Origin of the sequence: Cellulosimicrobium sp. JZ28 (assembly GCF_015327065.1) — a bacterium.
GTDB classification, from domain to species: Bacteria; Actinomycetota; Actinomycetes; order Actinomycetales; family Cellulomonadaceae; genus Cellulosimicrobium; species Cellulosimicrobium funkei.
On sequence record NZ_CP017660.1, the window covers coordinates 3,479,330 to 3,594,672 of the forward strand.

General features: G+C 74.9%; 95 protein-coding genes and 1 pseudogene (2 of these 96 running past the window's edge). 33 read left to right on the forward strand and 63 right to left on the reverse strand.

All coding sequences use genetic code 11. The features are described 5' to 3' along the window. The 5 genes from otnK to BJP59_RS15635 all read right to left on the reverse strand — a co-directional run. Positions 1-106, reverse strand: partial view of a 3-oxo-tetronate kinase gene (otnK, locus tag BJP59_RS15615; RefSeq protein WP_194521373.1) — the 5' portion only. The gene continues 1,145 nt to the left of window position 1, outside the view; the window shows 106 of its 1,251 coding nt (coding positions 1-106); the start codon lies at positions 104-106; its stop codon lies beyond the left edge, outside the window. 95 nt (positions 107-201) lie between these two features. Further along, a complete protein-coding gene (locus BJP59_RS15620) occupies positions 202-1,209 on the reverse strand; it encodes a TRAP transporter substrate-binding protein (RefSeq protein WP_194521374.1) in 1,008 nt (335 codons plus the stop codon). A gap of 95 nt (positions 1,210-1,304) precedes the next feature. After that, positions 1,305-2,561 carry a TRAP transporter large permease gene (locus tag BJP59_RS15625; RefSeq protein WP_021482371.1) on the reverse strand — a complete coding sequence of 419 codons (1,257 nt, stop codon included), beginning with the start codon at positions 2,559-2,561 and terminating at the stop codon, positions 1,305-1,307. Positions 2,562-2,564: 3 nt separating this feature from the next. After that, a complete protein-coding gene (locus tag BJP59_RS15630) occupies positions 2,565-3,149 on the reverse strand; it encodes a TRAP transporter small permease (protein WP_074803496.1) in 585 nt (194 codons plus the stop codon). Next, positions 3,146-4,144 (reverse strand): zinc-dependent alcohol dehydrogenase, encoded by a 999-nt coding sequence (locus BJP59_RS15635; protein WP_081896026.1) that lies wholly within the window; start codon positions 4,142-4,144, stop codon positions 3,146-3,148. Before BJP59_RS15635 ends, BJP59_RS15630 begins: the two co-directional genes overlap by 4 nt. A 235-nt stretch (positions 4,145-4,379) precedes the next feature. On the opposite strand from BJP59_RS15635, the gene BJP59_RS15640 reads away from it, so the two are divergent. Next, positions 4,380-5,117 carry a FadR/GntR family transcriptional regulator gene (locus BJP59_RS15640; RefSeq protein ID WP_194521375.1) on the forward strand — a complete coding sequence of 246 codons (738 nt, stop codon included), beginning with the start codon at positions 4,380-4,382 and terminating at the stop codon, positions 5,115-5,117. Between the two features lie 105 nt (positions 5,118-5,222). Here BJP59_RS15640 and BJP59_RS15645 read toward each other — a convergent pair whose 3' ends face one another. The 4 genes from BJP59_RS15645 to BJP59_RS15660 form a co-directional block, all read right to left on the reverse strand. Next, entirely contained in the window at positions 5,223-6,176 is a 954-nt protein-coding gene (locus BJP59_RS15645) for an HNH endonuclease (protein WP_021481975.1), read from the reverse strand. Positions 6,177-6,285: 109 nt separating this feature from the next. After that, entirely contained in the window at positions 6,286-7,515 is a 1,230-nt protein-coding gene (locus tag BJP59_RS15650; protein WP_194521376.1) for a type II toxin-antitoxin system HipA family toxin, read from the reverse strand. Continuing rightward, positions 7,508-7,789, reverse strand: a complete 282-nt coding sequence (locus BJP59_RS15655) for a helix-turn-helix domain-containing protein (protein ID WP_021481977.1) — start codon at positions 7,787-7,789, stop codon at positions 7,508-7,510. Before BJP59_RS15655 ends, BJP59_RS15650 begins: the two co-directional genes overlap by 8 nt. A 197-nt stretch (positions 7,790-7,986) precedes the next feature. After that, positions 7,987-8,151 carry a hypothetical protein gene (locus tag BJP59_RS15660; RefSeq protein ID WP_194217027.1) on the reverse strand — a complete coding sequence of 55 codons (165 nt, stop codon included), beginning with the start codon at positions 8,149-8,151 and terminating at the stop codon, positions 7,987-7,989. A 126-nt stretch (positions 8,152-8,277) separates the two neighbouring features. Here BJP59_RS15660 and BJP59_RS15665 point away from each other — a divergent pair, with 126 nt between their 5' ends. The 3 genes from BJP59_RS15665 to BJP59_RS15675 all read left to right on the forward strand — a co-directional run bounded on the left by BJP59_RS15665 (position 8,278) and on the right by BJP59_RS15675 (position 11,341). Next, positions 8,278-9,510, forward strand: a complete 1,233-nt coding sequence (locus BJP59_RS15665) for a saccharopine dehydrogenase family protein (RefSeq protein WP_194521377.1) — start codon at positions 8,278-8,280, stop codon at positions 9,508-9,510. Positions 9,511-9,659: 149 nt separating this feature from the next. After that, positions 9,660-10,604: a hypothetical protein gene (locus BJP59_RS15670; RefSeq protein WP_194521378.1), complete on the forward strand. Its 945-nt coding sequence runs from the start codon at positions 9,660-9,662 to the stop codon at positions 10,602-10,604. A gap of 101 nt (positions 10,605-10,705) precedes the next feature. Beyond that, the gene (locus tag BJP59_RS15675; RefSeq protein WP_194521379.1) at positions 10,706-11,341 is read left to right on the forward strand and encodes a glycosyltransferase; all 636 of its coding nucleotides are present in this window, start codon (positions 10,706-10,708) and stop codon (positions 11,339-11,341) included. A gap of 289 nt (positions 11,342-11,630) precedes the next feature. Here the strand turns inward: BJP59_RS15675 and BJP59_RS15680 are convergent, their stop codons facing one another. The 3 genes from BJP59_RS15680 to BJP59_RS15690 form a co-directional block, all read right to left on the reverse strand. Beyond that, complete coding sequence (locus tag BJP59_RS15680) at positions 11,631-14,108, reverse strand: OmpL47-type beta-barrel domain-containing protein (protein WP_194521380.1); 2,478 nt, start codon at positions 14,106-14,108, stop codon at positions 11,631-11,633. A 113-nt stretch (positions 14,109-14,221) separates the two neighbouring features. Continuing rightward, positions 14,222-18,223, reverse strand: a complete 4,002-nt coding sequence (locus tag BJP59_RS15685; protein ID WP_228485108.1) for a ThuA domain-containing protein — start codon at positions 18,221-18,223, stop codon at positions 14,222-14,224. After that, positions 18,157-19,476 carry a multicopper oxidase domain-containing protein gene (locus BJP59_RS15690; protein ID WP_194521381.1) on the reverse strand — a complete coding sequence of 440 codons (1,320 nt, stop codon included), beginning with the start codon at positions 19,474-19,476 and terminating at the stop codon, positions 18,157-18,159. The genes BJP59_RS15685 and BJP59_RS15690 overlap by 67 nt, the downstream gene beginning before the upstream one ends. A gap of 535 nt (positions 19,477-20,011) precedes the next feature. On the opposite strand from BJP59_RS15690, the gene BJP59_RS15695 reads away from it, so the two are divergent. Continuing rightward, positions 20,012-22,333, forward strand: a complete 2,322-nt coding sequence (locus tag BJP59_RS15695) for a glycoside hydrolase family 65 protein (RefSeq protein WP_194521382.1) — start codon at positions 20,012-20,014, stop codon at positions 22,331-22,333. 48 nt (positions 22,334-22,381) lie between these two features. Here BJP59_RS15695 and BJP59_RS15700 read toward each other — a convergent pair whose 3' ends face one another. Continuing rightward, positions 22,382-23,260, reverse strand: a complete 879-nt coding sequence (locus BJP59_RS15700; RefSeq protein ID WP_194521383.1) for an alpha/beta fold hydrolase — start codon at positions 23,258-23,260, stop codon at positions 22,382-22,384. A gap of 117 nt (positions 23,261-23,377) precedes the next feature. On the opposite strand from BJP59_RS15700, the gene BJP59_RS15705 reads away from it, so the two are divergent. Continuing rightward, entirely contained in the window at positions 23,378-24,610 is a 1,233-nt protein-coding gene (locus BJP59_RS15705) for a hypothetical protein (protein WP_194521384.1), read from the forward strand. 121 nt (positions 24,611-24,731) lie between these two features. Continuing rightward, complete coding sequence (locus BJP59_RS15710) at positions 24,732-25,412, forward strand: histidine phosphatase family protein (protein WP_086149909.1); 681 nt, start codon at positions 24,732-24,734, stop codon at positions 25,410-25,412. Between the two features lie 141 nt (positions 25,413-25,553). Here the strand turns inward: BJP59_RS15710 and BJP59_RS15715 are convergent, their stop codons facing one another. Further along, positions 25,554-26,012 carry a DUF6194 family protein gene (locus BJP59_RS15715; protein ID WP_222128408.1) on the reverse strand — a complete coding sequence of 153 codons (459 nt, stop codon included), beginning with the start codon at positions 26,010-26,012 and terminating at the stop codon, positions 25,554-25,556. A gap of 43 nt (positions 26,013-26,055) precedes the next feature. On the opposite strand from BJP59_RS15715, the gene BJP59_RS15720 reads away from it, so the two are divergent. Further along, positions 26,056-26,880 (forward strand): MerR family transcriptional regulator, encoded by an 825-nt coding sequence (locus BJP59_RS15720; protein WP_228485109.1) that lies wholly within the window; start codon positions 26,056-26,058, stop codon positions 26,878-26,880. 135 nt (positions 26,881-27,015) lie between these two features. Continuing rightward, positions 27,016-28,905 (forward strand): glycerophosphodiester phosphodiesterase family protein, encoded by a 1,890-nt coding sequence (locus BJP59_RS15725; protein WP_194521385.1) that lies wholly within the window; start codon positions 27,016-27,018, stop codon positions 28,903-28,905. A gap of 99 nt (positions 28,906-29,004) precedes the next feature. Here BJP59_RS15725 and BJP59_RS15730 read toward each other — a convergent pair whose 3' ends face one another. After that, positions 29,005-30,372: a hypothetical protein gene (locus tag BJP59_RS15730; RefSeq protein ID WP_194521386.1), complete on the reverse strand. Its 1,368-nt coding sequence runs from the start codon at positions 30,370-30,372 to the stop codon at positions 29,005-29,007. 46 nt (positions 30,373-30,418) lie between these two features. Further along, positions 30,419-31,252, reverse strand: a complete 834-nt coding sequence (locus BJP59_RS15735; protein WP_194521387.1) for a VOC family protein — start codon at positions 31,250-31,252, stop codon at positions 30,419-30,421. A gap of 157 nt (positions 31,253-31,409) precedes the next feature. Between BJP59_RS15735 and BJP59_RS15740 the strand changes: the two genes are divergently transcribed. Both BJP59_RS15740 and BJP59_RS15745 read left to right on the forward strand, forming a co-directional pair. Then, on the forward strand, positions 31,410-32,693 hold the full coding sequence (locus BJP59_RS15740) for an endonuclease/exonuclease/phosphatase family protein (RefSeq protein WP_228485110.1): 1,284 nt from the start codon (positions 31,410-31,412) through the stop codon (positions 32,691-32,693). Positions 32,694-32,967: 274 nt separating this feature from the next. Then, complete coding sequence (locus BJP59_RS15745) at positions 32,968-34,113, forward strand: ScyD/ScyE family protein (RefSeq protein WP_194521389.1); 1,146 nt, start codon at positions 32,968-32,970, stop codon at positions 34,111-34,113. A gap of 45 nt (positions 34,114-34,158) precedes the next feature. On the opposite strand, the gene BJP59_RS15750 is transcribed toward BJP59_RS15745, so the two are convergent. Further along, positions 34,159-35,640, reverse strand: coding sequence for a pyridoxal phosphate-dependent decarboxylase family protein (locus BJP59_RS15750; protein ID WP_194521390.1), 1,482 nt, complete (start codon positions 35,638-35,640; stop codon positions 34,159-34,161). A gap of 185 nt (positions 35,641-35,825) precedes the next feature. Between BJP59_RS15750 and BJP59_RS15755 the strand changes: the two genes are divergently transcribed. Next, on the forward strand, positions 35,826-37,445 hold the full coding sequence (locus tag BJP59_RS15755; protein WP_228485111.1) for an asparaginase: 1,620 nt from the start codon (positions 35,826-35,828) through the stop codon (positions 37,443-37,445). Between the two features lie 216 nt (positions 37,446-37,661). Then, positions 37,662-38,318 carry a chitinase gene (locus tag BJP59_RS15760; RefSeq protein ID WP_228485112.1) on the forward strand — a complete coding sequence of 219 codons (657 nt, stop codon included), beginning with the start codon at positions 37,662-37,664 and terminating at the stop codon, positions 38,316-38,318. Between the two features lie 113 nt (positions 38,319-38,431). Here BJP59_RS15760 and BJP59_RS15765 read toward each other — a convergent pair whose 3' ends face one another. From BJP59_RS15765 to BJP59_RS15815, 12 genes and pseudogenes are all read right to left on the reverse strand, one after another. Further along, entirely contained in the window at positions 38,432-40,924 is a 2,493-nt protein-coding gene (locus tag BJP59_RS15765) for an alpha/beta hydrolase-fold protein (protein ID WP_194521392.1), read from the reverse strand. Between the two features lie 120 nt (positions 40,925-41,044). Then, a complete protein-coding gene (locus tag BJP59_RS15770; protein ID WP_194521393.1) occupies positions 41,045-41,908 on the reverse strand; it encodes an HpcH/HpaI aldolase/citrate lyase family protein in 864 nt (287 codons plus the stop codon). Continuing rightward, positions 41,905-43,125: a CaiB/BaiF CoA transferase family protein gene (locus BJP59_RS15775; RefSeq protein ID WP_228485113.1), complete on the reverse strand. Its 1,221-nt coding sequence runs from the start codon at positions 43,123-43,125 to the stop codon at positions 41,905-41,907. The genes BJP59_RS15770 and BJP59_RS15775 overlap by 4 nt, the downstream gene beginning before the upstream one ends. Then, on the reverse strand, positions 43,122-45,176 hold the full coding sequence (locus BJP59_RS15780) for an SUMF1/EgtB/PvdO family nonheme iron enzyme (protein ID WP_194521394.1): 2,055 nt from the start codon (positions 45,174-45,176) through the stop codon (positions 43,122-43,124). Before BJP59_RS15780 ends, BJP59_RS15775 begins: the two co-directional genes overlap by 4 nt. Before the next feature lie 53 nt (positions 45,177-45,229). After that, entirely contained in the window at positions 45,230-46,210 is a 981-nt protein-coding gene (locus BJP59_RS15785; protein WP_194521395.1) for a ribokinase, read from the reverse strand. After that, on the reverse strand, positions 46,207-47,706 hold the full coding sequence (locus tag BJP59_RS15790) for an ADP-ribosylglycohydrolase family protein (RefSeq protein ID WP_194521396.1): 1,500 nt from the start codon (positions 47,704-47,706) through the stop codon (positions 46,207-46,209). Before BJP59_RS15790 ends, BJP59_RS15785 begins: the two co-directional genes overlap by 4 nt. Then, positions 47,703-48,908 (reverse strand): ADP-ribosylglycohydrolase family protein, encoded by a 1,206-nt coding sequence (locus BJP59_RS15795; protein WP_085387131.1) that lies wholly within the window; start codon positions 48,906-48,908, stop codon positions 47,703-47,705. The genes BJP59_RS15790 and BJP59_RS15795 overlap by 4 nt, the downstream gene beginning before the upstream one ends. A 158-nt stretch (positions 48,909-49,066) precedes the next feature. Further along, positions 49,067-49,408, reverse strand: coding sequence for a hypothetical protein (locus BJP59_RS19915; protein ID WP_228485114.1), 342 nt, complete (start codon positions 49,406-49,408; stop codon positions 49,067-49,069). Continuing rightward, on the reverse strand, positions 49,405-50,355 hold the full coding sequence (locus tag BJP59_RS15800) for an ABC transporter substrate-binding protein (protein WP_228485115.1): 951 nt from the start codon (positions 50,353-50,355) through the stop codon (positions 49,405-49,407). The genes BJP59_RS19915 and BJP59_RS15800 overlap by 4 nt, the downstream gene beginning before the upstream one ends. Positions 50,356-50,426: 71 nt before the next feature. Further along, positions 50,427-51,254, reverse strand: coding sequence for a carbohydrate ABC transporter permease (locus BJP59_RS15805; RefSeq protein WP_021481799.1), 828 nt, complete (start codon positions 51,252-51,254; stop codon positions 50,427-50,429). A gap of 3 nt (positions 51,255-51,257) precedes the next feature. Next, a complete protein-coding gene (locus BJP59_RS15810) occupies positions 51,258-52,217 on the reverse strand; it encodes a carbohydrate ABC transporter permease (RefSeq protein WP_206158315.1) in 960 nt (319 codons plus the stop codon). Next, positions 52,214-53,340: pseudogene (locus tag BJP59_RS15815) on the reverse strand (LacI family DNA-binding transcriptional regulator). The gene BJP59_RS15810 and the pseudogene BJP59_RS15815 overlap by 4 nt, the downstream one beginning before the upstream one ends. 260 nt (positions 53,341-53,600) lie before the next feature. On the opposite strand from BJP59_RS15815, the gene BJP59_RS15820 reads away from it, so the two are divergent. Further along, the gene (locus BJP59_RS15820; protein ID WP_194521397.1) at positions 53,601-54,581 is read left to right on the forward strand and encodes a glycoside hydrolase family 19 protein; all 981 of its coding nucleotides are present in this window, start codon (positions 53,601-53,603) and stop codon (positions 54,579-54,581) included. Between the two features lie 84 nt (positions 54,582-54,665). Here BJP59_RS15820 and BJP59_RS15825 read toward each other — a convergent pair whose 3' ends face one another. Further along, positions 54,666-55,463, reverse strand: a complete 798-nt coding sequence (locus BJP59_RS15825) for a DUF305 domain-containing protein (RefSeq protein WP_194521398.1) — start codon at positions 55,461-55,463, stop codon at positions 54,666-54,668. A 48-nt stretch (positions 55,464-55,511) separates the two neighbouring features. Between BJP59_RS15825 and BJP59_RS15830 the strand changes: the two genes are divergently transcribed. The 3 genes from BJP59_RS15830 (at position 55,512) to BJP59_RS15840 (ending at position 58,378) form a co-directional block, all read left to right on the forward strand. Then, positions 55,512-57,320: a carbohydrate-binding protein gene (locus BJP59_RS15830; RefSeq protein WP_228485116.1), complete on the forward strand. Its 1,809-nt coding sequence runs from the start codon at positions 55,512-55,514 to the stop codon at positions 57,318-57,320. Positions 57,321-57,456: 136 nt separating this feature from the next. After that, entirely contained in the window at positions 57,457-57,900 is a 444-nt protein-coding gene (locus tag BJP59_RS15835; protein ID WP_194521399.1) for a YchJ family protein, read from the forward strand. A gap of 25 nt (positions 57,901-57,925) precedes the next feature. Then, positions 57,926-58,378: a hypothetical protein gene (locus BJP59_RS15840; RefSeq protein WP_194521400.1), complete on the forward strand. Its 453-nt coding sequence runs from the start codon at positions 57,926-57,928 to the stop codon at positions 58,376-58,378. Positions 58,379-58,420: 42 nt separating this feature from the next. Here BJP59_RS15840 and BJP59_RS15845 read toward each other — a convergent pair. The 6 genes from BJP59_RS15845 to BJP59_RS15870 all read right to left on the reverse strand — a co-directional run bounded on the left by BJP59_RS15845 (position 58,421) and on the right by BJP59_RS15870 (position 64,601). Further along, positions 58,421-59,324, reverse strand: a protein-coding gene (locus BJP59_RS15845) for an IS5 family transposase (protein WP_228485117.1) whose coding sequence is annotated in 2 segments (ribosomal slippage) — positions 58,421-58,957 and positions 58,959-59,324 — 903 coding nt in all. Because the reading frame shifts where the segments join, the coding sequence is not laid out codon by codon here. 101 nt (positions 59,325-59,425) lie between these two features. Next, positions 59,426-60,202 carry a fumarylacetoacetate hydrolase family protein gene (locus BJP59_RS15850; protein WP_163184938.1) on the reverse strand — a complete coding sequence of 259 codons (777 nt, stop codon included), beginning with the start codon at positions 60,200-60,202 and terminating at the stop codon, positions 59,426-59,428. Next, entirely contained in the window at positions 60,199-61,335 is a 1,137-nt protein-coding gene (locus BJP59_RS15855) for a sialidase family protein (protein WP_228485118.1), read from the reverse strand. Before BJP59_RS15855 ends, BJP59_RS15850 begins: the two co-directional genes overlap by 4 nt. Then, the gene (locus BJP59_RS15860; protein ID WP_194521401.1) at positions 61,332-62,771 is read right to left on the reverse strand and encodes an MFS transporter; all 1,440 of its coding nucleotides are present in this window, start codon (positions 62,769-62,771) and stop codon (positions 61,332-61,334) included. Before BJP59_RS15860 ends, BJP59_RS15855 begins: the two co-directional genes overlap by 4 nt. Positions 62,772-62,898: 127 nt before the next feature. After that, on the reverse strand, positions 62,899-63,774 hold the full coding sequence (locus tag BJP59_RS15865; RefSeq protein WP_163184947.1) for a dihydrodipicolinate synthase family protein: 876 nt from the start codon (positions 63,772-63,774) through the stop codon (positions 62,899-62,901). Positions 63,775-63,938: 164 nt separating this feature from the next. Continuing rightward, complete coding sequence (locus BJP59_RS15870; RefSeq protein WP_021483304.1) at positions 63,939-64,601, reverse strand: GntR family transcriptional regulator; 663 nt, start codon at positions 64,599-64,601, stop codon at positions 63,939-63,941. A 110-nt stretch (positions 64,602-64,711) separates the two neighbouring features. On the opposite strand from BJP59_RS15870, the gene BJP59_RS15875 reads away from it, so the two are divergent. Continuing rightward, a complete protein-coding gene (locus BJP59_RS15875) occupies positions 64,712-65,719 on the forward strand; it encodes a LacI family DNA-binding transcriptional regulator (protein WP_194521402.1) in 1,008 nt (335 codons plus the stop codon). A 7-nt stretch (positions 65,720-65,726) separates the two neighbouring features. Here the strand turns inward: BJP59_RS15875 and BJP59_RS15880 are convergent, their stop codons facing one another. Next, positions 65,727-66,719: a ketose-bisphosphate aldolase gene (locus BJP59_RS15880; RefSeq protein ID WP_168945881.1), complete on the reverse strand. Its 993-nt coding sequence runs from the start codon at positions 66,717-66,719 to the stop codon at positions 65,727-65,729. An 83-nt stretch (positions 66,720-66,802) separates the two neighbouring features. On the opposite strand from BJP59_RS15880, the gene BJP59_RS15885 reads away from it, so the two are divergent. Then, a complete protein-coding gene (locus BJP59_RS15885) occupies positions 66,803-67,861 on the forward strand; it encodes a LacI family DNA-binding transcriptional regulator (protein WP_076404334.1) in 1,059 nt (352 codons plus the stop codon). Between the two features lie 56 nt (positions 67,862-67,917). Here BJP59_RS15885 and BJP59_RS15890 read toward each other — a convergent pair whose 3' ends face one another. The 5 genes from BJP59_RS15890 to BJP59_RS15910 are packed head-to-tail and all read right to left on the reverse strand — an operon-like array spanning position 67,918 to position 73,286. Then, positions 67,918-68,562: a class II aldolase/adducin family protein gene (locus BJP59_RS15890; RefSeq protein WP_021483183.1), complete on the reverse strand. Its 645-nt coding sequence runs from the start codon at positions 68,560-68,562 to the stop codon at positions 67,918-67,920. Beyond that, on the reverse strand, positions 68,559-70,058 hold the full coding sequence (locus BJP59_RS15895; protein WP_194521403.1) for an FGGY-family carbohydrate kinase: 1,500 nt from the start codon (positions 70,056-70,058) through the stop codon (positions 68,559-68,561). Before BJP59_RS15895 ends, BJP59_RS15890 begins: the two co-directional genes overlap by 4 nt. Further along, positions 70,055-70,981 (reverse strand): carbohydrate ABC transporter permease, encoded by a 927-nt coding sequence (locus BJP59_RS15900; protein ID WP_194521404.1) that lies wholly within the window; start codon positions 70,979-70,981, stop codon positions 70,055-70,057. The genes BJP59_RS15895 and BJP59_RS15900 overlap by 4 nt, the downstream gene beginning before the upstream one ends. Beyond that, entirely contained in the window at positions 70,978-71,946 is a 969-nt protein-coding gene (locus BJP59_RS15905) for a carbohydrate ABC transporter permease (protein ID WP_083711552.1), read from the reverse strand. Before BJP59_RS15905 ends, BJP59_RS15900 begins: the two co-directional genes overlap by 4 nt. A gap of 2 nt (positions 71,947-71,948) precedes the next feature. After that, positions 71,949-73,286, reverse strand: a complete 1,338-nt coding sequence (locus BJP59_RS15910; RefSeq protein WP_031316944.1) for an ABC transporter substrate-binding protein — start codon at positions 73,284-73,286, stop codon at positions 71,949-71,951. 459 nt (positions 73,287-73,745) lie between these two features. Here BJP59_RS15910 and BJP59_RS15915 point away from each other — a divergent pair, with 459 nt between their 5' ends. Further along, positions 73,746-75,308: an FGGY-family carbohydrate kinase gene (locus tag BJP59_RS15915; protein ID WP_194521405.1), complete on the forward strand. Its 1,563-nt coding sequence runs from the start codon at positions 73,746-73,748 to the stop codon at positions 75,306-75,308. Then, complete coding sequence (locus tag BJP59_RS15920) at positions 75,305-76,954, forward strand: fucose isomerase (protein ID WP_194521406.1); 1,650 nt, start codon at positions 75,305-75,307, stop codon at positions 76,952-76,954. The genes BJP59_RS15915 and BJP59_RS15920 overlap by 4 nt, the downstream gene beginning before the upstream one ends. A 132-nt stretch (positions 76,955-77,086) precedes the next feature. On the opposite strand, the gene BJP59_RS15925 is transcribed toward BJP59_RS15920, so the two are convergent. Further along, positions 77,087-77,554: a VanZ family protein gene (locus BJP59_RS15925; RefSeq protein ID WP_194521407.1), complete on the reverse strand. Its 468-nt coding sequence runs from the start codon at positions 77,552-77,554 to the stop codon at positions 77,087-77,089. 119 nt (positions 77,555-77,673) lie between these two features. On the opposite strand from BJP59_RS15925, the gene BJP59_RS15930 reads away from it, so the two are divergent. Together BJP59_RS15930 and BJP59_RS15935 are read left to right on the forward strand one after the other, a co-directional pair. Then, positions 77,674-78,666 (forward strand): TIGR03885 family FMN-dependent LLM class oxidoreductase, encoded by a 993-nt coding sequence (locus BJP59_RS15930; RefSeq protein ID WP_194521408.1) that lies wholly within the window; start codon positions 77,674-77,676, stop codon positions 78,664-78,666. Further along, positions 78,663-80,366 carry an alpha-amylase family protein gene (locus BJP59_RS15935; RefSeq protein ID WP_194521409.1) on the forward strand — a complete coding sequence of 568 codons (1,704 nt, stop codon included), beginning with the start codon at positions 78,663-78,665 and terminating at the stop codon, positions 80,364-80,366. The genes BJP59_RS15930 and BJP59_RS15935 overlap by 4 nt, the downstream gene beginning before the upstream one ends. 91 nt (positions 80,367-80,457) lie before the next feature. Here BJP59_RS15935 and BJP59_RS15940 read toward each other — a convergent pair whose 3' ends face one another. After that, entirely contained in the window at positions 80,458-80,685 is a 228-nt protein-coding gene (locus tag BJP59_RS15940; protein WP_051028580.1) for a hypothetical protein, read from the reverse strand. Between the two features lie 128 nt (positions 80,686-80,813). On the opposite strand from BJP59_RS15940, the gene BJP59_RS15945 reads away from it, so the two are divergent. Together BJP59_RS15945 and BJP59_RS15950 are read left to right on the forward strand one after the other, a co-directional pair. After that, positions 80,814-81,950, forward strand: coding sequence for a threonine aldolase family protein (locus BJP59_RS15945; RefSeq protein WP_194521410.1), 1,137 nt, complete (start codon positions 80,814-80,816; stop codon positions 81,948-81,950). Positions 81,951-81,968: 18 nt separating this feature from the next. Beyond that, the gene (locus tag BJP59_RS15950; protein WP_086149938.1) at positions 81,969-82,469 is read left to right on the forward strand and encodes a nucleoside deaminase; all 501 of its coding nucleotides are present in this window, start codon (positions 81,969-81,971) and stop codon (positions 82,467-82,469) included. 62 nt (positions 82,470-82,531) lie between these two features. On the opposite strand, the gene BJP59_RS15955 is transcribed toward BJP59_RS15950, so the two are convergent. Then, a complete protein-coding gene (locus tag BJP59_RS15955) occupies positions 82,532-83,482 on the reverse strand; it encodes a hypothetical protein (RefSeq protein WP_194521411.1) in 951 nt (316 codons plus the stop codon). Between the two features lie 83 nt (positions 83,483-83,565). Here BJP59_RS15955 and BJP59_RS15960 point away from each other — a divergent pair, with 83 nt between their 5' ends. Further along, positions 83,566-83,994: an SRPBCC family protein gene (locus BJP59_RS15960; RefSeq protein ID WP_228485119.1), complete on the forward strand. Its 429-nt coding sequence runs from the start codon at positions 83,566-83,568 to the stop codon at positions 83,992-83,994. Positions 83,995-84,089: 95 nt separating this feature from the next. Here BJP59_RS15960 and BJP59_RS15965 read toward each other — a convergent pair whose 3' ends face one another. Further along, the gene (locus tag BJP59_RS15965; RefSeq protein ID WP_194521412.1) at positions 84,090-87,692 is read right to left on the reverse strand and encodes a DUF5979 domain-containing protein; all 3,603 of its coding nucleotides are present in this window, start codon (positions 87,690-87,692) and stop codon (positions 84,090-84,092) included. 199 nt (positions 87,693-87,891) lie between these two features. Here BJP59_RS15965 and BJP59_RS15970 point away from each other — a divergent pair, with 199 nt between their 5' ends. After that, the gene (locus BJP59_RS15970) at positions 87,892-89,106 is read left to right on the forward strand and encodes a glycoside hydrolase family 3 N-terminal domain-containing protein (protein WP_336244579.1); all 1,215 of its coding nucleotides are present in this window, start codon (positions 87,892-87,894) and stop codon (positions 89,104-89,106) included. Between the two features lie 29 nt (positions 89,107-89,135). Further along, a complete protein-coding gene (locus BJP59_RS15975; RefSeq protein ID WP_114553285.1) occupies positions 89,136-90,188 on the forward strand; it encodes a LacI family DNA-binding transcriptional regulator in 1,053 nt (350 codons plus the stop codon). An 88-nt stretch (positions 90,189-90,276) separates the two neighbouring features. On the opposite strand, the gene BJP59_RS15980 is transcribed toward BJP59_RS15975, so the two are convergent. The 4 genes from BJP59_RS15980 to BJP59_RS15995 form a co-directional block, all read right to left on the reverse strand. After that, a complete protein-coding gene (locus BJP59_RS15980; RefSeq protein WP_034654462.1) occupies positions 90,277-90,555 on the reverse strand; it encodes a hypothetical protein in 279 nt (92 codons plus the stop codon). 23 nt (positions 90,556-90,578) lie between these two features. Then, positions 90,579-91,856, reverse strand: coding sequence for an inorganic phosphate transporter (locus BJP59_RS15985; RefSeq protein ID WP_086149942.1), 1,278 nt, complete (start codon positions 91,854-91,856; stop codon positions 90,579-90,581). A 199-nt stretch (positions 91,857-92,055) separates the two neighbouring features. Then, a complete protein-coding gene (locus tag BJP59_RS15990; RefSeq protein ID WP_194521414.1) occupies positions 92,056-93,750 on the reverse strand; it encodes a hypothetical protein in 1,695 nt (564 codons plus the stop codon). Between the two features lie 99 nt (positions 93,751-93,849). Beyond that, a complete protein-coding gene (locus BJP59_RS15995; RefSeq protein ID WP_194521415.1) occupies positions 93,850-94,698 on the reverse strand; it encodes an NUDIX hydrolase in 849 nt (282 codons plus the stop codon). 97 nt (positions 94,699-94,795) lie between these two features. Here BJP59_RS15995 and BJP59_RS16000 point away from each other — a divergent pair, with 97 nt between their 5' ends. From BJP59_RS16000 to BJP59_RS16010, 4 genes are all read left to right on the forward strand, one after another. Beyond that, positions 94,796-95,839, forward strand: a complete 1,044-nt coding sequence (locus BJP59_RS16000; RefSeq protein ID WP_043658139.1) for an SPFH domain-containing protein — start codon at positions 94,796-94,798, stop codon at positions 95,837-95,839. Between the two features lie 2 nt (positions 95,840-95,841). Further along, the gene (locus BJP59_RS19925; protein ID WP_228485121.1) at positions 95,842-96,105 is read left to right on the forward strand and encodes a hypothetical protein; all 264 of its coding nucleotides are present in this window, start codon (positions 95,842-95,844) and stop codon (positions 96,103-96,105) included. Next, a complete protein-coding gene (locus BJP59_RS16005; RefSeq protein WP_228485122.1) occupies positions 96,096-96,764 on the forward strand; it encodes a hypothetical protein in 669 nt (222 codons plus the stop codon). The genes BJP59_RS19925 and BJP59_RS16005 overlap by 10 nt, the downstream gene beginning before the upstream one ends. 172 nt (positions 96,765-96,936) lie before the next feature. Then, entirely contained in the window at positions 96,937-97,581 is a 645-nt protein-coding gene (locus BJP59_RS16010) for a zinc ribbon domain-containing protein (protein WP_216608014.1), read from the forward strand. Between the two features lie 81 nt (positions 97,582-97,662). Here the strand turns inward: BJP59_RS16010 and BJP59_RS16015 are convergent, their stop codons facing one another. The 11 genes from BJP59_RS16015 to BJP59_RS16065 all read right to left on the reverse strand — a co-directional run bounded on the left by BJP59_RS16015 (position 97,663) and on the right by BJP59_RS16065 (position 111,959). Continuing rightward, a complete protein-coding gene (locus BJP59_RS16015; protein ID WP_194521416.1) occupies positions 97,663-98,625 on the reverse strand; it encodes a hypothetical protein in 963 nt (320 codons plus the stop codon). A gap of 39 nt (positions 98,626-98,664) precedes the next feature. After that, positions 98,665-101,043, reverse strand: coding sequence for a S9 family peptidase (locus BJP59_RS16020; RefSeq protein ID WP_194521417.1), 2,379 nt, complete (start codon positions 101,041-101,043; stop codon positions 98,665-98,667). Between the two features lie 29 nt (positions 101,044-101,072). Further along, positions 101,073-102,509, reverse strand: a complete 1,437-nt coding sequence (locus tag BJP59_RS16025; RefSeq protein WP_194521418.1) for a DUF1254 domain-containing protein — start codon at positions 102,507-102,509, stop codon at positions 101,073-101,075. Positions 102,510-102,623: 114 nt separating this feature from the next. Beyond that, positions 102,624-104,342 carry an outer membrane protein assembly factor BamB family protein gene (locus BJP59_RS16030; protein ID WP_194521419.1) on the reverse strand — a complete coding sequence of 573 codons (1,719 nt, stop codon included), beginning with the start codon at positions 104,340-104,342 and terminating at the stop codon, positions 102,624-102,626. 21 nt (positions 104,343-104,363) lie between these two features. Then, positions 104,364-104,990, reverse strand: coding sequence for an outer membrane protein assembly factor BamB family protein (locus BJP59_RS16035; protein WP_194521420.1), 627 nt, complete (start codon positions 104,988-104,990; stop codon positions 104,364-104,366). A 101-nt stretch (positions 104,991-105,091) separates the two neighbouring features. Beyond that, positions 105,092-106,222 carry a hypothetical protein gene (locus BJP59_RS16040; protein ID WP_194521421.1) on the reverse strand — a complete coding sequence of 377 codons (1,131 nt, stop codon included), beginning with the start codon at positions 106,220-106,222 and terminating at the stop codon, positions 105,092-105,094. A 148-nt stretch (positions 106,223-106,370) separates the two neighbouring features. Next, on the reverse strand, positions 106,371-107,090 hold the full coding sequence (locus tag BJP59_RS16045) for an ABC transporter ATP-binding protein (protein ID WP_021483127.1): 720 nt from the start codon (positions 107,088-107,090) through the stop codon (positions 106,371-106,373). Next, positions 107,077-108,141 carry an ABC transporter ATP-binding protein gene (locus tag BJP59_RS16050; protein WP_083711550.1) on the reverse strand — a complete coding sequence of 355 codons (1,065 nt, stop codon included), beginning with the start codon at positions 108,139-108,141 and terminating at the stop codon, positions 107,077-107,079. The genes BJP59_RS16045 and BJP59_RS16050 overlap by 14 nt, the downstream gene beginning before the upstream one ends. Next, positions 108,138-109,532, reverse strand: coding sequence for a branched-chain amino acid ABC transporter permease (locus BJP59_RS16055; protein WP_228485123.1), 1,395 nt, complete (start codon positions 109,530-109,532; stop codon positions 108,138-108,140). The genes BJP59_RS16050 and BJP59_RS16055 overlap by 4 nt, the downstream gene beginning before the upstream one ends. Further along, positions 109,529-110,587: a branched-chain amino acid ABC transporter permease gene (locus tag BJP59_RS16060; protein ID WP_043657230.1), complete on the reverse strand. Its 1,059-nt coding sequence runs from the start codon at positions 110,585-110,587 to the stop codon at positions 109,529-109,531. Before BJP59_RS16060 ends, BJP59_RS16055 begins: the two co-directional genes overlap by 4 nt. A 115-nt stretch (positions 110,588-110,702) precedes the next feature. Continuing rightward, the gene (locus BJP59_RS16065; RefSeq protein WP_194521422.1) at positions 110,703-111,959 is read right to left on the reverse strand and encodes a branched-chain amino acid ABC transporter substrate-binding protein; all 1,257 of its coding nucleotides are present in this window, start codon (positions 111,957-111,959) and stop codon (positions 110,703-110,705) included. A 652-nt stretch (positions 111,960-112,611) separates the two neighbouring features. Between BJP59_RS16065 and cspE the strand changes: the two genes are divergently transcribed. Then, a complete protein-coding gene (gene cspE, locus BJP59_RS16070; RefSeq protein WP_009861351.1) occupies positions 112,612-112,815 on the forward strand; it encodes a transcription antiterminator/RNA stability regulator CspE in 204 nt (67 codons plus the stop codon). A gap of 108 nt (positions 112,816-112,923) precedes the next feature. Here cspE and BJP59_RS16075 read toward each other — a convergent pair whose 3' ends face one another. Together BJP59_RS16075 and BJP59_RS16080 are read right to left on the reverse strand one after the other, a co-directional pair. Next, the gene (locus tag BJP59_RS16075; RefSeq protein ID WP_194521423.1) at positions 112,924-113,688 is read right to left on the reverse strand and encodes a hypothetical protein; all 765 of its coding nucleotides are present in this window, start codon (positions 113,686-113,688) and stop codon (positions 112,924-112,926) included. Between the two features lie 172 nt (positions 113,689-113,860). Then, positions 113,861-115,343: the end of a TM0106 family RecB-like putative nuclease gene (locus tag BJP59_RS16080; protein WP_228485124.1), read on the reverse strand. The gene runs 2,327 nt beyond the window's last position; only the last 1,483 of its 3,810 coding nucleotides appear in the window; its start codon lies off the right edge, out of view; the stop codon is at positions 113,861-113,863.

The following is a 115,343-nucleotide window of genomic DNA, read 5'->3' on the forward strand; positions in this document are numbered from 1 at the left end:
CCGGGCACGGGACGCCCAGCACGACGGCGGTCCGCAGACCTCGCGCCCTCCAGTTGCCGGCGAGGTCGGTGGCCCCGGTGAAGTCGTCGGCGATCGCGCCGCGCATCGGTGTCTCCTCTGGTCGGTCGGGTCGTCGGTCGTTGCGGGCGTCGCGGGCGGCGCGGTCGACGCGCCGCCGCGGCTCGGGGCCGCGGTACGGCGTCACGCGTCGCCCGAGCGGATGCGCTCGGCCCACTCCACGACCTGGGGGTCGACGTGGTCGAGCACCTCGGACGAGGCCTCCGCCCACTCGGCGCGGTCGATCTCGTGCAGCTCGACGCCGCGCTCGACCAGGAAGTCGACGTTCTCCTGCCGCTCGGCGATCGACGTCTCGCGGTACCAGGAGGAGACGTCGTCGATCTCGGCGTCGACGATCGCGCGGAGGTCGTCGGGCCAGCCCTCGTAGGCGTCGGCCCAGACCTGGAAGTGGAAGTTGCCGAACACGTGCTCGGTGAGCGTGACGTGCGGCGCGACCTCGTAGAACGAGTTGAACCGCACGACGTCGATCGGGTTCTCCTGGCCCTCGACCGCGCCCTGCTCGATCGCGGGGAAGACCTCGCTGAGCGCGAGCGGCATGGGGCTCGCGCCGAGCGCGTGCCACGTGTCGAGGTAGGTCTGCTGGGTCGGGACGCGCAGCTTGAGGCCGCGCGCGTCGGCGAGCTCGGTGACGGGACGCTGCGTGTTGAGCACGCGCCCGCCGCGGTACATCTGGCCGAGCAGCAGGAACCCGGAGTCCTCCCGGATGGCGTCGATGATCTCGTCGCCGAGCGGGCCGTCCCAGACCTCGAGGAACTGGTCCTCGTCCTCGTAGAGGAACGGCACGCCCTCGATCGCGGCGAGGTCGGTGTAGCGCTCGAGCGAGCCGACGGACTCGACGACGATGTCCACGGCCCCGAACTCCAGGCCCTCCTGCATGTCCTCCCAGCTCCCGAGCTGGGAGGCGGGGTAGACCTCGATCGTCACGCGGCCGTCGGAGGCGTCGGCGACCTGCTCGGACAGCCGGTTCGCGGCGCGGTCCTGCAGGCTCCCGGCGCCGTACGAGTGGCCGAGGCGGAGCAGCAGGTCGGGCTCGGGGTCCGTCGTCGTGGCCGCGCAGCCGCCGAGGGCGAGCGCGCTCGCGACGACCAGGGCGGCGACGCGACGGTGCGGCGCGGTGGTTCTCTTCCCCACGGGAAGCTCCTTCGTGTGCGGGGCGGGCGAGGGCGCGGGACGCCCTCGCCCGCCGGGGTGCTGGTGCCGGTGGCGGGTCTCGACCGTCGCGCCGGCTAGTACATGCCGGTGAGGACGGGGACGTACGTGACGAGGAACAGCAGGGCGACCGAGACGCCGAGCCACGGGAGCATGTCGCGCAGCGCCCGTTCGGCCGAGATCCCGGCGATCCGGCTCGTGATGAGCAGGTTGATCCCGACGGGCGGCGTGATGAGCCCGATCGCGAGGTTGATGACGACGATCAGCCCGAAGTGGACCGGGTCGACGCCCGCGGCCGTGACGATCGGCAGGAGGATCGGCGTGAAGATGATGATCGCCGCGTTGCCCTCGACGACCGTGCCGATGAGCAGCAGGATCACGTTCGCGACGAAGAGGATGAGCAGCACGTTGTCCGTGAGCCCGAGCACGGCGTCGGCGACGATCTGCGGCGTGCCGCCGGTCACGAGCGCCCACGAGTAGGCCTGCGCCATGGCGATGATGAGCATGATCGCGGCGACGAGCATCGTCGTCTCGCGCATCGCCTTGACGACCCGCTGCCAGGACAGCTCGCGGTAGACGACGACCCCGAGGATCACGGCGATGAGGACCGCGACCGCGCCGCCCTCCGTCGCGGTGAAGACGCCGAGCCGGATGCCGCCCAGCACGACGACCGGGATGAGCAGGGCCGGGAGCGCCTTGGCGGCGGTGCGCACGAGCTCGCGCGCGCCCACGCCGCGCTCGGCCGGGTAGCCCTTCTTGCGGGCGACGAGCCAGCCCGTGACCAGGTAGACGAGGCCGAACCCGAGGCCGATGTAGAGGCCGTGGAAGAACAGCGCGCTGATCGAGACCTCGGCGGCGACGCCGTAGATGATCATCGTGATGCTCGGCGGGAGCACGAGCGCGACGATCGACGCCGTCGCGGTGACCGACGCCGCGTCGCCGGGCGCGTAGCCGCGGCGCAGCATCTGCGGGATGAGGAGGCGGCCGACCGACGACGCGTCCGCGACCGCCGAGCCGGACATGCCGCCGAACGTGATGTTGGTCAGGACGTTGACGGCCGAGAGCCCGCCGCGGATGCGGCCGACGATCGCGTAGGCGAAGTCGATGAGGCGCTGGGTCACGCCGCCCGCGTTCATGAGCGAGCCGGCGAGCACGAAGAGCGGGATCGCGAGGAGCGGGAAGGAGCGCATCCCGGCGACGAACCGCTGGGCGCCGACCTCGGGCGGCACGCCCTCGGCGGCGAGGCTCGCGAACGAGGCGAGGCCGACGGCGACGCCCACCGGGGCGCCGATGACGAGGATGAGGAGGAGGAGCCCTCCGAGGATGAGGGGCATGGGTCAGACGTCCTTGTCCTGGGAGGTGGGCGCGACGAGCTGCTCCGCCTCGGCGATGTTCGCCTCCACGGCGTCGTCGGGGGTGTCGAAGTCGCCGCGCAGCGCCTCGACGAGCTTCTCGACCGCGTAGACGCAGGAGAAGCCCATGCCGATCGGCACGACGACGTACATGGCGAGCAGCGTGATGTCCGTGCCCGTCGCGATGGTCAGGCCGGTCATGAGCTGGCGCGCGCCCGTCGGGAGCATCATCGCGGCGTAGACGGCGACGAGGCCGAACAGGCCCGCGGAGAGCGCGTAGCCGAGCGCGACGAACGCGCGGCGCACCTTCCCGCGCAGGCGGTCGAGGAGCAGCGTCACGGCGATGTGCTCGCTGCGGCGCACCGCGACGGGGATCGCCGTCATGACGCACCAGACGAACGCGAGCGTCGCGAACTCCTCGGACCACACGGTCGGGCTGTTGAGCACGTACCGCATGAAGACCTGGAGCACGAGGACGGCGCTCACGAGCGTGATCGCGACGCCCGAGACCACGAACAGCGCGCGCTCGGCGCCGGACAGGACGCCGCGGACGGCGCGGGCCGCGCTCACGGGACCATCACCAGCTTGACGATGTCCCCCGGCCCCTCGGCGGCCATGGTCGTCGTGATGGCGGCGCCCTCCTCGAGGGAGGTCGTGCGGGACACGAGCACGTCGGCGAGCCCGGGGTGGCGCGCGAGGACGTCGAGCGCGGTGCGGAAGTCGTCCTTCGTGTACATGGCCGTGCCGAGCAGGGCGATCTCGCGCACCTGGAGCTGCCCCACCGGGACCGGCACGGGCTGGTTGAACACCGCGACCTGGACGATCGCGCCGCCGGGCGCGACGGCCTCGAACGCGCGCTCGACGAGCGCGGGCACGCCCGCGGCGACGAAGACGGCGTCGTACGAGCCGGGCTCGAGCGCGGCGTCGGGCCGGTGGACGCCCGTCGCGCCGACCGCGCGCAGCACCTCGTGGACGTGCTCGCGCGGCTCGACGACGTCGACCACGGTGCTGCCGCCGTCGGCGAGGACGCGCGCGACGAGCGCGCCGATCGTGCCGCCGCCGAGCACGAGCGCGCGCTCGCGGCGCCGCTCCCCCAGCTGCGCGACGGCGTGGGCCGCGACCGCGACCGGCTCGGCGAGCGCGAGGTGCTCGTCCGCGACGCCGTCGGGCGCCGGGACCAGCGTGTACGCGGGCACGACGACGTGCTCGGCGAACGAGCCGTCCCACTCGGCGACGCCGAGCATCTGCTTGCTCGCGCACAGGTGGTAGCCGCCCGTCGTGCACAGGTCGCACGTGCCGCACGGGCGCTGCGGGTCGACGACGACGCGGTCGCCGACGGCCACGTCGGCGACGTCCGGGCCGACCTCGGCGACGCGGCCACCGGCCTCGTGGCCGGAGATCAGCGGCGGGACGCGGAACGGGTGGGTGCCGCGGAGGGCGGCCAGGTCGGAGCCGCACACCCCCGTGGAGGTGACGGCGAGGAGGACCTCGCCGGGGCCGGGGACCGGGCGCGGGATGTCGACCACGTGGGCGGTCCCGGACGTCTCGAATCTGATGGCGCGCATCGTGGAACAGCTCTTTCCCCGCGACTGGGAAGCCGCGTTGCTCTGCGTGCGGGTGAGGGGAGACCTGTCGGCACGGGTGCCCGACGTCGGACGCTCGGCTCAGCAGGTTGAGTGACTGTATCCTGTCATACCAGTTGAGCCAACCCCGTCTCACGACCGTGAGCACGGACCGCGTCCGGGCAGGTCGCGGCCCCCGTGAGGCAGAATGGCGCGGTCGTCACCCCGAGGAGGAACGGTGCCCGAGCCCGATGCGACGCTGCCGACGAGCGGCATCGTGCGACAGCGCCGGCTGTCCGACCAGGTCGCCGACGCGATCCGCGACGACATCCTCGCGCGCGAGCTCCAGCCCGGCGACAGGCTGCCCTCCGAGCGCGAGCTCTGCGAGTCCTACGGCGTCTCCCGCACCGTCGTGCGCGAGGCCGTCCGCGCGCTCACCGCCAAGGGCATCGTCACCGCCACGCCCGGCTCCGGCCTGAGCGTCGGGCGCACCAGCATCGACGACGTCGGCCAGATGCTCCAGATGTTCCTCCACCACGGCCCCAACGTGCCCTACCTCCAGCTCCACGAGGTCCGCGCGACGCTCGAGGTCGCCGTCGCCGGCATCGCCGCAGAACGCATCAACGACGCCGCGCTCACCGGCCTCGCCGACCTCGTCGACCAGCTCCCCGGGCACGCCGACGACATCGTCGCCGCGTCCAAGAACGACTACGCCTTCCACCGCGGGCTCGCCGTCGCGACCGGCAACGACTTCTTCGTCATGCTCTACGACGTGCTCGGCGAAGGCCTCATGGAGACGCGCGTCGCCACGTTCTCCTACGACCCGCGCCGCATCGACGTCGTCACGCGCGCGCACCGCGCGATCGTCGACAGCCTCAACGCGCACCGCGCCGACGGCGCCCGCGCCGCGATGCTCGACCACCTCACCGAGGTCCGCGAGACATGGGTGCGCCACCAGGACGGCGCGCCGGCCTGAGGGCTCGGGTCACCGCAGCTCCCGGTGGTGGCGGACGCGGACGGCCTCAAAGGCGCCCTGAACCTGCCCCCGGTTGGCGTCACCGAGCACGAGACCCGGACCCGATCACGATCCCCGGCGGTCCTTCCATGCGCGAGTCGCGAGCTCGAAGTGACCGTCGACCAGATCAGTCCGGGGCCGCTTCGCCTCGTCGAGCACCAGCTCTCGATCGGCCAGCTCGCGCAAGAGCGTGAAGCGCTCGGACAGCGCGGGGTCGACACGCGCGCGCCAGGTCTTCGGGTCGATCGTCAGCACGAGCCGGTCGAAGAGTCGATGGACGTCCGCGCGAAGAAGGAGTCCGCCGTGCGGGTCGTGACGAGGTGCCTTGGCGTACGAGTACAAGTGCGCGGCGTCCAAGACCTGCTCGGGCTGCGGACCTGTGACCGCGCACACCGCGCCGAACCGGTCGATCAGGCCTTGTCGAAACTGCGCCTGCCCTCGACGCGCCTTGGCGACCGACTCGATAAAACCCCCGAGCGGCCCAACCGCGCGCGAGATCTGCACGAAGAACTGCCCGTCGACGCCCGCGAGCTGCCCGATCAGGCGTTCCGCGGCAGCTGCGTCGAGCCGACGGATCGCGTTCTGCTGGTCTCGCTGAGCGTAGACGCCAAGGAGCTGGCGCACCGGAGCCGGCGAGGGTAGCGGGAACCACCACGGTGCATAGTGCGCGACGAACTTCGTCACGACGAGCGGCTCGACGAGGGGTTCGTCAAACTCTGCCTTGCACTTGGCACAGCGATACTCCGGCATCACCGACTTGCGCCGAGAAAACCCGGTACGGCGGCACAGAGGACAACGCTGCATCAACTTCTGTCCCTCGGCAGCGTCGATCCGCTCGACGACTCCGAAGCCGAAGATGAGTTGCGCGTCTCGGATCAGGAGGATGTCGCCCTCCCGGATCCGGGAGCTGTTCACGACGTTCGAGTCGTACTCATATCGCTCTCCGTAGCGGTCCCCGTACAACGCGTCCTCGCTGACGGCAAACACATGGGAGTAACAGCTCCAGACGGATCGCTCCACACGCCTCGCCTCCTCGGGTGCGTCCAGAGCTTAGTCGCCCGGATCACGGAAGGAGGAGCTGGTGCGACTCGTCGATGTCGCGCGCGGCCCTCGCCAGCCCGGTTCGCCACTACCCCGCCGGGCGTCCTGCCAGGAGATTCCGCGTGAAGCCGAGGATCTCGTCGCGCAAGCCTGGCTGCGCCCGCGAGTCCGGCGTCTCGCTCGCGACGACCGAGGCGACGTCGTCGAGCGTCGAGCGGACGACGTCGCTCGCCGCTCTCGATCCCCACGCCTCGCCCTCGCTGACGAGGTCTCCGGCCGTGACGGCGCTGTGGACGTAGACGCCGTTCACCGCAAGAGCCAGCAGACCGTCGGTCGGCTGGTGCCGCAGCGGCACGACGTCGTACATCGGCGCCACCCGCGCCGAGCCGTCCGGGAGGTGGAGCATCGAGACGTTCTTCGCGTGCATGTCGAGGTTGCCCACCGCGACGGTCAGGGTGATGTACCGCAGGAGCTGGTCGACCGCCGTCGGACCTGCGGCTCGCCGTAGGACCTGCGCGATCCGGACAAGGCTCACCTTTCCGCCGATCTCCTGGTACTTCTCGTCGCCGCGTGCTCCGAGCGCCTGGTTCATGTCCTCCTGGTGGAGGCGTCCGCGCGGGGCGTCGGGAGACCGGTCGAAGCGCTCGATGACGAGCGCCGTCCGGCCGTCGAACTCGTGCAACCGGGGTGTCCCGTGCGTGAGGCCCAGGCGTGCGGCGATCCGTGTCGCGTACTCCTCGTCGTAGATGATCGTCGGGTTCGCCGTGGAGTGAGGCTTGAGGATGTGGGTCGAGGGGTACCCGTCGTGCACCTGGTGCCACACGTCGTCGACGAGGGCGAGCACGATCTTGTCCTGCACCCCGGCCAGGGAGGACTTCCCGGAGTACGGGGAGTTGCCGAGCGGCATGCCACGGGTGTCACGGAGGAGCGCGCCGACCTGCTCGTCGGTGAGCGGTGTCGCGCGCGGCGTCCGTGGCTCGCCCGGCGCGTCCGGGTCGTAGAGCTCGACGGCGCCCGCGACGTCGCGCCCGTAGCGCGCCAGCAGTCCGACGACGTCGGTCTCGCTGAGCCGCGCCCGCGCGGCGAGGTCGCTCAGGACGCGGCCTTCCGGGAGGAGCTCGGCGAAGTAGTTGCGTCGCCGAGCCGCGCGGGCGCGGTTCTCCACGAGACTCAGCGGTACCGACTCCGACAGCACGGTGCTGCCCGGTGCCCAGTGCTCGAGCACGGATCGGTCCGTCCTGAAGTCGAACGTGCGCGAGCTCGTCCCCACCAGATGACCGACGAGCCGGCCGTACAGCTCGACGCGGAGGTCAGCCATCGAGCTTCTCCACGTCGTCCCCGCCTGCCCCGGAGAGGTCGTCGCCGACCGGTTCGTCGATCTCCGCCCACAGCCGGACGCCCGTCGCGTCGAGCATGGCGAAGAGGCGCTCCATGAGAAGACCTGGCTTGCCGTTCTCCATCTCCCAGACCCACTTCTGCCCGATGCCGAGCTGGTCGGCCAGCTGCCGCTGGCTCGTCCCGCGCAGCAGCCGGCCCTGCTGCAAGGCGAAGCCGAGCAGCTCGGGACTCGTGATCTCGATGCGGACCGCCATACCGCCTCCGACGACGTCGATAGTGAAGTCATCCTAGACGACGTCAGTATCGAAGTCATGGAGGGTGACGTCGATATCGACGTCGGCGGAGTGGGGCGCTGCTGGCCTCCGGGCGCGAGCCGCCCCGAGCCGCCGTCCACCCAGCACGCGGCAAGCCCCACCGAGCGCACGCCGTGAGGGGATGCGGGCCGGTACGGTCAGCGACCGTCGAGCAGTCCCATCGCGACGCCGACCACCAGCACCGCCACGATGACGACGACGCACCACAGCACGCCGACGAGCCCGGGCCGGGGCCCATCAGGCCGTCCGCCGTCGTCGGGCGACCCGTCCTCGCGCCGCGGGTCGTCAGGCTGTCGGTCCATACCGCCAGGACACCACGCGGGCCGCGGGCGAGCGCGGGCAGAGAGCGGCCGGACCCCGCCGACGCGCGAGCCCCGGCACCGCTCCGTAGTCTCGCGGGATCCCTGGTTCCGGCGAAAGGCGACCCCATGACCGATGCCCCGACCCCTCCCCCGGCGACGGGCCGCATCGTGCTCCTCGGCGCGACGGGCTACACGGGCACGCTCGTCGCGCACGAGCTCGTGGCGCGCGGCGCGCGGCCCGTGCTCGCGGGTCGGTCCCAGGACCGGTTGGAGGCGCTCGCCGCCGACCTCGCCACAGAGACACCAGCCGCGACGGCACCGTCCGCGGCCCGCCACCGCGCCGAGCCCGCGGGCTCGCCCGAGGGCGGGGGCCCGCCGTCGGACACCGCTGCGCGCACGCCGCTCGAGACCACGGTCGCGGACGTCGACGACGCGCGGACCGTGCGTGCTCTGGTCGGACCGGGCGACGTGCTGGTCTCGACGGTCGGGCCGTTCGGGCGGCACGGTGGTCCGGCGGTCGAGGCCGCGATCGACGCGGGCGCGGTGTACCTCGACTCGACGGGTGAGCCGGCGTTCATCCGGCGCGTGTTCGACGAGCTCGGGCCGCGCGCCCGGCGCACGGGTGCGGCGCTGCTCACGGCGTTCGGCCACGACTGGGTGCCCGGCAACCTCGCGGGGACGCTCGCGCTCCAGGACGAGGGCGCCGAGGCGGCGCGTCCGGAGATCGGCTACTTCCCCACCGGCGGCGGCGTGAGCGGCGGCACGCGCGTGAGCGCGCTGGAGACGGCGCTCGAGCCGTCGTACGCGTGGCGCGACGGCGGTCTCCGGACCGAGCGTGTCGCGGCGCGCGTCGTCACGTTCGACGTCGGCCCCGGCCGGCGCGTGCGGGGCGTCACCGCGGGCGGCACCGAGCCGTTCACGCTCCCCGGGCTCGCGCGGGGGCTGCGCGACGTCGAGGTGGCGCTGGGCGTGTCCGGTCCCGCGGTGCGGCTCGCGCCGGTGGCGACGGCGGTCGCGACGGCCGCGCTGCGCGTCCCCGGGCTCGGCGACGGCCTGCGGCGGCTCGCCCGCTCGCGCAGCGGGTCGAGCGGCGGGCCGGACGAGGCAGCCCGCGCGGCGTCGCGCACGCACGTGCTCGCGGTCGCACGCGATGCCGAGGGCAAGGTGCTGCGCCGGGCCCGACTCGACGGTCCCGACGCGTACGACCTCACGGCCCACTACCTCGCGTGGGGCGCGGCGCGAGCAGCGGCCGGCGAGACGAACGGGACGGGAGCGCTAGGCCCGGTCCAGGCGTTCGGCCTCCACTCGCTGCTGGCCGCGACCCGCGCCGCCGGCACGACGGTGACCACCAACTGCTGACGACCACGCCCTCACCGCCCGTCGACCACGGGGTTGCCGACCAGAAACAGCCGCAAGAGGTCGCCATCCCCGTGTTCGCCTGGAGAGGGGTGGGCAGGGCGGGGCGGCAGGTGGGCCCGGCGGGGCAAGGCGATCGTAGGATCGGGGTGATGTCTGACCACACGACGGGGGCGCCGTCCGCCCCTCATGACGAATCGCCCCTGCCTCCGTCCGCCGCGCTCGCGCGCAAGACCGCGGACCCGAAGGCCATCCTGCGGCTGGTGGGCAACGACGAGTCCGTCGACGACCTGCCCCGCACGCCCGAGGGGCTCATGGAGCCGCCGTCGGGCGTCGGGACGAAGATCCGCAACGGGGTGCTGCTCGCGCTGCTGTCGGGCGGGTTCGTCTGGCTCGTGACGGTCAACGCGTGGGACCACGACGGCTTCTTCCCGTGGTTCTGGAACGTCGTGTGGACGATCTTCCCGTGGGTCTTCCTCGGCCCGATGTGGGCGGGCTACGCGCGGTCGCTGCGCCGGTCGCGCGACGACGCCCCGCTCTACGCGCAGTACCACCGCGACCGCCTGGCGGCGACGCGCGAGGCCGGGGTCGTGACGGCGTCGGTCACGGACCGGACGGAGTCGGGCGGCGTCGCGCACTGCGCCGTGCGCGTGCGGCACGGGGCGCTGACGACGACGGTCACGCGCCTCGCCCCGGTCACGAACCTGCTCCCGTCGGAGGTCCCGCAGCCCGGCGACCCCGTGGTCGTCTGGCGCCTGCCCGGGGAGCGGGTCGTGGTGCAGGCCCGCCGCGACCGCACGCGCGCGCTGCACGACGCCGCCCGGGCCGCGAGCGCGACCGTCGCCGACGCACCGGTCGCCGACGACCCGACGACCGACGCGGACGCCCCCGCGTGGGGCTCGCCCACGCGCTCGTCGTCCTCGACGACCACCACGTACACGACGACCCGGATGACCCGCGGCGCGGGCACCCCCGAGGTGACCGTGCAGCACGGCGTCGCCGCGGCGCTCGCCGAGCTCGCGAGCCTGCACGCCGCCGGCTCCCTCACCGACGACGAGTTCACCGCCGCCAAGCGGATGCTCCTCGGCGGCTCCTGAACCGACGAGCCCTCGAGCCCTCGAGCACGAGGTTGCTGGCGGTATCGCCGCGAGAACGACAGCGACGTCATGCTCGGCGCCGACCCGGCAGACTGTCCTCCGTGAGCAGCAGCCGCCGACCCCGGCAGCCGTACCGGCCGACGATGGTGTGGACCGCGGTGCGCGGCGGGGTGCTCGGTCGCGAGCGCCTGACGCCCGTCGTCGACTACCTCGCGGTGCTGCTGATCCTGCTCGCGCTGTGCGGCGGTGCGGCGGCGTTCGCGATCTGGCTCCTGCGGAACGACGAGGGGTTCGCGGCCGCCCTGATCGGCATCGTCGCCCTCGCCTTCGGCGGCGGGCTGCTGGCGTACGTGCGCGGGCCGTCGAAGCACGCGGTCGTGCTGCGGCCGCACGAGGTCGAGCTGCCGGTGGGTCGCGCTGAGGTGGCCCGGGTCGTCGTGCGGTGGGACGACGTCGCGCGCGTCCACGTCGTCCGGGGCGAGGGGCACCCGTCGCTCCGGGTCGAGCTGCACGACGGCGCGCGGGCACGCCACGCGGAGGGCGAGGACCTGCTCCAGGGCCGGCCCGCGCACGGACCGGACCCCGACCCCGTCGTCGTGACCGACCCCGAGGCGGTCGCGCGCATCCTGCGGCACCTGCTCGACCACCCGGAGGACCGCACGCGCCTCGCCCAGCGCGGCGGGCTCGGGATCGTCCTGGCCTTCGTCCGCCCGGTGTACGGCGAGCCGCCCGCCTGACCGGTCCGCGCGGCGTCGGGCAGCGTAGTCGCCCTACCTCCTGCCCGACGGCGCGGCGCGCCCCTCCCGTGCTCCCCCTCCCCGCGGGGCAGGCCGAGCACGACCCTGCGCGCGGTCGAGAACGACGTTGCCATCGAGATCCCGCCCATGGCGACAGCAACGTCGCGCTCGGCGCACCGGGGGTGTCTCTCGGACCCAGGGGGCCGGGGACGACGACGGCCCGGGCCCGCTCCTGGAGGGAGCGGGTCCGGGCCTTCGCCGGTCGGACGTGCTGGTGGGACGGGTGCTGTCAGCGGCGACCGATGTCGGACAGCTGGGCCGCCGTGATGACGAGGTCCCGCTCGGCGTCGTCGAGGACGCCGTCGAGGACGAGGTCCTCGGTCACGAGGCTCACGTGGTCGACGAACTCACGGTGCGTCGCGTACTCGTCGTTCTCGGCGACGTGGTCGTTGACCGTGCAGCCGGTGCCGTCGTCGTAGTTCTGCACCGTGCTGTCGTGGCCGTCGATGATCACGGTCGGGCGGATGTCCGAGCCGACGCAGCGGTCGCGCACGAGCTTGAGGACCGTGAAGGTCACCTCGCCGCTCGTGACGTTCCCGACGCCGTCGACCGCGCGGTACCGGACCACGTGCTGGCCGTCGGCCGCGAACGCGACCGGGGCCGCGTAGCGCTGCCACGCGCCGTCGTTGGCCTGGAACTCGATGCGGTCCACGCCGGACTCCTCGTCGACCGCCGTGAGGGTGACGCGCGCGCTCGCGACGAAGTCGCCGTCGCGCGTGCGGCTGCCGCTGACGCCCGCCGTGACGACGGGGCCGTCGGTGTCGCCGCCGGGCTCCTCGCCGCCCGCGATGACGAACGTGACCGTCTTCGGGGCGGACACGTTGCCCGCGACGTCCGTCGCGCGGTAGGTCACCGTGTGCGACCCGGGGGTCCGCACGGAGATCTGCTTGGCGTACGGGGTCCACTCACCGCCGTCGAGCTGGTACTCGACCGACGCGACGCCGGAGTCGGCGTCCTTCGCGAGGAGGCGCACGAACACGTTGTCGAGGTACTCGCCGGCCTCGTTCTTGTCGCCCCCCATGACGCGGTGGTCGACGGTCGGGGCGACGGTGTCGCCGCCCTGGCCCGCGACGACGTCGAACGTGACGGTCGCCGGCTCGCTGACGTTCCCCGCGACGTCGGTCGCGCGGTAGGCGAGCGTGTGGCGGCCGGGCTCGTCGACGACGACGGCCCCGGTGTACTCGGTCCAGCCCGCACCGTCGAGGTCGTACTCGACGGTCGCGACGCCCGAGCCGTCGTCCGTGGCGGTGAGCAGCACGGACGCGGAGCCGACGTAGGCGCCGTCCTCGTCCTGCTGGCCGCTGAGCTCGGTCGCCACGACGGGGGCCGTGGTGTCCTCCTCGGCCTCCGCGACGACGACGAACTCGGTGACGGTCTCCTCGGAGACGTTGCCCGCGACGTCGGTGGCCCGGTAGACGAGCGTGTGCTCGCCGGGCTCGTCGACGACGACCGGCTCGGTGTACGGCTGCCAGCCGGCGCCGTCGAGGTCGTACTCGACGCTCTCCACGCCGGACGCGTCGTCCGTCGCGGTGAGCGTCGCCGTGGCGGACCCGACGAACGCGCCGTTGCCGTCCTGCGTGCCGGTGACCTCGGCGGTGACGGTCGGCGCGGTCGTGTCGTCCTCGCCGCCGCCGGCGACGACGGTGAACGTCACGGAGCCGACCTCGGACACGTTGCCCGCGACGTCGGTCGCCCGGAAGGACACGTTGTGCTCGCCGACCTCGGTGAACGGCACCGTGGTCGTGTACGGGAGCCACGCGCCGCCGTCGACCTGGTACTCGACGGACGCGACGCCCGAGCCCTCGTCCGTGGCGTGGAGCATGAACGCGGCCGTGCCGACGTAGGCGCCGTCCTCGTCCTGCTGCCCCATGACCATGGGCTCGACGACCGGGGCGGTCGTGTCCTCCTCGACGTCGCCCTCGACGACGGTGAAGGTCGCGGACTGCGCCTCGGACGTGTTGCCCGCGGCGTCGGTCGCGCGGAACTGGAGCGTGTGCGTGCCGACGGCGTCGACGACGAACGGCTCCGTGTAGGCCTGCCAGCCCGCGCCGTCGAGGTCGTACTCGACCCCGGCCACGCCGGAGTCGTCGTCGGTCGCGTCGAGCGTCACGGTCGCGCCGCCCACGTAGGCGCCGTCGCCGTCCTGCTCGCCGGTGACGAGCGCGGTCACGGACGGGGCCGTGGTGTCCTCGCCGCCGGTGCCGCCGTCGGTGACGACGAGCTCGCCCCACATCTCGCCGTGCCCGGGGATGGCGCAGAAGTAGCGGTACTTGCCCGGGGTGAAGGTGACCTGCGCCTCGTGCCGCCCGCCGTTCGCGTCGAACGGGCTCGCGAGGATGTTGAGGTTCACGTCGTGGTTGTAGCCGGGCGACGACGTGTCGAACGTGAGCGTGTGGCTCATACCGAACGTGCTGCCGGTCGCCATGCTGTTCTCGAACACGATCGTGGCGGGGCCCGCCTCGGCCGTGGCGGGGAAGGCCTTGTAGTCGGTCACGCTGTTGTCCGCGGTCCACGTGAGGACCTGCTCGGCCGCGACGGTGGCGTCGGCGACGGAGAAGACGGACGACGGCGCTGCCGTCCCTGCGGGGGACGCGGACGCCGGCGCGACGGTGAGGACCGTCGTCGCGGTGAGCCCGGCGACCGTGGCGGCGAGGAACCGCCGCGCGCCGCGGCGGCGGACGCCGCCGGGACTGGTACGTCGTTCCATGAGGGTGCACTCCTCGGGGGGTGTCTCGGGGAAGGTTCTGGGAGTTCTGGGGTTCTGTCGGACTGCGGGGTACGGGCGGGGACGGCCTGCCAGGCCGCCCCCGCCCGGCGGTGCTACAGGTCCGCGACCCGGATGTCGCGGAACTCGATGAGGTCCGCGTTCCCGTGGTTCTGGAGCCCGATGAACCCGCTGTCGAACTGGCGCAGGTCGGTCGGCGGGTCACCGGCACGGGACGACTGCTGTCCCGGGGTGTTCTCCCACTCGTTGATGACGACGCCGTTGCGGATGATCGTGTACTGCTGGCCGACCACCCGGATCTCGTACTCGTTCCACTCGCCCTTCGGCTTCTCGCCGCCGGTGTTCAGGCCGAGCGGGTCGAAGTTGTAGACCGAGCCGGTCTTCTGCGGCTCGCCCGTCGGACCGTCGTAGATCTGGATCTCGTGACCGCACGAGATCGCGACCCACGCGGGCGACTGGTTGGCCGCGCACGGCACGTCGCCCGGGTCGTTCGGGTTCGGGAACCGGGTGAACACGCCCGTGTTGGCGTAGTGGTCGCCCTCGGAGACGTCGCGGTACAGGAGCTTCACGGAGAAGTCCCCGAGCTCCTCGCCCGCGTACCAGAGCATCCCGAGGCCGCCGCTCGACTTCAGCGAACCGCCCGGCTCGAGCGTGAACTTGCCGCTCGGTGCCTGGAACCAGTCGTACAGCGACTCCTGCGTGCCGTCGAAGATCGTGCGGTACCCGCCCGGGTCCACGCCGATCTGGGACCGCGCCGCGGCGTCGACGAGGCGAGCACGCTCGCGCTCGTCGATCCGGCTGTCGTCGTACAGGCTCTTCGCGACCGACTCGACGTGCGCCAGGAACCGGGCGTGGGTGCGCCACTCCTTCTCGTCCTGGAACAGGTCGTTCATCGTGCAGGCGCCGAGGTCGAGGTTCTCGACCGTGGAGTCGACGTCGCCGAAGAACACGGTCTCGCGCTCGTCGGGCAGGGTGCACGACGGCGAGCCGTCGGTCGTGACGGTGGCCGTCGAGCCGTCCGCGTACGTGACGGTGAGCTTGGCCTCGTAGGTCCCGATGCGGGGGTACTTGTGCTTCGGGTTGGCCTGGCGCGAGGTCTTGCCGTCGCCGAACTCCCACAGGTAGGAGACGCCGCCGGACCGCGCACCCGTGAACTGCACCGTGAGCGGGTCGCCCTGGATGCTCGTCGCGGACGCGGCCGGGGCCGGGGTCGGGGCCCCGCCCTGGTACGTGATCCGCATGAGCTTCTGGTTCGGGTCGAGGCTGAAGAAGCCGCCCGCGTAGTCGACCAGGTACAGCGCGCCGTCCGGACCGAACTTCGCGTCCATCCAGCTCTGGAGCAGCCCGTCACCGCGGCCGCCCGGGATGATCTGGCGGAGGTCCTCCATGAACACGGGGGCGTCCAGGTCCTCCGGGTCGACCGTCACCGCGACGCGGTTGTTCGAGTTCGACTGGTCGCCGATGAACCACTTGCCCTCCCAGTACGACGGCCACGCGACGTCGGACTCGGGGTCGACCTGCGACTGGCGGTACGTCGGACCGGACATGACGGCCTGGCCGCCGCCCCGCAGCCACGGGATGGTGTAGGTCGCCTCGTCGTCCTCGTACGTCGGGATGCCGTTGCCGCGGTCCGGGAAGACCGGCCCGCCGCCCGAGGGCGAGTACCAGATCATGTTGTTCCGTACCGGCGGGAGGTCCACGAGGCCCGTGTTGCGGGGCGACGTGTTCTTCGGGTTGTCGCAGTCGTACCAGCCGGTGAGGACGCTCGCGTCCTCGTTGCTCCGGTCGCGGTACGGCTGCTTGTTGCCCATGCAGTAGGGCCAGCCCTGGTTGCCCGCGGACGTGATGATCGTCGCCGTCTCGTACTTCGCCGGGCCGAGCTCGGGGCTCGGGCTGCCGGCGTCCGGGCCCACCCAGGCCGCCGTCAGCCAGTCGGTGTCGGGGTCGATCTGGAGGCGCGAGATGTTGCGCACGCCCATGACGTAGATCTCCGGGCGCGTCTTGTCCGCGGGGTACTCGCCCACCGGGAACAGGTTGTCGTCCGGGATCGTGTACGTGCCGTCGTCCTCGGGGTGGATCCGCAGGATCTTGCCGTTGAGGTCGTTCGTGTTGCCCGACGTGCGGCGCGCGTCCTGGAAGCTGATGCCCGCGAACTCCTGCGTCCAGTTGTTGCCGGAGTACCCGTTCGACCCGCCGGACGAGTTGTTGTCGCCCGAGCCGATGTAGAGGTTGCCCTCGCTGTCGAACGCCATGCCGCCGCCCGCGTGGCAGCAGCTGTGGATCTGCGTCTCCCACTCGAGCAGGTCGACGCGCGTGCTCTGGTCGATCGTCGGCGTCTCGGGGTCGTAGGTGAACCGCGAGACGGTCCGGTAGCCGACGCGACGCTCGCGGTCGATGTTCTCGTGCGGCATCCAGTACACGTAGAGCCAGTGGTTGGTCGCGAAGTCGGGGTCGGGCACGATGCCGAGCAGCCCCTCCTCGTTCTTCACCAGCTCGTCGCCGCTGCCGCGGTTGCCCATGACGTCGAGCGTCGTGAGCAGCTTCGCCTCACCCGTCTCCGGGTCCCACTGGTGGATCGTGCCGCAGCCGAGGCCCACGTTCGGGTCGCTCCACGGGACGATCGGGCCGGTCGGGCAGGCGCCGCGGCCGATGTAGAAGACCGTGCCGTCGGGCGCGATCGTCAGACCGTGCTGCTCGCCGTTCTGGTCGAGCGTGCCGGCCGTGTTCACCTGGGACAGGCGCTCGGCCTTGTAGTTCGACGCGATGGTCGCCTGGCAGTCGCCGCGCACCACGCCCGTCGTCCACTGGAGCGCACCGAGCAGGTGCTCGCGGAACGTCGCGTCCGCCCAGCTCTCGGGCGTGCCGCCCATGCCGGTGAAGAACGACCGGCCGCCGTCGTAGTCGCGGCACCACGAGACGGGCTGGAACGGGTTGGTCGTCGGGCCGGCGTCGGGGCCGGGCTCGAGCGTCGCGACCGTGTGCACGTCACCGGTCGGGTCGTCGGCCCAGTCGAGCCACCGGTCCTCGCGGTCCCACGTGAGCGGGAGGTCCGCCGTCGCGGGGTGCTGGCGGTCGACCAGGTCGACCGTGCGCTCCTCGAGCGGGATCTCCGGGTCGGGCTGCTCGACGGAGTCGGGGCCGTAGATCGAGAGCTCCGCGAGCTGGACCTCGGCGTCGCCGGAGTTCGCGGTGACGTCCAGCCGGTACCAGCCGTACGCGGTCTCGTTCGCGACGTCGAACGTGCGCGGCTGGAAGCGCTGCGGGAAGTCCTCGTCGGCGCGCGTGTCGAGGTCGACCCACGTCTGCCCGTCGGTCGAGCCCTGGAGCTTCCAGTTCTTCGGGTCGCGGCCCGCGGAGTCGTTCGCCGACGTGATGCCGTACTTCACCACCGCGACGGGCTGCTCCATGCGCAGCGTGAGCTGGCCCGTGCGGGCGAACGTCAGCCACTTGGTGTTGGGGTCGCCGTCGACGGCCTTGGCCGGCGTCTCGGCGGCCGGGCTGCGGCCGGTGCCGGTCGCCTCGGCGACCTTCTCCGCCGTCATGGTCGCGCCCTTGATCCGGGCGCCGACGAGGCCCTCGAACCACTTCGAGGCCTCCTGCGAGCGCGCGGCGTCGCGCACGCCGAGGAAGCCGCCGCCGCCGTTGATGTACGCCTGGAGCGCGGCCTCCTGCTCGCCGCTCAGCTCGATGCCCTCCGCGGAGAGCATGACGACGCCGCGGTACTCGCCGAGCGTCGCCGCGCTGATCATCTCCGGGTCGGACGTCGCCTCGACCTCGAAGCCGTTGGCGGCCCCGATCTCGGTGAGCGCCGCCGTCGCGTCGACGACGGGGTCGGTCTGCTCGTCGGGCGCGCCGTGGAACACGAGCACGCGCACGGGCGCGGCTGCGGCGGCCGGCGCGGCGGCGACGGACCCCGCCGCGAGGGACCCGCCCGCGCTGACCGCGGTGGTCGGTGCGGTGGCGCCGGTCTGGGCCGCCGCCGGGAGGACGGCGGCGCTCGCGACGAGCGCGACGCCCGTCAGGCCGACGGTCAGGGCCCGTAGTGCCCCCGGTCGGGAGCGCCCCCTCGTGGGGGGTGTCGATCGTCTGGAAAGCACTCTCCAACTCCTTCGTCATCGGTGCGACGCCCCCGGACGGGCCGGGAGCGGGTCCTGCCGGGTGCGGGACGGGCCGACGGCCCGCCCCACCTCACCGGCGGACGGTCAGTGGCCGGCGTGGCCCGTGAGGTCGACGACGGCCGGCCCGGAGCCACCGCCGGCCGGACCGCCGGGGCGGTGGCCGGGGCGCTCGTCGTCGCGGCGGCGCCGGACGGCGCGGCCCCGGACGGGGCCGACATGGTGTGGCTGCCGTGACCCTGGAAGCGGTCGATCGACTCCTGGGCGCCCGGCGGCATCGAGCCGTCGGCGTTGCGCACGAGGAAGATGCCCGCCATGCCGCCGTCGGAGTGGAACTGGACGTGGCAGTGGTACATCCACGCACCGGGTCCGACACCGAGCCCGGCGACGACCTGGAACCCGAACGCGTCGCCCGGGTTGAGGTCCCGGTTGTCGACGACCTGGCTCGGGTCGTACTGGTCCGCGAGCAGGCCGGTGCGGTTGTTCGCCCAGCGGTGCGCGTGGAGGTGGAAGGTGTGGAGCTGGTTGCCGTGGCCGATGCAGATGAACTCGACGCGCTCGCCGAGCTTCGCCTCGAACATCGGCGTGTCCGGCGCGACCTTGTTGTTGATGGTCATGTCGTTGAAGACCATCGTGAACTGCTTCTGCGGCAGCACGTCGCCGACCCGGCGCACGACCAGCGCGCCGTAGAGGCCCGCGGCGAGGCCCTGCGTCCCGTGCTCGCCCCACGCGTGGTCGTGGTAGTGCCAGTACCCCGCGCTGCCGGGCATCCAGATGCCGCGGTCGCGCGCCATCTTGACCGTCGACCACGTGTACGTCCGCGTCTCGCCCGGCTCGTTGAACGAGTTGTTGAACGTGCTGCCGTCGCTGTTGACGTCGTAGTTCACGCCGTGCGGGTGGATCGACAGGCGCTTGTCCGTCGTGTTGACGAGCGTGATCTCGAGGGTCTCGCCCTCCCACATCTCGAGGATGGGCCCGGGGACGGTCGCCTTGCCGCGCTCGAGCCCGTAGCCGACGAGGGTGTCGGAGATGCGCTCGGCGTACATGGTGATCTTGCGGACGCCGGTGGCTGCGGTGACGGTCGTCGCTGCGGCGGCGGGGGGCGCCGCGGCGACGCTGCCGCCGGCTCCGAGCAGGAGCGCGGCGGCGGGGCTGGCAGCGACGACGCCGGCCCCGGCGAGCAGGGCCCGCCTCGAGAGCGGCCTCGGCGCCGTCTCGGTCGTCGGGTCGGGCATGGGGGACTCCTTCCGGGCGTACGGGGTCGTCCGGGCGGTCCGTGGCGCGCCGGACCGGCGGGACGGCGGTCGCCGCCCCGCGTGCCGGCGCGCTCGGGCGCGCGGAGGCTCCCCGAGGTGGTGCGGGGGGACTCTGAGCAGCAGGACTGGGTGGTGCGGGGGTGTCCCGCGGTCGCAGAGGGTCGAGAGGGTGCTCGGTCGTGCGGGGCTCGACCCGGGCCGGTGGGAGACCGGCCGTGGGGCGAGGTCCAGGGCCGTCGTGGCCCCGCCGGGGTACGCGTCGGTGCGTACCGTCCGGCTGTCGGTCCGGACGACGGGCTCCCCTGCGCCGACGTCCGGCCCCCTGGTCGGTTCCAGGGGCAACGAGGTTCATGACACCGCAGTCAGTGCGTGGATGTCAACAGGTAGACGAAAGTTGTGTCGACAACAAGCAAAAGTCCACGGCCTATCGACACTTGTCTTCGCAGCGGCCCTGGACGGGGCTCGAGCACGCCCCGGACGGGTGTGCGACACGGCGTCGTGGTGGAGTGACCGCGTGACCCACGACCTCCCCGCGTGGTCCGTCCGGGAGTCGGCCCTCGACGTCGACGACCCGGCCACGGCCGCGTCCCTCCTGTCCCTCGCCAACGGGTACGTCGGCGTCCGCGGCACGCTCGACGAGGCGGACCCCGACGACGACCCCTCGACCCTCGTCGCCTCCGTCCACGAGGAGTTCGAGCAGACCTACGCGGAGCGCGCGTACGCCTACCCCGAGGTCGAGGAGCGCCTCGTGCCGGTCGTCGACGCGTGGCGGGTCGGCTGGTCCGTGGACGGGGAGCCGGTCGACGTCCGGACCGCCGACGCCGCCGGACCCGACGGCACGGTCGAGGCGCACGAGCGCGTGCTCGACCTGCGCCGGGGCGTGCTGCGGCGCGAGCTGCGCTGGACCGCGCCGTCGGGCGGGACCGTCACGCTGCACAACGAGCGGCTCGTGCTGCTCTCGCGCCGCGAGGTCGTCGCGTCGCGCTGGCGCGTGCTCGCGCACGACGACGTCACCGTCACCCTGCGCCCGGTCCCCGGCTGCGCGCACGGCGGGCAGGACCCGGGCCGCGAGGCGCCCGGGCTGGTCACCGTCTCGTGCCGGCACGACGCCGAGGGGTCGTCGGTGCGCCAGCGCACCGTGCGCTCGGAGCGCGGCGTCGCGGCCGAGACCGCGCACCTCGTCGACGCCGCGGACGGCGTCCGCCCGCGCTGGCACCACCGCGGCGGCGCCGCCGTCCTCACCGTGGACCTGCGCGTCGACGAGTGGCTGGAGGTCGTCGTCCTCGCCGCGTACGCAGGCGGCGACGACGCCGACGCGCTCCCCGCGCACGCGCACACCGTGCTCGCCGCGGCCGTCGACGCGGGCTGGGACGCGCTCGAGCGCGAGCAGGCCGACGCCCTCGCCGCGGTCTGGGACCGGGGCGACGTCGAGCTCGACGGCGACGACGAGATGCAGCAGGCCCTGCGGCACAGCCTGTTCCAGGTCGTCCAGGCGTCGGCGCGGGTCGAGGGCGTGGGCGTGCGGGCCAAGGGCCTCACGGGCACCGGCTACGCGGGCCACGCCTTCTGGGACTCGGACACGTTCGTGCTCCCCGTGCTGGACCACGTGCTGCCCGACGCCGCGGCCGCGCACCTGCGCTGGCGGCACACCACCCTCCCCGACGCGTGCGAGCGGGCCGCCGAGCTCGGCCTGCCCGGCGCGGCGTTCCCGTGGCGCACGATCAGCGGCCGCGAGTCGTCGGGCTACTGGCCCGCGAGCACCGCCGCGTTCCACGTCTCGTCGGCCGTCGCGCTCGCCGCCGTGCGGCACGTCGCCGCCACGCACGACGACGAGCTCGCCCGGGACGTCGCCGTCGACCTCGTGGTGCAGACCGCGCGGCTGTGGGCCGGGCGCGGCCACCACACGGCCGCCGGCTTCCGCATCGACGGCGTGACCGGGCCCGACGAGTACACCGCCGTCGTGGACAACAACACGTACACGAACCTCATGGCGCGCAAGAACCTGCGCGCGGCGGACGAGCTGTGCGAGCGGTTCCCGGAGCAGGCGGCGCGGCTGGACGTCACCGCCGACGAGCGCGCGGAATGGCGGCGCGCGGCGGACCGGATGGTCGTCCCCCACAACGCGGAGCTCGGCGTCACGGAGCAGTCGCAGGACTTCACGCGGCACGCCCACTGGGACTTCGAGTCGCGAGGCACCGCGCGGTTCCCGCTCGACGACCACGTGCACTACGTCGAGCTGTACCGGCGGCAGGTCGTCAAGCAGGCCGACCTCGTGCTCGCCCTGCACGCCGCGCCCGAGGAGTTCACGCCCGAGCAGCGGCGCCGCGACTTCGACTACTACGAGCCGCTGACCGTCCGCGACTCGTCGCTCTCGGCACCCGTGCAGGCGGTCGTCGCCGCGGAGATCGGCTACGTCGACCTCGCGTACGACTACGCGCGCGAGAGCGCGCTCCTCGACCTGTGCGACCTGCGCGCCTCGACCGACGGCGGGCTGCACGTCGCGTCGCTCGCGGGCGCCTGGACCGCCGTCGTCACGGGCATCGTGGGGCTGCGGCACGACGACGACGGCCTCCGCCTCGCCCCCCGGCTCCCGTCCCGGCTCACGCGGCTCGCGCTCGCCGTCCACCACGGCGACGCCCGGGCGCGCGTCGAGGTCCGGCCCGACGGCGTCACGTACCGCCTCGAGTCCGGCGAGCGGCTGCGGGTCGTGCACGGCGACGAGCCGTTCGAGCTCACGCCCGAGCACGCGGTCCTCGAGCGGCCCCTGCTCGCCGGGATCCAGGACCCGCCGCCCGCGCAGCCGCCCGGCCGCGCACCGCTCTTCGCCGCCTCGTAGGGGGCGGGCCCGGTCGCGCCGCGTCGTCGGCGCGACCGGGTCGCGCCGTCAGCCCGCGAGCGCCTCGCGCAGGGTCGTCGCGAACGCGGCCGGGTCGTTCGCGGGCGACCACTCGTTGACCATGAAGCCGCCGTGGTCGCCCGGGAAGGTCACCGGCTCGACGCCCAGGAGGGCGGCGAGGGCCGCGCCGCCGCGCCACGCGAGCGTGCCCTCCCCCGCGGCGCTCACGGCCGGGACGATGCGGGTCGCCGCGGCGCGCAGGGCGTCGCCGTCGGGCGCCCACGACGGCATGGTGGCCAGGTTCCGGCCGAGGAGCAGGTCGTCGCGCGACCCGTCGTCCTCCGTCGGGAAGCCGAACATCGCCGGGTCGGGCGCCGGGCGGTCGAGGTAGTCCGCGGGCAGCGGCCCCACGTGGCTGACGAGCGCGACGAACTTCGCCATCGCGGGCCCGAAGCCCTCGCGGCGGTACGTCTCCACGATGTCCGCCTGCACCGCCGTCGCGGTCGCGGCGTCCTCCAGGAGCGGCGTGATCGGCGGCTCGTGCGCGACGAACGTCCGCACCTCGCCCGGGTGCCGCTCGATCCACGAGAGCCCGACGACTCCGCCCCCGCTCGACCCGAACACGTCCACCGGCCCGAGCCCGAGGGCGGCCACGACCTCGTGCAGGTCGTCCGCGTGCCGCTCGACCGACACCTCGCCGTCGGCGGCGAGCGTGCTGCGCTCCGTGCCGCGCGGGTCGTACGTGACGACCACCCGGTCGTCGATCAGGTCCACGAGCTGCCCGAACCCCGACGCCGCCATGGGCGAGCCCATGACGACGAGCGGCGGCAGGTCGCCCGGCGCCGCGGGGGTCCGGACGTCGTAGGCCAGGACGGCTCCCGGCACGTCCAGGGTGCGGCTCGTGGTGCGGGTCGTGGTCTCGCTCATGGCGTCCTCCGTGTCGTCGTGCCGCCGCGCGTCGCGGCAGGTCCCGTGCGTAGAGACGGCGCCCGTCGCCGGAACTGAGCGGTCCGCGCGGCCCCGCGTTGCCACTACCCTCGCAGGATGCCGTCATCGAGGACCGTGCCCGCCGTCGTCGCCGCGGGGACGCTCACCGCGGTGCTCTGGGTCGTCACCGGGCGGGTCGCGGACTGGCTCGCCGGGGCGGCGCACGCCCTGCCGGCCGGGCTCGTCCGGACGCTCCTGCCCCACCCGACCGGCGTCGTCACGGGCGGTCAGCAGGTGTCGGGCAGCACGGTGCTCACGGCCGCCCTCGCGGGCGGGGTCGTCGCCCTCGGCACGCACCTCGTGCTGCGGCGCCTGCCCGCGGGCGAGGGCCGCTGGGCCGCGTTCCTCGCCGTGTGGGGCGCGGCCGTGCTCGCGTCCGCGCTCGCCGCGACGGCGGCCTGGTTCGCGGGCGTCACGCTCGCCTGGCGCGCGGACACGATCACCCGGTTCGTGGCGACCGCGCTCGGCGGCTGGTGGGGGTTCGTCAACGGCCCGCTCGTGGCCGTGACGGTCGCCGTCGCGCGCGCCCTCACCGACCGCCACGACGACCCCGCCGGCACGCGGCACACCCGGACGCCGACGCGCGTGCGCGCGTGGCCCGCCGCGCTCGCCGCGGGCACGGCGACGGGCGTGCTGTGGGCGGCCGCGGGCGTCGGGCGCACGACGCTCCCCGGCGCGGCGGACCCCCAGTCGCCGTGGGGCGTGGCGCGCGACGTCGTGCTGCTGCCCTCCGCCCGGATCGCCGTCGACCGCGCGGCGCTCCTCGACGACCCCGTGCACCTGCTGCTGCCCGTCGGCGTCGGGCTCGCGGTCGGGCTGCTCACGGCGCTCGCCGCGCGACGCCTGCCGCCGGTCGAGGGCCGCGCGGCGCTGCTGCTCGGGGTGTGGCTCGCGTGCGCCGGAGGTGCGGCCCTCGCTGCGGCGGTGCCCGTCGTCGCCTCCACGCTCGCCGCGGGCGGTGTGCTGCCCGACGCCGGCCGCACCCTCCCCGTGCTCGAGGCGGGCCTCTCCTGGGGGATGGTGTGCGGGGTGCTCGTGGCGCCGCTCGCGGTGGTCGTGCACCGGCACGCGGGCGCGCGACCGCACGCGGGGTCGGCCGTCGCCGACGAGCCGTGGCCCGCGCCCGTCGCTCCCGAGCAGCCCGAGGAGCGCGCGCCCGAGCAGGCGGAGGCCCGCGGCGCCGAGCAGGCGGAGGCACCCGACGCCGAGCAAGCGGGTCCGCGGGACGCCGACGACGCTCCCGGGCCCGACGACGCGCGGCACCGCGACGAGGTCACCGCGCGCTCCTGAGGCACGGCGTTCCGGCACCCGCCACCCCGGCGTCACCCGGCGGTCGTCGTCCCGACACCCCGCTCCCCTAGCGTCGGCCGTGACCAGCAGACCGGGACGCACCGGAGAGGGCACAGCGACGATGACCCTGACGATCACGCTCGTACGCCACGGGCAGACCTACCTCAACGCACGACGCCACCTGCAGGGGGCGTGCGACTCCCCCCTCACCCGCACGGGACGCGCGGGCGTGCGCGTCACGGCGCAGCACCTCGCGCGGCACGACTTCGCGGCCGCGTACTCCTCGCCGCAGGGCCGCGCGGTCCTCACGGCGATGGAGATCCTGCGGCACCACCCCGACCTCCCGCTCACGGTCGACCCCGACCTGCGCGAGCTGTCGTTCGGCTCCTACGAGCGACGGCCGGAGTCGCAGCTCGACGCCGTCGAGCCGTGGGCCGAGCTCGTGCCCCGCATGCTCGCGGGCACCCACCCGGGCGTCGGCGGCGGCGAGCCGGGCCGGGACTTCATGGCGCGCGTGCGCGCGGTGTTCACGCGCGTCGTCGCCGCGCACGACGACGCGTCCCGCCCGGGCGCGACGCGGGACCGGCACGTGCTCGTCGTCGGGCACGGCCTCACGCTCGGCGCGTGGCTCGCGACGCTCGCCCCCACCGGCCTCGTCGCGCTGCCCAACGCGTCCGTCTCGACCGTCGAGGTGACCGACGGCGTCCCCCGCCTCCTCGCGGCCGGGGTCGACGTCGCCGGCCACGGCCACGTCGCCGCGCGCCCCGCTCCCGCTCGCGCGAGCACCCGACTCCCCGCCTGACCACCATCCCGCGTGATCCCCCCGGCGGAGAGACCTCCGCCGAGCACGGGGTTGTGGTCGTTCTCCGGCGGAACACGCCGCCAACCCCGTGCTCGGCGGGGATCAACCCCGTGGTCGACGGCAGGCCGCCGGAGGTCTCCGCTACCGGGTGGTGCGGCGGGCGGTGCGGGCGCGGGCGTCGTCGTGGGCCGCGCGCAGCAGGTCGAGGACGAGCGCGGTCGTGCGCTCGCCCGGCACCACGACCGCCACCCAGCCGAGCGCGCCGTAGACCGGGTGCGGCACGACGACGTCGGTCTCCGCCACCTCCGACGCCGCGCCGTCGCGCGGGTCGGTGCCGAGGAGCGTCCGGAACCGGTCGCGCCCGACGTGCACGTTGACCCTCCAGCGCCCCTCCGCACCCAGGCGCGACGCGGTGTCGTCGGGGTAGTCCTTCGTGACGACGGTGCCGTACGGCTGACCGGGCGGGACGACGCCGTCGGGGGCGTGGTAGAAGAAGTGGTCGCCCCACGCGAGCTCGGGGAACGCGCTGCCCGGCCCCGGGGAGAGCACGAGGGCGCCGTCGAGCGACCGGACCGTGGCGAGGATCTGCTCCATACTCATGGTTCCAGTGTGAGGTTGACGTGCTTCCGGAGGGTTGGACGACGTGGGTGCACGAGCGCGGGGGTCGGGCGGCGGTCCCGGCGCGCCCCGGGTGCTGCGCACGTCCGACGTCGCGCGCGCGACCGGCTGGTCCGTCCAGCAGGTGCGCGACCTCGAGGCGCTCGGCGTCCTGCCGCCCGCGGGCCGGTCGCCGAACGGCTACCGCACGTTCGGCGACGAGCACGTGCTGGCGCTGCGTGCGTACCGGGGGCTGGCGACGGCGGTCGGCCCGGTCGTCGCGCGCGCGGTGCTGCGCGACGTCCGCACGCTCCCCCTGCCCGACGCCGCAGCGCGCGTGGGGGCGCTGCACGTGACGCTCGCGCGCGAGCGGGACGAGGCGCTCGTCGCCCGCCGCGCGCTGCTCGCGATCCGCGCGGAGGGCGGGCCCACCGGCGAGACCGGACCCGACGAGGGCGGCCCGTCCGCGAACGTGCCCACGGGCGCGGCCGGCGACGAGGACGACGTCCTCACCATCACCGGGCTCGCCGCGGCGCTCGGCGTGCGGGCCTCGACGCTGCGCCACTGGGAGCGCGAGGGGCTCGTCGCTCCCGAGCGCGTCGCGACGCGCGCCGGGACCCACGGTGCGCGCGCCTACCCGCCCGCCGCCGTCCGGGAGGCGCGCATCACCGCGGCGCTGCGCGCGGCCGGGTACCCCGTCCCGGCGGTCCGCGAGACGATCGCGGCGCTGCGCCGGCTCGACGACGTCGCCCCGACCCTTGCGGCCCTCGACGTCCGGCTCGACGCGATCACGCGCCGCACCGTCGCGCTGCTCGCCGCGGGGTCCGACGTCGCACGGCTCCTGACAGGCGCGACGGAGCAGCCCGGGTGAGGCTCGGGGGGATGCCGAGGGGGCGGCGGCGTCCCGACACCTGACCGTCCCCGAGGCGTCGCCCGGCGTCCACCGGAGCGCAACGCCGCGTTCCTAGGGTCGCCGGGGCAACCGACCCGACGCTCGGAGGACCCGATGACGACCACCCGACGCCGCGCCGTGCGCGGCACCGCCGCCGCACTGGCGGGGACCCTGCTCGCGACGACGCTCGTCGCCGCCACGGCCACGACCGCGACCGTGCCGTTCGCGGCCCCGGCCGCCGCCGCACCCGGCGACGTGCTGCTCGCCGAGTCGTTCGACGGCGACGATCTCCCCGAGGGCTGGACGCCCGTGCTCGGCGACTGGCAGGTGCGCGACGGCCGGCTCGTCGGCGACGCACCCGACGGGTCGTCGCCCGCGCGGATCGTGTTCGGCCGCGCCGCGGAGAACTACCGGCTCGACGCGACGCTCCGGTTCGAGAGCGTGGACAACGCGTCGCGCTGGGCGGGCGCGATCCTCGACGTCGCGCCCGACGGCACGACCCCGTGGTGGCAGGCGGTCCTGCGCACCACGACGACGGCGCCCAACGGCGTCGAGATCGCCCAGCGCACCGCCGCGGACGCCTGGAACGTCCCGTACACCGGCTCGGCGCCGACCGACGCCGCGACCGGGCGCGACGTGCACCTGTCCGTCGAGGTGCAGGGCGCGGCCGTCACGTACGCGCTCGACGGGCGGACCGTGCTGGAGGGGCGGATCGACCGGTCCCGCGACGGCGCGCTCGGCTTCGTCACCGCCGGGGCGACCGTGAGCGTCGACGACGTGACCGTCACGGAGATCGAGCCCGCGTCGTACGTCGGCGGCGACGGCGAGCTGCCCGTCACCGTCGCGCACCGCGGCTACTCGTCGGTGGCTCCCGAGAACACGCTCGCCGCCGTCGCGGCCGGGATGCGCACGGGGGCGGAGTACGTCGAGGTCGACGTGCACACCACGGCCGACGGCGTCCCCGTCGTGCTGCACGACCAGACGGTCGACCGCACGACCGACGGCACGGGCGACGTCGCCGTCCTGGCGGGCGAGCAGGTCACCGCGCTCGACGCCGGGTCCTGGTTCTCGCCCGCGTTCGCCGGGCAGCGGCTGCCGTCGTTCGCGCAGCTGCTCGACCTGCTCGAGACCGGGTCGTCGACCCTGCTCCTGGAGATCAAGGGGCCCGAGACGTCCGCGGAGGTCGAGCGCGTCGTCGACATGGTCGTCGAGGCCGGGCTCGAGGACCGCGTGGTGCTCCAGTCGTTCGACGTCGACGCGCTGCGCGCCGCGCGCGAGCACGCCCCGCAGATCCCGCGCGGGCTGCTCCGCGGCGCGCTCGACGCCGACCCCGTCACCGTGGCGCAGGACCTCGGGGCGGTCATGTACAACCCGTCGGCGAGCGCGCTGCTCGCGCGTCCGGGCGTCGTCGCCGACCTCAACGCGGCGGGCGTCGCCGTCATGCCGTACACGGTGAACTCCGCCGCCGACTGGGCGCGCCTCACCGAGATCGGGGTCGACGGCATCATCACCGACCGCGCGGGGGCGTTCGTCGGGTGGAAGCAGGCGCGCGAGCAGGAGGCGCCCGCGCCCGGCGCGCCGACGGTCACGATCGTCAGCCCCACGGAGGGCACCGAGGTCGAGCGGGGCGGCACGCTGGTCGTCGCGGCGAGCACGACGGACGCGGACGAGGTGGTCGTGACGCTCGACGGCGAGCCCGTGGACAACGGGGCGGTCGTCCCGGCCGCGGACCTCGCGCTCGGCGAGCACACGGTGACCGCGACCGCCCGGGGCGCGGGCGGCGAGGCGACCGCGGAGACGACCGTCGTCGTGACCGTCACGCCGGAGGGCCTGCGCTCGCGCCTCGCGGCGCTCGACCTCCCGCCCGGCCAGCTGACGAAGGCGCTCGACGCGGTCGAGGCCGGGCGGTGGGCGTCGGTGCGGAAGGTCGTGGAGAAGTTCGTGCGCGACACGGCCACGCGCGAGCGTCTGCTCGAGGAGGTCGACCACCTCGACGGCCGCTGACCGGGCGGCCTGACGGGGCGCCTGACATCGACCGGGCCGCTGCGCGCAGCGGCCCGGTACGTCGCCCGTCCCCGGTCGGAGCCGACCGGGGACGGGCGCTCACGCGTCGGCGAGGAAGCGCCGCCGCTCCCCGCGGGCGGACCCGGCCCGCGCCCAGCCGGTGAGGACGAGGGCGCCGCCCGCGACCCACGGGACGACGTCCCACCCGGGCGGTCCGTCCGACCCGACGACGGCGCCGTCCGTCGCGAGGATCGCCGCCCCCAGTCCGAGCAGCGCGAGGCCCAGCACCAGCAGGACGACGTCCCACGCCGCGCTCCCCGCCCCGCGCCGGGGCGCGCGGGCGACGAGGGCCGCCTTCTCGGTCGCGGTGAGCGGCGCCGTCGGGCCGAGGGGCTGGACGCGCTCGGCGCCGTGCCGGAACCGCGCCGGGTCCTCGACGGCCTCGACGAGCGCGGCGGGCAGCCCGAGGAGGTAGGCGAGGTCGGCGACCGGGTCGCCGGGCCAGGTCGACGTGGCGAGCAGCGCGCGCAGCCGGCCCGGGTCGCGCGGCGCGCCGAACGCCTCGACCAAGGCCTCGTACGCACCCTCGGGGCCGGACGTCGAGAGGTCCGTCCAGGTGTCGTTCCAGCTCCCGAAGACCCACGGGCGCCCCGGCGTGCTGAGCGTCCAGGCGACGCCGCCGCCGGTCCGTTCCAGGCTGACGACGACCTCCCCGGCGCGCAGGCCGCGCTCGATCGTGGACCGGGCGCGGAACTCGCCCGAGAGGGCCGACCGGAACGCCTCCTGCGCCGCCTCGTCCGACGCACCGAACCTCGGCACCTCGGGGCGTGCGGCGCTCCAGACGACGGTGCGCTCGTCGGTCGCGCGCACCCACGCCGTGCCCGCCCGGCGCACGGCGGCGCGGACGAACGCGGCGTCCGCGCGGACGAGCTGCACGACGGCGTCGGGCGCCGCCGAGTCCGTCGCGGGCAGGTCCGCGACCGCCGCGAACGCCTCGAGGAGGTCGTCGGGGTGCTCGAGCGCGCGCAGCCGGTCCGCGGCGGTCGTCGCTTCCCGCAGCCCGACGAGCGCGCCGACGGCCGCGAGCACGGCGCCCGGGTCGCCGTCGAGGCGCATCGTGTGGTCGGTGGTCGAGCCGGGCTGCGCGGGGGCCCAGGTGACGACGACCGGCGGCGCGACGGCGTCCGTGCGGGCGGCGAGGATCGCGCTCACGCCCTCGGGCAGCAGGTCCGAGCCCGCGTCGAGCTGCACGACCCACGGGACCGGCACGAGCGCGTCGACCTGCGCGAGGGCCTCCGCGGCCGACGTCGGGGCGTCTGCCGCGTCGGTCGCCGTGCCGTTCTCGGTGTCGACCTCGGCGAAGGTCCAGCCCCGCTCGTCCGTCGGGCCGACGCGCCCGTACTCGAGGTCCGCGGCGCGGAGACGGTCGACGACCTGGGCGTGCGGGCTGCGCGTGACGACGTTCACGGCGTCATGATGCCGCACCCGCCGCGACCCGGCGGTCAGCGTCCGGTCAGAAGCCCTCGGGCGGCGTGAACTGCGAGTGCGTGAGCACCGCACCCTGCGGGTCGCGGACCTCCGCCTCGCGCGTCCACCCCGTGTCGGCCGAGGACAGCACCACCGCACCGGCGCGCTCGGCCGCCGAAGCCGCGGCGTCCCGGTCCGCGACGGCGAACGTCACGGTGTGGCGTGCGGGTCCGGGCTCCTCCAGGACGCCCGCCACGACGTCCCGGAAGCCGGGCGGCGCGCCCGCCTGGTTCGCGTCGATCTCCGGGTTGACGGTCCGCGCGAGGTGGTCGCCGTAGCCCTCGACGCGCGCCATCCCGGCTCCGAGGTCCGGGCTCACCTCCCAGCCGAGCAGCGGGCCGTAGAAGTGCAGGGCCCGCGCGACGTCGGGCGTGCGCAGCACGCTGAAGTTCCACGTGCCCGGCTCGTTGGCGCGCTGCGCACCGAGCCGCGTGCCCGGCTGCCACAGCCGGAACGTCGCGCCCTGGGGGTCGCGCACGGTCGCCATGCGCCCCGGCGGGCCGACCGTCGTCGGGCCGTCGAGGACCTCGCCCCCGAGGTCCGGGACGCCGCGCGCGGAGGCGTCCACGTCGTCGACCGCGACGTACGTGATCCACCCGGGCTCGCCGCGGCCCGTCGCGACGGCCGCGACGTCCTGCCCGCCGAGCGAGGCGACGACGTACCGCTCCCCCGCGCCGGGCGGGAGCCGGTCCTCGAACTCCCACCCGAAGAGGGCGCCGTAGAACGCGAGGGCGGCGTCGACGTCAGGCTGCTCGGTGTCCACCCAGCAGGGCACGCCGTGCGGGTAGGTGCGGACGGGTCGGGACGGCGAGGTGTCCATGTCTCACGGTCCCACCGGGCACCCACATCGTCACCCCGGCCCGGCGCCGGGTGTTCGCCCGCGCGACACCTTCCCGACCTTCCGGGCGTGGGCACCCGTGCGTACGGTGGCGGGGAACCTCTCGACGACCACCGTCCCCCGACGACGAGGAGCCACCGTGTCCACGAGACCGTCCAGCCCGACCGCGCGCCGCACCCGACCGCGCACCGCGCTCGTCCCCGCCCTCGCGGCCGCCGCGGCCCTCGCCGTCGCGGGCGCGGGCGCCGTCGCCGCCCCCGCCGCCGCGCACGGCGACCGCCACGGCCACGACCGCGGGACGCTCCGCGTCGCGACGTACAACGCGAGCCTCAACCGCGCCGCCGCGGGCGAGCTCGAGGCCGACCTCTCGACCCCCGACGACCCGCAGGCCGCGACGATCGCCGAGGTGCTCCAGCGCACGCGGCCCGACGTCGTGCTGCTCAACGAGTTCGACTTCGTGCCCGGCGGGCGCGCCGTCGACCTGTTCCGCGACCACTACCTCGAGGTCCCGCAGGGCGGCGCCGAGCCGATCGAGTACCGCTACGCGTACGTCGCGCCGTCGAACACCGGAGTGCCCAGCGGGTTCGACCTGAACGACGACGGCGTGGTCGGTGGCGGCGACGACGCGTTCGGCTTCGGCGCGTTCGAGGGGCAGTACGGCATGGTCGTGCTGTCGCGGTACCCGATCGACACGCGCGGCGTCCGCACGTTCCAGCACTTCCTGTGGAAGGACATGCCGGGAGCGCTCCTCCCGGACGACCCCGCGACGCCGGCGCCCGCGGACTGGTTCACGCCCGAGGAGCTCGACGTCGTGCGGCTGTCGAGCAAGTCGCACTGGGACGTCCCGGTCCGCGTGGGGCGGCAGACCGTCCACGTGCTCGCGTCCCACCCGACCCCGCCCACGTTCGACGGCCCCGAGGACCGCAACGGCCGCCGCAACCACGACGAGATCCGGTTCTGGGCGGACTACGTGACGCCCGGCAAGACGTCCCGCTACGTGTACGACGACGCGGGCCGGCGCGGCGGGCTGCGCCCGGGCGCGAGCTTCGTCGTCCTGGGCGACCAGAACGCCGACCCGCTCGACGGCGACTCCGTGGACGCCGCGATCGACCAGCTCCTCGACCACCGGCGCGTCCAGGACCCGGCGCCCCGGTCCGCCGGCGCGGCCGAGGCCGCCACGCTCCAGGGCGGGGCGAACGCGACCCACCGGGGCGACCCGGCGCTCGACACCGCCGACTTCGCCGACACCTCTCCGGGGAACCTGCGCGCGGACTACGTCCTGCCGTCGCGCGACCTGCGGGTCCGCGACGCGGGCGTGTTCTGGCCCGTCCAGGCCGACCCGATCTCGCGCCTCACCGGCGTCTTCCCGTTCCCGAGCAGCGACCACCGGCTCGTCTGGGTGGACCTGGCCGTCCGCGGCTGACCCACCGGCCCCGACGTCGCCCCGGGTGCTCGTCGCCCGGGGCGACGATGGTGGACCGGCGCCGCCCGCGGGTGCACACTCGGAGGTCTGTGCTCACCGCCGACGCACAGCAGACTCCCGGCCGGCGCCTCGCCGGTCGCACGGCACGCCCCCGGCGCGCCACGTCGTCCGGCCCGACGACCACCTCACCCTCGTCCCCGGGGCGACGCCCGCGCCGACAGCAGCGCGCGCCGGCTCCCCTCGCCCCCGCGGGACCGCCGGACCAGGAGCACCCATGAGAAGACTCCGCACCGCCCTGCCCGCCGCCGTCGCCGCCGCGACCGCCGCCCTCGTGCTCGTCGCGGGGCCCGCCGTCGCGCACGGCGGCAAGCCCTCGCCGCGCCCGCCGACCGTGACCGACGTCGCGACCGGCCTCGTCACGCCGCTCAGCCTCGCGGTCGGACCGCGCGGCACCACCTACGTCACCCAGAACTTCCCCGGGCTGCTCACGGCCGTCGGCCGCGACGGCACCCCGACCGTCCTCTACGCGTCGCCCGACGGCGGCGAGGTGGGCGGCGTCTCCTACGACGGCCGTCGGATCACGTTCACCGAGACGCAGCTCGGCGAGGAGGGTCCGGTCGCGTCGGAGGTGTCGACGCTGCGGACCGACCGGCGGGGCAACCCGACGGGCGCGCCGGTCGTGCTCGCGGACACGTTCGCGTACGAGCAGGCGAACAATCCCGACGGCGGCGTGACCTACGGCCTGCGCGACACCGACCCGGCGTGCGTCGCCCAGGTCCCCGCGTCGCCCGTCCCGCCCCGGTACACGGGGATCGCGGACTCCCACCCGTACGCGACGACGTCGTCCCGCGGCACCACGTACGTCGCCGACGCGGGCGCCAACGCGATCCTGTCGGTGAGCGACCGCGGCCGGGTCCGGACGGTGGCCGTGCTGCCCGCGCAGCCCGCGGTCGTCACCGCCGAGGCGGCGGCGGGCCTCGGGTGGCCCGCGTGCGTCGTCGGGCAGACGTACTGGTTCGAGCCCGTCCCGACGGACGTCGAGGTGGGCCCGCGCGGCGTGCTCTACGTGACGACGCTCCCCGGCGGGCCCGAGGACGCGAGCCTCGGCGCGCGCGGCGCGGTGTACACGGTCGATCCCTGGCGCGGCGCGGTGCGCCGGCTCGCCACCGGGTTCCTCGGAGCGACCAACCTCGCCGTGTCCGGCGACGGCACGGTCTACGTCGCCGAGCTGTTCGGCGGGAAGATCTCGCAGGTCGGCAAGCGCGGGCCGAGCACCCTCGTCGAGGTCCCGCTCCCCGCGGGCCTCGAGTGGGACGGCAAGGGTCTGCTCGCGACGACGAACGCCCTCCCGGCGGACGAGACGACGCCGCCCGACGGGCACCTCGTGCGCATCGACCTCGGCCGGCACGGCGGGCGCTGACGCACCACCGACCCCGGGCGTCGCACCGACGCCCGGGGCCGGTCGTCAGGCGCGGGTCGCGGCGACCGCCCGGCCGAGCGCGTCGACGCTCACCGCGACGTCGGCGTCCGTCGTCGCCCAGGAGCTCACGGAGACGCGGAGCACGGCGCGGTCGTGCCACCGCGAGCCGGACATCCACGCGGTCCCGTCGTCGAGCACGCGCCGCACGACGTCCTGCGTCCGCGCGTCGTCGCCGAACGCCGCGCACACCTGGGTGAACACGACGTCGTGCAGCACCTCGCCCTCGAGCGCGCGCACCGCGTCGGCGAACGTCGCCGCGTGGCGGCAGAACCCGTCCACGAGGTCGGCGACGCCCGAGCGGCCGAGCGCCCGCAGCACCGCCCAGACGGGGAACGCGCGACCGCGCCGCGAGAGCTCGGGCACCTTGTCGAGCGGGTCGCCCGCCTCGCTCTGGATGAGGTAGTCGCCGTGCATGCCCATCGCGGCGCGCAGCGGCGCCGGGTCCGCGACGATCGCGAGCCCGCAGTCGTACGGGACGTTGAGCGTCTTGTGCGCGTCGGTCGCCCACGAGTCGGCGCCCTCGTACCCCGCGACGAGGTGGCGGTACGTCGGCGACGCGGCGGCGAAGAACCCGAACGCGCCGTCGACGTGCACCCACGCGCCGTGCCGGTGCGCGACCTCGACCGCCGGGCCGAACGGGTCGAACGCCCCGGAGTGCACGTTGCCCGCCTGCAGCACGACGATCGTGGGCGCCGGCGTAGAGCCCCGGTCCCCCGAGGTAGAGGCCGGGTCCCGCGAGGTAGAGCTCTGGTCCCGCGAGGTAGAGGCCAGGTCCCGCGAGGTAGAGCCCTTGTCGTCCGAGGGAGTGGCCGGGTCGGCCAGCGCCTCCTCGAGCGCGGCGACCGAGACCCGGCCCTGGTCGTCCGCGGCGACGACCTCGGGCGCCCCGAGCCCGAGGTAGGACAGTGCGAGGTCGACCGACTCGTGCCGCTCGGCCCCGACGAGCACGCGCACGCGCGGCGCACCCGTGAGGCCGTCGCGCCGCACGTCCCACCCCGCGCGGCGCAGCACCTCGCCGCGCGCGGCGGCGAGCGCCGTGAAGTTCGCGGTCGTGGCGCCGGTGACGAACCCGACCGCGCCCGACGCGGGCAGGCCCAGCAGCTCGAGCAGCCACGCGCTCGTCACGTCCTCGACGGCGGTGTGGGCCGGAGTGACGGTGCGCAGCGCGGAGTTCTGGTCCCACGCGCTCGTGAGCCAGTCGGCCGCGAGCGCCGCCGGGTGGCTACCGCCGATGACCATGCCGTAGAAGCGGCCCGACGGCATCGCGGTGAGGCCCGGCCCGCACGCCGTGGCGAGCAGGTCGACGACGTCGGCCGCCGGGCTGGGACCGTCCGGCAGGTCCGTGCCGAGCGCGGCGACGACGTCGGCGACGCCCGCCCGGGGCGGGACCGGGCGCGTCGCGAGGGAGTCGAGCCACGCGGCGGCGTGCTCGTGCGCCCGCAGGAGGGCGGCGTCGCGATCGTCCATGACCGCTCCTGACCGGGCCGGACCGACGCCGGCCCTCCCGCCAGGCTGGACCCGTGGGGAGCGCGGGTCAACCGCTCCGCCGGTAACCGGCACGTCCGTACTTCTTACGCCCAGGCAATCCCCAGGCAACACACGGTCCCTAGCGTCGGGCGGGCCAGATGTTCCCCCCGACGGAAGGCCCCCTGTTGAGAACGTTCACCCTGACCCTGTCCGGCCGCGCCGTCGCGGCCGTCGTCGCGCTCGTGCTCGCGTGCGCCGCCCTCGCCGCGACGGTCGCGTACACCGTCGCCGACTCCCGGGCGTCGGCCGCCGCCGCGCGCGCCGAGGGTGCCGCGGCACCGGTGCTCGCGGCCGGGACCGCACCGGCCAACCCGCTCGGCATCACGTCCGCGCGGTACGCGACCGCGACGGCGACCGCCGCGGCGGAGAAGCCGAAGGTCGTCGTCGTCGCGACCGGCGGCACGATGGCCGGCAAGGCGACCGGCCGCGACACGTTCACGAGCTACCGCGCCGGCACGTACCGCATGGAGGACATGCTGAACACGCTGCGGCCCGAGCTCGACGCCGTCGCCGACGTCACCGCCGTCCAGTTCGGCAACGCCGGCTCGTCCGGCTACTCGATGGAGCAGTTCCACGCGCTCACGCTCGAGGTGGAGAAGCAGCTGAAGACCGCCGACGCCGTCGTGGTCACGACGGGCACCGACACGCAGGAGGAGTTCGCCTACTGGCTCGACCTCACCGTGCGGTCGCGCAAGCCCGTCGTCACGTCCGGCTCGATGCGCCCGTGGGGGTCGGGCGCCGGGCCGGACTCGAGCCTCGTGTTCGGCACGGACGCGCCCGCGAACCTCTACAACGCGATCAAGGTCGCCGCGTCCCAGCAGACGTTCTGCTTCGGCACGGTGCTCATGCTCAACGACGAGATCCAGGCGGCCCGCGAGGTCACGAAGTCGAACTCGTACCGCACCGACACGTTCCAGACGCGCGAGTACGGCGTGCTCGGCTGGATCGACGGCGACAACGTCACGCTCGGCCGCGCGCCGGCGCGGGTGCTCGCGTGCGACACCGAGGAGTGGTTCACGCCGTTCGACCTCGCGAAGGTCGACGCGAAGACGCTTCCGCGCGTCGAGATCCTCATGTCCTACCAGCAGGCCGGCGGCGAGGCCGTGACGGCGTTCGCGAACGCGGGCGTCCGGGGCATCGTCACCGCGGGGACGGGTGCGGGGGGCATCTCGTCCGCGATGAGCCAGGCCCGCACCGCCGCCGTCCGCGACAAGGGCGTCTGGTTCGTCTCGACGACGCGCACCGGGTCGGGGTCGTCGTACGGGGGCGGCAACGGCATCATCGCCGGCGGCGACCTCACGGCCGTCAAGGCGCGGCTCCTGCTGCTCCTGTCGCGCGCCTTCACCGACGACTTCGCGACCGCCCAGGGCTGGTTCACGACATTCGGCAACGCGTCGTTCGACCAGTCCGCGACGGCGGCCACGGTCGGCGCCGAGCCGGGCTCGACGACGGTCCGCTTCTCCGGCACCGCGACGCCGTCGTGCAAGGCCGCGGGCAAGCAGCTCTGGCTGACGGCGTCCGTGACGAACGAGGACACGGTGCCGATCGACGTGTCCGTGCAGACTCCGGCGGGCGAGCACACGTTCTCGGCGGTCCCAGCCGGGGAGTCGGCCGAGAAGACGCTCGCCGTGAAGGCCAAGACGCTCGACGCGGGCGAGATCACGCTCGTCGCGACGAAGGACGTCGACGGGCGGGCCGTGCAGACGGAGACGACCGCCGCCTACCCGGAGACGGCATGCCGCTGACATCCCCCTGACCCCCACCCGTCGAGCACGGGGACGGCGACCGGATCAGCACCGATCCGGTCGCCGACCCCGTGCTCAGCTGCGTCGTGGGGGTCTCGGTGGGCGACTCGGTGGCTCGATCCGAGGCACCTCTCCCGGTTACGCAGGTCTCCTCACCAATCCCGTAGGGTGGGCGCGGCCGCGGCGTCGCGGCCGCCGCCGACGAGGGGGGACCCCGTGACCGACCCGACGACCACGACCACCACCGCACCGACGACGTTCGTGGTGACCGAGCAGCAGTTCGACGCGATGTTCCCGGAGCGGAACCCGTTCTACACGTACGCCGGGCTCGTCGCGGCGACGGTCGCGTACCCCGCGTTCGCGACGTCGGGCGGCGACCGCGTGGCCCGGCGCGAGGCCGCGGCGTTCCTCGCGCAGGTGAGCCACGAGACGCACGGGCTGGAGCACGTCGTCGAGGTCAACACCGCGAACTACGCGCACTACTGCGACCCCGCGCAGCCGTACGGGTGCCCCGCCGGGCAGGACGCCTACTACGGGCGCGGCCCGCTCCAGCTCAGCTGGAACTTCAACTACCGAGCGGCCGGGGAGGCGCTGGGGATCGACCTCCTCGCCGACCCGTGGCTCGTCGAGCAGGACCCGACCGTCGCGTGGCAGACGGCGCTCTGGTACTGGAACACCCAGCCCGGCACGGCCTCGATGACGTGCCACGACGCGATCGTCGGCGAGCACGGCTTCGCCGAGACCATCCGCGCCATCAACGGCCCGCTCGAGTGCGAGGGCGGCAACCCCCGCCAGATGGACAACCGCGTCCGCCTCTTCCGGCACTACGTCGAGATCGTCGGCACGACCACGGGCGACCACCTCACCTGCTGACCCGACCCCTCCCCGCCCCCCGAGCACGGGGTCAACGACCGAAATCCCGAAGAAACGGTCGCCGACCCCGTGCTCGGCTGCGTGCGGGGGCGGCGGCAGCGTAAGGGTCAGGGTCAGGGGCAGGTGAGCTCGGCGTACGGGACGACGACGGCGCGGCCGTCCACCGTCGCGGTCGCCTCGCCCGCGGGGACGGTCGTGGCGCGGACGGCGAACGACCGGTAGGCCGACGCGCCCGGGGCGACGTCCGCGACGACGTGCGTGCCGTACGGCGTCGCGAGCTCGACGTCGACGGGCGCGTCCCCGGTGCTCGTCGCGCGCACGGCGACGTAGGCCTTGCCCGCGAGGCACCGCGCCTCGGCGGTGACGTCGAGCGCCGGGCCGGTGGCCCCGGCGTCGGGCACGACGGCGTCCCACGGCGTCCGGGCCACGAACACGTCGGCGGCGCCGGCGTTCGTCGTGCCCGCGGGGGCGCCGTACGTGAGCCCGGTGAGCAGCGCGGCGCCGTCGCGGCCGTCCGCGGCGGGTGCGGGGGCCGCGAACAGGTTCGCGTCGTCCCACTCGTCGGCGCCGTCGCGCTCGCGCGACCCGGTCTGCGTCGCCTCGCCCGGGGTGCCGTCGGCCGCGACGGGGAACGTCACGACGTCGACCCCGCCGACGGCCGTGCCCAGCGCGCCGTACGTCGTGCCGACGACGAGCACCGCGTCGTCGGCGCCGAGCACGCCCGTCACGCCGCGGTCGTCGGTCGACGTCCCGACCTGCGTCGTCCACAGGACCTCTCCCGCGGTGTCGAGCGCGCGCACGACGACGTCGTTGTCACCGAGGTTGCCGCGCTCGCCGAGCGCCCCGCGCGTGTGCCCGACGGCGACGACCGACCCGTCCGAGCGCGCCACGAGGCCGTTGACCTGGTCGTTCTCGCCCGTCGCGACGGCGCGCAGCCACTCCTGCTCGCCGTCCGCGCCGTAGCGCGCGACCCAGCCGTCGTTCGCGCCCGCACGCTCGGCCCCGGGCATCCCGCCGCCCGACACCCCGCCCACGTACACCGCGCCGTCGGGCGAGGCCGCGACCGCGAGCGCCTTGTCCTCGCCGGGCCCGCCCACCTGGCGCAGCCACAGCAGCTCACCCGCCGCGGAGACCCGCCCGACCAGCGCGTCCTTGTCCCCGGCGCTCGGCGCGTCGCCCACGGCACCGCTCGTGTACCCGGCGACGTAGGCGCCGCCCGCGCCGTCGGGCGCGACGGCGTAGAAGCGGTCGGCCGCGCCGGGGTCGCCGGTCTGCAGCGTCCAGGCGCGCTCGCCGTCGGCGGTGACGGCCGCGACGAACCCGTCGTCGCGCGTCGTGCCCGCGTGAGCGCCGTCGAGGTCGCCCTTCGTGTACCCGGCGACGAGCACGCCGCCGTCGGCCCCCGGCACGACGCCGTACGCGCGGTCGTCCGCGGCCGTCGCGACCGCGTGCCGCCAGACCTCGGCGCCGTCGGCGTCGCGCCGCACGACGACCGTGTCGAGCCCGCCCGCGGGCTCGTACCCGTCCCACGCGCCGGCGAGGTTGAGCGCGACGGCGGTGCCGCCGTCGGGCAGGGCCGCGACCCCGCCCGCGCGGTCGTCGCCCGCGGAGCCGAGGAGCTCGGCGTCCCACGGCGCGGCGGGCGTGGTGCGCAGGCGCGCCGAGACGTCGACGACCCCCTCGCGGAACGCGGGCCGCCAGACGTCCCAGTCGTGGCCGCCGTCGAGCACGCGCAGCTCGGCCGTCACGCCCGGGACGCGGCGCGCCTGGTTGTAGAGGCGCGCGGACTCGAAGTCGATGTCGTGCGTGGCCTCGGCGGGGTCGGGGTTGGCCCACTCGTCGTCGCCGACGGCGACGAACAGGTGCACCGGGAGCGCCGGGTCGAGCGCCGCGAGCGCCGTCGGGTAGGACAGCTCGGTGTACCGGTCGGCGTCGAACGGCGCGGTCCCGACGCCGTAGCCGCCGTGGTCGCGGGCCGAGGAGTCGGCCGGCGGCTGCGGCACGTAGACGGCGGGGCTCAGCACGATGCCCGCGGAGAACGTGTCCTGGTGGGCGAGCGTGAACCGCAGCGCCCCCGCGCCGCCCATGGAGTAGCCGCCGACGGCGCGCGCCTCGCGGTCCTCGACGGTGCGGTACGTCGCGTCGACGTGCGCGACGAGGTCGCGCGTGAACGCCGTCTCGACGGCGGTGCCGGCCCCGGCGCCCGTCGCGTCCCCGGTGTAGAGCGAGTCCGTGTACCAGGAGCCGCGGTCGTTCCACGGCGCGTCGGGCATGACGACGACCATCGGCTGGATCTCGCCCGCCCCGATGAGCTCGTCGAGGTCGCCCGTGACCTGCTGCCACGCGGCCTGCGTGTCGCCGCGGCCGTGCAGCAGGTAGAGCGTCGGGTACTCCTGCGCGGCGTCGTCGTAGCCGGGCGGCAGGTAGACCGTGTAGTCGATCGGCCCGGCCGCGGAGTCCGCGACCCGCCCCGTCTCGACCGTGCCCTGCTCCGCGGCGGTCGCGGGCAGCGCGAGCGCCGACCCGCCGATCGTCGCGCTCACCGCCAGCGCGGCGAGCGCCGCCGTCGTCCCGGGCCGCCGGTGCGGCCGTCGTGCTGCGTCCATGGTGTCTCCTCGTCGAGATCCGGTGATGACTGCCCCCTCCCCCTACCCCCCACCCGCCGACCACGGGGTTGGCGACCGCCCTCGGGGGAATCCGGTCGCAGATCCCGTGCTCGGCGGTCGTCAGTGGCGTGGGCGGCGATCCGCCAGCGCCAGCACCGTGCTCGCGCGCTCGACCATCGCGACGTCGAGGAACGTGCCGTCGGCGAGCGCCACGACGCCCGTGCCCGACGCCGCCGCGTCGCCCACGCGCTCGACGACCTCGCGCGCGCGGTCCACCTCGGCCGGGGTCGGGAGGAACGCGTCGCGGATAGTGTCGAGCTGCGCGGGGTGGATCGCGGTGCGGCCGCAGAAGCCGAGCGCCCGCCCGGCGCGGCACGACGCCGCGAGCCCGTCGAGGTCGCGCACGTGCGTGAACGCGGACATCGCGGGCGAGGGCAGCCCCGCCGCCCGGGCCGCGACGACGACCCGGCTGCGTGCCCACGCGAGCCCGGCCTCGTCGTCGACCCGCAGGTCGGAGCGGAGGTCGGCCTCGCCGAGCCCGAGGGACGCGACCTGCGGCGACGCCGTCGCGAGCTCGAACGCGCGCTCGACGCCGAGGGCCGACTCGACCAGCAGGTGCAGCGCCCGCCCGGGGAGCGCCGCCGCGAGCGCGCGCACCTCGTCGGCGGACTCGACCTTCGGCGCGCGCGCCCCGACGGCGAGCGGCATGCCCGCGAGGGCCGCGACGTCGTCGGCGTGCCACGGCGTCGCGGGGTGGTTGACCCGCACCTGGACCCCGCGCGTGGCGGCCGCGTCGTCGAGCAGCGCGACGGCGTGCGCCCGCGCCTCGTCCTTGCGCGCCGGCGCGACAGCGTCCTCGAGGTCGACGAGCACGACGTCGGCCGCGGACCCGAGCGCCTTGGCCACCCGGTCGGGCCGGTCCGCGGGCACGTACAGCAGCGTCAGCGGCGGCCCGGCGCCCGGCCGGTCGCCCCGGCCCGTCACACCGCCCCCTCGGCCCGGAGCTCGGCGACGCGCTCGGGCGAGAAGCCCAGCTCGCCCAGCACGGCGTCGGTGTCGGCGCCGTGCGCGCGGCCGGTGAAGCGGATGACGCCGTCGTTCTCGGACATCCGGAACAGCGGGCCCTGCATGAGCATCGGCCCGAGCTCGGGGTCCTCGATCTCGTGGATCGTGCCGAGCGCGCGGAACTGCGGGTCGTCGACGATGTCCTGGGCGTCGTAGATCGGCGCGACGGCGGCCTGCGCCTCCTCGAACGCGGCGACGACCTCGTCGCGCGTGCGCTGCGCGATCCAGCCGCCGACGGCCTCGTCGAGCAGGTCGGCGTGCTGCGCGCGCTCGACGCCGCTCGCGAACCACGGCTCGTCGACGATCTCGGGGCGACCCACGAGGCGCATGACGCGCTCGGCGATGGACTGCGCCGACGTCGACACGGCGACCCACTGCCCGTCGCGCGTGCGATAGGTGTTGCGCGGCGCGTTGTTCGCGGACCGGTTGCCGGTGCGCGGCTGCACGGTGCGGAGCTGGTCCCAGCGCGTGATCTGCGGCCCGAGCATCGCGAGGATGGGCTCGATGATCGCCGTGTCGACGACCTGCCCGTGCCCGGTGCGCTCGCGCGTGGACAGCGCGACCATGACGGCGAACGCGGTCGCGAGCGACGCGACGCCGTCGGCGAGCCCGAACGGCGGGAGGGTCGGCGGGCCGTCGGGCTCGCCGGTCATCGCGGCGAACCCGCTCATCGCCTCGGCGAGCGTGCCGAACCCGGGGCGGGTGCGGTACGGCCCGACCTGCCCGAACCCGCTCACGCGCGCGAGCACGAGCCGCGGGTTGCGCGCGGACAGCTCGTCGTAGCCGAGGCCCCAGCGCTCGAGCGTGCCGGGCCGGAAGTTCTCGACGACGACGTCCGCCTCGGCGACGAGCGCGAGGAACACCTCGCGGCCGCCGTCGCTCCCGAGGTTCGCGGTGACGGTGCGCTTGTTGCGCCCGAGCGTCTTCCACCACAGGTTCACGCCGTCCTTCGCGGCGCCGTGCGTGCGCGACGGGTCGGGCTTCGTGGGGTGCTCGACCTTGACGACGTCGGCGCCCAGGTCGCCGAGGTGCATCGCCGCCATGGGCCCGGCGAACAGCGTCGACGCGTCGACGACGCGCAGGCCCGCGAGCGCGCCCGCGGCCGGGTCGCGCGAGACGCGCAGTGCGTCCGTCATGCCGTCACCCCCGTCGCGTCGGCGGCGAGGTCCCACGCGCAGCGGAACCCGACGGTCGCGCCGCGCGCGAGCCCCAGGCCGGGGACGAGGAGCTTGACCGCGTAGTCGGCCGCGTGGCGCCCGCCCTCGACGTACCAGTCCGAGCCCTCGGCGCGGTGGTCGCTGCCGCCCTTGAGCATGACGAACCGCGTGCGGCCGTCCGAGTGCTCGGAGCCCGTCCAGCTCCACACGGCGGGCTCGCCGCGCGTCCAGCCGGGCTGCTCGGCCGCGAGCTGCCACTCGTCCTCGGTGGGCAGGCGCCCGCCGCGCCACGCGCAGAACGCGCGCGCGTCGTCGAGGTCGACGAAGGTCACGGGCTCGTCCTCCGTGCCGGGCGCGGGACGGCCGTCGACCCAGTGCGCGAGGAAGCGGTGCGCGACGGCGGGCACGTAGCCCGTGGCCGCGAGGAACTCCGCGAACTCCGCGTTCGTCACGTCGCGGCCCACCGCCACCGGGGCGGCGAGCTCGCCGTCGCGCTGGAGGGTCCGCGCGTCGTGCAGGCGCGGCGGGAGCGGCTTCCACTCGTCCACGTACGGCGCGCCCTGGTACATCCCGGTCTCGCGCGCGCGGTACCGGACGGTCAGCACGTACGGCCCCGCAGGCACGACGACGGCCCCCGCCCCGGGCGCGCCCGACGCCCGGGCGGCGTCCTGCCCGACGACGGCCCCCGGCCCGGCCGGGTCCGTCCCCCCGGTCGGAGCGGACGTGGGGACAGAGGCGTCGAGACGCCGCGCGAGCCGGTGCGGGAACCGCGCGTCGGGGTCGTGCGGCGCGGTCTCGTCGAGCGAGGCGACCACGTCGCGCAGGTGCGGCAGCCACGCGGGCTCGGCGGCGCCGTCGGCCACGTGCAGCACCGCGGCGATGCCGCGGCCGGGCACGCGCCCGGGCGTGCCGTCCGGGAGCAGCGGGCCGTCGTGGTCCGTCTCGCCGCGGTTGACGAGCGTCCACAGGGTCACGCCGTCGAGCTCCCAGCGCGACGCGTAGACCCCGGCGGCCTCGGCCTCGGGTGCGAGCTCGGCCAGCGGCGTCCACTCCCCGTCGAGCAGCAGCGGACGCGCCGCGCGCTGGACCGTGACCAGGCGCGTCACGGTCGCGGCGTCGCGCCGCGACCAGCCGACCCACACGCCGAACACGACCTCCCACACCATGACGCCCACGCCGTTGAGCCACGCGGACTGGAGCTCCTCGGAGTGGTCGCGGTGCCAGCGGCGCACGTGGTGCTGCATGTGCCGGCGCTCGTACCAGTGCGCGCGCAGCACGCCGGGCACGGGCGAGTCGGCGAAGAACTGCGCCCACGACGACGAGTGGTCCTCGATGCGCTCGACCGGGAGCTTCGACTCGCCCTCCAGGACGATCCCCGGGCGCGCGGCCTCGAGCCGTGCGACGAGCTCCGGCTCGGCCTTCTTCAGCGTGTCGAGGAAGACGCCGTCGGCGCCGAGGTCGCGCACGACGGCGGCGAGCTCGGTGAGGTCGTCGTCGCCGCGGCGCGTGCCGACGTCCCACGGGTTGTAGTCGACGAACACGTGCAGACCCGCGTCGTGGAACGTCTGCACGAGGTCGACGATCCCCGGGACGTCGCGGTAGAAGTCCCACTGGTTGCGGTCGTCGATCCCGATGACGGGGTACGCGTGCCACAGCACCACGGCGTCGAGGCCGCCGAACCGCTCGCGCGCGTCGGCCATGAACCGCTCCGGCGTGAACCGGTGCTCCTCGAACGAGTACAGCAGCTCGTCCCACAGCCACACCTGCGCGACCGTCGAGCACCCCGCGGCCCACGCCGCGTCCGGGCGGTCGTACGCCGCGCCCGTGTACCCGTGGCGGCGGCGTGCGTCGTCGCGCCACGCGGCGAGGCGCTCGCGCCAGGCCGGGCGGTCGGCGGGGTCGGCCGGGCCGACGAAGATCTTCGCCTCGTCGAGCGCGAGGGACTGCTCGGGCGTGAGCGGCCCGTCGAGCGCGACCTCGGTCGGCAGGTCGATCGGGCGCGGGACCAGCGGGTCGAACGTGTAGGTCATGGTGCCTTTCCCTCGGCGGGCCGGGCCCGCGCTCGGACGTGCTGCGGACGGGCTCAGGTCGGTCGGTCGGGGTTCGCGGCGCGCTCGGCGAGCGCGACGACGTCCGCCGCGTCGGGCACGGCGTCCTGCGCGCCGGGCCGGGTCACGGCGAGCGCGCCCGCGGCGGCGGCGAGCCGCGCGGCGTCGGGCAGGTCCGCGCCGCGCGCGAGCGCCGCGGCGAGGACGCCGCAGAACGTGTCGCCCGCGCCGGTGGTGTCGACCGCCTCGACGACGATCGCGGGGACGGTCGTGAGCAGGGGCCCGGCCGGGCGGCGCTCCGCGACGAGGCTGCCCTCTCCGCCCAGCGTCACGACGACGGCCGGCACGCGCTCCAGCAGCAGCCCCGCGAGCGCGCTCGGGTCGGCGTCGCCGGAGGCGCCCGCCAGGTCCGCCGCCTCGTGCTCGTTGACGACGAGCACGTCGAGCGCGGCCCACACGTCGTCGGGCAGGTCGCGCGACGGCGCCGCGTTGAGGACCAGCAGCGCGCCCGGCCGGCGCGCCGCGGCGGCGGCGCGCACGACGTCGAGCGGGATCTCGAGCTGCGCGAGCACGACGTCCGCCGCGGCGATCCGCTCGGCCTGCGCCGCGCCGACCGTCACGTGCGAGTTCGCGCCGGGCGCCACGACGATCGCGTTCTCGCCGTCGGGCGAGACGGTGATGAGCGCGGTGCCCGTCGCGGCGTCCACGCGCTCGACGAGGTCGGTCCGCACCCCGCCGCGGTCGAGCGACGCGAGCAGCAGGTCGGCCGCGTCGTCGTGCCCGAGGGCGCCGACGAACGTCGTGTCGGCACCGCCCGCGCGCGCCGCGCCGACCGCCTGGTTCGCGCCCTTGCCGCCGGGGTTGCGCCGCAGCTCGCCGCCGAGGATGGTCTCGCCGCCGCCGGGGTGCCGCGGCACGTCGACGACGAGGTCGACGTTCGCCGACCCGACCACCACGACCCGTCCCGACCCGCCCGGGACCGTGGCGCCCTGCTCCCCGTCCGCCGTCGTGCTCATGCCTGTGCCTCCTCCGTGGGACCCTGCACGGCTCCCCCGGCCACCACGACCGGGACCGTCGCGAGCGCGACCGTCCGCGCCGCGAGGTCCACGATCCTCCGCTCGCCGCCGGGCAGCGAGGTCGCGATGTGGCCGTCGAGCGGGCGCGTCCACCGCTGGCCGATGCCCTCGACGCCCTGCAGCGCACCCACCACGCCGCCGACCGTCGCCCCCGCGGAGTCGGTGTCCCAGCCCGCGGTGACGGCGATCGCGACGCTCGCGCCGAAGTCGCCGCGGCCGTCCGCGCCGCGCCCCGCGGTGAGCGCGTAGGCGATCACCGCGGCGTTGTTGAGCACGTGCACCCAGTGCAGGTCGCCGTACGCCGCGTGGATCGTGTCGAGCCCGGCGCGCACGCCCGCCTCGGACGCGTCGCCGTCGCGGCCCGCGTCCCGCCCGAGCCGGATCGCCGCGGCCAGGCGGCTGCCCGGCGGCACGACGGCGTCCGCCGCGTCGAGCACCTCGTCCACCGTCTCGCAGACCATCGCCGCCGACGCGAGCGCGGACGCCCACATCGCGCCGTACACGCCGTTGCGCGTGTGGCTCAGGCGCGCGTCCGTCCACGCGAGGCGCGCGGCCTCGCGCACGTCGCCGGGCGAGACCCAGCCGAGCACGTCCGTGCGGATGAGCGCGCCGATCCACTCCCGGAACGGGTTCTGGTGCGTCGCCGTCTCCGGCACCGGCCGCGCGTCGAGGACGTTGCGGTACGCGGCGCGCTCGGCCGTGAACACGCGGCCCGCGGGCAGCGCGTCGAGCCAGAGCTGCGCGACGTCGTCCGTCGTGAAGCCGCGCCCGTGCCGCTCCAGCAGGGCGAGCGCGAGGATCGGGTAGTTGAGGTCGTCGTCCTCGGGCATCCCGTCGATGTTCTCCTCGAGCGACGTCGGGGCGCTGCGCCGGTTCCACGGCCAGCGCGCGGCGACGTCGTCGGGCAGCCCGACGGCGGTGAACCAGCGGTCCAGCGGCCACCGGCCCGTGGCGCGCAGGATCTCCTCGATCCCGGCGCGCGGGATCTTCTCCACCGGCTTGCCGAGCAGGCAGCCCGCCGCGCGCCCGGTCCACGCGCCGAGCACGCGGTCCGCGTACGCGGCGTCGGCGGCGGCGGCGGTTCCGCTCGGCACACCGGCCCCGATGCCGGCGGAGGACCCGACGGCGCCCGGGCGGGTGGGCAGGCCGGGCGCCGCCGGGAGCGTGGTGAGGATCGCGCCCCAGTCGTCGGGCTCGTGCGGCGCGGGCGCCGCGGGCAGCGTGTCGAGCTCCACGAGCAGGTCGCGCGCGAGCGCGCGCAGCTCCGGGGTCGCGGGGACGGGACCGGCCCCGCTCACCGCGGGGACGGGGTCCCCGCCCGCGGCGGCCCAGCGCTCGCGCACGTCCGCGAGCGCCGCGGGGTCCTTGCCCTCCGCCGCGGCCTGGACGAGCTCGTGCGCGAGCAGGTCCTCGGGCTGGGCCCAGGTCAGCCTCACGCCGGGTCACCCGCCCGCGCGGCGAGGGCCCCGCCGTCGACGGGCGCGTTGCCGAGCTCGGCGAGCGCGCGCAGGCGGGCGGTCGCGCGCTCGCGGTCGGCCCGCAGGATGTCCTGCGCGGCGGACGCCATGAGCCGCCCGGTCTCCCGGACGTCCATGCGGCTCGCCTCCTCGATCGCGTCGAGCCACTCGTCCGGCACGACGGCGGTCCCGCCGAGGCCCGCGCACACCGCGCCGGCCATCACGGCGATCGAGTCGGCGTCGCGCCCGTAGTTCACGGCGCCGAGGACCGCGCCGCGGAAGTCGCCGCGGTGCCCGAGCACGAAGCCGAGCGCCGCGGGCAGCTCCTCGATGGACTTGGTGCGCGACGGGCGCCGCGCGTCCATCGACATCTGCCGGTACGCGGGCCCGACGGAGTCGAACGGCGCGACCGTGTCGCGGATCAGCCGCGCGAGGGCGCGCTCCTCCTCGTCGGTGGTGGGCGCCGTCGTCCAGCCGTCGAACGCCTCGACGACGGCCTGGAGCGCGGCGGCCGTGCCGTCGTGCGCGACGTCGAGCGCGGCGTGCACGACGTCGTCGACCGTGGCCCCCGGCGCGACGGACGCGGCGACCATGGCCGCGAACACGCCCGCGGCCTCGCGGCCGTAGCTCGACTGGTGCGCGCCGGTCAGGTCGATCGCCTCGGCGTACGCGCCGCGCGGGTCGCCCGCGTTCGCGAGCCCGACGGGCGCGACGTACATCGCGGCACCGCAGTTGACGACGTTCCCCACCCCGGCCTCGCGCGGGTCGACGTGCCCGTAGTGCAGGCGCGCGACGATCCACTTCTCCGCGAGGAACACGCGCTGGAGCAGCAGGGCCGTGGACTCGAGCTCGGGGATCCAGCGCGGCTCGCCGATCATGAGGGGCACGAGGTCCTCGGCCATCGCGTACGCGTCGAGGTGCTCGCGGCGCTTCGCGTACACCTCCACGAGCGCGCGCGTCATGAGGGTGTCATCGGTGATGTGCCCGTCACCCTTGTGGTAGGGCGCGATCGGACGCGCGTCCTGCCAGTTCGGGTACCAGGGCTCCACGATCCCCGTCACGCGGCCGCCGTGGCGCTCCTCGATCTGCTCGGGCGTCCAGCCCTCCGTGGCGCCTCCCAGCGCGTCCCCCACCGCCGCTCCGGTGATCACTGCCACCGCTCGGTCGTCCAGCCAGGTCACGATCCACTCCCTGTCGATCCGTCTCGGCGCCTCGCGCCGGTGCGACCCGTGCGGGTCGCGGTTCCCGGCCGGGCGGTCGCGTGCGCGGCCGCCCGGCCGCTGCTGCTCGGTGCTCGCCGCGACCCGTGACGCGGTGCCGCGGCGAGCGACCGAGAGTGCTACTTGGTGATCTCGGCCCAGCCCGACTCGAGCTCGGTCGCGAGCTGGTCGGCGTCGATCTCCTGGGCGAGGAACTTCTGGTACGCGGGCGTCGCGACGGTGTCCTTCCACTGCGCGTACGCGTCGACGAACAGGTACGGCGCCGAGGTGAGGTACTGGCCGGAGGAGAGGATCGTCGACCAGCCGTTCTCGTCGCCGAGCGACTCCGCCATGGCCTCCTGGGCCGACGTCGTCGCGGGGATGAGCGCGTCCGCCTCGTTGAGCGCGGCGAGGTTCTCCGTCTGCGTGAAGAACTCGATGAACTCCGCGGACTCCTCGACGTGCTCGGAGTCGATGTTCACCGAGAGCGTCTGCGGGTTCGCGGCCTGCTCGGCGCCGTCGGGGCCCTCGAGCGGGGCAGCACGACCCAGTCGAAGCCCTCGGGCGCGTCGTTCGCGATGTTCGCGGCCTGGAACGAACCCTGGATCGTCATCGCGACCTGCCCCGCGTAGAACGACGCGAGCGTCTCCGACCCGGACTGCGTGAGGGTCACCGGCAGCACCGTGCCGTCGGTGTGCGCCATCGTGTCGACGAGCTCCGGCAGGGCCATCTCGCCCTCGCCGATGGTGATGCTCGCGTCCGCGCCCGTGCCCTCGAAGTACTCGCCGCCGAAGCCGGGGGCCATCGCCATGAACGCGGCCGTCGGGCTCGCGAGCCCCCACCCGAGCCCGTACGCGCCGTCCTTCGTCGTGGCCTGCGCGATCTGCCGCAGCTCGTCCCAGGTCATCGTCTCGCCCGTGGGGATCTCGACGCCGGCCGCGTCGAGCATCGTCTTGTTGGCGAAGACCATGTAGGACTGCAGCTCGGTCGGGTACGCGATGACCTGGTCGTCGACCGTCACGGCGTCGAGGATGCCCTCGGGGATGTCGTCCCGGCGCTCGTCGGACATGTACTCCGAGAGGTCCGCGAGGTACCCGTCGACCGCGAACGGCACGATGCTCGCGGCCTCGTAGTGGATGATGTCCGGCGCGGCACCGCCGTTGAACTGGGTGATGAGCTTGTCGTAGATGCCGTCCCAGCCGGCGGGCACGATCTCGACCTGGACGTCGGGGTTCGCCTCGTTCCAGTCGGCGACGATCTTCTCGGTCGCCTCGATCGCGGCGGGCTGGTCGGACAGCGACTGGAACTTCAGCGTCACCGTGCCGCCGTCGGCGCCGTCGTCCCCGCTGCCGCCCCCGCTGGAGCAGGACGCGACGAGCAGGGTCGTGATCGTGAGGCATGCGGCGATGGACGCACCACGAGTCTTCATGGTTCTACCTTTCGGGTGGGGGTGGGGTCGGGAGAGCCTGGGGGCGGGACCGGGCGTGGAGGGGGTCACGGTCAGCCCTTCACCGCGCCCGAGAGCAGGCCGCCGGTGAGCTTCTTCTGCATGATCGAGAAGAAGACGATGCTGGGGATGGCCGCGAGCACCGAGCCCGCGGCGAGGGGGCCGAGCGCCACCTTGCCCTCGCCGCCGATGAACATCTTCAGCGTGATGGGCAGCGTGTAGTTCTCGGGCGACTGGAGCAGCACGAGCGCGAAGAAGAACTCGTTCCACGAGGACACGAAGCTGAACATCGCGGTCGCGACGATCCCGGGCATGAGCAGCGGGAAGACGATGGTGCGCAGGACCGTGAGCCGGCTCGCGCCGTCCATGGAGCCCGCCTCCTCGAGGTCCACGGGGATGGCGCTGACGTAGCCCTGCATCATCCACAGCGCGAACGGCAGCGTGTACGTGGTGTGGACGAGCGTCAGGCCGACGAGCGAGTCCGTGAGCCCGATGGTCCGCAGGATGAGGAACAGCGGCAGGATGATGAGGATCACCGGGAACACCTGGCTCACGAGGATCCAGCCGACGCCCGCCGCGCGGATCTTCCCCCGCAGCCGGGCGAGCACGTACGACGCCGGCAGCGCGATGACGATGACGAGCAGCGTGGACACGACCGCGACGATCGCGCTGTTCCAGGCCGAGCGGACGAGGCCCTGCCGGGCCAGCGCCTGGGAGTAGTTCTCCCAGTGCCAGTCCTGCGGGATCAGGCTCACGGTGAGCGAGTTGAGCTCGCCGGAGGACTTCAGCGAGGCCGAGATCAGCCAGAGCAGCGGGAAGCCGAGGAACAGGATGTAGAACCCCAGGGCCGCGTACTGGGCGGGGCGGACGAGTGCGCGCACGGGTCAGCTCTCCTTCTCGGAGCGGAACTGCGACCGCAGGTAGATCGCGAGCAGGAGGACGACCACGACGACGAGCACGACGCCCATCGCGGCGGCGTAGCCGATGTTGCGGTTCTTGAACGCCTCGAGGTACGTGAAGAGCATCGGGAGCATGGTCCGGCCGCCCGGCCCGCCCTCGGTGAGCACGTAGACCAGCGAGAACGAGTTGAAGTTCCAGATGAAGTTCAGCGACGTGATAGAGGTGATGATCGGGCGCAGGCTCGGGAGCGTCACCGCGGTGAAGCGGCGCCACGCGCCCGCGCCGTCCATGGCCGCGGCCTCGTGGAGCTCGTCCGGGATCTGCTGGAGCCCGGCGAGCAGCGTCACGGTGGTCTGCGGCATGCCGACCCACACCCCGACGACGATCACCGCGGGCAGGGCGGTCGAGAAGTCCGCGAGCCAGTTGATGTCGTCCGGCAGGCCCAGGGCGCCGAGGAACGCGTTGAGCGGCCCCGCGTTGGGCGAGTAGATCATCTGCCACATGATCGCCACGACGACCGGCGGCATGGCCCACGGGATGAGCGCGAGGACGCGCGTCAGGCCCTGGAGCCGGAGCCCGGAGTTGAGCAGGAGCGCGAGGCCCATCGCCGCGACGAGCTGGAGCAGGGTCACCGAGACGGCCCAGATCATGCCGATGCGGAACGAGTCCCAGAAGAACGAGTTGTCCGCGAGGCGCACGAAGTTGTCGACGCCGACGAACTGGTAGTCCGGCTGGCGCACGAGCCGCGCGTCGGTGAACGCGAGCGCGACGCCCATGACGAGCGGCGCGACGCTGAGCACGAGGATCGGCAGGAGCGACGGCATGACGAGCGCGATCGCCTCGCGCCTCTTGGCGCGGGCCATGCCGCCGGTCCGGCGCACCGGGCCGCGGTCGGGGCGCAGGGCGGCGCGACGGGGGTCGCCCGCGAGGGTCGGTGCGCTCACCGGGAACCACCCCCGGGGGCGGTCGACTCGCGCACGACGAGCCGCGGCCCGACGGCGGTGTGCCGCCCGGGCTCCGCGTCGCCGTCGACGAGGTCCACGACGAGCTGCGCGGCGACGCGTCCACGCTCCGTCGAGCCGAGCGAGACGCTCGTCAGGGAGGGCTGGAACACGCGGCCGATCTCCGTGTCGTCCATGCCGGTCACCGCGACGTCCTCGGGACCGAGAGCCCCCGCTCGCGCACGGCCCGGATGGCGCCGATGGCGAGGAGATCGTTGGCCGCGACGATCGCGTCCGGGCGGGCGTCGTCGTCCGTGGCGTCGAGCAGCGCGCGCGTCGTCGCGAGGCCCGCGGCGACGGTGAAGTCGAGGGCGGGCGCGACCTCGACCCGCTCGGCGTCGAAGTCGGCGGCGCGCGTCGCGGCGTCGAAGCCGCGCTGGCGCGCCTCACCGGGGGTCGTGTCGAGGGGGCCGTTGAGGAACGCGATCCGGCGGCGGCCGAGGCCGAGCAGGTGCCGCACCGCCTCGCCGATCCCGCCCGCCGAGTCCGTGGACACCGAGTCGATGCCGCGGTCCGCGAGCGTGCGGCCGATGACGACGACGGGCACCGGCGCCTCGCGGATCTCCTCGACGAGCTCGTCGTCGGTGCGCAGCGGGCTGAGGATCATGGCGTCGACGAAGCCGCTCGACAGGCTGCGCACGAGCTCGACGGTGGACCGCGTGGTGTCCCCCGTCGTCATGACGACGACGCGGTAGCCGTGCGGCGCGAGCACCTCGTGGATCGCCGTCATCATCTCGACGTAGACGGGGTTGCCGATGTCCGCGACGGCGAACGCCACCTGGAACGTCTTCTTGAGGCGCAGCGAGCGCCCGATGGCGTCCGGGCTGTACCCCAGCTCGGTGGCCGCGGCGCGCACGCGCTCGACCATCGCGGGGCTCGCGCCCGTCCCGTGCAGCGCACGGGAGGTCGAGGCCAGGGAGACCCCGGCCCGCTGTGCCACCTGGATCAGCGTGGCGCGTGATGACGTCACTGTCGTCCACCTCGTCGTCGAAGGACCGTCGTTCTGGAAACGTTTCCAGGCTGACGACCTCGACAGCCCTGGAAACGTTTCCGGGTTGGCGGACACTCTTGCACCCGCCCCGCCCGGACGTCAACCCCGCCGCCCCCGCGACGCTCGTCCCCCACCACGAGGTAGAGCTCTGGTCCCGCGAGATAGAGCCCCGGTCGCGCGAGGTAGAGCCGTGGTCCCGACCTCGGCTCTACCTCGCGGGACCTCGGCTCTACCTCGGGCTCCCACGGGTACGGGGTTCCGCGTAGGGGGGTTGTCCACGACGCCGCGCGGCGGTCAGGCTCGAAGCGACCCGACCACCGACGAAAGGTGCACCGATGCACACGCGAGCCCCGGCGTCGTCCTCCCCCGCGGCGCCCACGACGGCCGCCGCCCGGCCGATCTCCCGCCCCCTCGCCCTGCTCCTCAGCCTCGTCCTCGCGCTCGCGGGAGCGCTCTCGTGGTCCGTCGCGGGCCCGGCGCAGCAGGCGCACGCCGCGACGTGCGCGGCCCCCTGGAGCGCGAGCGCCGTGTACACGGGCGGCGCCGTCGTCTCCCACGGCGGCCAGAACTGGAAGGCCGGCTGGTGGACCCAGGGCGACACGCCCGGCACCACCGGCGAGTGGGGCGTCTGGCGCAGCCAGGGCGCCTGCGGCGGCGGCACGAACCCCGGCAACCCGGGGAACCCCGGCAACCCGACCGGGTTCGTCGTCTCCGAGGCGCAGTTCAACCAGATGTTCCCCAACCGGAACCCGTTCTACACGTACCAGGGCCTCGTCGACGCGCTGTCCGCCTACCCGGGCTTCGCGACGACGGGCGGCACCGAGGTCGCCAAGCGCGAGGCCGCGGCGTTCCTCGCCAACGTCAACCACGAGACCGGCGGCCTCGTGTACGTCAAGGAGATCAACACCGCGAACTACCCGCACTACTGCGACGCCTCGAAGCCGTACGGCTGCCCGGCGGGCCAGTCCGCCTACTACGGCAAGGGCCCGATCCAGCTGAGCTGGAACTACAACTACAAGGCCGCGGGCGACGCGCTCGGCATCGACCTGCTCAACAACCCGTACCTCGTCGAGCAGAACTCGGCGGTCGCGTGGAAGACCGGCCTGTGGTTCTGGAACACGCAGTCGGGCGCGGGCTCGATGTCCGGGCACCAGGCGATCGTGTCGGGCGCCGGCTTCGGCGAGTCCATCCGCTCGATCAACGGCACGATGGAGTGCAACGGCGGGAACCCGGCGCAGGTGCAGTCGCGCATCGCCGCGTTCCAGCGGTTCGCCCAGATCCTCGGCACGACGACGGGCAACAACCTCTCCTGCTGACCCGTCCCGCACGCACGACGGCGGCCCGCGCCACCCCGGGGCGGGCCGCCGTCGTGCGTGGTGCCCCGTGCCGGGACGGCCGGGTCAGAGCTGCGCGAGGAGGTCGCGCATGCGGTCGATCTCGCCGCCCTGGCCGGCCGCCGTCTCGGCGGCCATCTCGTTCGCGAAGAGGTCCTCCCCCTCGACGAGCACGACGTCGACCATCGCGAGCGCGCCCTCGTGGTGCTGGATCATCCCCTCGAGGAAGAGGCGGTCGAACTCCGGGCCGCTCGCGGCCTCGAGCGCCGCGAGTTGCTCGTCCGAGAGCATCCCGGCGGTCCCGTCGCCGTGGTCGTGCCCCGCGCCGTCGGGCGCGCGCGGGCCGGTCCCGCCCGCGTCCTGCGCGCCCTCGGGCACGGCGAGGTCGCGCGCCTGGAGCCACGACGCGAGCGCGTGCACCTCGGGCCCCTGCGCGGCGGTGACGCGCTCCGCGAACGACCGGACGGCGTCGGACCCGGCGCGGTCGGGCGCGAGCGCGGCGATCTCGAGGGCCTGGAGGTGGTGCTCGATCATGCCGGTGACGAACGCGGCGTCGGCCTGGTTCCACGAGCCCTCGTCGGGCGCGCCCGCGTAGTCCTCGGGGGCGACGGTCGTGGCGTCCTCCCCCGGCCGCCCGGGCTGCACGACGACGCTCGACGGCGTCGACGTCGGCTGCGGGTCGGGCGTGCACGCGGCGAGACCGAGCGCGGCGCCGAGCGCGAGGCCGGTCGCGGTGACGCCGCAGGTCAGGGCACGCGCGGCGCTGCGCCGCGCTCTGTTACGGCTGGGAAAAATCTGCACCCGCGCTGTTCCCTCCGTGTAAAAGATCGTCGCGAACCGCCCGGTTTGAGTGGTCCAGATCACATTTGCCCGCCAGAATTTGCAGCACCCTACCAAGGAGGTGTTTCCCTCGTGCATCGAAGAACGCACCGGCAGACGCACCGGCACCGGAGCCGGGTCCTGCTCGCCTCGTCCCTGGCGGCGACCCTCGCCGTCTCGACCCTCGCGGTCGCCACGACCGCCGCCGCGGAGCCGTCCGACGGCTCCCCCGAGGCGGTGGCGGCGCTCACCGACCAGGCCGCCGCCTCGCTCGCAGACCTCCCCGCACAGCGCCTCGCCCCCCTCGCCCAGGCCACCGACGTCCTGGCGCCCGGGGAGACGGCCGGCAGCTCCAACCTCACGCACGTCGCCAACATCCCGAAGAACGGCGGCTTCGCGCCCGAGGGGCAGTACAGCACCGACCTCGCGTTCCAGGGCCGGTACGCGTTTGCCGGGAACTACGGCGGCTTCACCGTGTACGACGTCGCGAACCCGACCGCCCCGCAGCAGGTCGCCCAGGTCGTCTGCCCCGGGTCCCAGAACGACATCTCCGTCTACGGCGACCTGCTCGTCCTCAGCACCGACTCCTCGCGCAGCAACGACTCGTGCGAGAACGTCGCCCAGAGCGCCGCGATCAAGGAGTCGTGGGAGGGCATCAAGGTCTTCGACATCTCCGAGCCGACGGCCCCCGAGTACGTGGCGTCCGTCGAGACGCAGTGCGGCTCCCACACGCACTCCCTCGCGCCGTCGCAGGACGGCGAGGAGCTGTTCGTCTACGTCTCGTCGTACAGCCCGAACGCGGCGTTTCCCGACTGCCAGCCCCCGCACGACCTCATCTCGGTCGTGCAGATCCCGCTCGACGACCCCGCCGCGGCGGAGCTCGTCTCCACGCCCGTCCTCTTCCCCGACGGCGGCAACCCGGGCGGCAACGGCTCGAGCACGACGTCGGGCTGCCACGACATCACGACCTACCCGTCGAAGGACCTCGCGGCGGGCGCGTGCATGGGCGACGGCATCCTGCTCGACATCTCCGACCGCGCGCACCCGGTGGTGACCGAGGTCGTCCGGGACACGACGAACTTCGCGTTCTGGCACTCGGCGACGTTCAACAACGCCGGCACCAAGGTCGTCTTCACGGACGAGCTGGGCGGCGGCGGGGCGCCGACGTGCAACCCGACCGTCGGGCCGGAGAAGGGCGCGGACGCCATCTACGACATCGTGGGCGGCGAGCTCGTGTTCAAGAGCTACTACAAGATCGAGCGGGAGCAGGCGGCGACGGAGAACTGCGTCGCGCACAACGGCTCGCTCATCCCCGTCCCGGGCCGCGACATCATGGTCCAGGCCTGGTACCAGGGCGGCATCTCGGTGTGGGACTTCACGGACTCGGCGAACCCCGTCGAGATCGCGTGGTTCGACCGCGGCCCGCTGTCCGCGGAGCGGCTGATCCTCGGCGGCTCGTGGTCGGCGTACTGGTACAACGGCGCGATCATCTCGAACGACATCCAGCAGGGCCTCGACGTCCTGCTGCTCGACGACCCGGTGACGAACGCCGCGAAGTCGGTCGTGACGGACGAGTTCAACCCGCAGGCCCAGCCGACGTACACCGAGCCGCCGGCCTGGTCGAAGGGCACCGCCTACGCGGGCGGCACCACGGTCACCTACGGGGGCGCCGTGTGGCGCGCGCAGTGGTGGACGAAGGGCCAGGTGCCCGGTGCCGACGCGTGGGGCCCGTGGGAGGAGATCGCGGGGGTCGACTCCGCCGGGGTCGGCGCGTGGAAGCCGAGCCGCGTCTACGTCAAGGGCGACAGCGTGACGTACGAGGGCACGACGTACACCGCGAAGTGGTGGACGCGGAACCAGGCGCCCGGCGACCGCTGGGGCCCCTGGGACCCGCAGGACTGACGCGCCCCGCCCGGTCGCCGCGCCCGAGCGTGGCGCCCGGGCGGCGCACCGCCCGACGACGCCCGTCCACCCCGGTGGGCGGGCGCCGTCGTGCGGGGGCCGTGCCCGCGCGTGCCCACCCGTAGGATGCGGCCGCATGACCGGGAACCCGCTCGACGACGGCGCACGCTGCCCCTGCCTCTCCGGCGACACCTACGGGTCGTGCTGCGGCCGGTACCACGCGGGGCTGCGCCCCGGACCGGACGGCACCGCCCCGGGCCCGCACGCACCGACCGCCGAGGCGCTCATGCGCTCGCGCTACAGCGCGTTCGTCGTCGGCGACGCCGACTACCTGCTCGCGACGTGGCACCCCTCCACCCGGCCCGCCGGCCTCGACCTCGACGACGACGTCGTGTGGCGCCGCCTCGACGTCGTGCGCACCGAGGCGGGCGGCCCGTTCGACACGACCGGGGTCGTGGAGTTCGTCGCGCACCACCGCTCGCGCACCGACCCGGCGGACCGCGGGCGGCTCCACGAGGTGAGCCGGTTCGTCCGGGAGGGCGACCGCTGGTCCTACGTCGACGGCACGGTGCAGGGCTAGGGCGTGTCTCCCTAGTGCCTTGATCATGGTGGTGCAGAGTGCGGGCGTGTGTCCGAACTCGGAGTTGCCAGATGGACTAACCGGTGCCGGCGAGCGACCGCTAGCCGGGTTGTCAGAGCGGCAGTTCCTTGCCCTGTTCGCGAGGCGACCAGGCATGTATGTCGGCCGGGCCACATGGTTTCGCGTCGTCGCGTGGCTCGAGGGATATGACATGCACGGGGACCGCTATACAGGTGGGGTGCTCGATGGCTTTCGGGAGTGGCTCCTGACCCGACCTGGCGCACGGGGGCCCAACCTGGTCTGGTCCGCGATCGTCTGGGGACTGGCCTTTCCGGGCCGCGAGTCGCCGGGTCCGGCCGAGCTGACCGACGACGAAGACCGTCACGCCCTCGCTGTCCTGTTCGAGCTCGTTGATGCGTTCCTGGCCGAGCAGGAATCCCGCTCGCGGTGCGGACGAGAGGCATCCGACGTCCCCTGACATACTGTCGCGCATGCCCTTGAGCCCGACGCCATCCGGGAATCAGGGCGCGGGCACCCAAATCAGGATCGCTGCGACGATGACGGCGCCGCGGAAGATCACGGCGTGCTTGTCGTAGCGGGTCGCGAGTGCTCGCCACTGCTTGATGCGGTTGAAGAACCGCTCGACCGTGTTGCGGCCCCGGTAGGTGACGGGGTCGTAGGTCACGGGGCGTCCGCCGCGTGATCCGCGTCGGCGCCGGTGGGCCTGTTGGTCGCGGGGTTCGGGGATGACCGCGACGATGTCGCGCCGGCGCAGCTCGGTCCGGATCGCGCGCGAGGAGTACGCCTTGTCGCCCAGCACGGCATCTGGCGTCGTGCGCGGCCGTCCAGCACCTGCCCGGGGGACTCGGATCGCGTCCAGCAGGGGCAGGCACATCGGGGCGTCACCGCCCTGGCCTGGTCCCACGAGCACCGCGAGCGGTCGCCCGTTGCCGTCGACCGCGGCGTGGATCTTCGTCGACAGCCCGCCCCGGGACCGGCCCAGCGCGTGGTCAGGCGGTTCGCGCCGTTCCGGATTCTTGTGATTCGTCGCTGCCCCCTGTGACCCGGGGCAAGGTCGCGGCGTGCTGGTGCGCTCGGTTGATCGTGGAGTCCACGCTCACCCGCCAGTCGATACCGCCGTTCGCGTCCGCGCGAGCCCGCAAGGCCGTCAGGATCTTGTCCCACGTCCCGTCGCGCGAGAACCGTGCATGGCGCTTCCATGCGGTCTGCCAGGGACCGAACCGTTCGGGAAGGTCGCGCCACGCCACCCCGGTCCGATACCGGTGAACAATCCCCTCGACGACCTGACGATGATCACGCCACGGACGCGACCGCCCCGACACCTTCGGCATCAACGGGCCGATCACCGCCCACTGCTCGTCCGACAACTCACGACCACGATCCACGAGCGCACTCTGCACCATCTCAGCCTTGCGACTAAGGAGACACGCCCTAGGAGCCGCCGCGTCGGCCCACCGGCGCCCGGTCGGCTCCGGCGACGCGGTGGCTCCGGCGACACGGCCGCTCAGGCGACGCGGTGGCGCAGCGTGCCGACGCCGCCGACCTCGAGCGCGACCTCCACCCCGCCCTCGACGGGCACGGCGGACCGGTGCGCGCCCGTGAGCACGACGTCCCCCGGGCCGAGCTCGAGGTGGCGCGTGAGGAACACGAGCTGGTCGACGACGTCGTAGGACAGCCCCGCGGTGGTCGACCGCGCCCGCTCCACCCCGTCCACCGCGACGACGAGCGCGGCGTCGTCGAGCGTGGCGGCGGTGTCGATCCACGGGCCGAGCGGCGTGAACCCGGTGCCGTTCTTCGCGCGCGTCATCATCGCGTCGAGCGGCACCTGGTCGTCGGCCGTGAGGTCGTCGGCGACGGTGCAGCCGAGGATCGCGCCGGGGACGTCGTCGGGCCGCAGGTCGCGGCACGGCCGCCCCACGACGACCGCCGCCTCCGCCTCCGCCACCAGGCGCCCCAGCGCGCGGTCGTGCCGGACGACGGCCCCCGGCCCGACGACCGTGCGCGCCGACTTGAGGAACGCCTGCGGGGGCAGCGCCCGACCCTCGGGCCCGCTGTTGTGGGCCATGCCGACCACCACGCGCGGACGGCACGGCGCGAGCAGGGCGCCGTCGAGGCCGGGGTCGTCGGCGCGGACCCGCACGCCGCTCGACGCGGGCAGGGCCGGGCGGCCGTCGCGACCCGTCGCGGGCTCGGGGACGTCCGCGACGAGCACGTCCCAGGCGTCGCCGTCGAGCACGGCGGCCCGCGGGCCGTGCGCGGTGCGGATCCGCGCGATCCTCACGACGACCCGGTCCGGTCGGTCGCGCCGGTGACCGCGTCGGCGACCGGCCGGTCCACGAGCCGCAGCGGCACGCGCGCGAGGGCGATGCCCCGGCGCTGCCAGGTGTAGGCGACGAGCAGCGTCGCGCCGTCGGTCGTCGCCGACGGGTAGGAGTACTCGCCGCGTCCGTCCGTGACGATCCCCGTGTCGCCGGCGGCGAACCCGCTGGGCGGGCCGGCCTCCCGCAGCGCGGGCACGGGGACGCCCGGGAGCGTGGCGGGCGCCCGGGTCCCGTCCTCGAGGTCCAGCACCCGGTGCCAGGTCAGCCCGTCGTCGTCCGAGACCGAGACGCTCAGCGGGCACCGCGCGCCCCACTCCTCGCCGACCGGGTTGTGCACGAGGGCGACGCGCCCGCTCGGCAGGCGGACGGCCGTGAGGCCCGAGTTGTTGTTGGGCAGCCGCGTGGGTGCGGCGGCCGTCCACGTGCGGCCGTCGTCGGCGGACGTCGTCCGGTAGACGAGGCCCTCGCTCGACCGGCAGACGGCGACGAGACCCGACCGCCCCGACCAGAGCGCCGGCTGGATGATCCCCGCCCCGCGCAGCCGCGAACGGTCGAGCGGGACGTCCGCGAGCGCCCAGCTCGCCCCGGCGTCCTCCGAGCGGTCGAAGCGCGCGCCCCAGACGGGGTCCGCTCCCCCGCTCTCGACCGAGGACGGGGCGAGCCACGCGCCGTGCGGCGTGACGACGGGCGGGTTCTTCACCGGGCCCCGACCGCCGCTCGCGTCCCCGGGCACGAGCTCGCGCGGCGCCGTCCAGGTGCGGCCGTGGTCCGTGGACGTGCGGTACCAGGTCACCCAGCGCGAGATCCGCTCGCCCCGGTGGGCGAAGAGCCAGAGCCGGCCGTCGGGCGCGACGGCGAGCACGGGGTTCCACCACGCGACGCCGTCGTCCTCGCCGAGCACGACCTGGGGCTCTCCCCAGAGGCCGTCCTCCTCGGCGACGAGCCAGATCGCGTTGTCCGGCGTGCCCTCCCGGGTGCCGGCGAACCATGCCACGAGCATGCGCCCGCCCGTGCGGGCGACGGTGGACGCGTGGCACTGGGCCCACGCCTCGCCGTCGCCCGACACGAGCAGGCGCTCCACGGGCGTCGTCACCGGACGGTCTCGCCGACGACGTTGAGGTCGCGCCGGAAGGTCTCCGGCGTCTTCCACACGGTGAGCATCGTGATGAGCGCACCGACCATGACGTACAGCGCGACGAGCTGCCAGCGTGACCCGTCCTCGCCCGCGAGCGCGGTCGCGATGAACGGCGTGAGGCCGCCCGCGACGATCGACGCGATCTCGCGCCCGGTGGCCGCGCCGGAGTAGCGGCGGTCCGCCGGGAAGAGCTCGGCGAAGAACGCCGGCTGGATCGAGTTGATGGCGTTGTGCCCGAGGTTCAGCATGAGCACGTACCCGAGCACGATGAGCACGAAGCTGCCCGTGTTGAGCAGCCCGAAGAACGGGAAGGCCATGACGAACACGACGAGGGCCCCGAAGAAGTAGACCGGCCGGCGACCGATCTTGTCGGAGATCCAGGAGAAGATCCCGTGGGCGGGGAACGCGAGGACCGCCATGATGAGGATCGCGGTGTTGAGGCTCTCCTTCTCGATGCCGAGGTGCTGCGGGCCGTAGCTGAGCACGAAGACCGTGAGCAGGAAGTACGGCAGGGCCTCGGCGAAGCGCAGCCCGACGATGCGCAGCAGGTTGCGCCAGTCCTCGAGGAAGACGCTCGCGAGCGGCCCGCGGGCGGGCGTCTGCGGAGCGGGCTCGGCGGCCGCGGCGACCTCGCGCTCCTGGCGCTCGCGGATGGCGGCCTGGCTGGCCTCGAGGTTCTCGACGGTGAGCGAGCGGTTGCGCCCCTCCTTCTCCAGCCCGGCGACGGCGTCGGTGAAGACCGGCGTCTCCTCGAGCGAGCGGCGCATCCACAGGCCGACGGCCAGCACGACGGCGGAGAGCCAGAACGGCACGCGCCAGCCCCACGACTGGAGCTGGGCGTCGTCGAGCGTGTACACCCAGGCGAACACGAGGGTGATGAGGATCTGCGCGGAGAAGCCGCCGGTGTTCGGCCACGACGTGTAGAAGCCGCGGTGCCGCGGGTTCGTGGACTCGAGCACGATGATCATCGACCCGCCCCACTCGCCGCCGACGGCGAAGCCCTGGACGAGCCGGAGCACGACGAGCAGCGCCGGCGCGAGGAGGCCGATCGAGTCGTAGGACGGCAGGAAGCCGATGAGCAGGGTCCCGGTCCCCATGATCGCGAGCGTGAGGACGAGCGTGGACTTGCGCCCCTGCTTGTCGCCGCGGCGGCCGAAGAACATGCCGCCCAGCGGGCGGGCCAGGAACCCGACGGCGAACGTGCCGAGGGACGACAGCGTGGCGACGAACGAGTTCTCGGACGGGAAGAAGACGGCGGGGAAGACGATCGCGGCGGCGGTGCCGTAGACGAGGAAGTCGTAGTACTCGAGCGTGTTGCCGACGAAGCTCGAGAGCGTGACCTTCCAGGCGTACCGCCTGCTCGTGAGCGGGGCCGCGGGTGCGGTGACGGACATCGTTGTTCCTTCGGTGCGGGGTTCCGCTGATCTCAGTGTGGGGGCTCCGGGTCTCAGCGGCGAGGGCCCGGGCCCCTCCCGCGGCACCCGTCCGGGGTGCCGCGGGTGGAGCGGTTCGGAGCGGGGGTCAGGCGGCCGCGAGGTCGTGCCCGGCGGCGGCGAGGGCCGCGCGGATCTCCGCCTTCACGGCGTCGGACGGCGGGTCGACCGGCATGCGCGTCGTCCCGCCGGGCAGCCCTTGGACGTCGAGGCCGTACTTGAGGCGGGCGATGCTGGGCCCGAGCGCGGCGACGAGCCGCTGGACGACCGCCTGCGCCCGCACGACGGCGGCCGCGTCGTCCGCGGCGAGCGCCGCCCGCAGGTCCGCGAACGCGCGCGGCGCGACCCCGGAGACGCCGGACACGGTCCCGCGCCCACCGGCCGCGACGACGTGCGGGAGGTCGGCGTCGTTCCCCGACCAGAGCGCGAGCCGCGGGGCCGCGGACCGGTACGCGTCGACCCGGGCCGAGGCGGAGCCGGACGTCTTGACGCCGTCGAGACCGAGCTCGGCGAGCACGGCGAGCAGCTCGGGCGAGACGTCGGAGCACGCGACGTCCGGGAAGACGTAGGCGTAGAGCTCGCCGTCCGTCGCGGCCCGCAGGCTGGCGTAGTAGCGCACGACGCCCTCGTCGCTCGCCGTGAGGTAGTAGGGCGTGATGGCGGCGAAGCGCCGGACGCCGGCGTCCTCGGCCGCACGCAGGTGGTCGAGCGCCTCGTGCACGGAGGCGGCACCGACGTGCGCGATCGTCCGGTCCGGGCCGAACACGTCGGCCGCGGTCCGCACGAGCGCGGCGCGCTCGGCGGCGTCGAGGGCCGGGAACTCGCCCGTCGTGCCCACGGCGAACACCCCGTCGACCTCCGGCTCCACGTGGGCGAGCAGCACGCGCAGCGCCCCGAGGTCGAGCGCGCCCGACGCGTCGTAGGTGGTGACGGGCGGGGTGATGATCTCCGGTGCCGTGGTCATGGCACGTCTCCTTCGGTCTCTCGCGTCGCTGCGCGGGCGCTGCTTCGCGCCGCCGTCAGGATGGCACCGTTTACTGTTAACAGTCAACCGTCAACGGGAAGACGTTCCTGCGGCACGACGACGCCCCGGCCTGCCGAGGCAGACCGGGGCGTGCGGGAGGGGGCTCAGCGGCGCGGCTGCTGCAGCGCGTCCTTCATGCGACGGCGCGAGCCGGCGAGGTGCTCGTCGAGGTAGGCCAGCGCCTCGTCGAGGCGCGGCGTCCGGATCGCGTCGAGCAGCCGCTCGTGGTCCGCGCACGACGGGTGCAGGTCGACGTCCTGCTTGTTGGTCTCCTGGAGCATGACCGCGAACGTGGGCTCGATCTGCTCCCACAGCGTGCGCAGGCGGCGGTTCGGCACGGCGGCGTACAGCGTGGAGTGGAACGCGAGGTCGTGAGCGGCGTACGTGTACCAGTCGCCGGCGTCCGCCGCCTCCCGCATGCCGGCGAGAGCCGCCTCGCTCGCGGACCAGTCGACCTCGTCGGCGTGCTCCGCCGCCGCGCGCACGGCGACCGCCTCCAGGGCGCTGCGCACGTCGTACAGCTCGTCGACGTCGGCGGCGCCCACGCCGCGCACGACGTACCCGCGGCGCTCGGACTCGACGAGGTGCTCGGCCGCGAGGACCCGCAGGGCGTCGCGGACGGGCCCGCGCGACACGTCGTACTGCCGCGCCACGCCCTCCTCGACGAGCCGCTCCCCCGGCGCCAGCTCCCCCCGGACGATCGCGACCCTCAGGACGTGGGCGAGACGATCCCCCAGCGACCCCGCACGCACCGTGTCGACCGACACCCTCGCCCCTTCGTCCCCACGCCCGACGGGGCCGGCGACCGGCCCCATGACCGGACCATTGTGCCGCAGACGCGCGGGTGGGACCCGGGCGCCCGGCTACGCTCGCGGGCATGACCCGCATCGTCGACGTCGCCCGGCACGCCGGCGTGTCCACGGCCACCGTCTCCCGGGTCCTCAACGGCAAGACCGTCCGGCCGGAGCTCGCAGCCGCCGTCCGCGCGGCGGTCGAGGACCTCGGCTACGCCCCGGACCGCACGGCACGGTCCCTGCGCCGCCGGTCGAGCGACGTCGTCGCGCTCGTCCTGCCCGACGTCGAGAACCCCTTCTTCACGGCGGTCGCGCGCGGCGTCGAGGACGTCGCGCAGCAGGCTGGCTACTCCGTCGTCCTGTGCAACACCGACGACGACCCGGCGAAGGAGGAGCGCTACCTCGCCGTCGCCGAGCGCGAGAACATGGCGGGGGTCGTCCTGGCCCCGGCCACCGACGCGCCCGAGACCGCCGCCCTGCGCGCCCGCCGTCGGGCCGTCGTCGTCATCGACCGCCGGGTGCGCCAGGACGTGGACCAGGTCGTGTTCGACAACGTCGCGCTCGGGCGCCGCGCCGCCGCGGAGCTCGTCGAGCGCGGGTTCCGCCGGGTCGCGTGCATCACCGGGCCGCGCGGCACGAGCACGGCGGTCGAGCGCGCGGACGGGTGGCGCGAGGCGCTCGCCGAGGCCGGGCTCTCCCCCGACCGGCTGCTCGTGCACGCGAACTTCCGCGTCGACGGCGGCCACGGGGCGGCCGTCGACCTGCTCGCCCGGCCCGACCCGCCCGACGCGATCCTCGCCACCAACAACCTCGTCGGCGTCGGCGTGCTCCGGGCGCTCGCCGAGGCGCACGGCCGACCCGCGGCGTCGGCCGCCGACGCACGGGCCCGCGGCGCCGACGACGGGCCCGCCGTCGGGGTCGGCATCGTGGGCGACCTGCCCTTCGCGACGTCGCGCACGTCCGACGTCGCGCTCGTCCCCCTCGACCCCCGGGCGCTCGGCACGACGGCCGCGCGGATCCTGCTCGACCGGCTGGCCGGCGCCGACGACCCGGCGCGCCGCGTCGTCCAGGGCACGCCCGCCGGGCCGTGAGCCGGCCTCAGCCCGCCGCCGGGGCGCCCGCGGCGGCGGGCAGCACGTCGGACGCGCGGCCGGCCTGGCCGAACAGCACCATGCGCTCCTCGACGAGCCGCTGCGCCCACTCCCGGCCGAGCGCGAGGTAGCCCGCCGGGTCCACGTCGCCGGGCGACGCGGCGAGCGCGACGCGGACGCCCGCCGTGAACGCCATGTAGTGGTCCATGCCCTGGTTGATCTTGCGCACGCCGAGGCTCGCCGCCCGGGCCTTCTCGGCGTCGGGGACGCCCCACGACTCCGGCAGGTCGCCGCCGTGCGCGTTGATGGTCGCCCGGAGGTCGGCCGGGAGCCCCGACGAGCCGTGCATGACGAGGTGGGTCCCCGGCACGCGCCGCGCGATGCGCTCGACGAGGTCCATGTGGAGCACGGAGCCGTCCGGCGGGCTCGTGAACTTGTAGGCGCCGTGCGAGGTCCCGATCGCCACGGCGAGGGCGTCCACCCCGGTGCGGCGCACGAACTCCTCGGCCTGCTCCGGGTCCGCGAGGACGATCTCCGCGTGGCTGCGCCCGTCCTTCGAGCCGCCGATCGTCCCCAGCTCGCCCTCCACGGACACGCCGTGCGCGTGCGCGTGCTCGACGACGCGCCGCGTCACCGCGACGTTGTCCTCGAAGGCGGCGGGGCGGCCGTCCGGCCCGAGCGAGCCGTCGATCATGACGCTCGTGAACCCCGCCGCGACGGCCCGCGCGCACGTCGCCTCGTCGGGGCCGTGGTCGAGGTGCAGCGCGACCGGGACGTCGGGGTACGCCGCGATCGCCGTGCGCAGGGCGGACCACCACAGCGCGTCCGAGGCGTACGGGTGGGACCCGGCCAGGGTCTCGACGATGACGGGGCTCTCCGTGGCGCGCGCGGCGTCGAGCACCGCCGTCGCCATCGCGAGGTCCGCGACGTTGAAGGCGCCGACGCCGTAGCCACCCCGGGCGGCGGCGTCGAGCAGGGTACGGTTCGTGACGAGGGTCATGGCTGACCTTCCTGTCGTGTCGTCGGGAGCGTGCCGCCCGGGCGGACGGCGGCGGGTGCGGGCGAGCGACGGGCGGAGGCGACGTGACGCAGGACGACGACCGGACCGCGGGAGCGGGTGGCCGGTCCGTGCGGCTCGCCGACATCGCGGCGCGCGCGGGGGTGTCCATCAAGACGGTGTCGCGCGTCGTCAACGACGAGCCGCACGTCGCGGCCGCGACGCGGCGCCTCGTGGAGGACGCGATCGCCGAGCTCGGGCTGGAGGGCGAGTCCCGCCCGCGCGGCCGCAAGCGGCGCACGGGCGTGGTCGGGCTGGTCTTCCCGGACGTGCGCAACGACTACTTCGCAGCCGTCAGCCGCGCGCTCCAGGAGCGGCTCGCCAACGTGAGCCCCACGCTGCTGTCGGCGGACTCGGACGACGACCTGCACACCGAGGAGGCGATCCTCACCGCGTTCCGTCGGCTCGACGTCGACGGCATGGTCATCTTCCCGACCGGCGCCCCGGGCCTCGTGGAGTTCGCGCAGTCGGTGCCGACCGTCGTCGTCGACCGCACGGTGCCGTCCGTGCGCGGCCTCGTCGACCACGTGCTGCCGGACGCGCGGCACGCGGCCGAGCAGCTCACGCTGCACATGATCGAGCAGCACCGCGTGCAGCGCGTGTGCCTCGTCGCGGGCGACCTCGCGGTCTCGACGCTGCGCAACCGGCACACCGCGTTCCAGCGCGTCGTCAGCCGGACGGGGACGGAGAACCACGTCCTCGCCGGCCTCACGACGTCGGAGGAGGCGGCGACCGCGGCGTACTCGCTCTTCCGGACGCTCGAGCCGCCGTTCGGCGTGCTGGCGACCAACAGCCTCATGTTCTGGGGCGTGCTCACCGCGGCGCAGCGCCTCGGCCTCAAGGTGCCGTCCGACGTCGTGCTGACGACGTTCGACAACGTGCCCGGCGTCGGGACGACGGGCCTCGTGCCCACGAACGCCGTCGCGCCGGCGGCGACGCTCGCCGCCCGGACGGTCCAGCTCCTCACGGAGCGCATGAACAACCCGTCGCTGCCGCCGCGCCTGCTCGACATGGACTACGACATCGCCTACGGCACGACCTGCGGGTGCGTGCCGATCGACCCGGCGCGCAACGTCCTCGGCTAGGCGGCCCGGCCGGGCGGTGCGCCCGACCGGACCGGGTCGCTGCGCGCCGGGCCCGGTCACAGCGTGTGCGTGATGCCCAGCGACGCGTAGTCGAGGACGATCGGGTCGTCCGTCACGGCGCGTGCCGCGGAGAGCACCTTCGCCGCGCTCTCGACCGCGACGCTCGTCTTGAACGCGTCGCGCAGGTTCGGCCCGACCGTGAGCAGGCCGTGGTTGGCCCAGACGACGGCGTTGCGGTCCTCGAGGTACCGCGCCATGTCCCGGCCGAACTCGGTCGAGTTGCTCAGCGCGAACGGCATGACCGGCACGTCGCCCTTGGTGTAGATGACCATGTTGACGAGCGCGCCGCGGATCGGCTCGCCCAGCACGCCGAACACGTTCGCGTACGTGGGCTCGGTGTGGACGATCGCCTGGACGTCGGGGCGCGCGGCGTAGACGGCGAGGTGCACCGTCACCTCCGACGACGGCTGGAGCCGCCCCTCGACGACGTTCGCGTCCTCGTCCACGACCACGAGGTCGTCCGGCGTCATGCGGTCGTACTCGAGGTCGGTCGGGGTGATGAGGAACGTCGACGTGCCCGGGATGCGGAGGCTGATGTTGCCCTGCGTGTTGAAGTTGAGCCCGAGCTTCACGGACTCCAGGCAGTACGCGAGGACGTCCTCGCGCGCGGCCTGCAGGTCGAACGTGTCCAGCGTGGTCATGCGATCTCCTTGAGTGCGGTGCCGTCGACGGTCTCGACGGCGAGGGACGTGCTGACGGGGGTGAGGAGCTGGTGCAGCGAGTCGAACGTCGCGCGCTGCCGCGCGTACCACGCGGCGTGCCGCGGGTCGGGGCTCGCCTCGTGCACGACGGCGGGGGCGGGCAGGTCGAGCACGCTCGCGAAGGTGCCGGCACCGAGCGCGGCGAGGAGCGCGGCGCCGCGCCCCGCCGCCTCGCGCACGACGGCGCGCAGCGGGACCCCGGCCGCGTCGGACCGGGCCTGGAGGGCGCCGAGGTTGGCCGAGCCGCCGCCGACGGCGTGCACGTCCACCGGCTCCACCCCGCGCTCCGCGAGCGCCGCCCGGATCTTCGCGAGCTCGAACCCCGAGGCCTCGACGAACGCGCGCGCGATCTGCGCCGTCGTCGTCTCGAGCGTCAGGCCGAGGAGCGCGCCCCGAGCGGCGGGGTCGTTGTCGAGCGTGCCCGACCCGGCGAGGTAGGGCGCGACCAGGAGCGGGGGTGGGTCGACGGCGCCGACCTCGTAGAGCGACGCCCACGGGTCGATCCGGTCGTGGTGGACGATCGACGAGAACCAGTCGAGCGCGAAGCCGCCCGCCGCCGTGCCCGCGAGGGTGACCCACAGGTCCGCCCCCACGGGGTAGGTCGCGAGCCCGGTCCCGCCGAGCCGCTCCGGCCGGGAGCGGGTGCCCACGGTGAGGCAGTCGCTCGACCCGAACGAGAACACGGCCCGCAGGCCGGGGCGTCCGCCCCCGCCGAGGAAGGCCGCGGCCTGGTCGTGCACGCCCGCGACGACGGGCGTCCCGGCGCGCAGCCCCGTCCGGGCGGCGGCGTCCGCGGAGACCACGCCGATCACGTCGCCCGCGGCGACCACCGGGGACAGGAGCGCGCCGGGCACGTCGAGCGCGTCGAGCACCGCGTCGGACCAGGCGCGGGTCCGGACGTCGAACGCTCCCGTGCGGGACGCCATCGTCAGGTCCACGGCCGGCGCCGCGCCGAGCCGCGTCGCGACGAAGTCGTCCAGGGTCCGCACCGCGGCAGGCAGCGCGCCGTCGGGCAGGAGCCCGCGCACCTTGTGCACGGAGAACATCGGGTGCAGCGGCTGGCCCGTGATCTCCTGGACGGCGTCGCCGCCGAGCAGCTCGCGGAGCCGGTCCGCCGAGCCCGCGCCCCGGCCGTCCATGCTCAGCGGGGCGGGGCCGAGCGCGCGGCCCGCGCGGTCGACGGGCACGACGGCCTCGCCGAGCGTCGAGAAGGACAGGGCCTCCACCGGGTCCGCGGCCACCGCGGGCTCGGCGACGACGTCGCGCACGAGCGCCTCGACGCCGTCGAGCACGGCCTCCGCGTCGACGTGCGCGCGCCCCGGCGCGGGGCGCACGACCGTCGTGCGGCGCGAGCGCGCGACGAGCTCGTTGCCCCCCTCGTCGTACACGCCGACGCGCGTCCCCGTGGTCCCGAGGTCGATGCCGAGGTAGCTCACTTGACCGACCCCGCGAGACCGTTCACCAGGTACCGCTGGATGAACAGGTAGACGACGACGATGGGCACGGAGATGAGCACGAGCACCGCGAACAGCGCGCCGGGCTGGCTCAGGTAGATCCCGCGGTACGCGAGGGGGACGAGCGTCAGGGGCTTGAGGTCGTTGTCGCTGATCGCGACGAGCGGCAGGAGGAAGTCGTTCCACGTCATCATGAGCTGCCAGATCACGACGACCGCGGCGGCCGCCTTGCCGAGCGGGAAGTAGATGCGCCAGAAGATCGTCCACGCGGACGCGCCGTCGACGAGCGCGGCCTCGTACGTCTCGTCGGGGATCGCGAGGTAGGTGGTGCGGATCATGATCACGGCGAACGGCAGGCCGAGCGCCGTGTAGGCGAGGACGAGCCCGAGCAGCGAGTCGTAGAGGCCGATCGCCTGGAGGATCTTGAAGACCGCCACGACGATGCTCGCCATGGGCAGCACGAGCGCGAGCAGCAGCCCGACGAACACGACGCCCCGGAACGGCACGCGCAGGCGGGCGAGGGCGAACGCCGTCATGGAGCCGAGGAGGACGACGAGGAGGATCGACGGGACCGACACCAGCAGGCTGTTGAGCAGGTGCTGCAGGATCGGGTTGGTCTCGAAGATCGTCACGTAGTTGCGCAGCGTCGGCTCCTCGGGGAGCAGGCCGAGCGCCGTCGTCGAGGGGTTCGACGTGGGCAGCAGCGAGATGCCGACCACCATCACCACGGGGACCATCCACAGCGCCGCGAGCGGTCCGAGCACCCAGTGCGACCACCGCGGCGGGGCCTCGACGTCCTTGCTGCGGCCGTGACCGCGCCGACGGCGGACGGGGGCGGCGGGCGGCGTGGTGGTGGTGGCGGCCGCGCGCCGCGCGCGGTCGGTGCCGGAGCTGAGCGCCGTCATGACTTCTCCCCCGTGATGAACCCGGCCCCGAACGTGCGCAGCATCGCGACGGACGAGCCGATCGCGAGGACGAGCAGGACGACGGAGATCGTCGCGCCGTAGCCGAACGACTGGAGCTGGAAGGCTTCCTTGAACATGTACGTGGGCATGAGCTCCGACGCGTGGTTGGGCCCGCCCTCGGTGAGCACCCACACGAGCTCGAAGGTCTTGAGCGAGCCGATGATCCCGAGCAGGACGAGCGAGAGGTGGGTCGGCTTGAGGAGCGGCAGGACGATGCGCCGCACGAGCGCCCACCCGCTCGCCCCGTCGATGCGCGCCGCCTCGAGGACGGAGTGGTCGAGGAGCTGGAGGCCGGCGAGGTAGAACAGCATCGAGAAGCCCGACCACATCCACACGTTGACGACGATCACCGTGACGATCGCCGTCGACGGGTCGGACAGGTAGGGGCGCGTGAGGACCTCGAGACCGGTCGCCCGCCCGAGCTGCGCGAGCACGCCGTTGAACGGGTCGAGCAGGCGCTGCCAGACGATGCCCACGACGACGGGCGACAGGACGGCCGGCAGGAAGAAGATCGCGCGGTACACCGTGCGTCCCCGCAGCCGGGTGTTGAGCAGCCAGGCGAGCGTGAAGCCGATGACCGCCTGCGGGACGATCGTCAGGAGGATCCACAGCAGCGAGTTGCGCAGCGTGATGTGGAAGACCGGGTCCTGGGCGAGGTCCGCGTAGTTCTGGACGCCGACCGGCGTCCCGGCGTTGACGCCGTCCCAGTCGAGCGTGCTCGCCTGGACGTTGAACACGATCGGGTACACGACGAACACCGCGAAGAGCAGGAGCGCGGGCGCGATGAAGCCGAGCGCGACGAGCTGCTGGCGGCGACGCGTGCCGCGTCCCGTCGACGTCGTCGCGCGCGGCCCGGCGACCCGCGGCGTCGCCGCCGCGGGTCGCCCGGAGACGAGGGCTGCCATCGTCAGCCCAGCCCGTCCTGGACCGCCTGGACCTTCGCCGCGGCCTCCTCGGGGGTCGACTGCCCGGCGGCGACCGCGGACAGCGCGTCCGCGACGGCCGTGTCGATGTCCGGCGACTCGAAGTAGCGCGAGTACTGCACCTCGGGCATCCAGTCCTCGGTGAACGTCGTCCACATCTCGCGCTGCTTGTCGCTCGTGAACTCCTCGGGGTCGAGGCCCTGCACGGCGGGCAGGTCGTTGAACGTGTTGATGAGCACCTGGGCGCCGTCCCCGGCGATCCAGTCGGTGAGGACCTGGCACGCCAGCTCGGGGTTCTTCGCGTCCTTCGAGATGCCGAGCGCGACGTCGATGCCGCCGACGAGCTGCGGCTCGGGCGCGCCGCCCGGGATCGTCGGGAACAGGAAGGGCTCGTAGCCCTCCATGCCCTGCGAGAGCGGCGGGATGTCGGCGCGCGAGGGGTCGGACTGCTGGATCCACCAGGCCCCGAGGGGGATCATCGCGGCGTTGCCCGCCTCGAACTGGTTGACGCCGTTCGGGTAGGCGTCCAGCGCGAGGGCGCCCTGCTGGGCGATCCCGTCGGTGAAGAGCTTCTGCCAGTACGTGAACGCCTCGACGATCCCGGGGTCGGTCCACGACGCCTCGCCCGACTCCGCCTGCTGGACGAGGCCCGGCTCGACGTTGTTGGCGATCTGGAGGAAGACGACGTTGCGCAGCCACGAGTCCTTGGCGGGCAGCAGGAACGGCGCGGCCGAGCCGCCGCCGAGTGCGTCGACGGCGCTCTCGAGCTCGGCCCACGTGGCCGGGGGCTCGACGCCCGCCTCGTCGAGGAGGTCGGAGTTGGCCCAGAGGTTCACCGTCTGCACGAGGAGCGGCAGCGCGTAGTAGCTGTCGTCCCCCTCGGGGTTGCCCATCCGCGCCTGCTCGAGGCCGATCGGGAAGAACTTCGACTCCCAGTCGTCACCCCACGTGTCGGCCGCGCACTCCTCGAGCGGCATGAGGTTCTCCCGGTACTGCTGGGTCAGCGCGCCGGGCTGCAGGCCGACGATGTCGGGCATGGTGCCCGAGCTCGCGCGGGTCTGCAGGTCCACGACGTACTCGGGGTAGTTGAAGATCGTCGAGTCGATCGTGACGTCGGGGTTCGCGGTGGTGAACGCGTCGATCATCTGGCGCGTGGTCTGCTCGATCGGGCTCCAGGAGCGGAACGTCACCGTCGTCCCGCCCTCGCCCCCCTGGCCCGACTGCTCGGGGTCGGCGCTGCCGGCGCACGCCGCGAGCGACGTGACGATCGTGAGCGCGACGCCGGCCTGGATGCCGCGCCGCGCAGTTCGGGGAAGCTTCATCGCGTCCGTCCTCTCTCCGTCGTTGGATGCGAGGGCCTCATCGAACGTCTCCCCGCGGGGGCCGTCAACGGGTCGAGCCGGGGTGCGGCGGCCCGCGGCGCGCCGTGTCGTCCGTGTCCTGTCCGGCCGCCGCGACCCGGTCCCGCGGACGCCGACAGCGCGTCGCGGCGTCGAGCCGACAGCGGGATGTCCGTTGTCCGACACGGAACCCGGGCACGGCCCCGCGGTCCCGCGGCTGGGGGCCGCGCCGCGGACCGGTGGCCCCGCGCTGACAACGGGCCCCGGGTCGGTTGTCCGGGACGCGGGCGCGCCGCCGAGCCGCTCCGCGCCGCTCGGCCAGGCCCGAGGTCACAGTTCCGTGACGCCCGGATTCGTCTCACGTGTTGAGACTGCCGAGGGCAACATCGCAGGTCGCGGCACCCGTTGTGTCTGTAATCGATTTCTGCCATGCTGGTCGGCATGCCCTCCCCCACGACCCCCGGCCTCGTCGGCGTCGACGTCGGGACGTCGAGCACCAAGGGCGCGCTCGTCGGTCCGGACGGCGCGATCCTGCGCTCGACCACGCGCGCGCACGTCGTCGACCGGCCGCAGCCCGGCCACGTCGAGATGGACGCCCAGGTCTGGTGGGAGGAGCTCGTCGACGTCGTCACCGAGCTCACGGCCGACCTCGCCCCCGGTGCCGTCCGCGGCCCCGACGTCCCGGCCGACCTCGAGGTCGCCGCCGTCGGGCTCTCCGGCATGGGCCCGTGCGTGCTGCTGACCGACGAGCAGGGGACCCCGGTCCGCCCGGCGATCCTCTACGGCGTCGACACCCGGGCGACGGAGCAGATCGCCGAGCTCGACGAGGCACTCGGGCGCGCGACGGTCCTCGACCGGTGCGGCTCGGCGCTGTCGTCGCAGGCCGCCGGGCCCAAGATCGCCTGGGTGCGGAGGCACGAGCCCGAGGCCTGGGCGCGCGCCCGCCGCCTGTTCATGCCGGCGTCGTACCTCGCCTTCCGCCTCACCGGCGCGTACGTGCTCGACCACCACTCGGCGTCGCAGTCGACGCCCCTGTACGACCCGCGCGACCACGACTGGATCGGCGAGTGGGCCGCGCTCGTCGCGCCCGGCCTCGAGCTGCCCGCGCTGCGGTGGCCCGGCGAGGCGGCAGGGGTCACCCGCGAGCGCCTCGCCGGGGTGGCCGCCGGCACGCCCGTCGTCACCGGCACCATCGACGCCTGGTCGGAGGCCGTGAGCGTCGACGCGACGCACGTCGGCGACCTCATGCTCATGTACGGCACGACGATGTTCCTCGTCGCCACGGTCGCCGAGCCGCTGCGCAGCGAGACGATGTGGGGCACCGTCGGCGCCTACCCCGGGACCCACAGCCTCGCCGGCGGCATGGCGACGTCGGGCGCCGTCACGTCGTGGCTGAAGGACCTGACCGGCGCGGACTACCCCGAGCTGCTCGCCGAGGCCGCGGCCAGCGGGCCCGGTGCCCGCGGGCTCCTCCTGCTCCCCTACCTCGCGGGCGAGCGCACCCCCGTCCAGGACCCCGACGCACGCGGCGTCGTCGCCGGCCTCACGCTCTCGCACACGCGCGGCGACCTCTACCGCGCGGCGCTCGAGGCGACCGCGTTCGGCGTGCGGCACAACGTCGAGACCCTCCGCGCGGCGGGCGCCGACGTCTCCCGCGTGGTCGCCGTGGGCGGCGGCACCCAGGGCGACCTCTGGACGCAGGTCGTCTCCGACGTGACCGGGCTGCCCCAGGTCGTCCCCACGAGCACCATCGGCGCGAGCTACGGCGCCGCGATGCTCGCCGCCGGGCTCGTGCACGAGCAGGGGCACCTCCTGGACGTCGCGGCGTGGAACCCGCCCGCGCGGGTCGTGCGGCCGGACCCCGCGGTGCGCGGCGTCTACGACGAGCTCTACGGCCTGTACCGCGACCTCTACCCGGCGACGCGCGACGTCGTGCACGCGCTCGCACGCCGGGCCGCGCCCCCCGCCCCCGACCGCACCGCCCTCGAAGGAGCACCCGCATGACCAGCAGCACCTACGCCGTCCCCACGCTCGCGCCGGAGCCCCCGGCCCCCGAGCGCACGGTCTACCTCGTCGCCTCGGGCGACCTGCGCGAGTCCGCGAACGTCGCGGGCTGGCCCACGCAGGTGGAGCTCGAGCGCGTCCTCACCGACGCGTTCGCCGCGAACGGCTGGAAGGTCGTGCGGGCCAACGACGTGGATCCCGAGACCGGGCACGGGTTCATCAGCTCCCAGCGCATGGGGCTCGAGGTGTTCGCGACGATCCCGCCCGACGCGCCGCTCGTCGTCGCGGAGGCCGTGTGGCAGTACAGCCACCACGTGCTGGCCGGGCTGCGCACGCACCGCGGCCCGGTGCTCACCGCCGCCAACTTCGCGGGCGACTGGCCGGGGCTCGTCGGGCTGCTCGGCCTCAACGCGGGCCTGACGAAGATGGGCCGCCCCTACTCGACCGTGTGGACGGTCGACGGGAGCGACGCCTGGTTCCAGGACGCGATCCGGTCGTGGGTCACGACGGGCACGATCGAGCACGACGACGCGCACGTCCACGCGCTCCCGGAGCTCCCCGACAGCGCCGAGAAGCAGCTCGGCGAGGCGCTCGCCGCCCAGCTCCTGCGCGAGAAGGCGATCATCGGCGTCTTCGACGAGGGCTGCATGGGCATGTACAACGCGATCTTCGACGACGAGCTGCTCAACGGCCTGGGCATCTACAAGGAGCGGCTGTCGCAGTCGGCGCTCTGGGCCGAGATGCAGCGGGTCGGCGACGACGAGGCGGACGCGGTCCAGCGCTGGCTCGAGGAGGCGGGCATGACGTTCCGGCTCGGCACCGACGAGGCGACGGAGCTCACCCCCGCCCAGCTGCGCTGGCAGCACAAGATGTACATCGCCGCGCTGCGGATCGCCGACGACTTCGGGCTCGACGCCGTCGGCATCCAGTACCAGCAGGGGCTCAAGGACATCTGCCCGGCGTCGGACCTCGCGGAGGGCCTGCTCAACAACGTCCAGCGGCCGCCGGTCCGCTCGCGCGACGGCCGTCGGGTGCTGTGGGACGGCCAGGCGTTCCCGCACTTCAACGAGGCGGACGAGGGCGTCGCCGTCGACGCGCTCGTGACGAACCGCGTGTGGACCGCGATGGGCCTGGACCCGGCGACGACCCTGCACGACGTGCGCTGGGGCGAGGAGCACGACGGCCGCTTCGTGTGGGTCTTCGAGATCTCGGGCTCCGTGCCCGCCTCGCACCTGGAGGGCGGGTACGCGGGTGCCGAGGGCTGGCGCCAGGACCCGGTGTTCTTCCCGGCCGGCGGGTCGACGATCAACGGCGTGTCCAAGGCGGGCGAGATCGTCTGGTCGCGCGTCTACATCGCCGACGGCGTGCTGCAGGTCGACCTCGGCCGGGCCTCGGCCGTCTCCCTGCCCGCGGAGGAGACGCGCCGGCGCAAGGAGGCGACGAACCCCGAGTGGCCGATCATGCACGCCGTGCTGCACGGCGTGAGCCGTGACCAGTTCATGGCCCGCCACAAGGCGAACCACCTCAACGTCGCGTACGCGCCCGACGCCGCGACGGCCGACCGCGCGCTCGAGGCGAAGGCCGCGTTCTTCGCCGCGCTCGGCATGCCGGTCCACCTGTGCGGGGACACGGCGCTCACGCGCTGACCCCCGCTCCCGCGACCCCGGGCGGGTCGCTCCGCCGCGCTCGTCCCCCGGCCGCGGCGGGGCGGCCCGTCCGGTCTCTTGCCCGGTCCCGTGCCCGGTCTCTTGCCCTGTCTCGTGCCCGGCCCCGCGCCGTCAGCGGGCCGGCCGCGGGGCACGGGCGGGCCGCCGGCGCGCGAGCCCGCCCACGACGAGGGCCACGAGCACGGCGCCCAGGAGCGCGCCGGCCGTGTTGAGGACGACGTCCTGGACGGTCGGGACGCGGCCGGGCAGGAGGTTCTGGGTGAGCTCGATCGCGACCGAGAGGGCGCAGCCCGCGAGCGTCACGAGCCCGACGGCGCGCCACGTGCTCGGGACGGCGCCGCCCCGGCGGGCGGCCGCGCCCCGCATGAGGGGCACGCCGAGCACGCCGAACGGCCCGAACATCACGACGTTGGCGAGCGCCTCGAGCACCGGCAGCGTGATCGGGATCCCGAGGCCCTGGAGGAAGCCGAGCGTGGACGTCGCCCAGCCGGGCGCGTCGGTGGACTGCGGCGACGGCCAGAGCGTCACGACCAGGACGGCGGCGAGATAGACGGCGAACGTCCAGGTCAGCAGGCGCATCCCGTCAGCGTACGGGCGCGCGTCCCGGGCGCGCCGGGCCCCGCGGCGCGGCCACGGAGCCTCCACCGTTCCCCCTCCTCGCCGCGCGTGGGACGGCGAGGGTCGGTTCACTGGGCGCCATGGTCACCGTCGGCTTCCACGCCTCCCACGAGCAGATCCCGCCCGGCCCCCTCCTCGCCGCGGCCCGCCGCGCCGAGCAGGTCGGCTTCGACGCCGCCATGTGCTCCGACCACCTGGCCCCCTGGAGCGAGCGCCAGGGCGAGTCGGGGTTCGCGTGGTCGTGGCTCGGCGCCGCGCTCGCGACGACCGCGCTGCCGTTCGGCGTCGTCACCGCCCCCGGCCAGCGCTACCACCCGGCGATCGTCGCGCAGGCGATCGCGACGCTCGGCGCGATGTTCCCGGGCCGGTTCTGGGCCGCGCTCGGCTCGGGCGAGGCGATGAACGAGCACGTCACGGGCGACCGCTGGCCCACGAAGGCCGAGCGCGACGCCCGGCTGCGCGAGTGCGTCGACGTCATCCGGGCCCTCCTCGCGGGCGAGCAGGTCACGCACCACGGGCACGTCACGGTGGACCGGGCACGCGTGTGGTCGCTGCCCGACGTCGCGCCGCGGCTCGTCGGTCCGGCCGTCACCCCCGCCACGGCGCGCCGCCACGCCGACTGGGCCGACGGCCTCGTCACCGTGAACCAGCCCGTCGAGTCGCTGCGCCAGGTCGTCGGCGAGTACCGCGACGCGGGGGGCCGCGGGCCGCTCGCGCTGCAGGTGCACATCGCGTGGGGCACGGACGACGAGGCCGCGTTCGCCGTCGCGCACGACCAGTGGCGCTCCAACCTCCTGCCGCCGAGCGTCAACTGGCACCTCGAGACCCCGGAGCAGTACGACGCGGTGGCGGAGCTGGTGCGCCCGGAGGAGGTGCGCGGCACGGTGCTCGTCGAGCACGACCCCCAGCGGCTCGCGGACCGCGTCGCCGAGCTGGTCGCGTGCGGGTTCGACGAGGTGTACCTGCACCACGTGGGGCAGCAGCAGGACGCGTTCCTCGACGCGGCGGGCGAGGCCCTCCTGCCCCGGCTGCGCGAGGCGTGCGCCGCCACGACCGACGGGGGTGCGGCGTGAGGATCCGCGACACCGGCGACCTGTGGTGGAAGAACGCGGTCGTCTACTGCCTCGACGTCGAGACCTTCATGGACTGGGACGACGACGGGATCGGCGACTTCCCCGGCCTGGTCCAGCGGATCGACCACCTCGCCGACCTCGGGGTGACGTGCCTGTGGCTCATGCCGTTCTACCCGACGGCCGACCGCGACGACGGCTACGACATCACCGACTTCCTCGGCGTCGACCCGCGCCTGGGCGACCTCGGCGACGTGGTCGAGCTCGTGCGGACCGCGCGCGACCGGGGCATCCGCGTGATCGTGGACCTCGTCGTCAACCACACGTCCGACCGCCACCCGTGGTTCCGCTCCGCGCGACGGTCCACCACCTCCCCGTTCCGGGACTACTACGTCTGGCGGTCCGACGAGCCGCCGTCGACCAAGGACCAGGTCGTGTTCCCCGACCAGGAGGAGGGCATCTGGACCCTCGACGAGGCGTCGGGCGAGTGGTACCGGCACCGCTTCTACCGGCACCAGCCCGACCTCAACACCGCGAACCCGCAGGTGCGGGACGCGATCGCGAAGACGATCGGCTTCTGGCTGGAGCTCGGCATCTCCGGCTTCCGGGTCGACGCCGTCCCCTACGCGCTGACCGACGCGGCCGCGAACCCGGGCGACGAGATCGACGACCCCCACGACCTGCTGCGCGTGCTGCGCGCGTTCGTCGGGCGACGGTCGGGCGACGCGATCCTCATGGGCGAGGTCAACCTGCCTTACGAGGAGCAGGCGCGCTACTTCGGGGACGGCGACCCCACCGACGGCGACCCCGGCGGGGTGACGAGCAACGAGCTGACGCTCCAGTTCGACTTCAACGCGATGCAGGCGCTGTACCTGGCGCTCGCCCGGCACGACGCGACCCCGCTCGCCGGGTCGCTCGCCGCGCGTCCGCCCATCCCCCGCGACACCCAGTGGGCGACGTTCGTGCGCAACCACGACGAGCTCACGCTCGACAAGCTCACGGACGACGAGCGCGCCGAGGTCTTCGCCGCGTTCGGCCCCGAGGAGGACATGCAGCTCTACGGGCGGGGACTGCGACGGCGGCTGCCCCCGATGCTGGGCGGCGACCCGCGCCGGCTGCGGATGGTGTACTCGCTGCTCTTCTCGCTGCCGGGCACGCCCGTGCTGTTCTACGGCGAGGAGATCGGCATGGGCGAGAACCTGGACGTGCCGGGGCGCCTCGCCGTGCGGACGCCCATGCAGTGGACGTCGGGGCCGAACGGCGGGTTCTCCCGCGCTCCCGCGCGCCGGCTCGCGGCACCGCTGCCGGGCGACGGGTACGCGCCCGAGCACGTCAACGTCGCCGACCAGCGCCGCGACCCGGACTCGCTGCTCACGTTCGTGCGGATGCTCGCGCACCGCTACCGCGAGTGCCCCGAGCTGGGCTGGGGCGACGCGCAGGTGCTCGACTCGCCCGAGCCGTCCGTGCTGGCGCTGCGCACCACCTGGCAGGACGCCTCGATGGTGACGCTGCACAACCTGTCGCCGGACCCGGTCGTCGTACGGGTGCCCCTGGGCGACCTGCCGGAGGACGCGCGCCTCGTCGACGTCCTCGACGCGGACGACGTCGAGCCCGCGCCCGACGGGACCGCCGAGGTGCGGCTCGACGGCTACGGGTTCCGCTGGCTGCGCGTCACGCCGCTCGGGTCGCGCCGGCTCCTCTGAGCCGGCGCGGCCGGGGCGTGCGCGGGGTCGGTCGCCCGGGTGCCGACCGGGCGTCGGCCAGGGCGTGAGCCCGGGGAGTGATCCCGGGGCGTCAGCCGTGGGTCGGCTCGTCGGGGCCGACGGGCCGGCCCGGCGACGACGGCCGGTCGGGGACGTCGGGCGACGGGTCGGCCGGCCCGCCGGGGACCGGGTCGGCGTGGCTCGGGTCGTGCGGCGGCGTCGACGGGTCCGGGGGCGGTCCCGGCGACTTCGGCGGCTCCACCGTCGGCTCCGCCGGGGAGCCCGGGCCCGTACCGGGCTGGTCGGGGTTCGTGGTCATGGCTGCACCTCCGTGCTTCACGCGCTGCGCGCGGTCCACGGGACGCGCACCGCGTCCCTCCTCGACGCTAGGCGCGCCCCGGCCCGCTCGCGCGCGGCCGGGCCGCCCCGCCGACCTACGCTGGGCACGTGACCTCGTTCGCCTCGGACAACTACTCCCCCGCCCACCCCGACGTCCTCGCCGCGCTCGCCGCCGCGAGCGCCGGGCACGAGATCTCGTACGGCGAGGACCCGTGGACCGCGCGCCTGAAGGACGCCGTGCGCGCGCGGTTCGGGCCCGACGCCACCGCGTACCCGGTGCTCACCGGCACGGGCGCGAACGTCGTCGCGCTCATGGCGACGCTCCCCCGCTGGGGCGCCGTCGTGGCGTCCGAGCACGCGCACCTCAACACGGACGAGAACGGCGCCCCCGAGCGGGTGGGCGGCGTCAAGGTGCTCACGGTGCCGGCGCCCGACGGGAAGCTCACGCCCGCTGCCGTCGAACGGTTCGCGGGCGACCTCGGCGACCCGCACCGCGCGCAGCCGCTCGTCGTGTCGCTCACGCAGTCCACCGAGCTCGGCACGCTCTACACGGCGGACGAGATCCGGGCGGTGGCCGACGCCGCGCACGCCCGCGGCATGCGGGTGCACCTCGACGGGTCGCGCCTCGCGAACGCCGCCGCGGCGCTCGGCGTCCCGCTGCGCGCCCTGACGACCGACGCGGGCGTGGACGTGCTGTCGTTCGGCGGCACCAAGAACGGGCTCGCGCTCGGCGAGGCGGTCGTCGTGCTCGACCCGTCCGCGGTCGACGGCGTGGAGTTCGTGCGCAAGTCGACGATGCAGCTCGCGTCGAAGATGCGCTACGTCTCCGCGCAGCTCCTCGCGCTCTTCGAGCCGGTCGGCGACGTCGTCGCCGAGGTGGACGAGGTCGCCGACGCCGACGAGCTCTGGCTGCGCAACGCCCGCCACGCGAACGCGATGGCCGCGCGGCTGCGGGCGGGGCTCGCGGACGCCGTCGTGCCGGCCGCCGTCGGGCCCGACGACGCCGCCCCGGGCCCGGCAGCGGGCCTCGCCTTCACCCAGCCCACGCTCGTCAACGCGGTCTTCGCGACGCTCCCCCGCACGGCGGTCGCGCGCCTGCGCGAGCGGCACCGGTTCTACGACTGGGGGCCGGGCGAGGCGCCCGACCGCGTCGAGGTCCGGTGGATGTGCGCGTGGGACACGACCCCGGGCGACGTGGACGGGTTCGTCGCGGACGTGCGGGCCGCCCTCGCGGTCGCGATGTGAGCGAGCGAGGATGACGCCATGAGCGACCAGAGCCTGCCCCTGCCGACCGCCGACGACCTCGTGCACCTGCGCCGCTGCGTCGAGCTGGCGCGCGAGGCGCTCGACGACGGCGACGAGCCGTTCGGCTCGGTCCTCGTCGACCGCGACGGGGTCGTGCGGTTCGAGGACCGCAACCGCGTCAAGGACGGCGACGCGACCCGGCACCCCGAGCTCGAGATCGCCCGCTGGGCCGCCGCGCACCTGACGCCCGAGGAGCGGCGCGACGCGACCGTCTACACGTCCGGCGAGCACTGCGCGATGTGCAGCGCGGCGCACGCGTGGGTCGGCCTCGGCCCGGTCGTCTACGCCGCGAGCACGACGCAGCTCGTCGGGTGGCTGGAGGAGTGGGGCGTCGCGCCCGGCCCGGTGCGCCCGCTCGCGATCGGCGACGTCGCGCCCGGCGTCGCCGTGCGCGGTCCCGCGTACGAGCTCGAGGTGGAGGTCCGCGCGCTGCACGCGCGTCTGCACGGCGTCTCCTGACCGGGGGCCCGCCCGCCCGGCGTCGTGCACCCGGGCCGCCCCCGCCCGCGGGGACGACGCTCTCAGGAGTCGAGCGCGTCCGCGACGGTGCGCGCGACCTCGGGGACGGCGAGGTAGCCGGCGGGCCGGGCGCCGTCGAGCACGACGGCCGCCGCGTGGTGGCCCGGCGCGGCGTTCGCGACGACGAGCTCCTCGATCCCCGGCGACGCCGGGTCGAGCGGGAACGCCGCCGGCCCGAGGCCGTGCAGCGCGAGCGCGTCCCGGGGGTCGCGCGCCGCGACCCACCGCCGCACGGGGGCCGGCACGCGCAGCGGGGCGCGCGCGGCCAGGACGTCCCGGATCGCGCGGACGGCGAGCGGGGACCCGAGCGTGAGCAGGAGCGGCACGTCCCAGCGCGCGGCGTCGGGGTGCTCGCGCAGCACGGCGTAGGCGACGACCGACCCGAGCGAGTGCGCGACGACGACGGCGGGCCCGTCCGTGGGGATCGCGGCGGCGAGCGCGTCGTCGATCGTCGTGCGGACGGCGCCGTCGTGCAGGTACGCCCAGACGTCGCGCGCGAGCAGCGCGACGACGGCGCCGCTCAGGCCCGGCACGGACCGGTCGAGCGCGGACAGCAGCAGGTTGAGCCACGCGCCGACGTCGCCTCCCACGGCGCCGTGCCCGGTGCCCTCCGGGCGCACCGGCACCGTCACGCCCGCGGCGCGCAGCACCTCCTCGGCGACGGCCGCCACGAACGCGGCCTCGTCCGCTGCCTCGGCCGCGGACGGAAGGGCGTCCCCGTCGCGCGTCGCGCCGACCGCGTGCACGGTGACCGGCGGCGGCGTCGTGGCGCCCCCGACGAGCGCGGCGAGCGTGTCGCCGTAGTAGACGAACGCCGTGTCCGCGTCGCGCACGACGACTCCGGAGCCCGCCGCCGCGAGGCCCGCGTCCAGGACCTCGGTCCACGTCCGGTCGAGCTGCTCGGCGTCGAGCCCCTGGTTGTCGCGGCCGTGGACGAGCACGAGTCGGGTCACGCGCCGAACCTACCGGCTGCCGGTGCCGCCCGGAGGGTCTACCGTCGGGCCCAGGAGCCAGCCCCCACCCCCCGGAGTCCCCCGTGAACGACCGCACCCTGACCGAGCACAGCACGACCGTCGAGACCCACGTCGCCCGGCCCCCGCAGGTCGTCTGGGCCGAGCTCATGCACCCGAGCGCCCGCTGGATGCTGGGCATGAACATCGAGACCGACTTCCGCCCCGGGAGCCCTGTGACGTTCGAGGGCCACTACATGGGCCGCGAGTTCGCCGACTGGGGCACCGTCGTGGCCGTCGAGCGCCCGCGCCTGCTGCACTTCACGCACTTCTCGCCCACCATGGGCCTGCCCGACGTGCCGGAGAGCTACCACGACATCGCGATCACGCTCGAGCCCGACGACTCGGGCACGCTCGTGCGCGTCGTCGAGCGCAACATCGAGACGGCGGAGCGCGCCGAGCGCGCGCACGCCCTGTGGACGAAGGCGCTCGCGACGCTCGCGGGCCACGACTGACGCGTCCCGCCCCGCACGACGACGGGCCGGTCACCCCCGCGAGGAGGTGACCGGCCCGTCGGCCGTCCGGCACCGGCCCGACGACGCCCCGCGCGTCAGGCGGTGCGGCGGCGGCGCGCGCGGACCACGAGGAGCGCGGCGCCCGTCCCGACGAGCAGCAGCGCGAGCGTCGTCACGACGACGGCGTCCGCACCCGTGATCGCGAGGCCGCCGGCCGACGACGCGGTGTTCGTCACCGTCACGACGACCGGCGCGCCCGCGCCGACCGTCACCTCGGTCACCCGCTCGTCACCGACGGTGAGCACCGGCGTGCCCCAGTCGACGCCGCGGACCGTCGGCAGGTCGGTCTCGGTGAGGCGCACGACGGTCCCGACGGGAAGGTCCTGCGGCCCGTCGACGACCTGGCTGTCGGCCCGCACCGTGAGCGTGCCGGTGACGGGCTCGCCGTCGCGGTCGAACGCGTAGCGGACGGTGAACTCGGTGCTCGCCGGCACGGAGCCCGCCGCGGCCCCCACGACCTCCTTCACGACGGAGAACCCGCCCACGGCCTGGTCGGCCGTGTTCGTCACCGTGACCAGCGCGTCCGTCCCGTCGCCGACGACGAGCGTCGGCGGGCTGAACACGGGCGTGCCCCACTCGACGCCCTCGACCGCCGGCAGGTCCGTCTCGCCGAACGTCACGACCGTCCCGGCCGGGAGGTTCTGCGGCCCGGCGACGACCGTGCCGTCGGCCGGGACCTCGACGGAGCCGCCCACGGGCGTGCCCTCGAGCTCGTACGCGTACGTGACCGTGAACGTCGTCCCCGCGGGGACGAGGTCCGCGCGGTCGCCCACGACCTCCTTCGCGACGGAGAACCCGCCGACCGCGGCCACGTCCTGGGTCGTGTTGGTCAGCGTGACGAGCGTGTCCTCGCCGTCACCGACCGTGACGGACGCGGGCGAGAACACCGGCGCGCCCCAGACGACGTCGCCCACCTCGGGCAGGTCGGTCTCCGTGAACGTCACGACCGTCCCGACCGGGAGGTCCTGCGGGCCGTCGACGGCCGTGCCGTCGGCGCGCACCGTGAGCGTCCCGGCGACCGGGCCGTCGTGGGTGAACCCGGCGGGCAGCGCCGCGGACCACGCGACCGAGAACTCCGTGCCCGGGGGCACGCTCCCGGCGAGGTCGCCGGTGACGGTCTTCGCGACGGAGAAGCCCCCGACGAGCGCGTCGGCCTGGTTGGTCAGCGCGACGCCCGCGACGGCGTCGCCGTCGCCGATGGTCACCGTCGCGGGCGAGAACACCGGATCGCCCCACGCGACCCCGGGGACCGTCGGCAGCGGCTGCCGCTCGGCGAAGCGCACGACGGTGCCCGCCGGGAGGTCCTGCGGCCCCGCGTCGACCGTGCCGTCGGCGCGGACCGTGAGCGTGCCCTGCGTGTCCCCCGCGTACTCGGCGCCCTCGGGGAGCTCCGCCGTCCAGTCGACGACGAACTCCGTGCCGCCCGGGACGGCGCCGGCCGCGCCGCCCGCGACGGTCTTCTGGACGGCGAACCCACCGACCTCCTGCACCGCCTCGGCGGCGTTCGTCAGCGTGACCTCGACGGCCGCGCCCTCGACCACCGTCACCGACGGCCCCGGGTCGAACGACGGGACGCCCCACACGACGCCGTCGACCGCGGGCAGCGGCTGCTGCTCCGCGAGCGCCACGACCGTGCCGACCGGCAGGTCCGCCGGGCCGCTCACGAGCGTGCCGTCGGCGCGCACCGTGAGCGTGCCCGTGGTCGGGCCGTCGTAGGCGACGCCCGCGGGGACGGTCGCGCGCCAGTCGACGAGGAACGCGGTGCTCGCCGGGACGTCGCCCGCGGCGGAGCCCTCGACGGCCTTGCGGACCGCGAACCCGCCGACGACGGGGTCCGCGACGTTGGTGACCGTCACCGCGACGCCCGTCGCGCCCTCGACGACCGTCACCGGCCCGGCCGGGCTCACGACCGGGTCGCCCCACGCGACGCCGTCGACCACCGGGAGCGGCAGCCGCTCGGTGAACGTCACCGTCGTGCCGACCGGCAGGTCGGCGGGCCCGGCCACCACGGCGCCGTCCGCGAGCACGGTCAGGGTGCCGGTGAGGTCGCCGTCGTACGTCGCGCCCTGCGGCAGCGTGGCCGCCCAGTCGACGAGGAACGCGGTGTCCGCCGGGACGAGGCCGAGGGCGTCCCCGGCGAGGACCTTCGCCACCGTGAAGCCGCCCGCGGCGGTGGTCCCGCCGCCGGCGTTCGCCGTGTTGACCACGGTGACCGTGACCGTCCGGCCCGCGGCGACGGTGAACTGCGCCGGGTCGCCGAGCGGCTCGCCGTCCACCCGGATCACCGGCGTGCCCCACTCGACGCCCGCCACCGACGGCAGGCTCGTCTCGCGGACCGTGACGACCGTGCCCTCGGGCAGGGTCGGCCCGTTCAGCAGTGCCCCGCTGATCGGGACCGTGAGCGTGTCGCCGCCGGTGACGCCGTCGGGCTGCTCGTAGGTGTACTCCACCTGGAACGTCGTGCCCGCGGGCACGTCCGCGGCCGCCTCGCCCGTCACGGTCTTCTGCACGGCGAAGCTCGCGCCCCCGGTGCAGTCGAACGGGCCGGGCCCGATCCACGGGTAGCTGTGCATCTCGAGCCCGCCGGTCACGCTCGGGTCGCCGAACGTGAGGTTCCCGCCCACGAGGACGCGGCCGTTCGTGCTCGTCGTGATCGTCGCGTCCGCGACCGGCGCGACGATCGTGCCGAGGAACTGGTCGGCCCGGCCCAGCGCGAGGTCCGGCGTGGACGCGAAGTTCCACAGGATGCGCGCGGCCCAGTTGCCGAAGCCCGGGTTGGAGTTGAAGTCGTTGATGAACGGCGAGCCGTTGCCCTCCCAGTAGTTGGGGCTCATGCTCACCGGCGCGTCACCGGTCACGTTGATCGCGATCGCGACGTCGTCCGGCACGTTCGCGAAGACGATCTCCTTGACGCCCGCGAGCTGCGCGGCGTCGACGGTGAACACCTGCGGGTCGGCGGCGCCGGAGCCGGTGAAGGTGACCCGGCTCCCCGACACGACGCCCGCCGCGGTCGCGGGCCACCCGGCGATCGTCGCCGACGCGTCGGCGACGACGGCACCGTACCCGGCCCACTCGCCGAGGGCCGCCGCACCCATGCCCTGCGTGACCGGGGCGTCCGCGCCCGGCGTCGTCCCGGCGGTCGAGAGCGACCCGCCGCCCGTGACCGCGGCACCGACGTTCACGGCGCCGCCGGTCGGCAGCGTCGAGCCGACGGTGACGCTCGTCTCCGGCCCGATCTCCAGGCCGCCCCCGACGGTGAGCATCACCGCACCGTCCGGCGGCGTGATCTGCGAGCCCGCTCCGACCGCGCCGATGCTGAAGTTCCCGGGGCCGTCGATCGTCGCCTCCCCCGCGACGACGAGCAGCCCCTCCGACTCCGCGGCGCTTGCCGTGGCGAGGTAGTCGCCCCCGGTCCACACCGTGACGTTCGTGTCCGTGAACAGCGGGGGCGTCTGGCCGACGTTCGGCATGTCCCCCGGCGCGGGGCAGGACCCGACCGCGGCGGAGGCCGGGCGCGCCTGCGGCCCCGAGACGAGGACGACGGCGCCGGCCAGGGCGAGCACGGCGGCGACGAGCGCCGCGACCGCTCTGCGCAGGCGTCCGGGTGCGACGCGGAGGGAGGGTGGGCGAGGGGTCATGCCGGGCTCCAGGTTCCGGGGGGGGTGCGCCCCGCGGCCGCGAAGCCAGGACGCCATGTCACCCAGGAGACGCGCCGGGACGCCGATCATGACGCGAACCCCGCGGTGACGTCGGTCATAACCCCCGGGGGTCGCAGCACTGCTCGGGACGGCACCCCTCCGCGGCCGTCGGGCTACCGTGGCGTCGGAGGTGTCGCCTGTGACCGCTCGTGCCCGGACCACCTGGATCGTCGTCGCCGTCGTGACCGCGCTCGCCGCCGTGGCGGCCGTCGCCTGGTACCTCACGCGGCCCGCCCCCGCGCCGCAGACCGCGCCGTCGGGCCCGCCGTCCGCCCCGGCCGACCCGACGCCGTCGGGCACGTCGCCGACGCCGTCCACCCCGCCCGAGGACCCCCTGGCCGGGTGGACGCTCGAGCAGAAGGTGGGGCAGCTCTTCATGGTCGGGGTCGACGTGCGGGACCCGCAGCAGGTGAGCTACGACGCCGTCTCGCGCCTGCACGTGGGCAACGTGTTCCTCGCGGGCCGCTCGCAGGCCGGGACCGGCCCGACGGCGGACCTCGTCGCGGGCTTCACGGCGCTCGTCTCCCCGGAGACGACGAACGGCACCCCGCTGTTCGTCGCGACGGACCAGGAGGGCGGGAAGGTCCAGGTGCTGCGCGGGCCCGGGTTCTCGCAGATCCCGGCGGCGACCGACCAGGCCCGGCTCGACCCGGCGACGCTCCAGGCCGACGCGACCACGTGGGGCGCCGAGCTCGCCGCGGCGGGCGTGAACCTCAACCTCGCGCCCGTGATGGACCTCGTGCCCGAGGGGACGGCCGCGCAGAACCCGCCGATCGGGGCCTTCCAGCGCAGCTACGGGTTCACCCCGGACTCCGTCACGTCGCACGCGAACGCGTTCAGCGCGGGCATGGAGGCGTCGGGCGTGGACGTGACGATCAAGCACTTCCCCGGGCTCGGCCGCGTCACCGAGAACACCGACACCGACGCCGGGGTCACCGACGACGTGACGACGCGCGACGACCCGTCGGTCGCCGTCTTCGCGTCGGGCATCGAGGCCGGCGCGGCGTTCGTCATGACCTCCACGGCCGTCTACCCGCAGATCGACGGGACGCTCCCCGCGGCCTTCTCGCCCGTCGTCGTGGACGGGATGCTGCGGGGCGACCTGGGGTTCGACGGCGTCGTCCTCACCGACGACGTGTCCGCCGCGCAGCAGGTGCAGGCCTGGTCGCCCGCGGACCGCGCCGTCCTGACGATCGCCGCGGGCGGCGACATGGTGCTGGCGTCCGCGGACCCGAGCGTCGTCGAGCCCATGGTGGCGGCCGTCGTCGAGCGGGCGTCGAGCGACGACGCGTTCGCCGCGCGGGTCGACGCAGCCGTGCTGCGCGTGCTCGCGGCGAAGGAGCGGCTGCGCTGAGCGCACGGCCCGGCGGTATAACTGACCGCATGGCTGCCCGTCGCCCCGCTCCCCGCCCGACGCTCGAGGCCGTCGCGGCCGTCGCGGGCGTCTCCCGCGCCACGGTGTCCCGCGTGATCAACGGCGTGCCGACGGTGGACCCGGCGATCGTGGCGGTCGTCGAGCAGGCGATCGACGAGACGGGCTACGTCCCCAACCTCGCCGCCCGGACGCTCGTGACCCGGCGCACGGGGTCGGTCGCGCTCGTCGTGTCCGAGCCGTCGGAGCAGCGCTCCCCGAGCCCGTTCCTCGAGCGGCTGTTCACCGACCCGTACATCGGGCGCGTGACGGCGGGCGCGCAGCTGGTGCTGCGCCCGCGCGACATCCACCTCGCGATCCTGCCCGCGGACCCGCCCGCGCACGACCAGGTCGTGCGCTACGTGCGGCAGGGGCACGTCGACGGCGTCCTGCTCATCACGTCGAGCGCGAGCGACCCGCTGCCGGCACGGTTCGCCGCGCTCACGGTCCCGGTCGTGCTGTCGACGCACCTCGACGGGGTCGACGAGGCGGCCGGCGTGAGCTGGGTGGACCTCGACCAGGCCGCCGGCGGCCGGATCGCCGCCGAGCGTCTGATCGCGGACGGCCGCACGCGCCTCGCGACCGTCGCCGGGCCGTCGGACGTGCCGTTCGCGCGGGGACGCCGCGACGGCTTCCTCGAGGCGGTGCGGGCCGCCGGGCTCGCGGAGCCGTTCGTCGTGGAGGGCGACTTCACGCGCGCGGGCGGGGAGGCCGCGGCGCGCGAGCTGCTCGCCGCGCGACCGGACGTCGACGGCGTGTTCGGCGCGAGCGACCTCATGGCCGACGGCGCGTCCCTCGTCCTGCAGGAGGCGGGCCGCCACGTCCCGCAGGACGTGGCCGTCGTCGGCTTCGACGACTCGACGGTCGCGCGCCAGGCCCACCCGCCGCTCACGACGGTCCGGCAGCCGGTCGAGGAGATGGCGGCCGAGATGGCGCGCCTCCTGCTCGCCGCGATCGACGACCCGGACACCGACGCGCGCTCGGTCCTGTTCGAGCCGCACCTCGTGGTCCGCGACTCCGCCTGACCCCCACCCGCTGAGTGCGTGAAAAAGTCGCGGTCGGGACGTCCGACCGCGACTCTCTCCTGCACTCAGCGGAGCGCGTCGTCCCGGGTCAGTGGCCCCCGCCCGCGACGAACGCGATGCCGACGGCGATCGCGACGACCACGACGGCGAAGCACACGACGGCGCCGACCTGACGGGGACGGGTCGCGCGCTCGACGCGCACGGTGCGGCCGTCGGACGTGAAGCGGCCGTCCGGGGTGCCGACCTCGACGGGCACGGCGCGCCCGGCGGCGAGCCGGACCCCCAGGGCGAACAGGGCGGGCAGGCCCGCGCCGACGACGAGGCCGGCGACGACGACCTTGAGCAGCGAGTCGATCTCGACGAACACGGTTCTCTCCTCCGGGCTGCCGGTCAGACGCCCGCGCGCTGGCGCGAGGCGGGCGTGGTCGGGGTGGTCGGCGCCGGGGCGGGCGCGGCGTCGGTGAACGGGTCGGCGACGTCGAGGCGACGCTCGAGCGCGGCCTCGCGCGCCTCGACGACCTCGGACTCGAGCCCGGCGTCCACCGCGCCCTCCTCCCAGGCGTCGTTGACGTTCGTGTGGTCGACGGGCTTGCGGCGCGAGGCGATCCAGATGGCCAGCGAGGACCCGACGAGGATCGCGAACACGACGACCGTCCCGGCGGCGCCCCCGATGCCGTGCTGGATGCCGTAGCAGGCCGCGCCGACGAGGCCGGCGGCCGGGAGCGTGAGGCCCCACGCGGCGAGCATGCGGCCCGCGACGCCCCAGCGGACCTTCGCGCCGGGCATCCCGACGCCGGAGCCCAGGATCGAGCCGGTCGCTACGTGCGTCGTCGAGAGCGAGTAGCCGAACAGGCCCGACATGAGGATGACCGCGGCGGACGACGTCTCGGCCGCCATGCCCTGGCGGGTGTCGATCTCGACGAGGCCCTTGCCGAGCGTGCGGATGATCCGCCAGCCGCCCAGGTAGGTGCCGAGGGCCATGAAGAACGCGCAGGACAGGATGACCCAGAACGGCACGCTCGAGTCGGCCGGGACGGCGCCCGCCGCGATGAGCGCGAGCAGGATGATGCCCATCGACTTCTGCGCGTCGTTGGTGCCGTGCGCGAGCGAGACGAGCGACGCGGAGCCGACCTGGCCCCAGCGGAACGCCCGCGTGGAGACGTCCTCGGGGACGTCGCGCGTGAGGCGGGCCACGGCCCACGTGCCGACGCTCGCGACGCCGACCGCGATGAGCGGGGCGAGCAGCGCGGGGATGAGCACCTTGGCGGCGACGCCGCTCCAGATGACGCCCTGCGTGCCGACTGCCGCGAGCACGGAGCCCACGACGCCGCCGATGAGGGCGTGCGACGAGCTCGACGGGATGCCGAGCAACCAGGTCAGGAGGTTCCAGGTGATGCCGCCCACGAGTCCCGCGAGGACGACCTCGAGGGTGATGACGTCGGCGTCGACCAGACCCTTCGCGATGGTCGCCGCGACGGCCAGGGAGAGGAACGCCCCGACCATGTTGAGGACGGCGGAGAGGGCGACGGCGGTCTTGGGCTTGAGGGCCTTGGTGGCGATGGACGTGGCCATCGCGTTGCCCGTGTCGTGGAAGCCGTTGGTGAAGTCGAAGGCCAGTGCGGTCACGACGACGAGCACCAGCAGGAGCGTCTCGGTCACGTCGTCCATGGTGCGGTCACGACCGCCGCGCGCTCGACCATCCTGTGGATTCTTCCGCCACTGTTCACCGACAGTTCATCCGGCGTTCGAAGCCCTCGTTCGAACGCCGGAGGGCCCGTCCGCTCCCGGGCCGGACGGCCCGGGAGCGGGGGCGGACGGCCCCTGGCGCAGCCGCATCGGGCGGGCCCGGCGCGGCCGTCCGCCCGCGTCAGGCCGGGGTTCGGGCGGCGAGCTCGGCGAGGGTGTCGTCGAGGTCCGCCACGACGGTCGCGACGGCCTCGCGCTGGGTCCGCGCGCGCTCCGCGGACGCGGCCACGGCGGTGCGCGCCTCGGCGAGGTCGGCGTCGAACCGGTCCGCGCGGGCCTGCGCCTCGGCGCGCTGGTCGCGTGCCCGCCGCTCCCCCGCGAACCACTGCCACGCGGCGAGGCCGGCCGCGACGACGGCCACCGTGAACCACGCCGGCGAGGCGGCGAGGCCGAGCACGACGCCGAGCGCCGCGACCGCGCCGGTCCCGCCGACGGCGCCCCACGACACGCCGTCCACCGGCTGCGCGAGGAGCTCCGCGCGGGCGGTCGCGGCCGGTGCGGCGCCGTCCTCGGTCGGCGTGACCGTCACGGTGCGGCGCCCGAGGCGCAGCTCGCGCGACGGCGCGGGCACCGCCGCGAGCTCGGCGGCCCGCGCGTGGGTCGCGGCCCGCAGTTCCTCGGCGACGAGGGGGCCCGCGAGCGCCGCGCGCCCGGGGTCGGTCCCGCGGGCGTCCTCGACGAGCAGGTCGACGAGCGTCCCCGCCGGGGCGTCCCACCCGGGCCCGTCCTCGCGGGGTGCTCGCCCGACGCGCTCGTCGAGCAGCGCCGCCCGGTCCAGGAGCCCGCGCTCCACGGGCGCCCCCTCGTCCACGAGCGACGCGACGACGTGGAGCAGCGCCGCGCCGGGCGCCTCGGGGGTCCCGGCCGGGAGGGGGCCGGGGCTCGGCGCGGGCACCGCGACCTCCCCCGCCACGAGCGCGCGCGACCACGCCGTCCACGACCGCAGGAGCGGGAGCGCGTCGGGGGCGGCGGCCCGACGGCGCGCCCCCGCCACGTCCTCCGCGGTCTCGGGGCTGCCCCAGGCCGCGCCGTCGGCGGGCGGCTCGGGCAGCGACGGCGCCGCCTCCAGGAGCCGGGCCCGCCAGCGGGCGCGTGCGTCGTCGTCGAGCAGCGCGACCCGCTCCGCGAGCGCGCGGCGCACGACCTCCACCCCGTCGCCGCCGAGGTGACCGGCCGCGGCCGCGACCCACAGCGCGCGCTCGGCCCCGGTGACGCCCACCTCGTCGGGCCCCTCGCCCGCGCCCGGCGACGGCTCGGGGGCGCCGTCGGCGCTCCCCCAGCCCGCGGCGGGCAGGACGGGCGCGTCGAGCACCCCCGGCACCCACTCGCGCGCGAGTCCCGGCTGCCCGACGAGCGCGCACACCGGGACGAGGTACGTCGCTGCACGACGGCGGTCGCGCAGCAAGGCCTCCTCGGCGGCCTCCCGGTCGAGCCGCCCGGCGGGGAGCTCGGCGACCGCGAGCGCGGCGGGCACGAGCCAGTAGCCGGGCACGTCCACGAGGTCCGGGGAGCGCCGCAGGTGCGACACGTCGCCCTCCCCCGTGACGACGGCCTGCGTGAGGGCGCGCGCCGCGTCGCGGGCGCGGCGCGCGGGCGTGAAGAGCGCGAGCTCCTCACGGACCTCGCCGAGCTCGATGAGCGCGTTGACGAGGCGCGTCAGCACCTCGACGCGGCTCGACAGGTCGCCCTCGAGCGACCGCAGGCGGCGGTGGAGCGACGCCTCGCGGGACCGCGCCATCGCGGCCTGGGCGGCGAGCTCGTCGGACAGGGCCCGCATGTTGCCCTGGTCGCTGCGCCAGGAGCTGTACGTCGACATGCGCGCGAGCGTACTCAGCCGGGCGGCGCTGTCGAGGGGGAGAACTCCCCCGGCGTGGGCCGTCGGTGCGGGGCACCGATGCCGGGCCCGGCCGAGGCGTCAGCGACGCGGGCGCATGAGAGGCGGGTCGAGCACCGCGGGCACGCTCGCGGGGGCGTCGTCCGGGTCGACCGCGGCGGCGTCGGATGCCGCGACGTCGGTCGCGGCGGCGTCGGCCGCGGCGGCGTCGGGTCCGGCGCCCGGCTGCGGGCCCGGCGCCGGGCGCGCCGCCCGGTAGAGCGCCGCGGGCCGCCCGGTCCCGCCCGACGTCGTGCGGCCCGTGTCCTCGAGGAAGCCGGCGGTCGTCGTGGCCTTGCGGGAGAAGTTCCGCGGGTCCAGCCGCACGCCCCAGACGGCCTCGTAGACGCGCCGCAGGTCGGCGACGGTGAACTCGGGCGGGCAGAACGCCGTCGCGAGCGCGGAGTACTCGAGCTTGGCGCGGGCCCGCTCGACGCCGTCGGCGAGGATCCGTGCGTGGTCGAACGCGAGGCCGGGCCCCGGCCCGTCCCCGAGCAAGGGCTCGACGGCGTGCCAGGCCGCTCCCCCGGCGTCGGACCCGGCGTGCACGACGCCGAACTCGGGCGCGAGCAGGAGGTACGCGACCGAGAGGACCGGCCCGCGCGGGTCGCGGTCGAGCGGGCCGTAGGTGCGGAGCTGCTCCAGGTGGCCGGGCGGTCGGACGCCCGTCTCCTCGGCGAGCTCGCGGCGCGCCGCCCGGGCGAGCCGCTCGCCCGGCAGCACGAACCCGCCGGGGAGCGCGAGCGCGCCGCGGTACGGCTCGACGCCGCGCTCGACGAGGAGCACGTGCAGCGCGTCGTCGCGCACGGTGAGCGCGACGACGTCGACCGTGACGGGCAGGAGGGCCGCGCCGGGCGGGACGTCGGGGGCCGGTGCGGCGGGTGCGGTCATGGACTCATCGTCGCACATTCGCGTCAGGTTGACGAGAACTGATGCACCGGCCTACGCTCGTTATCGTCAGGTTGACGAAAACAGATCGGAGACGACCATGGCCACCATCCGCACCTACCCGTGGACGCGGCACTTCCTCGGGAGCCCCACCGGGCACGTCGTGCACCTGCGCCGCGGGCGGGTCGCCCACGAGGGCGTCGGTCAGGCGTTCTGGTTCCGGCCCACGACGTCGGTCCTCTCCGAGGTCCCCGTCGACGACCAGGAGCTCCCCGTCTTCTTCCACGCCGTGACCGCCGACCACCAGGACGTCACCGTGCAGGCCGGCGTGACGTACCGGTTCGCCGACCCGGTGACCGTCTCGCAGCGCCTCGACTTCGCGGTCGACCCGGGCAGCGGCGAGACGAGCACCGCGGGTCGCGACCAGGTGACGAGCATCGTCGGGCGCCTCGCGCAGAGCCGGGCCACCGACGCGCTCGCCGCGATGCCCCTCGCCGACGCCCTGACGACCGGCGTGCCGCGCGTGCGCGACGTCCTCACCGAGGCGCTGACCACCGACCCGCGCCTCACCACGACGGGCATCGTCGTCATCGGCGTCCAGGTGCTCGCCGTCCGGCCGGAGAAGGACGTCGAGCGCGCGCTCCAGACGCCCGCGCGCGAGCACGTGCAGGCCGAGGCCGACCGCGCGACCTACGAGCGCCGGGCCCTCGCCGTCGAGCGCGAGCGGGCGATCGCGGAGAACGAGCTCGCGAGCAGGATCGAGCTCGCGACCCGGCGCGAGCGCCTCGTGGCCCAGGAGGGCGCGAACGCGAGGCGCGAGGCCGAGGAGAAGGCGGCCGCCGCCCTCGTCGACGCCCGCGCGACCGCCGAGCGCGCCCAGCTCGCGACCGACGCGAAGGCGGAGCAGGTGCGGGTCGTCGGCGCGGCCGAGGCCGCCGCCGAGCAGGCCCGCATGGACGTGTACGCGAGCGCCGGGCAGGGCACGCTCCTCGCGCTCGCGCTGCGCGAGGCCGCCGGGTCGCTGCCGGACGTGCAGAACCTCACCATCACGCCCGACCTGCTCACCGGGGTGCTGTCGACCCTGGCGCGCGGGCTCGGCCCCGACGGCGGGTCGCCCGCCACGGCGACCGGGAAGGCGGCCTGACGATGCTCCGGCGACGCGCCGTCGTCGTGCACCGGCGGACCGAGCTCGACGACCTGCTGGACCGGCACGGGACGCGCGGCCAGGCGGAGTTCTTCCTCCGGTCGCGCGGCCGGTCGCTGGCCGAGGTGCAGGCGCGGCACGACGCCCTCGCGGCCGCGCGCGACGCCGTCGTGGCCGCCCTGCCCCGGGCTGGGCGCGCGCCGACGTCGAGCGGGCGGACCTGTCGCGGTTCCTCGTCGCGCCCGAGGACGTGGTGGTGGTCGTAGGGCAGGACGGCCTCGTCGCGAACGTCGCGAAGTACCTGCACGGCCAGCCGGTCCTCGGCGTCGACCCGGAGCCCGGGGTGAACGCGGGCGTCCTCGTGCGGCACCCGGTCGCGGCGGCGACGGCCCTCCTGCGCGGGCTCGGGGCCGACGCCGAGGCGCCGGGCGGCGCGCCCGACCGGGTGGCGCTCCTGCCCGTCGACGCGCTCACCATGGTCCGCGCCGACCTCGACGACGGCCAGCACCTCACCGCGCTCAACGAGGTGTTCGTCGGGCACCCCAGCCACCAGAGCGCGCGCTACACGCTGCGCTGCGGCGCAGGTGAGGAGCGGCAGTCGTCGTCGGGCGTGCTCGTCGCGACGGGCACGGGCGCGACCGGCTGGTGGGCGTCGCTCGCGCACGACCGCGGCGGGCGGCGGGCCCCGGGGCGCACCGAGCACCGGCTCGGCTGGTTCGTCCGCGAGGCGTGGCCGTCGCCCGCGACGGGCGTCTCGCTCACCGAGGGCGTCGTCGAGGAGGGGGCCGACGTCGCGCTCACCGTCGCCTCGGACCGGCTCGTCGTGTTCGGTGACGGCGTGGAGGACGACCGCCTCGTCGCCTCGTGGGGCCAGACGGTGACGGTCCGCACCGCCGACGCCCCGCTCCGCCTCGTCCGCCCCTGAACCCCCGGCCGCGGCGCGCCCGCCGGTCGACCCGATTTCACCCGGGTGATCCGTCGGGACGGCGAGGGTCGGTGGGTAGCATCGCTGCGGTCACGGGATCCCCATGACTCCCCCCTCCCGCGGGCCTGGCCTGCGGGGACGCCGACCCCACGAGCCCACCGAGGTCCCCGCCATGAGCACGCCCATCGCCTTCACCGACAACGTCCGCGACCTGTCGAACGCCGGGGGCTACCAGTTCGAGTTCCGGTGCGAGCGCTGCGGCAACGGCTACCGCTCCGCCTACCGGACGGACGTCGTCGCGAAGGGCAGCAGCCTCGTCCAGGCGGCGGGCCGGTTCTTCGGGGGCAAGGTCGCCGACCTCTCCTACGCGGCGGGGTCGTGGGCCGCAGACCGCCAGACCAACTCGTCGGCGAAGGACAAGGCGCTCGACGCCGCCGTCGGCGAGGTGCGCGACGCGTTCCGTCAGTGCCACGGGTGCGGCGACTGGATGTGCCACGAGGTCTGCTGGAACGACGCCGTGGGGCAGTGCGTGCGTTGCTCGCCCAAGCAGGTGGAGGAGCTCGCCCAGCTCCAGGCCGAGGCCCGCCGGTACCAGGTCCAGGAGCAGCTCCGCACGACCGACCTCGTCGGCGGCGCGGACCTGCGGACGGCCGCCGTCACGCGGTGCCCGGCGTGCGACGCGAAGGTCGACGGCGGCAAGTTCTGCCCCGAGTGCGGCGAGCGCCTGGCGCAGGTGGCTGCGTGCCGCGAGTGCGGCACCCAGAACGCCGCGGCCGCGCGCTACTGCGCGGAGTGCGGCAGCCCGCAGTCCGTCTGACCCCCCGCCGCCGAGCATGCGGTCACAGCCCGTCCCCGACGCCGGACGGGCAACAACCCCATGCTCGGCGGCCTCGCGGGGTCAGTCTCCTCGTGGGGCGTCGTTCTGGTGCTGCTCGCGCTCGCGGCGGGCGCGGAGCACCGCCTCGCGGCGCTCGCCGATGGCGTCGCTCGTCAGGCTCGTGAGGCGGTCCTGCTCGGCGCGGGCCGCGGCGCGCTCCGCCTCCACGCGTGCGCGGTGCTCGGCCGACTGCGGGCGCGACCGGACGACGCGCGGGCCGTCGCGCATCACGTACCCGTCGGCGTGGCGCTCGAGCCACCGCTCGCGCCGCGCCGCGCGCACGCGCTCGCGGTGGAACCGCCAGACCCACCGGCGCCGCAGCGCGACCACGGACCACAGCGCGAACGGGACCGCGGCCACGACGAGCACGACCCGCCAGCCGGGCGGCAGCGCCGTCGACGCCCCCGCGCTCGCGAGCACCCACGCGACGCCGGCCGGCACCGCGGCCCCGGCCTCGCGGCGGTCGGGGTGCCAGCCGCAGACGGCGAAGCGCACGAGGGTGTCCGTGAGCCGCGAGCGCCGCTGCGGCTGGAGGGGCACGGGGAGCGGCCCGGGCACGGGCGGCCCGAGCGTCGTGCCCGGCGCGACCCGGCTCGTGAACGACAGCCGGTCGTCCCGGGACGACGGCCGCAGCGCCCGCCCGGCGTGCACGAACGCCAGCGCGGCGAGCGGCCAGACGGCGCACGACAGGTACCACGCGACCGGGCCGGCGAGCGCCACGGCGACCGGCGCGACGACCGCCAGCCGCCCGAGCTCGGCGCCGGGCGACGCGACGAGCTCGGCCCAGGGCTCCTGGTCCGCCGGCGGCGCGAGCAACCCGTACGCCGCGGGCGCGAGGTACAGGCCCAGGAGGGCGAGCCCGACGGCTGTCCCCACCAGCCCGACGGCGAGGTACCCGACCGGGCGCAGCAGCAGCGCGGCCCTCCCGGGCGGCGTCGCGTCGCGCGCCGTCCGCGGGTCGGGCGTCACGGTCTCGTCGGTCATCGCTCCCCCTCCGTCTGCGGCCTCACGCCCGCGGGCACGTCACCGGTCGACCAGCCCGAGCACGTCGAGCACCCACGCGTCCTCGTACGCGACCTCGCGCCAGCCCTCGTAGCGGCCCGAGACCCCGCCGTGCCCGGCGTGCATCTCGATCTTCAGCAGCGCGGGCGCCCCCGCGGCGCGCAGGCGCGCGACCCACTTCGCGGGCTCGACGTACAGCACGCGCGTGTCGTGGAACGACGTCACGGCGAGGATCCGCGGGTAGTGCGACGCGTCGTCGGGCACGTTCTCGTAGGGCGTGTACGTGCGCATGTACCGGTAGACGTCGGGGTCGTGCAGCGGGTCGCCCCACTCGTCCCACTCGACGACGGTGAGCGGGAGCGACGGGTCGAGGATCGAGGTGAGCGCGTCGACGAACGGCACCTGCGCGAGCACGCCCGCGAAGAGCTCGGGAGCGAGGTTCGTCACCGCGCCCATGAGCAGCCCGCCCGCCGAGCCGCCCTGCGCGACGAGCCGCTCCGGGCTCGTCCAGCCGGCGTCGACGAGGTGCCGCGCGACCGCGACGAAGTCCGTGAACGTGGTGCGCTTGGCGAGCGTCTTGCCCTCGTCGTACCAGCGGCGCCCCATCTCGCCCCCGCCGCGCACGTGCGCGACGGCGAACACGACCCCGCGGTCGAGCAGCGACAGGCGCGAGATGGAGAACCCCGGGTCGATGCTGATCTCGTACGACCCGTAGCCGTACAGCAGGAGCGGTGCCGGCTCGGCGCCCGTGCCCGTCGCGTCCAGCCCGACGGCGTCGCGCCGCCACACGAGCGACACCGGCACCTGCGTGCCGTCCTCGGCCGTGGCCCACTCGCGGCGCTGCACGTAGTCCGCGGCGTCGTAGCCGCCGAGCACGGGCTGCTGCTTGAGGAGCGTGAGCTCGTCGGTCTCGACCCGCAGGTCGTACACGGTCGACGGCGTGACGAAGCTCGTGTAGCTCAGCCGGACGTTCGGCTGGTCCCACTCGGGGTTGGCCCCGAGCGCGGCGGTGTACAGCGGCTCGTCGAACGCGACCTCGTGCACGTGCCAGAGGTCGGTCGCGGGCCCCGGCGTGTCGCCCGTGCGGATCGGGGTGGGCAGGCCCGCGGGCCGCGGCGGCTCGGGGCTCGCGAGGTCGATCACGCCGACCCGCGACAGCGCGTCGCGCCGGTAGGAGACCACGAGGTGCCCGGCGAACGCGTCCACGGCCTCGAGCCGGGTCGCGGGGTCGTGCGGCACGACGACGGTCGCGTCGCCCGGCCCGGCCGAGACGTCGGCGGCACCGGTGACGACGAGCTCGAAGTTCTCCGCGCCGTCGTTGTGCAGGACGAGCAGGACGTCCCGCCCCTCCCCCAACCCGCCGAGCACGGGGTCGGCGACCGGATTCTCGTCAGGACGGTCGCCGACCGCGTGCTCGGCGGTCGGGAACCACGTGCTCGGCAGGACGGCGTGCTCGACCGTGTACTCGACGCCCTCGCGGCGCGGCCAGACCACACGCGCCTCGCCCGTCGGGTCGTCGGCGTCGATCAGCCACGTCTCGGACGTGATCTTCGAGCCCACGTCGATCTGCACGAACCGCTGCGAGCGCGAGACGCCCACCCCGACCCAGAACCGCTCGTCGGGCTCCTCGAAGACGACGACGTCCTGGGTCGCGGGCGTGCCCACCTCGTGGCGCCACACGCGCCAGGGCCGCCACGCGTCGTCGACCGTCGGGTAGAACACGTACCGCCCGTCCGGGGAGAAGACGGCGCCCGGGAACGTCCCCGGGACCTCGTCCACGAGGTCGGTTCCGGACTCCAGATCGCGGATCCGCAGCGTGTAGCGCTCGTCGCCCACGACGTCGACCGCGTACGCGAGCCGCGTCCCGTCGGCCGAGACGTCGAACGACCCGAGCGAGAAGAACTCGTGGCCCTCCGCCTCGACGTTGTCGTCGAGGAGCACCTGCTCGCCCGGCACGGGCATGCCCGGCTCCAGCACGGGCGGCACCCAGGCCGACGGCGCGTCGCTGCCGAGGCTCGCGTCGATCGGGGCGCGGGCCCGGATCGGGTACTGCGACCCCTCGACCGTGCGCGCGTAGTACCAGTGCGCGCCCTGGCGCACCGGGACGGACAGGTCCGTCTCGAGCGTGCGGGCCTTGATCTCCTCGAAGATCCGCTCGCGCAGCGGCTCGAGGTGCGCGAGGCGCGCCTCGGTGTACGCGTTCTCGGCCTCGAGGTGCGCGACGACCTCGGGCGACTCCTTGTCCCGCAGCCACTCGTAGTCGTCGTCGACCGTCTCGCCGTGGTGCGTGCGCGGCGCGGGACGACGGGGGGCGACGGGCGCCTGCGGCGTCTCGGCCGGCTCGGCCACCTCGGGCTCGGGAGAAGGCGGCGTAGCGGGCTGCGTGAGGTCGTCGGGCATCTCGCCAGGGTAGTGCCGGGACGCGGCCGTCAGGCGTCCGGGGCGTCGACCGGCTCCAGGTCGCCGGGCAGCCACGTGCGGTCGAACCACGGCTCGAGCGGCCCGTACAGGCGCAGCATGGGGAACCAGGACTTCCCCGGGACCGTCCCGACCCAGTTGTGCTCGCGCCCCGCGGGCGGCTCCGGCCCGAACCAGAGGACGGTGCTCCCGTCGTCCTCCGTCGCGACCGTGCCGCCGAGGCTCATGAGGCTGGGGTGCGGGTCCGCGGTGCGCAGGAGGGAGCGGGTCTGCGTGTCGTAGAGGTCGACGGACCAGAAGTTCTTCGCGGGCGGGTTCGGCGGCAGCACGAGCCGGTACGTGCGGCCGCCGTCGAGGACGTCGCCCCGCGCGTCGTGCGCCGTGTACGCGTAGGCCGACCCGGCGCCGACCTGGGCGTGCGCCATCGCGGGCGTGATGACCGTCGCGAAGAAGTGGAACTGCGTGCGCGCGTCGAGCAGGCGCGCGCCGTCCGCGAGGAACTCGTACGAGCCGCCGATGAACGCGTCGAGCCAGCGCGACCCCGGGGCGATCCGCGCCGCCGGGTCGCGCGGCGAGTAGACGAGCGCCCGGCTGATCGCCGCGGCCGTCCGCGCGGCCGCGTCGAGCGTCGCCCGGCGCTCCGGGTCGGGCTCGAACGGCCGGCCGTGGACGATGCCGAGCGCCCGGAGCGCGCCCGCCCGCTCGGGGTCCAGCGCGCCCGGCGGCTCCTCCGCCACGAGCTCGGCGACCTCGTCGAAGAACGAGACGTCGCTCGCGTGCACGGTGTTGATGCGGGCGCCCGCGATGTTGACGAACTCCGTCGGCGGCGGGTCCGCCGCCTCGGCGAGCGGGTAGATCCGGGTCTCCTTCATCGCGGGCACGCCGCCGAGCGCGCGCAGCACGACCCAGTTGGTGAACGTGGGCGTGCGGTGCACGAAGTAGCCGTCCGGCACCTCGCCGTCGTAGCCCGGCGGGAGGAACAGGTACCGGCCGCCCTCGCCCCGGTCCGGCCCGGCGATGCCCATGTCCGCGACGTAGCGGAACCAGAAGTCGTCCACGACGCACAGCGACTGCCGGGGCGGCTCGATCACGAGCGGCCCCGTCTCGCGCAGGTCGACGAAGAGCGAACCGTACGTCGTCTCGGTGTTCGCGGTGAGGAAGATGCCGTTCGAGTCCGCCCGCGGGTCCGTGTAACCCACCTGGTTCGAGCGGAGCAGGCCGAGGCTGCGGAACCCGCGCCGCATGGCGACGAGCGAGGCGCCCGGCATGGCGTCGAGGAACGCCGCGACCCCGCGGACGAAGTCCAGCGACCCGTAGAGCCGGTCGAGGGACCCTGGCATCGGGACGCCGTCGACGAGCTCGACCGGACCGAACGGGGTGTCCAGAGGGGAGGGGGTGCTCACGGCCGCGACGGCGGTGGCCAGCGGGTCGGTGCTCGGCTCGGTCATCGCTCAGGCCCTTCGTCGCGGGTACGGAGGCGGGACGCGCGCGCTCGACGTCGAGCGGCTGAGCCGACCGTAGGACGCACCGGGCGGTCGCGCGACCGCGAGCGTGCGGGGGCGTCAGCCGAGGAGGGCGACCGTCTGCCCGTCCCAGCGCAGGAGCCGTCCCTGCACCGGGAGCAGCCCGCCCCAGCTGCCGTCGAGGTCCTCCGACCAGACGACCGACCCCGACGACAGCTCGAGCGCCACGACGCGCGACCTCGCCCCCGTCGCGGGGTCGACGAGCACGAGGAAGGCGCAGCGCCCGTCGGTGAACGCCTGCGTCACCACGGCGCCGTGACCGCGCTCGCCCGCGAGGTCGTCGACGAACCGCGACCACGTCTGCTCGCCCGACAGCGCGTCCAGCCCCACGACCGTGCTCGCCGTCCCGACGACGGCCGTGCCCTCCGCGACGACGTACACCGCCTCGGGCACGCGGGCGCCGTCGAACGTCCACAGGCGCGCGCCCTGCTCGTCGTAGGCGCGCAGGGCGATGCCGTCGCGCACGAGGAGCACGCCCGGAGCGGGGTCGTCGGTCGCCTGCGGGTCCAGCACCTCGCCCGGCACGTCGAGGAGCGGCGTCCCGTCCGGGTCGAGCACGCGGTCGGCGCGCAGCGCGCCGTCCGACCCCTGCCGGTCGGCGTCGACGAGGAACCGCCCGCCCGCGAGCGGGACCGCGCCGTCGGTCGGGGCGTCCGGGTCGTCGAGCCGCTCGCCGTCCGGCAGGAACGACGCCGCGACGCCGCACCCGCCCACGTCGACCAGGGTCTCCGTCGCGACGAGCAGCAGCCGCTCCGGGTCGACCTCCTCCCCGCCGGTCTCGGCGTCCCACGACGTGCACGACCACGGGACGTCCTGGAACGGCAGCTCGCGCCGCCAGCGCACCGCGCCCGTGGCGGCGTCCTCGAGCGTCACGACGACGTCCCGCCCCGCGACGCCGTCGACGGACTCGCCCGCACCGGGGTCGACGGCGACGGGCGCACCGCTCGGCTCGCCCGGCTCGCCCATGCGCTCGGCCCGCACGAGGCCGCCGTCCGGACCGGGGACGAGCAGCGCCCCCGCGGTCTGCGCCTGCCGCTGCCCCACGACCCGCCCCCGGGCGTCGAGCACCGTCACGGTCGCCGTGCCCTCCCGCGGCCGGGGCGGCGGGCTGACGTCGTACCAGGACGGCGTGACCCCCGAACCGGCGACGCACACCACCGTGCGCGACGGCACGGCCGACCGCTCCCACGGGCTCCACGACCCGCACACGGCCTCGTCGCCGCCGACCGGCACGCGCCACGCCTCGTCGCCGGTGTCGAGGTCGAGCGCCACCGCCTCGTCGCCGTCCACGGTGACGAGCAGGCCCGGGAGGAAGGCCGTCCCGCGGTCCGCCGCGGCGGGGGCGCGCCACTGCTCCGTCGGGGCGGTGTCGAGCGCGCGGACCGCGCCGCGCGCCGTCTCCAGCCGCTCCCGCGCGTCCCGGCTCGTCGCGGCGTCGACGACGAGCATCCCGCCGACGACGAGCACGACCACCCCCGTCGCGACCGCCGCGGCCACGACCCGGCGACGGCCGGGACCGGGCGGTGTCTCCGGCGCCTCAGGGGGTGCCCCGGCCGGCCGTGGTCCAGGACCGGACGCACCGGGCGCCGACGCTCCGGGAGGCAGTGGAAAGGTCGTGCCGCGCGGCACGGCGTGCGGTCCGCCGAGCAGCACCGGGTGCGGCGCGTCGAGGAGGTCGAGGTCGTCGTCGACCCCGGCCGTGTCGACGAGCTCGAACGTCCGGCGGCCGTCGCCGCCGTCTCCCCGTCGGAGCGGCACCCCCTCAGCGTAGGCCGGTCGTCAACCGAGCCGGGCGATCTCCGACTGCCCGATCCGCAGGAGCCGGCCCTGGAGGGGAACGGGCCAGGAGCCGTCGTCCGAACCGCCCTCGGCGGACCACGCGACGTGACCGTCGGCGAGGTCGACCGCGAGGAGGTCCGTCCGCCCGTCGTCCTGGTAGGCGAGCAGGATCGCGCGCTGCCCGTCCGTGTAGGCGGTGTCCATCCAGCTGACGCTCCCGCCGGCCGCGGCCTCGACCGTCTCGCCGTCGAGGGACCAGCGTTCGCGCCCCGTGGCCGCGTCGAGCCCGTCCAGGGCGCCGTCGCCGTAGCCCGTGGAGACGACCACCGTGTCGCCCGCGGCGACGAGCACGGACTCGGCGCCGCCGGACTTCTCCGCCCCGCGCCACAGCTCGCGCCCCGTGTCGTCGAACGCGACGAGGTCCAGCCCGTCCCGGGCGAGGAGCGGCGCGTCCGAGCCGTCGGTCGCGCGCGGCACGAGGACCGGGCCGGGCGGCTCCCAGCGCACGGCTCCGTCCGCCCCGAGGATCGCGTGCCTCGCACCGCCCGGATCGCCCGGTGACGTGAAGCCCCAGCCGTTCCCGTTGCCTCTCGGGTCGCGGTAGTACGTGCCGTCGGCGAGCGCCACGACACCGTCCGCCGGGTCGCCGACCTCGTCGAGGCGTTCGCCGTCGGGTGTGAACCAGGCCGTGACGCCACAGCCGTCGACACGGACGAGGTGCGTCTCCGTCAGCGCCCAGAGGCTCTCGAGCCGCGCCCGGATCGTCTCCGTGCCGCCGGTCTCGGACCACTCGACGCACTGCCCGGCCCCGCGACGAACGGCACGTCGGCCTCCCACCGGGCGGCGCCCGTGAGCGCGTCCTCGACGCGGACGACGGCGGGGCGCCCCGGGGGAAGGTCGACCGGCTCCCCGGTGGCCACGTCCTGCTCGACGACCGCGCCGTCGCCCGCCGGTACCTCGCCGACGCGCTCGGCCCGGAGGATCGTGCCGCCGGGCCCGGGTGCGGGCGTGCCGCCGTCGGACGTCGTGTCGCGGCGCCCGAGCACCTCGCCTTCCACGTCGAGCACCGTGACCGTCCAGTCCGACGCGAGGACGCGCCCGGTCTCGCGCTCGATCGTCAGCTCGTCGTCCTCCCCCGAGGCGACCTCGTCGGGGACGACCGGCGCCACGCACGCGATCGTCGACCCCGGCTCGCCGAAGGGCAGCGACCAGAAGAACAGTCCCCCGCAGGACGCGTACGCGCCGACGTCGACGCGCCAGCGCTCCGCCCCGTCGTCGAGCGAGCGGGCGACGGCGGTCCCGTCCTCGACCGTCACGACCGCCCCGGGCAGGAGCGCGAGCCCGCCCGAGACCTCGACGTCGGCCGTCCAGCGCTCGACGGGCGCGTCGGGCAGCGGCTCCAGGCCGCCGGGCGCGGCCCGCAGGCGCTCCAGGTCGGCCCGGCCCTGCCACGTGTCCACCGCGAGCATGCCGCCCAGCACGAGCGCGACCCCCGCCGCGACCCCCGCGACGACCGCCGCAGGCCATCCTCGCCGGGGCGGTCCACCCTCGGCCGGGTCGCTCTCAGCAGGGTCGCTCTCCGCCGGGTCGCTCTCCGCCGGGTCGTCGTCGACCGACGCACGTCCGGGCGGGCCGTCGGGTCCCGCGGGACCGTCCGTCGCCCCGAGGGCGGCACGGACGCCCGCCGTCGCGCCCGGCGTCCAGGTCGTGCCCCCCGTCGCGCCGGACGGCACGCCGCGCGGCCCGCCCGGCGAGACCGGGCCCGGGCCGCCGAGGGCGTCGTCGTCCGCGTCGACGTCGTCGGACTCGACCAGCTCGAAGGTCAGTCGGTCCCGGGCGTCACGTCGTCGGAGCGGCACGCAGTCAGCCTAGGGCAGCGCCCGGCGGCCGACTCGCCCCCGGCCGGGCCCGCCCCTGGGCGCGCCTAACCAGGCCGGACCCGCCCCCGGCCGCGCCCGACCCGGGCGGACCGGCCCGGCGGCGCGTCCGGCCGGGACGGGATGCCCGTCAGGCGACGCCGAGGTACGCCTCCTTGATGCTCGAGTCCGCGAGCAGCTCGCGCCCGCCGCCGCTGCGCACGACCTCACCCGTCTCGAGCACATACGCGCGGTGCGAGCGCGACAGCGCCTGCTGCGCGTTCTGCTCGACGAGCAGCACCGTCGTCCCCTGCGCGTTGATCTCCGACACGATGCGGAAGATCTGCTGGATGACCATGGGCGCGAGCCCCATCGACGGCTCGTCGAGGAGCAGCAGCCGCGGCCGGGCCATGAGCGCGCGCCCGATCGCGAGCATCTGCTGCTCGCCGCCCGACATGGTGCCGCCCACCTGCTCCTTGCGCTCCGCGAGCCGCGGGAAGAGGTCGAAGACGCGCTCGACCGTCTCGTCGTGCTCGGCCTTCGACGCGAACGTGCGCGCGTAGGCGCCCATCTCCAGGTTCTCGACGACCGTCATGCCGGGGAAGATGCCGCGGCCCTCGGGCGCCTGCACGATGCCCTCGAGCACGCGCAGGTGCGCCTTCATCTTCGTGATGTCCTTGCCGTCGAAGAGCACCTTGCCGCGCGCCACCGGGCGGATGCCCGAGATGGCGCGCATCGTCGTGGTCTTCCCGGCGCCGTTGGCCCCGATGAGAGTGACGAGCTCGCCCTCCTCGACGGTGATCGAGATGCCGCGCACGGCCTCGATGCGCCCGTAGGCGACCGTCATGTCCTGCAGCTCAAGCAGGGGCATGGCCGCTGCCTCCTTCGGTGGTGGGGGCCGCGGGCCCGACGCCGTCCGGGCCGTCCAGCTCCTCGTCGGGCACGCCGAGGTACGCCGCGACGACCTTGGGGTCGTTCGTGACCTCGTCCGGCGTGCCGTCCGCGATGACGCGCCCGAACTCGAGCACGACGATCCGGTCGGTCACCCCGCGCACGAGGCGCATGTCGTGCTCGATGAGCAGCACGGTGTACCCGTCGTCGCGGATGTGGCGGATGAGGTCCATGAGGGACTCCTTCTCCGCCGGGTTGAAGCCCGCCGCCGGCTCGTCGAGGCACAGCAGCTTCGGCTCGGTCGCCAGGGCCCGCGCGATCTCGAGCCGGCGCTGGTCGCCGTACGAGAGGTTGCGCGCCTTCTCCGTCGCCCGCCCGCCGACGCCCACGAACTCGAGCAGCGCGAGCGCCCGGTCGATCGCGTCCCGCTCCTCGCGCCGGTGCCGCGGCGTGCGCAGCAGCGCCCCGGGGACCGACGTGCGGTGCCGCGCGTCCGACCCGACGACGACGTTCTCCAGCGCCGTCATCTCGTTGAACAGGCGGATGTTCTGGAACGTGCGGGCGATGCCGCGCTGCGTGATCCGGTAGCGCTTGAGCTTGCCCACCGGGGAGCCGTCGAAGACGACCTGCCCCTGGGTGGGCCGGTAGACGCCCGTCATCGCGTTGAACGCGGTCGTCTTGCCCGCACCGTTCGGTCCGATGAGCCCGAGGATCTCGCCGCGCCGGATGTCGAAGGTCACGTCGTCGAGCGCGACGAGGCCGCCGAACTGGACCGTGACGTTCTGCATCTGGAGCAGCGGCTCGCCGACGCGCGCGTGGACCGTGCGGTCCGGTGCGACCATCGCGTCGACGAGCTCGGGGTTGGCGAGCTCGGGGCGCACGTCCGCGACGTCGACGACCGCCGGCTCCTCGAGGACGGCTCCGGGCATGTACAGGTCGGCACGCGAGGAGTCGGCGCGGCCCGACGACGCGAGGTGCTCGTCGCCGTGCTCGCCGCCCGCGCCGATGCCGCCGGGGTCGTGGGTGCTCATCGGGTCTCCTCCCCGGTCGTGGTGCCGTCTGCGCCGGTCCCGGTCGTCGTGCCCGTCACGCGCGTCGCACGGGAGCCGCCCGACACCGTGGCGACCGCCGGGGAGCCCGGGCGGGCGCCGTCGTCGGACCCGCTCCGCGTGACGGCCTGCGCCGCGCGGCGCGCGGCGACGTAGAGCTCGCGCCCGTAGGCGAGGAGCTTCTGCCGGACGGGGAGGAGCCCTTGCGGACGGAAGATCATGAGCACGACCAGCGCGATCCCGAAGAACAGGTACCGGTAGCTCGCGATCTCGTTGCCGTTGATCGGGATGCCGAACAGCTCCGTGCGGCCGAGGAAGAAGTTCGGCAGGTACACGATGATGAACGCGCCGAGGATCACCCCGAGCTTGTTCCCCTGGCCGCCGAGCACGACGGCGCACAGGAAGAGCACGGAGTTGATGACGTTGAAGTTCGTCGGGATGACGAACTGGACCTGCCCGGCGTAGAGCGCGCCCGCGACACCGCCGATCGACGCCCCGATGACGAACGCCCACAGCTTGAAGCGGAACGTCGGGACGCCCATGATCTCGGCCGCGTCCTCGTCCTCGCGGATCGCGACCCAGGCGCGCCCGACGCGCGAGCGCTCCAGGTTCCCCACGAGCAGCAGCGAGATGACGATGAACACGAGGCTCAGCCAGTACCACCACACGCCCGAGTTGAGCGTGCCCGCGGCGTTCCCCGCGGAGAAGACGCCGTTGGGCAGCTCCTCCGTGACGCCCACCCGGGGGTAGGCGACGCCGCGCAGGCCCTGGCCGCCGCCCGTCAGCTCGTCGAGGTTGTCCGCGAGGAGGCGGACGATCTCGCCGAAGCCGAGCGTGACGATGGCGAGGTAGTCGCCGCGCAGGCGCAGCGTCGGTGAGCCGAGGATCAGCCCGGACAACGACGTGATCGCGACCGCGATCGGCAGCGCCGCGAGCCACGCCCAGTCCTTCGACAGCCACTCGTCGGTCTGGTTCCACGGGCTGTCGGGGCTCGTGAGGATCGCGACCGTGTACGCGCCGATGGCGTAGAAGCCGACGTAGCCGAGGTCGAGCAGGCCCGCCTGGCCCACCACGACGTTGAGGCCGATGGCGATGAGCGCGATCATGCCGAACTGCGCCATCACCCCGCCGAAGTTGGTGCCCACCGTGGTGAGCACCGGGATGTTGAGGATCGGCACGAGCGCCAGGAAGAGGAGGAACGGCACGCCGATCGCCCACTGCGTGGGCCGGGCCTGGGCGTCCCACCACAGGCGCAGCCGGTCGCCGACTCCGCTGTGCGGCCGGTCCTTCGTCGCGACGCGGCCGGCGGGCGGCATCGCGGTGGGGCGACCGCCGTCGGGCGCGGGGCCGGGTGCAGGTGTCGAGGTGCTCATGCGCGGGCCCTCCCCAGCGACTCCCCGAGGATGCCCGTCGGGCGGAACATCAGGACGATGATGAGGAGCGCGAACGCGACCACGTCGCGCCACTCCGTGCCGAACACGACCTGGCCGTAGTTCTCCATGACGCCGAGCAGCAGGCCACCGAGCAGCGCGCCGCGCAGGTTGCCGATGCCGCCGAGCACCGCGGCGCAGAACGCCTTGATGCCGAGGATGAAGCCGCCGGAGTAGATGATCCCGTTCGGCACGCGCAGCGTGTAGAGCAGCGCGGCCGCACCGGCGAGGATGCCGCCGATGAGGAACGTCAGCATGATGACGCGCTCGCGCGAGACGCCCATGAGGGTCGCGGTCACCGGGTCCTGCGCGACGGCGCGGATGCCGCGGCCGAACTTCGTCCGGTTGATGAACATGTCCGTCGCGAGCGCGAGGACCAGCGCCGACAGGATGATGACGAGCGTGATGTTCGTGACCGGCGCGCCGCCGATCGTGAACTGCACCTCGGGCTGGACGAGCCGGATCGGCTGCTGCGCGTTGACGCCGCCGAGCGTGCCGCCCGTGAGCTTCGGCAGCACGAAGTGCACGAACTCCTGGATGATGAACGACATCCCGATCGCGGTGATGAGGAAGACGAGCGCCGGTGCGCCGCGCCGTCGCAGCGGCCGGTACGCCACGCGTTCCAGGCCGACGGCGGCACCGCCCGCGACGAGCATCCCGCCGAGCATCGCGATGCCGAGGTAGAGCACCGTCAGGGCGATGCCCTTGTCGTACGCGTTCCCGCTCGGGTAGAAGCCGAGCAGCATGAGCGTCGCGTACTGCCCGAACATGCCGAGCATGAAGACCTCGGAGTGGGCGAAGTTGATGAGCCGCAGCACGCCGTAGACGAGCGTGTAGCCGACGGCGACGAGCGCGTAGATCGCGCCGTAGGTGAGGCCCTCGATGGTGAGGCCCCAGAAGTTCCGGGCGAGGCCCGCGATGTTGAAGTCGATGAGGGACTGGTGGACGAGGGGGCCGGCGGTCGCGCTGTGCATCAGCGCGTCAGCAAGAGCGGGCATGACGCTCCCTGGTTTCGTTCTCTGGGGTACGAGGTCGTGGTCCACGACGGGCGCCCCGCCGACCGGTCCCCGCGCGGGGCGGGGACGTCGGGGCGGGGCGCCCGTCGTCGTCGGACTACTGGACCTCGTAGATCCAGATGAGCGCGGAGGCGAGCTCGCCCGTGTCGTCCCACTCGTAGGCGCGGGCCAGGCCCTCGCCGGAGTAGTTCGCCACGTAGTCGATCAGGCCCGCACGGTCGGTCACGCCCGAGGCGATGCCCGTGAGCATGATCGTCGCGAGGTCGTAGCCCTCGACCGAGTACACGCCCGGCGCCTGGCCGTTCGTCTCCTCGTAGGTGGCCGCGAAGTCCTCCGGGGCCGGGCCGCACGGGCAGGAGAGGATCGCGCCCTTCGACGCGGCACCCGCCTGCGAGACGAACTGCGGGTCGTTCGTGCCGTCCGCCGAGACGAACGGGATGTCGACGCCGCCGTCGCGCAGGCCCTGCACGAACGGCGCGGCCTCCGCGTAGTAGCCGGCGTAGAAGACGGCGTCCGCGTCGGCGCCGGAGATGATCTGGACGGCGGCCGAGAAGTCCTTGTCGCCGGTCTTCACCTCGGCGGCGCAGTCCTCGTTCGCGGCGTCGCCCAGGCCCTCGGTGATCTGCTGGGCGAGGCCGATGCCGTAGTCCGAGTTGTCGGAGACGACGCAGACGCTGCCGAAGTCCTTCGTGTTGACGAGGTACTTCGCGACCGACGGGCCCTGGACGGCGTCGTTCGCGAGACCGCGGAAGAAGTTCGTCCAGCCGTTCTTCGTGAGGTCGGGGTTGGTCGCCGACGCCGTGAGCGACAGCAGGCCCGCCTGGTTGAACACGTCGCCCGTGGCGGCCGTCTCGCCCGAGAACGCGGGGCCGAGCAGACCGAGCACGCTCGCGTCGCCGACGATCTGCGGCGCGACCTGGGTCGCCTTCTGCGGGTCGCCCTCGGTGTCGAACGGCTTGAGCGTGACCTGGCAGCCCGGGTTCGCCTCGTTGAACGCGTCCACCGCGACCTGGGCGCCGTACTGGATGTTGAGTCCGAGCGCGGCGTTCGGGCCCGTGAGAGCTCCGGCCACCGCGATCGAGGTGCCCTCGGCGCACTCGGCGCTGCCGTCACCGGCGGGGTCCGCCGGGTTGCCGGCCGCGGTCGCCTCGACCTCGGCGCCGTCGATGTCGATCTGGACCGACGGGACGATGCTCAGGTCGGCCGAGCCGCCGCCGTCGTCGGTCTCGGTCGACGTCCCGGTCGTCTCGTCGTCGCCGCCGCCCTGGGACTGGGGACCGCAGGCGGTGAGGACGAGGGTGGCCGCGAGGAGCAGGGCGGCACCCCCGCTCGCCCGTCGTGCTGTGCGATGCATGCCAACCTCCGTGGTCCTGATCCCCGCGGAGGCAGCCAAGCCGCCTCTCTCCGCGGTCGATCGCTGAATTCAACACTGAATTGCGTGCTGAATAGTGACACAGGTCACCCGGGGACGAAACCTCCCCGCGGTCGCGCCGTCCGGAGCCCTCCGCGGCATCTCGGAGGGCTCCGGACCCACGAATCCGCGGGAGGGGGCGCCTCCGCGTTCCTGGGTGACGCGAACGTAGGCGGATCGGGTTTCGTGGGACGCAGGGAGTTGTTACCGACTCGTAACGCAAGGGTCTCGTTTCGTTCCGTGAACGGTACGAACGTCCCGTTCTGAGCCCTCGACGCACTCCCCGGCGACGCTCTCCGGGCACCTCACGGAGAGTGCCCGGGGACCTTCCGGGCGCCTCCACGCGCGCTCCCTGCACCTGCCACCGCGGACGCCGCGGGGGTCGGCACAACAGCTTGCGGCAACCCATGGCCAAGAGGGGGCCTACCATGTACGGTTGTCTCCGAGATTGCAGTGCCTCGCTTGTCCTCGCGTCGACGTGACCGCCACCCGGCGGGTGCCCGGCGGACCTTGTTACCCAAGAGTTGACGACGAACACCGTGATGTACTCCCCTGCGCCCGCGGGGGGTGTTTCCACACTCTTGAAGGAGTAACAATGGCTACCGGAACCGTGAAGTGGTTCAACAGCGAGAAGGGCTACGGCTTCATCGCCCCCGAGGACGGCTCGGCCGACGTGTTCGCGCACTACTCCGCGATCCAGTCGCAGGGCTTCCGCACGCTGGAGGAGAACCAGCGCGTCGAGTTCGACGTGACGCAGGGCCCGAAGGGCCCGCAGGCGGAGAACATCCGCCCCGTCTGACCCGATCTCCTCGGTAGCGGCTCGCCGCACCGATCGATCGTTCCTCGAGTGCCCCCGACCCTCCGGTCGGGGGCACTCGTGCGTTCCGGGCAGCGAGGCGGGGCGGCCTCAGAACTCGCCGAAGCCGCCGAAGTCGTCGAAGCCGCCGCCGTCGAAACCGCCGCCGAAGCCGCCGTCGTCGAAGCCGCCACCGCCCGCCGGGTCCCCGCCCGACGCCTCGACGGCGCCGCCGTCAGCGCCGCCCTCGGCGGCGCCCGGGTCCTCGCCCGCGCCCGGGTCCTCGGCAGCCGCGTCCTCGGCCACGGGCTGGCTCGGGTCGGCGAACGCGGGCCCGAACAGGGCGTTCGCGACCGCGGACCCGATGACGACGCCCGCGATCGTGCCCAGCAGGCTCGACCCGACCATCGCGCCGAACCCGGGGCCCGCCTGGCCCCGGCCCGCGAAGGTGCGCTCCAGCGTCCCGGGCTGCCGCATCTCGGCCCGCGTCGCCATGCGTGCGAGGTCCTGCGGGGCGTCCGACGTCGCCCGCTCGCCCGCCGGGACCTGCTCGCCGAGCTCGGCGAGCACCTGCCGGCGCTGCTCCGGCGTGAGCCGCGCGAAGGCCTCGGCGTGCGCCTGCTCGACGGCGTCCGGCGGGGCGGTGCGCAGCAGGTAGCGGTAGCGGTCGATCGCCACCTGGTCGGGCGTGCGCTGCCCGGCCGCGGGCCGGGCGTCCTGCGGGGCGCTGCCGTACGCGGGCTGCTGGGCTGGGTACTGCGTCGGGTAGGGGTTCGCGGGCTGCGTCGGGGGCTGGGCGCCGTAGGGGCCCGTGTGCTGCGGCGCGCCGCCGTGGTCTCGCGGCTCGCGGCCGAGGAGCCGGTCCAGGAATCCCATGGGTCGTCCTCCGGGGGTGGGGGCGCCGAGCGGTGCGCTCGCGCCGGGGTCGTGGCCGGGTACGGCTCACTCCCCGACCAACGACGCGCACCGGCGCGCGGTTCCGGCGGGTGCGTCCGGTCGGAGGTTCCGCCGAGCGGTTCAGGTGGCTCCCGCGGCCGGGAGTCGCCCGTCAGGACGTGAGGGCCAGGAACGCGCCGAGCTCCTCCAGACCGCGGGCCGAGCGGGGCAGCGTGTCGGTGAGCCCCGGCGAGCGCACGACGACCGCGCTCCACTGGGCGCGCGACACCGCGACGTTGAGGCGGTTCCGGGACAGCAGGAACCCGAGCCCGCGCGACGCCTCGTGCCCGGACGACGCCGCGAGCGTGAGGATGACGACCGGAGCCTCCTTGCCCTGGAACCGGTCGACCGTCCCGACCTCGACGTCCGGGTAGCCCGCGTCGCGCAGGGCGCCGCGCACCGCCCACACCTGCGCGTTGTACGGGGCGACGACGAGCACGTCGCCCTGCCCGAGCGGACGCTCGTGCGCGACGCCGTCGACCGTCGTCGTCCAGGACCGGCCGAGGACGTCCGCGACCTGGCGCACGACCTCGGCCGCCTCCTCCGTCGAGCGCACGGTGCTGCCCGCGTGCTCCACGAGCACCTGCCGCACGCCGGGCGCGACGCCGCCGAGGCGGCGGGCCGCGGCGAGCGGGTGCGCCCGCAGCCGGTCCTCGTAGGAGAGCGTCGAGACCGCTGCGGCGAGGTCCGGGTGCAGGCGCCACGTGGTGGCCAGGAAGTAGCCGCGCTCAGGGGGCAGCACCCCGTGGCCGTCGGCGAGCCAGGCGAGCGCCGAGCGGTCGACGGGCTCGGGGTGACGGCCCTGGCTGACCTGCGGGAGCTGCTGCGGGTCGCCGAGCAGGAGCAGGCGGCGGGCCGCCCGCGCGACCGCGACCGTGCTCGCGAGCGAGAACTGGCCCGCCTCGTCGACGACGAGCAGGTCGAGCGTGCCCGCGGGCAGCCGTTCGGCGGCGAAGTCCCACGCGGTGCCGCCGACGACCCGCGGGCCTGGTTCGGTCGCGAACGCGGCGAGGTGGGCGCCGTCGAGCTCGGCGTACACGGCGCGCGGCGACGGCCCGTCCGCCGCGAGCTTCTTCGCGACGAGCTCGCGCGGCACGCCCGCGCCGAGCACGACCGCGCGCAGCAGGTTCTCCACCACGGCGTGGGACTGCGCGACGACGCCGACGCGCCACCCCTGCGCGACGAGCCGCGCCACGACCCGCGCGCCGACGTACGTCTTGCCCGTCCCGGGCGGGCCCTGCACGGCGAGGTACGAGTCGTCGAGCCGCTCGACGGCCGCCGTGACCGCGTCGACGACGTCGTCCGCGACGGGCGGCAGCGCGCCGCCCGTCACGCTGCCGACGCCGTCGGCTGCGGCGGCTCCGCCCGGGGCGACGTCGGGCGCGGCCGGACCGGCGGGCACGAGGCGTGGCGGCCGGCGCAGCAGCAGGTCGGTCGCGGCGTCCCGCGGGAGCGAGCCCGTGGCTCGCCAGGCGGCGAGAGCGCGGCGTGCGGCCTCCTCGGTCGCGGCCTCGAGCGGCTTCGTGCCCGGCCCCGGCGACGGGGTGAGCGCGACCGGGGTCGCGTCGAACGGCTCCGCGCTCGTCGGGAGCTGC

Coding starts and splice junctions, on each gene's coding strand:
- BJP59_RS15925 (WP_194521407.1), bottom strand. CDS start 77,554: ATGCGCCTGCTGACCTGGACGTTCGCCGTCTATCTCGCCGCCGTCCTG.
- BJP59_RS15890 (WP_021483183.1), bottom strand. CDS start 68,562: ATGACCACGCTGGACACGTTCGACCTGCAGGCCGCGCGCGAGGACGTC.
- BJP59_RS15775 (WP_228485113.1), bottom strand. CDS start 43,125: ATGACGGACGCACTGCGCGTCTCGCGCGACCCGGCCGCGGGCGCGCTC.
- BJP59_RS16060 (WP_043657230.1), bottom strand. CDS start 110,587: ATGCCCGCTCTTGCTGACGCGCTGATGCACAGCGCGACCGCCGGCCCC.
- BJP59_RS15950 (WP_086149938.1), top strand. CDS start 81,969: ATGAGCGACCAGAGCCTGCCCCTGCCGACCGCCGACGACCTCGTGCAC.
- BJP59_RS15920 (WP_194521406.1), top strand. CDS start 75,305: ATGACCAGCAGCACCTACGCCGTCCCCACGCTCGCGCCGGAGCCCCCG.
- BJP59_RS16020 (WP_194521417.1), bottom strand. CDS start 101,043: ATGCCCGACGACCTCACGCAGCCCGCTACGCCGCCTTCTCCCGAGCCC.
- BJP59_RS16055 (WP_228485123.1), bottom strand. CDS start 109,532: ATGAGCACCTCGACACCTGCACCCGGCCCCGCGCCCGACGGCGGTCGC.
- BJP59_RS15985 (WP_086149942.1), bottom strand. CDS start 91,856: ATGGACGACGTGACCGAGACGCTCCTGCTGGTGCTCGTCGTCGTGACC.
- BJP59_RS16045 (WP_021483127.1), bottom strand. CDS start 107,090: ATGCCCCTGCTTGAGCTGCAGGACATGACGGTCGCCTACGGGCGCATC.
- BJP59_RS15875 (WP_194521402.1), top strand. CDS start 64,712: ATGACCCGCATCGTCGACGTCGCCCGGCACGCCGGCGTGTCCACGGCC.
- BJP59_RS15750 (WP_194521390.1), bottom strand. CDS start 35,640: ATGGACGATCGCGACGCCGCCCTCCTGCGGGCGCACGAGCACGCCGCC.
- BJP59_RS15880 (WP_168945881.1), bottom strand. CDS start 66,719: ATGACCCTCGTCACGAACCGTACCCTGCTCGACGCCGCCGCCCGGGGT.
- BJP59_RS15865 (WP_163184947.1), bottom strand. CDS start 63,774: ATGACCACGGCACCGGAGATCATCACCCCGCCCGTCACCACCTACGAC.
- BJP59_RS15680 (WP_194521380.1), bottom strand. CDS start 14,108: ATGGAACGACGTACCAGTCCCGGCGGCGTCCGCCGCCGCGGCGCGCGG.
- BJP59_RS15710 (WP_086149909.1), top strand. CDS start 24,732: ATGACCCTGACGATCACGCTCGTACGCCACGGGCAGACCTACCTCAAC.
- BJP59_RS16015 (WP_194521416.1), bottom strand. CDS start 98,625: ATGACCGACGAGACCGTGACGCCCGACCCGCGGACGGCGCGCGACGCG.
- BJP59_RS15705 (WP_194521384.1), top strand. CDS start 23,378: ATGCCGTCATCGAGGACCGTGCCCGCCGTCGTCGCCGCGGGGACGCTC.
- BJP59_RS15930 (WP_194521408.1), top strand. CDS start 77,674: ATGGTCACCGTCGGCTTCCACGCCTCCCACGAGCAGATCCCGCCCGGC.
- BJP59_RS16075 (WP_194521423.1), bottom strand. CDS start 113,688: ATGGGATTCCTGGACCGGCTCCTCGGCCGCGAGCCGCGAGACCACGGC.
- BJP59_RS15660 (WP_194217027.1), bottom strand. CDS start 8,151: ATGGACCGACAGCCTGACGACCCGCGGCGCGAGGACGGGTCGCCCGAC.
- BJP59_RS15670 (WP_194521378.1), top strand. CDS start 9,660: ATGTCTGACCACACGACGGGGGCGCCGTCCGCCCCTCATGACGAATCG.
- BJP59_RS16025 (WP_194521418.1), bottom strand. CDS start 102,509: ATGACCGAGCCGAGCACCGACCCGCTGGCCACCGCCGTCGCGGCCGTG.
- BJP59_RS15800 (WP_228485115.1), bottom strand. CDS start 50,355: ATGAAGACTCGTGGTGCGTCCATCGCCGCATGCCTCACGATCACGACC.
- BJP59_RS15990 (WP_194521414.1), bottom strand. CDS start 93,750: ATGTCGACGTACAGCTCCTGGCGCAGCGACCAGGGCAACATGCGGGCC.
- BJP59_RS15765 (WP_194521392.1), bottom strand. CDS start 40,924: ATGGACGCAGCACGACGGCCGCACCGGCGGCCCGGGACGACGGCGGCG.
- BJP59_RS16010 (WP_216608014.1), top strand. CDS start 96,937: ATGAGCACGCCCATCGCCTTCACCGACAACGTCCGCGACCTGTCGAAC.
- BJP59_RS15820 (WP_194521397.1), top strand. CDS start 53,601: ATGCACACGCGAGCCCCGGCGTCGTCCTCCCCCGCGGCGCCCACGACG.
- BJP59_RS15635 (WP_081896026.1), bottom strand. CDS start 4,144: ATGCGCGCCATCAGATTCGAGACGTCCGGGACCGCCCACGTGGTCGAC.
- cspE (WP_009861351.1), top strand. CDS start 112,612: ATGGCTACCGGAACCGTGAAGTGGTTCAACAGCGAGAAGGGCTACGGC.
- BJP59_RS15780 (WP_194521394.1), bottom strand. CDS start 45,176: ATGACCTACACGTTCGACCCGCTGGTCCCGCGCCCGATCGACCTGCCG.
- BJP59_RS15835 (WP_194521399.1), top strand. CDS start 57,457: ATGACCGGGAACCCGCTCGACGACGGCGCACGCTGCCCCTGCCTCTCC.
- BJP59_RS16065 (WP_194521422.1), bottom strand. CDS start 111,959: ATGCATCGCACAGCACGACGGGCGAGCGGGGGTGCCGCCCTGCTCCTC.
- BJP59_RS16050 (WP_083711550.1), bottom strand. CDS start 108,141: ATGAGCACCCACGACCCCGGCGGCATCGGCGCGGGCGGCGAGCACGGC.
- BJP59_RS15700 (WP_194521383.1), bottom strand. CDS start 23,260: ATGAGCGAGACCACGACCCGCACCACGAGCCGCACCCTGGACGTGCCG.
- BJP59_RS15725 (WP_194521385.1), top strand. CDS start 27,016: ATGACGACCACCCGACGCCGCGCCGTGCGCGGCACCGCCGCCGCACTG.
- BJP59_RS16000 (WP_043658139.1), top strand. CDS start 94,796: ATGGCCACCATCCGCACCTACCCGTGGACGCGGCACTTCCTCGGGAGC.
- BJP59_RS15655 (WP_021481977.1), bottom strand. CDS start 7,789: ATGGCGGTCCGCATCGAGATCACGAGTCCCGAGCTGCTCGGCTTCGCC.
- BJP59_RS15915 (WP_194521405.1), top strand. CDS start 73,746: ATGCCCTCCCCCACGACCCCCGGCCTCGTCGGCGTCGACGTCGGGACG.
- BJP59_RS15650 (WP_194521376.1), bottom strand. CDS start 7,515: ATGGCTGACCTCCGCGTCGAGCTGTACGGCCGGCTCGTCGGTCATCTG.
- BJP59_RS15745 (WP_194521389.1), top strand. CDS start 32,968: ATGAGAAGACTCCGCACCGCCCTGCCCGCCGCCGTCGCCGCCGCGACC.
- BJP59_RS15860 (WP_194521401.1), bottom strand. CDS start 62,771: ATGTCCGTCACCGCACCCGCGGCCCCGCTCACGAGCAGGCGGTACGCC.
- BJP59_RS15715 (WP_222128408.1), bottom strand. CDS start 26,012: ATGAGTATGGAGCAGATCCTCGCCACGGTCCGGTCGCTCGACGGCGCC.
- BJP59_RS19925 (WP_228485121.1), top strand. CDS start 95,842: ATGCTCCGGCGACGCGCCGTCGTCGTGCACCGGCGGACCGAGCTCGAC.
- BJP59_RS15975 (WP_114553285.1), top strand. CDS start 89,136: ATGGCTGCCCGTCGCCCCGCTCCCCGCCCGACGCTCGAGGCCGTCGCG.
- BJP59_RS15665 (WP_194521377.1), top strand. CDS start 8,278: ATGACCGATGCCCCGACCCCTCCCCCGGCGACGGGCCGCATCGTGCTC.
- BJP59_RS15910 (WP_031316944.1), bottom strand. CDS start 73,286: ATGAAGCTTCCCCGAACTGCGCGGCGCGGCATCCAGGCCGGCGTCGCG.
- BJP59_RS15965 (WP_194521412.1), bottom strand. CDS start 87,692: ATGACCCCTCGCCCACCCTCCCTCCGCGTCGCACCCGGACGCCTGCGC.
- BJP59_RS15900 (WP_194521404.1), bottom strand. CDS start 70,981: ATGACGGCGCTCAGCTCCGGCACCGACCGCGCGCGGCGCGCGGCCGCC.
- BJP59_RS15785 (WP_194521395.1), bottom strand. CDS start 46,210: ATGAGCACGACGGCGGACGGGGAGCAGGGCGCCACGGTCCCGGGCGGG.
- BJP59_RS15940 (WP_051028580.1), bottom strand. CDS start 80,685: ATGACCACGAACCCCGACCAGCCCGGTACGGGCCCGGGCTCCCCGGCG.
- BJP59_RS15840 (WP_194521400.1), top strand. CDS start 57,926: ATGGTGGTGCAGAGTGCGGGCGTGTGTCCGAACTCGGAGTTGCCAGAT.
- BJP59_RS15625 (WP_021482371.1), bottom strand. CDS start 2,561: ATGCCCCTCATCCTCGGAGGGCTCCTCCTCCTCATCCTCGTCATCGGC.
- BJP59_RS15735 (WP_194521387.1), bottom strand. CDS start 31,252: ATGGACACCTCGCCGTCCCGACCCGTCCGCACCTACCCGCACGGCGTG.
- BJP59_RS15905 (WP_083711552.1), bottom strand. CDS start 71,946: ATGGCAGCCCTCGTCTCCGGGCGACCCGCGGCGGCGACGCCGCGGGTC.
- BJP59_RS15690 (WP_194521381.1), bottom strand. CDS start 19,476: ATGCCCGACCCGACGACCGAGACGGCGCCGAGGCCGCTCTCGAGGCGG.
- BJP59_RS15995 (WP_194521415.1), bottom strand. CDS start 94,698: ATGACCGCACCCGCCGCACCGGCCCCCGACGTCCCGCCCGGCGCGGCC.